The sequence below is a fragment of the Shewanella sedimentimangrovi genome, assembly GCF_017354965.1.
GTDB classification, from domain to species: domain Bacteria; phylum Pseudomonadota; class Gammaproteobacteria; order Enterobacterales; family Shewanellaceae; genus Shewanella; species Shewanella cyperi.
The window spans coordinates 332672-448014 of the sequence record NZ_CP071502.1 but is presented as its reverse complement, the minus strand read 5'-3'; the positions used below and the strand labels follow the sequence as shown (position 1 = coordinate 448014).

Genomic DNA, 115343 nt, shown 5'->3' with positions numbered 1-115343 from the left:
CGGTCCTCCAGTTGATGTTACTCAACCTTCAACCTGCCCATGGCTAGATCACCGGGTTTCGGGTCTACACCTAGCAACTAAACGCGCAGTTAACACTCGGTTTCCCTACGGCTCCGCTATTCGCTTAACCTCGCTACTAAATGTAAGTCGCTGACCCATTATACAAAAGGTACGCAGTCACGGTCTCAAGAACCGCTCCCACTGCTTGTACGTATACGGTTTCAGGTTCTATTTCACTCCCCTCACAGGGGTTCTTTTCGCCTTTCCCTCACGGTACTGGTTCACTATCGGTCAGTCAGGAGTATTTAGCCTTGGAGGATGGTCCCCCCATGTTCAGACAACATATCACGTGTGCCGCCTTACTCGTTTTCATCTCTGGTTAGTTGTCGTGTACGGGACTATCACCCTGTACCGTTGTGCTTTCCAACACATTCCACTAACACCCCAAAGACTTAAGGGCTAATCCCCGTTCGCTCGCCGCTACTTAGGGAATCTCGGTTGATTTCTTTTCCTAAGGGTACTTAGATGTTTCAGTTCCCCTCGTTCGCCTCACTACACTATGTATTCATGTAGTGATGACAGCTTATGCTGCCGGGTTCCCCCATTCGGACATCGCTGGCTATAACGGTTGTTACTACCTCACCAACGCTTTTCGCAAGTTACTACGTCCTTCATCGCCTCTGACTGCCAAGGCATCCACCGTATACGCTTAGTCGCTTAACCATACAACCCAAATGAGTTTCACTTGAGCTGTTGCGACCAGCTGGTTTTACTTGGTCTCATTTCCAGGGTAGGAAATGGACCCGCCTTGAAGAATACCCAAAACACTTGATTGAAGTGTTTGAGAACTCAATTTTTGTATTAACTGAATCCATCTCTAAGAGAGGGTCCAGTTTCTACTATCAGCTTTCCAAATTGTTAAAGAGCGGGCTTAAAAAAGCCAAAGATAAATTCAATACTTATCTTTGGCGTCTCTATTCCTGAGACTGTCGCTGTGGCAGCGAAGTGGTGGAGCTATGCGGGATCGAACCGCAGACCTCCTGCGTGCAAGGCAGGCGCTCTCCCAGCTGAGCTATAGCCCCATTTCAGACAGCATCCGCCGTCATCACAGTCTGAAACAATGCGGGATGATTAATCTCATTCAGGCAAGGCGGGAACGGCGGAAGTTTACTGAAGTAAACGACGACGAGCCCAACGCAGCATCAATGAGATTGGTGGGTCTGAGTAGACTCGAACTACCGACCTCTCGCTTATCAGGCGAACGCTCTAACCACCTGAGCTACAGACCCTCACGCATTTGTCTCTTTTCATCTATCAAGCAATCTGTGTGAACACTCAACAGTGCGACGCATCGCTTAGGTAAGGAGGTGATCCAGCCCCAGGTTCCCCTAGGGCTACCTTGTTACGACTTCACCCCAGTCATGAACCACAAAGTGGTGAGCGCCCCCCCGAAGGTTAAGCTACCCACTTCTTTTGCAGCCCACTCCCATGGTGTGACGGGCGGTGTGTACAAGGCCCGGGAACGTATTCACCGTGGCATTCTGATCCACGATTACTAGCGATTCCGACTTCATGGAGTCGAGTTGCAGACTCCAATCCGGACTACGACCAGCTTTATGGGATTAGCTCCACCTCGCGGCTTCGCAACCCTCTGTACTGACCATTGTAGCACGTGTGTAGCCCTACTCGTAAGGGCCATGATGACTTGACGTCGTCCCCACCTTCCTCCGGTTTATCACCGGCAGTCTCCCTAAAGTTCCCGGCATGACCCGCTGGCAAGTAAGGATAAGGGTTGCGCTCGTTGCGGGACTTAACCCAACATTTCACAACACGAGCTGACGACAGCCATGCAGCACCTGTCTCAGAGTTCCCGAAGGCACCAAGGCATCTCTGCCAAGTTCTCTGGATGTCAAGAGTAGGTAAGGTTCTTCGCGTTGCATCGAATTAAACCACATGCTCCACCGCTTGTGCGGGCCCCCGTCAATTCATTTGAGTTTTAACCTTGCGGCCGTACTCCCCAGGCGGTCTACTTAATGCGTTAGCTTGAGAGCCCAGTGTTCAAGACACCAAACTCCGAGTAGACATCGTTTACGGCGTGGACTACCAGGGTATCTAATCCTGTTTGCTCCCCACGCTTTCGTGCCTGAGCGTCAGTCTTTGTCCAGGGGGCCGCCTTCGCCACCGGTATTCCTCCAGATCTCTACGCATTTCACCGCTACACCTGGAATTCTACCCCCCTCTACAAGACTCTAGTTTGCCAGTTCGAAATGCAATTCCCAGGTTGAGCCCGGGGCTTTCACATCTCGCTTAACAAACCGCCTGCGCACGCTTTACGCCCAGTAATTCCGATTAACGCTTGCACCCTCCGTATTACCGCGGCTGCTGGCACGGAGTTAGCCGGTGCTTCTTCTGTGGGTAACGTCACAGCTATAGGGTATTAACCTACAACCTTTCCTCCCCACTGAAAGTGCTTTACAACCCGAAGGCCTTCTTCACACACGCGGCATGGCTGGATCAGGCTTGCGCCCATTGTCCAATATTCCCCACTGCTGCCTCCCGTAGGAGTCTGGGCCGTGTCTCAGTCCCAGTGTGGCTGATCATCCTCTCAGAACAGCTAGGGATCGTCGCCTTGGTGAGCCTTTACCTCACCAACTAGCTAATCCCACCTGGGCCTATCCATTCGCGCAAGGACCGAAGTTCCCCTGCTTTCCCCCGTAGGGCGTATGCGGTATTAGCAGTCGTTTCCAACTGTTATCCCCCTCGAATGGGCAAGTTCCCAGGCATTACTCACCCGTCCGCCGCTCGTCACCTCAGGAGCAAGCTCCCTTGTGTTACCGCTCGACTTGCATGTGTTAGGCCTGCCGCCAGCGTTCAATCTGAGCCATGATCAAACTCTTCAATTAAAAGTTTTGGTGTTTGGCTTACGCCAAACTGCTCAATGAATTCTGTCGATTTTGCAACTGTAAACAGTCGCAAACTGCATGTTTGCATGGACATCATTCACTGATGAATATCGTTGTCGATGTCATCAGCTCTGCGAGTGTCCACACAGATTGCTTGATAAATTGTTAAAGAACGTTGACCATTTCTCTTCTGGTCAGGGCTGCGTATTCTACACATCCCTTTTTCAGCGTCAAGCCCTTTTTTACGAACATTTTCAACTGCTGTTTTAATGTTCTGGCTTGCTGCCGGACCGGCTTACCATGGACCTCTAGTGTCGCTGCTTTGCCGTGTCAGTGGTGGCGCATTATAGGGAGCCGAACTTTTTGTGCAAGGGCTTTTTTAAGGAAATTGCGATCTTTTTTTAGGCTTTACTGTTGCACACAAACAGCTCCCAAGTTACCCCCAAACTTATCCACATTGTCGTCTTCGGTGGGCAATATTTAGCCTTAAATGCTGAACCCATTTGGCAGAAACCAAAAAAATAAAAGGCGCCATAAAGGCGCCTTTTATTTTGCATTGCTATATCAGGTCAACTTGCCATGACATTGCTTATATTTCTTACCTGAGCCGCAAGGACAAGGATCATTGCGGCCTACCTTCTCGCCATCACGGACAATCGGGATACCCGAGGCCAATTCAGCGGCATTATCGTCACCACCTACCAAGGCTTCGGCCTGGGCGTGTTGATACTCGCGCTGCATACGGGCTTCTTCCTGACGGCGGCGCGCTTCCATCTCTTCCACTTCCGATTGGGCTTGCACCTGCACCTTGGAGAGGATGGCAATCACATCATGCTTGAGGGTTTCCAGCATCTGCTGGAACAGCTCAAAGGATTCACGCTTATATTCCTGCTTGGGGTTCTTTTGGGCATAACCGCGCAGATGGATACCCTGACGCAAATGATCCATGGCAGCCAGGTGTTCTTTCCACAGGCCATCAAGGGTCTGCATCATCACGGCTTTTTCAAACTGACGCAGCACCTGGGGACCAACCATCTGGGCCTTGGCTTGGTAAGCCTGGTTCCATACGTCGAGAATACGCTCACGTAGCGTGTCTTCGTGCAGATCCTCTTCCTTATCCAGCCACTCCTGAACCGGCAAGCGCAGCGCGAATTCCTGAGCCAGACGCTCTTCCAGACCGGCAACGTCCCACAGCTCTTCAACCGACTGAGGTGGAATGTATTGATCGATCACGCCGTTGATGACATCGGCCTGAATGTTGTTAATGGTGGCCTCGATGCTCTCCGCATCCATCAGTTCGTTGCGCTGGGCGTAAACCACCTGACGCTGGTCGTTGGCCACATCGTCAAATTCCAGCAACTGCTTACGGATATCGAAGTTACGGGCCTCAACCTTACGCTGGGCATTTTCAATGGCGCGGGATACCCATGGATGCTCAATGGCTTCGCCCTCTTCCATCCCCAGCTTCTTCATCATGTTCGAAACACGCTCAGAGGCGAAGATGCGCATCAGGCTGTCTTCCATGGACAGGTAGAAGCGGGATGACCCCGGATCCCCTTGACGACCGGAACGACCACGGAGCTGGTTGTCGATACGACGGGATTCATGGCGCTCGGTACCGAGAATATGCAGACCGCCGGCTTCCACCACGGCGTTGTGGCGTACTTCCCAATCGGCGCGGATCTTTGCTATCTCTTCGTCGGTTGGGTTTTCCAGAGCTTCAATCTCGGCTTTCCAGTTACCACCAAGCACAATGTCGGTACCACGACCTGCCATGTTGGTGGCCACGGTCACGGCACCACTGCGACCGGCCTGGGCTACGATTTCCGCTTCCTTCTCATGGAACTTGGCGTTCAGTACCTGATGGGGGATCTTTTCCTGGTTCAGCAAGCGCGACAGCAGCTCAGACTGTTCAATCGAGATGGTACCCACGAGCACGGGCTGGCCACGCTCACGGCAATCTTTAATGTCAGCGATGATGGCCTGGTATTTTTCACGGGCGGTGAGGTACACCAGATCGGCCATGTCGTTGCGGATCATCGGCCTGTTGGTGGGCACCACTACTGTATCCAAACCATAGATGTGCTGGAATTCGAAGGCTTCGGTATCGGCGGTACCCGTCATACCGGCCAACTTCTCGTACAGACGGAAGTAATTCTGGAAGGTAATTGAAGCCAGAGTTTGGTTTTCGTTTTGAATGTGGACGCCTTCTTTGGCTTCCACGGCCTGATGCAGACCTTCGGACCAACGGCGACCGGGCATGGTACGGCCGGTGTGTTCATCCACTATCACCACTTCGCCGTTCTGTATCACGTAATCCACGTCTTTTTCGAACAAGGTGTGGGCACGCAGGGCAGCATTGACGTGGTGCAGCAGAGAAATGTTGGCGGCTGAGTACAGTGAGTCGCCTTCGGCCAGCAAGCCTGCATCGATCAGCAGCTGCTCGACCTTTTCCTGACCGCGCTCGGTCATGTGCACCTGCTTGGCCTTCTCATCTATGGTGTAGTCGCCTTCACCGACGAACTCTTCGGTGTCTTCCTTTTCCTGACGCACCAGGCTGGGGATCAATTTATTGACCCGAACATAGAGTTCGGAGCTGTCTTCAGCAGCACCGGAAATGATCAGTGGGGTACGGGCCTCGTCGATCAGAATGGAGTCCACTTCATCGATCAGCGCATAGTGCAGCGGACGTTGTACCCTGTCCTGGGGCGCGAAGGCCATATTGTCACGCAGGTAGTCAAAACCGAATTCGTTGTTGGTACCGTAGGTGATGTCGGCGTTGTAGGCGGCTTTCTTGTCAGCCTGGCTCAGGCCGGCAACGTTGATGCCTACGGTCAGGCCGAGAAATTCAAACAGAGGACGGTTATTTTCAGCATCGCGGCGGGCCAGGTAGTCGTTGACTGTGATTACGTGTACACCTTTACCGGTCAGACCGTTGAGGTAGGCCGGCAGGGTTGCGGTCAGGGTTTTACCTTCACCGGTACGCATCTCGGCGATGCGGTTACTGTCCAGCACCATGCCACCGAGCAACTGTACATCAAAGTGACGCATTTCAAAGACGCGCTTGGACGCTTCACGTACCGTGGCAAAAGCCTCGGCCATGATGTCATCCAGAGTTTCACCTTTTTCCAAGCGCTCGCGGAATTCTGCCGTTTTCGCCTTCAGGGCTTCGTCGGACAGTTGCTCATATTCGCTTTCCAACGCGTTGATCTGGTTAACGACTTTGCCAAGGGCCTTGAGGGTACGGTCGTTGCGGCTACCAAAAATTTTTGTCAGTAATTTACCTAACATCTGAATCACTTATCTCTGTGAAGGCCAAGTCCCTGGTCGAGTCAAAAGCCAAAATTAAAATTAACCAGCCTTGCGGTAGACGAACTTCTGCGGATCGATCTGCTGTCCACTGCGCAACACTTCATAATGCACATGGGGGCCGGTAGACCGCCCAGTGCTTCCCATTGAGGCAATTTTCTCGCCCTTGGCGACCACGTCACCCACAGTTACTGACAAAGCTTGATTGTGACCATAACGGGTGCGCAGACCATTACCATGATCTATCTCCACCAGTTCGCCATAGCCAAACATGTTCCCTGCCCATGTCACCACACCACCGGCGGTGGCGAGGACATCCGCCCCTTCTGTGCCCGCAAAGTCTATGCCTTTATGCATGGTTCTGCGGCCGGTGAAGGGATCATTGCGTAAACCGTAGGGCGATGAGAGCCAGCCTTTGCTGACCGGACGCCCTGATACAAAACGCTCTTCATCTATATGGAGATTGGATGTCACTGTTTCAAGCAGTGCCATCTGAGCGTCATTGTTATCAATTCTGAATGCCAGCTTATCCATGTCTTCAATAAGCTGACCAAGTTCTATGCTGCTGCCGAGTTCGCTCATACCACCCACACCCACTTCGGCGGAGAAATCAAATTGATCTTCCAGTTGGTAGTTTTGGGCGAGCTGCTGCCCCAGCGCTTCAAGACGGGTCATTTTTGCCTGCATCCGGGCAACGTAGGTCACCAGGGTGGCAAGTTGGGTTTCGGTGGCGGATTTGAGTTCCAACACCTGTTTTTTCTGGGCTTCACGGGCCTCGCGTTCGCCTTCGACACGGGCCTGTTGCGATTCAAAGCGATCGCTGTTGTATTGGTAAAGACCGGAGCCTGCCGCCAGCAGCAGAAAAGGCAACAGCAACCAGCGTTTGCCTGGCTGCCAACGGGTCACGCCATTCCGACCTTGAATAAAAACTGTTACACTCATAGCCTAATTCAGCCATCTTATTATCATATGAAGAAGCTTCCCCAGGACCTCAGTCTGCTGCTTCACCAAGCAGGTCAACTGCCGGATCTCGCAGAAAAAGCAGAACTGCTGACCAATCTGGATCACGCGGTGAAACAGATGCTTTCAGGTCCGGTGACGGAGCAGCTGAAAGTAGCCAATCTCCGCCAGGGTATTCTTATTATTGAAACCACCACGGCCGCCTGGGCAGCCAGGATAAACTTCCAAAAGTCCGCATTATTGGCACGGCTCCAGGCCGAAACGCTCCCAATGCTTACCTCTATCGAAGTTAAAGTCAACCCGGGATTGGCTATGTATACGCCAATCTCACGCAATAACACCAATCAATTGAGCGAAACCGCCGCCGCTCACATCAATGCCCTGGCCGAGCACACCGAAGGTTCCCTGGGCCAGAAACTAAAACGGCTGGCTGCATTAGCCAGCCGTAAAAGGCAGTCTTAATCGGGATTAGGCCAGCACGGCGCTCTGGGGCACCATAAAGCTGACGGGAACATCGGTTTCTTTTTCGAAGCTCACCAGTTCCCAGGCATCCTGCTGGGCCAGCAGGGCCCTGACCAACTGGTTGTTCAGGGCATGTCCTGTCTTATAGGCACAGAACTCTCCGACTATCGCGTGTCCGGCGACATAGAGATCACCAAAGGCATCCAGGATCTTGTGCTTCACGAACTCATCCTCATAACGCAGGCCATCGGGGTTGAGGACGCGGTATTCGTCAAGCACCACAGCATTTTCCATGCTGCCACCCAGTGCCAGGTTGTTGGCACGCAGATACTCGATATCGCGCATAAAACCAAAGGTTCTGGCGCGGCTGATATCTTTGACAAACGCGGTGCTGGAGAAATCCATCACCATGTGCTGCTGGCTGCGGGCGATCTCGGGATGGTTGAAGTCAATGGCAAAATTGACCCTGAACCCCTGATGTGGACGCAATTCGGCCCACTTGTCGCCGTCTTCCACCCGCACGGTGCGTTTGATCCTGAGATATTTCTTGGGCGCGGCCTGTTCCTGAATACCGGCGGTTTGCAGCAGGAATACGAATGGGCTGGCACTGCCGTCCATTATCGGTATTTCCGGCGCATCCACTTCGATGATCGCGTTGTCTATGCCCAAACCGGCAAGCGCGGCGAACAGATGCTCAATTGTCGAAATGCGAACCCCTTCGTCATTCACCAGTGCGGTGCACATGGTGGTTTCACGAACCTGATCGGCCTTGGCAGGGATTTCCACCGCCGGCGTCAAATCGGTACGCACCAGAGTAATTCCGGTGTTTACGGGTGCGGGTTTTATGGTCAAAGTCACCTTGTTGCCGGAATGCAATCCGACTCCAGTGCTCTTTACCATGTTTTGAACAGTTCTTTGAAAAATCATTCAGATACCCGTTTACATTTCAACTAGTTAGCCATCATTCAGGCAGGCATAGCCAACAGCCGTCAAATCGGCTGGTCGGATATGCTAGCACAACTTTGGCATTTCACAAAAATTAAGCTACTTTGCCGAGGTTGTCCACTGGCAGCCCAGAGTCCCGTGATCAATCCGCCTGTTTACGCAGGAAGGCAGGAATGTCCAGATAATCAAGCTCGTTCTTCACCGCTGGTGCAGGCGTCGGGTTCACCTGTGGCGCGGCGTTGCTCTTGGCCATGGAAGCGGTGTGAGTCTGGTATACAGGCTCTTCGGTCACCATGGGCTCAATGCGGGGCTCAACCTGGATCACAGGCTCAATCCGTGGCTGCGCCTTGGGCACCAGCTGGATATCGGGCTTCCTGTCGGCACCAATACCTGTGGCAACCACTGTTACCCGCAGCTCGTTGCTCATTTCAGGATCGATAACCGCACCCACCACCACTGTGGCGTTATCAGAGGCATAAGCCTTGACGTGGTTACCCACAGTCTCGAATTCTTCAATGCTCATATCCATACCGGCGGTGATGTTCACCAACACGCCGCGGGCACCTGCCAAGTCGATGTCTTCCAGCAGCGGGCTGGCGACAGCGGCTTCGGCGGCTTCTTCGGCACGGTCATCACCGCTGGCCACACCTGTACCCATCATGGCGTTGCCCATTTCGGACATAACGGTTTTCACGTCGGCGAAGTCAACGTTGATCAGACCGGGACGGGTGATCAGCTCGGCAATACCCTGCACCGCACCCAGCAGCACGTTGTTGGCGGCAGCAAAGGCATCGAGCAGCGAGGTACCGCGACCGAGCACCTTAAGCAGCTTCTCATTGGGGATGGTGATCAGCGAGTCCACATACTTGGCCAGCTCGGCGATGCCCTGCTCGGCATAGGCCATACGCTTCTTGCCTTCGAAGGGGAACGGCTTGGTGACTACGGCTACGGTCAGAATGCCTTCTTCTCTGGCAATCTGGGCCACAACCGGCGCAGCACCTGTACCTGTACCACCGCCCATACCGGCAGCGATAAAGATCATGTCCGAACCGCGGATGGCGGCACGAATGTTTTCCCTGTCTTCCTCGGCAGCGGCACGACCCACTTCAGGGTTAGCTCCGGCACCCAGGCCCTTGGTGACGTCACGGCCCAACTGGATGGTGGAACCGGCGGCGGACTTGCGCAGCGCCTGGGCATCCGTGTTGGTGGCGACAAACTCCACACCTTCGATATTGTGCTTCACCATATGCTCGACGGCGTTGCCACCGCCACCACCGACACCGATGACCTTGATCACCGCCTCGTCGGAATGGGTTTCCATGATTTCAAACATGGTCTAAATCTCCGTTTGCCTGCGTTATTTTAAAATTCACCTTTAAACCAGCTCTGGACCCGATTCCAGAGACTGGTGACCCCTTGGCGTTCGGGGCGCTCGAACTGACGTTCGATAACCCTTCTGGCCCCATAGTGGAGCAAACCTACCCCGGTGGAGTAAATCGGCTGGTCCACATATTCGTACAAGCCCTTCACCGGCAGTGGTGAAGCGACCCTGACCGGCATACCGAAGGTGGCTTCGGCCACATCGACCGCCCCTTCGATGGAGGCAGTGCCCCCGGTCAGCACTATGCCTGCGGCGATCTGATCTTCCAGACCGCTGTCCTTAAGCTGCTTGAGCACCAGCTCAAACAGTTCCTGATATCTGGGTTCGACCACTTCGGCCAGGGTGTGGCGCGACATGGTCCTAGATGGCCGGCCACCGACGGACGGAACATCGATACTGTCTTCGCGGCTGACCATGGCGCTACGGGCACTGGCATACTGCACCTTGATTTGCTCGGCATGGGTCAGCGGAGTACGGAAAATCTTGGCGATATCGCTGGTGACCTGGTTGCCGGCCACGGGCACAACGGCGCAGTGACGCAGAGCGCCATTGGTATAAACGGCGATATCCGTGGTGCCGCCACCTATGTCCACCAGACAGACGCCGAGATCTTTCTCGTCATTGGTCAGCACAGAGTCGGCTGAGGCGATACCGGAAAACACCAGATCGTCCACCTTCAGGCCGCAGCGCTCGACGCTCTTGGTGATGTTCTTGGCCATGTCATTGGCACAGGTGACTATGTGCACCTTGGCTTCCATGCGCATGCCGGACATGCCTATGGGGCTGCGAATGCCTTCCTGAACGTCGATGGCATATTCCTGGGGCAGCACGTGCAGAATGCGGCGCTCGTTGGGGATCTTCACCGAACGGGCCGTGTGGATCACATTGTCCACATCTTCCTGGGTCACTTCCTCGTCATTGATGGACACCATGCCGTTTTCGTTCTGACAGGCAATGTGTTTACCGGAAATACTCAGGTACACGGAAGACACCTGGCAATCGGCCATCAGCTCCGCCTGATCCAGCGCCCGCTGCACGCTGCGCACTATGGAGTCCAGATCGTTGACGCCGCCCTTGTCCATACCGCGGGACGGATGACTGCCCAGGCCAACGACGCTAATCTCTCCGTCAGGCAAGACCTCTCCAATGATCACAGCGACCTTGGAGGTACCTATGTCCAATCCGACTATCAGATTTCTATCCTGGTTCTTGGTCATCAGTTAACGGCTCTCTTTTTTTGTCTCTTCCCAGCCTACGGCCAAACCTGTGTCGTAGCGCAAATCCACCTTGGCGATCCCTTTCTGCTGCTGTGCCAGGGTGGGGTAAACATTAATAAATCGCTGGATCCTGGCCATCTTGTCTTCCCGTCCCAGCTCCAGTACCAGTCCCTTTTCCAGGGTGGCTATCCAGGCGTGGCGGGGACTCAGGCTCAGGGATGCCAGGGCAAACCCGTTGAGCTCAAGCAGCTCGCTCATCTGTTTAAAACTTTCCAGCACCTCGGCGGCACTCTGATCCTGACCGGCCAAATTCGGCAATTGCGGCAGCCCCTCCCGCAGCGGCGCCTGGAACACTTCACCGTGGACATTAAGCCACTTATCCTGGTTCCAGTGGGCCGCAGGTTGCTGCTCCTGCAGATACACCTTCAGCCGGGCCGGCCATACCCGCCGTACCGAGGCCCGGTACACCCAGGGCAAGGCCTCTATGGCCTTTTGCACCTCGGTCACATCGGCGCTGAAAAAGCTTCTGGCCATCAGGTTTTGCAGGGCACCGCGGATTTCCTCCTCGGTGGTGAGCCTGCGCTCGCCCTTGATCACCACGGCCTCAATCGGCAAGGCCTCGGCATCATTGAGCAGCAGTTGCAGCCGATAAGCCGCATAACCCAGTCCACTCAGTACCAAGGCCAAAAACAGCAGCCCGGAAGTTAAATACCAGTCCACCGCCGCCAGCTTTTGCTTCAGGCCATCGACCCTGCCCATGGTTCAGGCTTCTCCGTACGGACGCCGAAAACCGGCCATTATATCGACCGCAGATCCCAGGTCAAAGCCCCCGGAGCAGTTATTATTCAGTGACTGCGATTCACTGATCTGCATCATCTTTTTCCGATTTGGCAAAGCCCAGTTCCGAAGCCGCCAACTGCCGCGACAGGGCACCTATGTTTCCGGCCCCCTGGCACAGCAACAGATCACCATCGGCAAGCACATCGGCCAATAACGGCGCCAATTGATCGGGGCCGGCGACAAATATCGGTTCCAGCAAGCCCCGCTGACGGATGGAGCGGCACAGTGCCCGGCCATCGGCGCCCGGGATCGGCGTTTCACCGGCGGCATAAACCTCCAGCAGCAACAGCTTGTCCACCTGGGACAGCACTTCAACAAAGTCCTCGTACAGATCCCGGGTACGGCTGTATCTGTGTGGCTGATAGGCCATCACCAAACGTTTATCCGGCCATCCGGCACGGGCCGCCTTGATGGTGGCTGCCACTTCGCTGGGGTGATGACCATAGTCGTCCACCAACATGACCTCGCCCTTGGGGGTGGCAAACTTGCCCAGGTGCTGAAAGCGGCGACCTATGCCCTGGAATTCTTCCAGCGCCTTAATGATGGCCTCATCCTCAATATCGTCCTCAGTGGCCACGGCGATGGCGGCCAGGGAGTTGAGCACATTGTGCTGGCCGGGCAGGTTAACCACCAGGGCCAGATCATCACGCCCCTGACGACGCACGGTGAAGCGGCACTGATGCCCCTGCTGGACAAAATCCAGTGCCCGCACATCCGCATCTTCGCTGAAACCGTAGGTCACGACCTTGCGGCCAATGCGCGGCATGATTTCACGCACCACGGGATCGTCGATACAGACCACCGCCACACCGTAAAACGGCAGGTTATGCATAAATTCCACAAAGGTGGACTTGAGCCGCTCGAAGTCGCCGCCATAGGTATCCATATGATCGGCTTCGATATTGGTCACCACGGTCACCATGGGCTGCAAATGCAGGAAGCTGGCATCGCTCTCGTCCGCTTCGGCAATCAGGTAACGGCTCGACCCCAGACGGGCATTGGTACCGGCACTGTTGAGCAGACCACCGATCACAAAGGTCGGGTCACGCTCAGCCTGGCCGTAAATGCTGGCAATCAGACTGGTGGTTGTGGTCTTGCCATGGGTACCGGCCACAGCCACCCCGTGGCGATAACGCATCAGTTCCGCCAGCATCTCGGCACGGCGCACTATGGGGGTGCGGTTCTGCTGCGCTGCGGCGATTTCAGGGTTATCGGTTTTGATGGCGGTGGATACCACCACCACGTCGACACCGGCCACGTTATCGGCGGCGTGACCTATGATCACCTTGGCGCCGAAGGACGCCAGGCGCTCGGTTACCGCGTTGGCGGCAATATCCGAACCACTGATCTGGTAGCCCTCATTGAGCAGTACTTCGGCGATACCGCCCATACCCGCGCCGCCTATGCCGACGAAGTGAATGCGGCGAATGCGGCGCATTTCCGGGATCATGGTTCTGAGCTGTCGGTACTTTTCTGTTTCTGTCATATCTAACCTTTATCGCGCCAGCTGACGGCACACGTCGGCAACCCTGTCGGTTGCATCCAATACTGCGGCCGCCCTGGCTCGTTGTCCCATACGGGAAAGTTCTTCTCGGTCGCCGGCCAGCAACTGCAACTTACTGACCAGCAGATCGGCAGTCACTATGGTTTGCGGCAGCAAAAAGGCTGCCCCGGCATCCACCAGCACCCTGGCATTGAGTGTCTGGTGATCGTCCACCGCGTGGGGATAAGGCACCAAAATGCCGGGAAGTCCCACTGCGGCCAGTTCAGACACAGTCAGGGCGCCGGCACGGCAGATCACCAGATCCGCCCAGCGGTATGCCGCTTCCATGTCATCAATAAATTCGGCCACCTTGACGCCGCCATCCTGGCCACGCAGCTGGTAGTCAGCCTGGACCTTGGCCAGGTTGCTCTTGCCTACCTGGTGCCAGACGGTCACGGGTTGGCTTTGGCTTAAACGGGCGCAAACTTCGGGCAACAATTCGTTGAACACCTGTGCACCCAGGCTTCCCCCCACCACCAACAAGCGCATGGCGTCACCGTGATCACCACTTTGTTGCCGCTCGGCCCCCAGCGCCACCAACTCCTGGCGAATGGGGTTGCCCACCACCTCGGCGCCATGGTCAAAGGCGCCCTTGAATGCACACAGCACCCGGGTGGCAATACGAGACAGCAATTTGTTGGTCACACCGGGCACGGCATTCTGCTCGTGCAGCACCAGGGGAATGCCGCTGAACCAGGCGGCAACGCCACCGGGACCACTGGCAAAGCCGCCCATGCCCAGCACCACATCGGGCTTGAATTCCTTAATCACGGCCCGCGCCTGCAAAATGGAGCGCAGGATCTTGAACGGTGCCGCCAGCTTGCGGATAAGGCCATTGCCACGCACCCCTTTGATATCGAGAAAATCGATATCAAAGCCATGCTGGGGCACCAGACGGGCCTCCATCCTGTCTGCCGTCCCCAGCCAGCGAACTTGCCAGCCATCTTTGGCCAGGGTTCGCGCCACGGCCAGCGCCGGGAACACGTGACCACCGGTGCCACCGGCCATCACCAGAATACGTTTTTGCCGGCTCATGAAGTTCTCCCCTGCACCGCCTGGATCATTCCCAAACGCCGCTCGTGATCGATACGCAGCAGCAACATGGCTGCCGCAGTCATGACCCATAAACTTGAACCACCGTAACTGATGAAGGGCAAGGTCAACCCCTTGGTGGGCAGCATGCCGATGCTGGCGCCCACATTCACCACGGTCTGGAAGCAAATCCAGATGCCAATGGCGTAGGCCAGGTAACCTTCAAAGGCCTTATCCAGCGACAGGCACTGATTGCCCAGGCGAATGGCGCGCAGCGCCACAAACAAAAGTACAGACAGCACCAAGACTATGCCGATGAACCCCAGCTCTTCCCCTATCACGGCAAAGATAAAGTCGGTGTGAGCCTCGGGCAGGTATTCCAGCTTTTGGATACTGTTGCCCAATCCCTGCCCCAACCAGTCACCACGGCCGTAGGCCATCAAGGACTGGGTTAACTGGTAACCGCTGCCGAAGGGGTCCTGCCAGGGGTCCATAAAGGAGGTGACCCGCCGCATCCGATAGGGCTCCCAAAGCACCAGGGCCACAAAGGCCATCACCCCGGCGAGGATCAGGGCAAAGAAGTCCAGCAAACGGGCCCCGGCCAGGAACAACAGCCCCACTGTGCCGACGAACAGCACCACCACTGTCCCCAGATCCGGCTGCGCCAGGATCAATACGGCGTAAACCGCAAACACGGCAATAGGCTTATAGAAGCCCTTGGCGTTTTCACGCACTTCCTGATGGCGACGCACCAGATAGCCGGACATGTACACGGCAAAAGCAAACTTGGCCAACTCAGCCACCTGAATGCGTATCGGCCCCACGGATAGCCAACGCTTGGCGCCGTTTACCGTGGTGCCGGCCACCAGCACGCCCACCAACATCAGGCCCACCACCAGCAACAACAGCGGACTGAGCTGCTGCCAGCGGCTCATTTCGATGCGCAGCACCAGAGCGGCAATAAGTATGCACCCCACCAGATAAGCACAGTGGCGCAACATAAAATGGAACGGGTTACCGGTCAGACTCTGGGCCTCGGGCATGGAGGCCGACATCACCATCACAAAACCAAAGGCGATCAGCGACAGCACAGCAGTCAGCAGGGAACGGTCGTAAAGCTGGCTGCCGGGTGCCTTTTGGCCTCCCCACCAGGTCGACCAGACATTGCCGCTGCGCTCAAACAAGTTGAGCTGTCTGCTGTCAGTTGCCATACAGAAGCTCCACCTGATGACGGAAATCATCACCTCTGGCCATAAAATTGCTGTACATGTCGAGGCTGGCACAGGCAGGCGACAGCAACACTATATCGCCGCTGCCGGCCAGACTGGCAGCCTTGGCCACGGCCTCGGCCATATTGGCCACTTCGATAGCGCCTTCTTTGAGCGTCGCGATCTTGTGACCATCACGCCCCAGGGTGATCAACTGAGCGACGCCATGCAGCGCCTCGCGCAGGGGCTCAAAGTCCGCGCCCTTGCCATCGCCACCGGCTATCAGGATGATCTCACCCAAGTGGCCGCTCAAACCATGGAGCGCCGCCACTGTGGCGCCCACGTTGGTGGCCTTGGAGTCATTGACCCAGGTGATACCTTCATGGCTAGCGACCGCCTCACAGCGATGGGCCAGTCCGGTAAATTCCTGTGCCACCTTGACCATGGCAGAGCGGGAAACCCCGGCGGCATCGGCCAGGGCCATGGCCGCCATCAGGTTGGCATGGTTATGACTGCCGATCAGCGCCACATGCAGCAACGGCATGATCTCACTGGCGCCGTGGAAAATCTTGCCATCGGCTATGCCCCACTCATCCACCTTGGGAATACCCAAGCCAAAACTGTTCTGGTTGTGGGGCTCTGTGGGGATGGACAGCTGGTCGTCACGGTTAAAGATGCACAGCCGGGTCTGGTCATACAGATGCAATTTGGCCTGGCGGTACTTCTCCAGATCACTGTATCTGTCCATATGATCTTCACTGATGTTCAAACATGTGGCAGCAATGCAATTCAGGCTGTGGGTGGTTTCCAATTGGAAACTGGACAATTCCAGCACGAAAAGCTCGGCGTCCGAATCCAGCAGCTCCAGTACCGGAATGCCTATGTTGCCGCCAACCGCAACCCGCTTGCCATCGGCCTTGGCCATTTCCCCCACCAGGGTAGTCACGGTCGACTTACCGTTTGAACCGGTAATGGCCAGCACGCAGGGTGGCCTGTCGGCTATGGCGCGGGCGAACAACTCTATATCGCCTATGACCTCTATGCCCATATCCAGCGCGGCCTGCACTTCGGGGGTGTCCATGGCAATCCCCGGACTGATGACGATTTGCTTGGCCTGCACCAGATAGCGGCAGTCAAAGCCACCGCTCATCAGCGGTACATTGGCAAACTCCCGGCGCAACTTGTCAGCCCCGGGCGGTTCACGGCGGCTGTCCATCACCAGCGGCTCAATGCCCTGACGCGCCAAATAGCGCACCACAGACAATCCCGTGGCTCCCAGGCCAAGGACTATGTGCGAGTAGGTATGGGCGAGCGGCATGGTCATGACTTACCTCAACTTCAACGTGGCCAGGCCGAGCAGCACCAGAAACAGCGAGATGATCCAGAAGCGCACTATTACCCGAGGCTCAGGCCAGCCCTTGAGTTCGTAATGATGATGTATGGGCGCCATGCGGAAAATGCGCTGACCGCGCAATTTGTAAGAGCCCACCTGCAGGATCACCGACAGGGTTTCCATCACAAAAACGCCCCCCATGATCACCAGCAGGATTTCCTGGCGTACCAGCACGGCTATGGTGCCCAGGGCTGCGCCCAAGGACAGGGAACCCACATCGCCCATAAAGACCTGGGCCGGATAGGTGTTGAACCACAGGAAACCAAGACCGGCCCCCACAATGGCGGTACAGACAATCACCAGCTCACCGGCACCTGGCAGGTAAGGAATATGCAGGTAATTGGCAAACTGTACGTGTCCGGACAGGTAAGCAATCAATGCAAAGGCCGCAGCCACCATCACGGTCGGCATGATAGCCAAACCATCGAGGCCATCGGTCAGGTTCACCGCATTGCTGGAACCCACTATGGTGAAGTACACCAGTACAATGAACATCAGCCCCAGTTGCGGCATGATGTCCTTGAAGAAGGGCAGCACCAGTTGGGTTTCGCCGGGCGTCGAAGCAGAGAAATACAGGTAAACGGCAATCACCATGGCAGCCAGGGACTGGAATATGTACTTCCAGCGGGCAATCAAGCCCTTGGGATCCTTGCGCACCACCTTGCGGTAATCATCGACAAAGCCAATCATGCCGAAGGTCGCCAGCACAAACAGCATGACCCAGACATAGCGGCTGCCCAGATCGCCCCACAGCAAGACGCCCATGGCGATACCGGCCAGGATCAGGATCCCGCCCATGGTGGGGGTGCCACGCTTACTGAAATGGGATTCGGGACCGTCGTTACGTACCACCTGACCTATCTGCAGCAATTGCAGTCGGGTGATAAGTTTGGGGCCCCACCAAAGGCTGAAGCTGAGACCGGTCAACAGTGCCAGAATGGCCCTGAAGGTCACATAGGAAAATACATTGAAGCCAGTGTAAAACTGGGTCAGATACTCAGCCAGATAAACCAGCATTTACTTTAACTCCCCGCGACCATGGGCCGCAATTAAGGCCTCCACAACCCGCTCCATGGCGGCGCTGCGGGACCCTTTGACCAACACAGTCACATCTCCATGTAACTGGTTGATGTGTTTAATCAACTTGTTAACCAAGACATCCAGGTCAACAAAATGTTCGCTGCCGAAGGCACGGCTGCAGTGCTCGCTGAGACGGCCCTGACAGAACAGCGCCTCTATGCCACTGTCTCTGGCCAGACCACCCACCTCGGCGTGCAAAAGGGCAGCATTGTCGCCTAATTCGCCCAAATCGCCCAGTACCAAACAGCGATTTCCGTTAATTTCTCTTAACCAGTCGATGGCGGCCTTCACCGAGGAAGGATTGGCGTTGTAGCTGTCATCCACCAGGGTGAGGCGCCCCAGCCTGTGGGGCAACATTCTGCCCTTTACCGGCTTAAGCGCCGCCAGCCCGGAGGCTATCTCCACAAGGCTCAGGCCAAGGGCCAGGCAGACACTGGCACAGGCCAAAGCGTTGTTAACCTGATGGGCACCGGCCAGCGGTAACTTGATGGCTATCGTTTGTTCCTGCCAGTGCAGCTGAAAGCCGTAACATCCGAAGGCATCGGCCTCAAGCCCGGTTGCCGTCACATCCGCTTGGTTGTGAATGCCGAAACGAATCATCTTGTGGCCCGCAGCGGCCTGGGTCATATAGTCGGCAAAGGCATCGTCGGCATTGATCACCGCCACACCATCGTCGGCCAGATGGCCATAAATCTCCGACTTGGCCGCGGCCACCCCTTCAATAGAGCCAAAACCTTCCAGGTGGGCACTGCCAACGTTATTGACCAGGGCTACCCTGGGCCTGACCAGACCAGAGGTGTAATCAATCTCGCCCTTATGGTTGGCGCCCAGCTCAAACACCCCGTACTCGTCGCCTTCGCTCAGTCGCAGCAAAGTCAGGGGTACACCTATGTCGTTGTTGAAGTTGCCGGCGGTAAACAGCACCTGATACTTTTGCGACAGTACGGTCGCTATCATTTCCTTGACCGTGGTTTTGCCATTGGAGCCGGTGAGAGCCACGCACACGGGATTGACCTTGTCGCGCACCAGGGCACCAATTTGCCCCAGGGCCTTGAGGCCACTTTCCACCAACAGCTGCGGCACAGCGAGCGGCAACTCACGCTCAACCAACAGCGCCGAGGCACCTGCAGTCACGGCATTGACAGCAAAATCATGGCCATCGAAGCGCTCGCCCACCAGGGCCACAAACAGGCTGCCGGGCTTCATGGCACGGCTGTCGCTGCCAACAGCATCGATTTGAATATTTTCACCCAGCAGGCGCCCATCGGTGGCGACTGCCAGTTCCTGTAAACTCAGGGAGATCACTGCTGCTCCTTCGCGAGGCGCTGCACATAGGCGCGCTCGTCATAATCGTGTTTCACGCCGGCAATCTCCTGATAGGTCTCGTGGCCCTTTCCGGCCAAGAGAATGAGATCACCGGGTTTGGCCAGTGACAGCGCCAGCTGCACGGCCTGAATGCGGTCGGCTTCCACCAATGCCTTGCCTGGTTCACTGAGTCCGGCCTGCATATCGGCAATAATGGCCAGGGGGTCTTCACTTCTGGCGTTGTCCGAGGTCAGCAGCAGGCGATCGGCCCAGCGTTCGGCCGCAGCCGCCATCAGGGGCCGCTTGCCCTTGTCTCTGTCACCGCCGCAACCGAACAGGCACCAGAGCTGGCCCCGGCAATGCCTGCGGGCGGCCTTGAGCGCCTGCTCCACCGCATCCGGGGTATGGGCATAATCCACCACCATGGCGACGTCGCCGGCGGGAAAACATTCCATACGGCCGGGCACCGGCGTCAAGCCCGGCGTTGCGGCCAGCAGCTGCTGCATGTCGTAACCCAATTGATGCAACGCAGCCAGCGCAGCCAGCAGATTGGCGAGGTTGAATTCACCCAGCAACTGCGAACTCAGCTTGCCCTCGCCTCCGGGCCAGCGAATTTGCGCCTCTATGCCCTGCTGATGAAATTCGGCAGCAATCACGCCGTAGGCGACCACACTGCCGGGCACAGTGCTGTAACCAAGCGCCAATTCGCCAAGCTCCTGCAGCCATTGCTGACCCACGGGATCGTCGGCATTGATAATGCCCCGGTGCAGGCTGCCAAAACTGAACAAGCGGCGCTTGGCGGCGCCATAGGACAGCATGTCACCGTGATAATCCAGGTGATCGCGGCTGAGATTGGTAAACACGGCCACATCAAATGGCACGGCCTCAACCCGGCCCTGCACCAAGCCATGGCTGGAAACCTCCATGGCACAGAGCCCGGCACCCGCGCTTTGGAAAGCTTGCAGATCGGCCATCACCCGGATGGCATCTGCCGTGGTGTTGCCACTGTCGATAAGCTCGCCCCATAGGCCATTGCCCAGGGTGCCCATGACGGCGGCGCGGATCCCCACCCGTTCGCTCAGCTGCGCCATCAACTGGGTGACCGACGTCTTGCCATTGGTACCGGTCACTCCGGCGATTTTCAGGGTGCGGGGTTGCAGCTGGTAATACTGGGCTGCCAGGGCAGACACCTGCCGCCCCAGTTGGAAGAAATGAATGCACAGGCCAGACTCGGTATCAACCTGCCCATGAAGGCCGGGATCGTCCGTGTGCAGCAACGCCGCCGTAGCGCCCTTGGCAAAGGCCGCCGCCACATAGTTACGACCATCGCTGTGATGACCGGGGATGGCCACAAACAAACCGCCGCTGGTGACGGCGCGACTGTCCAGGGTCGGGGCAGCAACGGCTTCGGACCCGGCATAGTGAAACCAGGGGGCCAGCAAATCCTTGAGCAATATCATTCAGCCCTCCTTGGATTGGCCGCCAGTTGTACCTGTTCACGGCTGCTGATAGGCTCCACGTTGAGCATTTGCAGCGCACCGGACATCACTGTGGCAAATACCGGTGCAGACACATCACCGCCATAATAGCGATCGCCCTTGGGCTCGTTGATCACCACGGCAATGGCCAGCTTGGGATTGTGCACCGGCGCCACCCCGGCAAACAAGGCCATATAATCATCGCCGTAACCGCCGGCCACCGCCTTGCGGCTGGTACCTGTCTTGCCGGCCACGGGATAGCCATCAATGTGGGCCTGGGTAGCGGTGCCACCCTGCTCTGTAACCCCCACCAGCATGTGCATTACCGCCTTGGCCACTTCAGGGCTAATCACCTGCTGGCCCTGGGGCTGCTGCTTGAGCTTGAGAATGGAAACCGGATACAGCATGCCACCGCTGCCGAGGGTGGCGTACATGCGCGCCAGTTGCAGCGTGGTGGCGGTCAGGCCATAGCCGAAGGACAGGGTGGCGCGTTCAAAATCGGACCAGCGGTGACGCTCCTGGATCAGGCCCGCACTCTCGCCGGTAAGGTTGATGCCCGAGTAGTTGCCCAGCCCCATGGAATAGTAGGTGCCCAGCAGTTGCTCCACCGGCATGGCCAGCGCCAACTTACTAATCCCCACGTTACTGGACTTGACCAGGATCTTGCCCAGCGACATATCGCCATAGTTGTTGGAATCCCGCACCTGACGGCCACCGACCCGCATCCAACCGGGCGAGGTGGGGATAATCTCATCGGGCTTGACCACACCGGCTTCCAGCGCCGCCGCCACCACAAAGGGCTTCACAGTTGAGCCGGGTTCGAAAGTATCGGTCAGGGCGCGGTTGCGCATCTTGAAGCTTTGCCAATCGTCCCGGGCGTTGGGGTTGTAGGACGGGGTATTGGCCATGGCCAGTACTTCACCGGTATGAATATCGAGCACCACCACAGAGCCTGAGGTGGCCTGGTTCATCTCGGTGGCGCGCTTGAGCTCACGGTAGGCCAGCTGCTGAATACGTTGATCTATGCTGAGCACCAGATCGTTGGGGCTCTCACCCTCCTGCACTATGTCCAGCCGCTCCACCACATGGCCGTCACGGGACTTACGCACCTTCTGCTTCGACGGCGTGCCGGTCAACCAGCTATTGTAGGTATTCTCAATGCCTTCGATACCCACATCGTCGATATTGGTCACCCCCACCAGCTGGGCGGTGATTTCCCCTGTGGGGTAATAGCGGCGTGACTCGGACTTGAGGTAAATTCCCGGTAGCTTGAGCTGCTCAATGTACTCGGCCACCGCCGGCGTTACCTGGCGCTTAAGGTAGGTGAAACGTTTGCTGGGATTATCCCTTACCCTGGCCACCAGCTCATCGGTGTTTTCATGCAGCACTTCCGCCAGCGCCTGCCAGCGGCGCATATCGGCAAAGCCTTCCTTGTCGTGAACCACCTTGGGATCGGCATATACGGCGCGCACAGGCACGCTGACCGCCAGCATGTCGCCGTTGCGGTCGGTGATCAGGCCCCGCTGCACCTCACGACTGGTGGTGCGCAGGGTGCGCATATCGCTCTCGTGGCGCAGTTTTTCCGGTTCGATAATCTGAATGTAGGCGGCGCGGCCTATCAGGCTGGTGAACAGCAGACAAACGAACCCCACCACCACGTATAAACGCCAGTGGATCAGTTGCGGCTTTTGTTTGCGTTTTGCCTGTTTACTCATGGCACTCTCACTACCACTTCTTCATTGGGCAAAGGCCTCAGCATGTTCAACTCCTTGGTCGCAATCCGGGTGATCCGGCTGTGCTCCGTTTGGGATTGTTCTTCCAACAGCAGGTTGCGCCACTCTATGTCCAGCTTGTCCCTTTGTTGCAGCAACTGATCCCATTGGGAAGTCAGTTTGCGGCTGACGTGGCTGGTGTAAACCACGGCCACGGCATTGAGCATCACCATGATGGCCAAGAGCACCACCCACTTGTGATGCCACAGGTCCAGCAGGATTATCCGGGTCAGCCGCAACTGCGCCTTGCTCATTTTCCCGGCCTCAGTAATCCAGCCGCTCGGCCACTCGCAGCACCGAGCTGCGGGCCCTGGCGTTGCGATCTATTTCTTCATCCGAGGGCTTCATGGCCTTGCCTACCGGCATCAACTGTCGGTTGCGGTTGAGCTGAGCCTCGGTCACCGGCAGGCCGTGGGGCAATTCCTCACCCTGGCTGTGACGGCGGATAAAACGTTTCACTATTCTGTCTTCCAGTGAATGGAAGCTGATGATGGACAGCCGTCCCTTGGGTGCCAGTACCTTGAGCGCGCCTTCAAGGGCCTGGTCTATCTGTTCCAGCTCGCTGTTGATATAGATGCGGATAGCCTGAAACACCCGGGTAGCCGGATGCTTGTTGCGTTCTTTGCTTTTGCTGATGCGGGCGATGAGATCCGCCAGATCCTTGGTACGCAGAAAGGGGGTCTTGTCCCTGTCTGCGGCAATACAGCGGGCTATATGGCGGGCATTGCGTTCTTCACCATAGGTTTTGAACACCCAGGCCATGTCCTCAATCTCAGCCCTGGCCAGCCACTGTGCCGCGGTTTCGCCCTGGCTGTTGTCCATGCGCATATCCAGCGGACCGTCGCGCAGGAAACTGAAACCCCGTTCGGCATCGTCAAGCTGGGGTGAGGACACGCCGAGATCCAGCAGCACACCATCAATCTTGCCGGTCAGACCCAGCTCGGCCACATAGTCCGCCAGTTGGCCAAAGCCACCATGAACTATCTGGAAGCGGGGATCGTCGGCAAACTGCTCAGCCGCCGCTATGGCCTGGGGATCCCTGTCGATGGCGATCAGCTGGCCCTTGGGGCCCAACCGCTTGAGCACCTCACGGGAATGCCCGCCACGGCCGAAGGTGCCGTCGATATAAATACCGTCGGCGCGTATGTTCAATCCTTCCACTGTCTCATTGAGCAAGACCGAAAGGTGGGCAAATTCCTGGCTCATGGCTCTCTTCTTTTTGTCTGTCTATCGGGTCATGTTTACAGTGAAAAATCCGCCAGGCGCGCATCTGCGGCAAGGTCTTCCTGACGTATGGTTTGCTGGCTGGCGGCGATTTCGCTCTGCCAGGCCTGCTCATCCCAGAGTTCAAACTTGTTCAACTGTCCCACCAGCATGGCCTGCTTATCCAGGTTGGCATACTGGCGCAAGGGCAAGGGCAGCAATAAGCGACCATTGCCGTCCAATTCAATTTCATGGGCATAACCGAGCAACATGCGTTTCAGCGCCCGCTGAGTCGGTTGGGTATCGGACAGCAACATCAGCTTGGCTTCAATCTTGGTCCACTCGTGGATGGGATATAGCAGCAAACAGCTGGATTGAATATCGACAGTGATCACCAGTTTGCCGCCGTGCTCCGCATGCAGGGATTCCCGGTATCGCATAGGAATAGCGATCCGCCCCTTGGCATCCAGATTAATTGCACTCGCACCCCGAAACACTGTTATTCAGCTCCTGCTCTGCTTTTTGATCCACAAAAATCCACAATTTCCCACAATTGCTAAGTGTAGGGACACTTGACAACCAATGTCAAGGTGGGGTCAAGGTTAAAAATCCAGTCTGGGAGCGGCTTCTAAGCCGATTGGCCGGAAGCGTCCATGGAGGGAAATCGGTGGGAAATTGTGGGTAAAAAATGCTAAACGGTGGAAAAAACACACATTAACTTCGGGGGCAAAGTGCATCAAGGAACCAATTCAGGGGAGTTCAGGCCCATAAAGACGCCCTTAAGATAGCATCGCCTCTTTTCATCCAGGTACAAGACTGGGTTAAGATGGCTCACAAATTCTCCTTCTTAAGTCGGATTTATGCCTTCAATTCGTACCATACGCAACCTGCATCGGTGGTTGGCGCTGCTCATTGGAGTACAACTTTTTCTGTGGAGCCTGTCCGGACTCTATATGGTGGTCACAGACATAGACTTCATTCACGGCGATCACCTGGTAGAGCAGGGCCGCGCCCCGACGCTGCAAACCGAGACCATTGCGTATGACATGGATAGCTTGCTGAAAAACTATCCCGGGGCGGAGCAGGTCAGGCTGCAAACCTCAACCCTGGGCCCCTTCTACAGCCTGCGCCACCATGGCGAAAAACTCAGGATAAGCGCTGTGGACGGCTCGCCCATGGCACTACTGTCGGAGCAGGACGCCAGGAAGGTCGCAATACAAGTGTATACAGGCACGGGTCAAATCAGCGAAGCCCGCTTGTTTTCGGAAGAAGCTCCGGCCGAGGTCAGCCCCAGGTTGCTGCCCCTGTGGCAGATAAACTTTGACGATGCAGGCAACAGCAGCCTGTATGTCTCGGCCATTGAAGGACGGGTGGTGACCAAGCGCCATACCGGCTGGCGCTTGTTCGATGTGATGTGGATGTTGCACATCATGGATTATGACAGCCGGGAGAATATTCATAACCTGTTGCTGCAATCACTGGCAACATTGGGCATCATCACCGCCCTCATGGGTGCCGTCCTGGCCTGGCGGGGCCTGCGCAGCCGCAATCAAGGGCCGAAAGGCTGGCAAAGGTTTCACCTGTGGCTTGGCGCCATCGTCGGCTTGCAGTTCATTCTGTGGCTGGGTTCGGGACTGGCGTTAAGCCTGCTTGATGAAGAGTGGCTCGATGGCAACCGCGCGCGGCTGCGACCATCAACGGCTTTCACTACGCCCACCAGAGCTGTCTCTGAACTTTTAGGGCCATCAACCCAAAACGTCGAGCTGTCCGGCATACTGAATCGTCCCGTCTATAAGCTGCAGCAGCTTGAGCAACAGCCACTGTATTGGGCCGATACCCTGACCCCGCTGACGCTGGATAAGGCGCAGCTGCGCCAATTGGCGGCTGCCAGCATAGCTTCGCCTCTGGAGTTGGGGATAGATTTGCTCCCGGGGGATGAAACCGGCTACCCGGGCACACCGACCGTCGCGCGTTTCGTCGCCCGCGATGGCACCCGCATACTGCTGGATGCGGGCAACGGCCGCATACTGGAACAACAAACGCCAGGATCGGATCTCAAATCCGTGCTGATGATGATGCACTTTATGGACTATATGCCCGGCGATGGCATCCACTTCAACCACTTGCCCATTCGCCTGCTGGCCATACTGACCCTGTTGCTCAGCATCAGTGGCTGGGTGCTGGTGTTCAGGCAGCTGAAAGCAGGCCAGTATCGCCTGACACTACTTGGCCGCGGCAGCCGGTTTGAGGTCAGGGACAGGGATGGCGCCCTATTGGGCCACTTCGACAGCCACGGCAGCAATCTGCTCGACAGTATCAACCACCAAACCGAATTACTGCTGACCCAATGTGGTGGCGGTGGCAGTTGCGGCCTGTGTGTACTCAAATGCTCCGAGCCGCCGCCGGCCAACGACAAGGAAAAGGCCCTGCTGCGTCCCAGCAGACTGGAACAGGGACTGCGACTGGCCTGCCAACACAGTCACGGCAGTGGCTACTATCAACTGGCAAGCCCTGCCCAGGCACGCCATTGGCTGACCCAGGCCAAGCCTCCGCTGGGTGATCAGGCCCTTGACGTGATAGACTAAATAATAACCAAAAGCTGCCGATAAGATCTGTAAGGGAGAGACAGGAGGGCTTATGGTAGGGCTGGACAGTATTTATGCCATGCTGGCAAAACCGGTACAGGCAATCAGAGAAAACAAGCGTGTGGTCGAGCAGCTGGACAAGGATACTGCCATTGCTGCCGACAGCCATGAAGCGCCTCAATCTCAGTTGCCCCCCAAGATCACCAAGGACAGGCGCAAGGCCGAGCGGGATCGCCGCAACCCCGACGGGGAAGACATGCGCAACGACAGCAATCCCCAGTACGAGCACTCCCAGCGCAGTGGTCGTGGGGATCGCCGTGCCGCCCCGGGGCACATAGATACCGAAGCCTGATTTTGTTCTTAGTTGATTGATTAAAATGCAAATTCCGGATTTAATAGTGTCTTTCCAAAGGAGAGGAAAGACACTATGCAAATGGACCCCCCAGCAAACCGCCCCACTCACCACTTTAACTTTCACGGCAACGGCGCCGAATACTTCGGGATCTGGATAGTCAATCTGCTACTGTCCATTGTGACCCTAGGCATCTATTCCGCCTGGGCCAAGGTCAGAACCAACAACTACTTTTACGGCAATACCGAATTGGACGGCGACAGGTTTGAATACCTGGCCACGCCCATGCAGATCTTGATCGGCCGGATCATCGCCATAGTGGCCGTGATACTGTGGATGACGCTCAGTCAGATGTCACCCAAACTGGCAATTGGACTGGCGCTGCTGTTGGCACTGGCCTTCCCTGTGCTGGCCGCCAGAAACCTCAGATTTGATGCCCGTATGACCCGGTTCCGTAACCTGAGATTCGATTTTGCCGGCAGCTATGTGGGCGCTTACGTGGTATTTCTGCTCTTCCCCATTCTGGCCTACGGACTGATTGCGCTCTGCTTCGGTTTGGTGGCCTGGGGAGCCAGCATGCACTCAGTGGCCATTATCGTTGTGGGCGTTATTGCCGCCATTGGCGCCGGCATCTTCGGCTATGGCCTGACCATGGCGGCCGTGGCCAGTTATGTGATCAATGGCTACCGCTATGGCACCAGCAAATTCAAGGGCAAGATTGCCATCTCGGCCTATGTGAAGATTGCCCTCGGCGCCGCTACGGCCCTGGTACTGTCCATGCTGCTGATTGCACTGGCAATGCTGCCCATAGGCCTGAGCGAACTGGTACAAGCCGCCATGCAAGGTGCGTCCATGGAAGACATTCAACAAGATCGTCAGTTGGCCATGACCCTGGCCGGGATGATGTTCGGTGGTTATCTGGCTCTGTTGCTGGCAGGTTTGCTGGTATTTGCCTTCGTTAAGGTCAAGATCCGTAACTATGTGCTCGGCCAGGTGCAACTGGAAAACAAGCTACAATTAGGCTCAAATCTTACTGTGGCAGGTTTTCTGGGATTGGTTGTCACCAACCTGTTGCTGACTGCCTTTACCCTGGGTTTAGGCCGCCCCTGGGTCGAGGTTCGTACCGCCCGCTATCTGGCAAACCATACCCAGGTCAGCGGTGATATGGGCTTCACCGAAGCCAGGGACCATAATGGCGGGCGAGACAATGCCATTGCCGATGAGATGGTCGACGCCTTTGATCTCAATATCGCCGTCATCTAGACCATGACAGCCATCAAGCTCAAGGGGCACCTGCTGCCCCCAAGGCAAGCCCGCAAACTGGACGCCGAACTCATACTGGACCCGCGTGGCTTTCTGAGCCTGAGTTCGGCGGAACATTGTTGTCACACTCATTTGCAACAGGTCGAGGTCAGCAGTGCCATAGGCAACCTGGCCCGGCAGCTGACCTTTGAGGGCGGCTGGGTATTTGTGCCAAGGGAACCTCAGCAACTGAACCTGTGGCTGCGCGGCCAAAACCAGGAATCGCTGCTCGGCAAGCTGGAGCGCCACACCCTAATGGTGCTGCTGTTTTCTGTATTGCTGATCGCGGCCGCCTGGGGCAGTTATCGTTTCCTGCTGCCAAGCGGTGCCAAGTGGATTGCCAATATGCTGCCGCCCGCGGTCAGCGAGCAGCTAGGCAAGGAAAGTTTTGAGAGTCTCAAGGCCATGGGGTTTGGTGATTCCAAGCTGGATCAGCTAACCCAGGACCAGGTTCAGGCTCGCTTTCAACGGCTGCTGCAGTCGCTGACTGCCAAGGGAGTGCAAACGCCGCAGCCACTGAAGTTGCGCTTGGTTGGCCAAGCTGTTGCAGAAGACGAGGATCCAATGGCCAACGCTTTTGCCCTGGTGGATGGCACCCTGGTATTGACCGATGCCATGGTGGCGCTGGCCGAGGCGCCGGGAGAGCTGGAGGCCGTGCTGCTGCATGAGGTTGGCCACGTGTACCATAACCACATGCTGAGCTCCATGGTGCAAAGCACCCTGTTGTCTGTTGTTGTGGCTGTGGTGGTGGGCGATGGCAGCGGCGTGACCGACTTTTTGTCCGGAGCTGCCGTGTTGGGCTTAACCCTGGGCTATTCGAGGGATAACGAAAGAGAGGCCGATGCCTTCGCCGCAACGCAATTGGATGGGTTCGAATGGGGCCGGTCGCCCATGCTGTCCCTGTACCAAAAGCTGATGACAGAGGAGCATGGACTGGCCTTACCCGCCTGGCTTTCCACCCATCCGGATCTACAAGAGCGCCTGCAAACCTTAGGGCAAGCGAATTCAGCCGCTGATTAGCGGCTGCGACTCCTGGCCACGGCATCCTGCCAGCCATGATAAAGGGCACCGCGTTTGACAGCGTCCATTTGCGGCAGGAAGCACTTATCTATGGCACTGCGGTCACTGACCTCCTGCACCGAGCCCCAGAATCCCACCGCCAGGCCGGCGAGAAACGCCGCCCCCATGGCAGTGGTTTCCGTCAGCGCCGGGCGCAACACCTCAACCCCTGTGATATCGGCCTGGAACTGCATCAGGAAATCGTTGGCCACGGCGCCGCCATCGACCCTGAGCTGTTTCAGGGCCACGCCGCTGTCCTTGCTCATGGCATCCAGCAAATCCCGACTCTGGAAGGCGATGGACTCCAGCGCCGCCCTGATGATGTGGTTGCGGTTGGCGCCCCGGGTCAGACCATAGAGGGCACCGCGGGCATCTGGATCCCAATAGGGTGCGCCCAGACCGACAAAGGCCGGCACCAGGTAGACGCCATTGGTATCCTCCACCTTGGAAGCAAAGTATTCGGTATCGCTGGCATCGCGGATGAGGCCCAGTTCATCCCTGAGCCATTGAATGGTGGCGCCGCCCATAAACACCGAACCTTCGAGGGCATAGCTGATGCCGCCATCGGCACCCACGGCTATAGTGGTCAGAAGGCCGTGTTTTGAGCTGACGGCCTGGCTGCCGGTGTTCATCAACAGAAAACAACCTGTGCCATAGGTATTCTTGGCCATGCCCGGCTCAACACACAGTTGCCCAAACAGGGCCGCCTGCTGATCGCCGGCCATACCGGCCACCGGGATCTCTGTGCCCTCACCGGCAATACGGGTAGTGCCGTACACGGCCTGGGACGGTTTAATTTCAGGCAACAGGCTGGCGGGAATATCCAGTGCTTCAAGCAGCTCGGGATCCCAGCCTTGGCTATGGATGTTGTACATCAGGGTGCGCGAGGCGTTGGTGGGGTCGGTCACATGCACCTTACCCTCGGTGAGCTTCCACACCAGCCAGGTGTCAATGGTACCGAACAGCAGTTGCCCTGCCTCGGCCCGCTCGCGGACGCCGGGGACATTGTCGAGGATCCACTTGATCTTGGTGCCGGAAAAATAGGGGTCGAGCAGCAGACCGGTCTTTTCCCGGAAACGGGCTTCCAGGCCCCTGGCCTTAAGTTCCTCGCAGATGGCACTGCTGCGACGGCATTGCCAGACGATGGCATTGTACACGGGCTTGCCGGTTTCCCTGTCCCAGATGACAGTGGTTTCCCGCTGGTTGGTTATACCTATGGCGGCCACTTCATCGCTGTGGATCCCGGCCCGGGCCAACACCTCAATCAGGGTCGAACTTTGGGAGGCCCAGATCTCCATGGGATCGTGCTCGACCCAGCCGCCCCTGGGATAGATCTGGCTGAATTCCCGCTGGGAGACGGCAACCGGATTGGCGTCCTTGTCAAAGACTATGGCACGGGAACTGGTGGTACCCTGATCCAGTGCCACTACATATTTCTCTGTCACAACAAATCCTTATTGACGGGTTTCCTGCAGTACGCCGATTTCCGGCGCCACTTCCGGGTTGCAGGCATGGGCCGGGTAATACCAGATGGAGCTGATCTTGCCACCACTCAACTCATAGACACCTATGGAGCACTGACTGCCGGTTTCACCATCGTTGTCCCAGCTGATGCGCTCCAGAATGCTGACATAGTTACCGGACTCGGTCAGGCTGAGAATATCGGCCCTGGCGTTGGGCAGGGTCTGGAAATAGTCGGCCATGGCGGCACCGAATTCGGCCTGGGTATCAGCCTCGGTATCCACCTTTTGGCCCTTGATGTGATTCCAGTGCACCTGGGGTTGGGTGTAAGCCAACATGGCCTCGACCTTGTGTTCGTTGAAGGCGGCGAGAAAGGCACGCACAGTGTCGGCGGGCGCATCGCCGGGCAAGGGACCGGCCAAAGCCAGCAAGGGCGCGGCGGCTAACAGGATTAGGGCTTTCATGGAGCACCTCTTGTAAATGGGTGGTTGTGCCCAACACTATACAAGATAAATCGGCAAGCAAAAGCCCCGCATTGCGGGGCTTGATTCATAGGTGCTTGATGCTCGGGCTAGCGCCGCGATTCAACCACTTAGGATTACAACTTGTAGCTCAGCTGGAAACCGGCCAGCCACACCTTGCCACCGGCCTCACCATCGAACTCCACCAGCGCCAGACCGGCCAGATCCTGCTGCTCGGTAATGGGCGCATCGCCGTGGGCGCGCAAATGGGTAAGCGCCAGATCCAGGGTCAACTTATCATCTAACTGGTAGCTGGCTCCCAGGGAGAACCACAGCCGATCGCTGTCGGGAATGGTGGTGGTACGCCACTCATCATCCACCGCGGTTTGATCCAGTGCCACACCGACTCGCAGTGTCCACTGCTGGTCCAGCACATAGCTGGCGCCCAAGGCATAACGCCAGTTGTCCTTGAAATTCTCTTCCTTCACCAGGTCTGACTCCAGGCCGCCAACGGGCTTGGTGTCACCGGGGAAATAGGCCACCAGGCGATCGAAACTGCTCCACTGCGTCCAATTGATGCTGGCATGCAGCGCCAGGGCATCACTCAATTGATGGAAAGAAGACAGCTCGGCGAACGCCGGCAATTCCAGTGGCAGATAACCGTCAATTTCCAACGGCTGACCGCCGGTGTAAAGCAGGCCCGAGGCGCTGCCGGACAGCTCCAGCTCAACACCGCTGTGATAGGCCAGGCCAAATCTGTGGTTCAAACTTGGCTGCCAGGTGGCACCCAACTGCCAACCATAGCCCAGATCATCACCTTCCATGGTCTTGAGACTGGTACCTGGGTCAGGCAAACGGGCCGCGATCTGAGCCGGCAACATGGGGTTGGCCTTGATGGCGCCGACCCAGGCCGGCGTCGACGCACCTATGCTGCCCTCACCATAGACCAGACGCACACCGGCACCCAGGGCAAGTTGCTCATTGAGTCTGTAGGCCAGATTGGGGGCCAGCTCCACTGTGGTGACCGAGGTTTCATTGCCGAAGATGGCGGCGCTATGGGTCTTGGGCAACTCGGTGGCCAAACCATAATTGGAATTCATCGCCAGGCCCCAACTCCAGTTGCCATCTATCTGACTGGAATAATAGAAGTTGGGAATAAAGGCGCTGTCGGCCACATCAAAGGCATCGGCGGGCAGGGTCATGCCATCGGGTCCCAGCAGCGGCGAACTCAGGTGCACGTCACCGGTCACATCCACTTCGGTGGACACATAAATGCCCCCGGTGGATACCTGGCGTCCGGGCAACAGCGCCAGCAATGCCGGATTGCGCGCCTGTGCCGACGCATTGTCGGCCATGGCGGCTTCACCGGCAAAGGCACGGCCAAGGCCTGTGGCAGAGTATTCGGCCAATTGGAATCCGGCGGCCTGTACCTGAGTCATGGAAGTCAAAAGTGCCGATGATACGGCTAAGGTCAGTAGACACTTTTTCATTGTTATTCTCTGTTGTTGTGGTGAATGCATGCCAAGGGCGGCATCAAGTCAGTGGTGATGAGTTAGAGTGTTAACTCAAATCAAGAGCGGGCAGTGTACCCTCACAGACGTTCTTTGCAACAGCAGCAGGAAAAACAGCAGTAATCACTGGCTTTTGGCAGCCAAGGCAGTGACAAAATGAGCCAGATCACGGTTTCAAACTCAGTCCAGCCGCCGACGTCGATTTGAACGCTCTCCGAGCCCTGACCGACACCCAACATTCGCAGCGCCCAACAAATTGTTTTTATTGAACAAAAATCCAAAACAGCGCCAACACAAGTGTTCGCCGAATTGGTAGAGTATTTTCAGCATAATTCACTGCCCTCAATCTCTTTCGCTGTAAAAACTCAAACCATGAAAAACAAAAGGCCACTGGGACAGTGGCCTTAAGCGCAGAAATAACAGTATCAGCGGCGCCAGGCCGGGATCCGGGATTCGTATTCGGCGATGGCGCTTTCGTGTGCCAGGGTCAGGCCAATGGCATCCAGGCCCTTGAGCAGATTCTGTCTGGCGGACTCCGCCAGGGTGAAACCGAACTCGGCACCGGATGGCGATGTCACCTTACAGTTTTGCAGATCCACAGTGATCTCTGCCCCTTCCTCTGCGACCACTTCATCCATCAATTGGCGCACCGCTTCCACCGGCAGCTTCACGGGCAGCAGGCCGTTGTTGATGGCATTGCCGTAGAAGATATCGGCGAAGCTTGGGGCAATAATAGCCCGCAGACCAAAATCGGCCAGGGCCCAGGGCGCATGCTCACGACTGGAGCCACAGCCAAAGTTCTCCTGGGCCAATAAGATGGTGGCGCCGCGGTAACGGGGTTGATTCAAACTGAAGTCGGGATTGGGCTCATTGCCCGCCTCGTCCAGATAGCGCCAGTCGTGGAACAAATGCACCCCGAAACCATCCTTGGTGACCTTGGACAGAAATTGCTTGGGGATGATCTGATCCGTGTCGATATTGGCTGCATCTATGGCGACCGCCAGCCCCCTATGGGTAGTGAATGCCTGCATTGCTTATTCCTCCAGGGGTCTGTGAACACGGATATCGACAAAGTGACCTGACACAGCCGCGGCCGCAGCCATGGCAGGGCTCACCAGGTGGGTACGACTGCCCCGCCCCTGTCGCCCCTCAAAGTTACGGTTACTGGTGGAAGCGCAGCGATCGCCGGGCTCCAGCCTGTCGTCGTTCATCGCCAGACACATGGAGCAGCCAGGCAGGCGCCACTCAAAACCGGCATCGAGGAAAATTTTGTCCAATCCCTCGGCCTCCGCCTGCAGCTTCACCTGACCTGAACCGGGCACCACTATGGCGGTGACCCCGGCGGCCACCTTGCGGCCCTTGGCCTGGGCCGCTGCGGCACGCAAGTCTTCGATGCGGGAGTTGGTACAGGAGCCGATAAACACCTTGTTGATGCTGATGTCGGTCATGGGCGTTCCCGGAATCAGCGCCACGTACTCCAGCGCCTTTTGCATGCTGGCGCGGACCACGGGATTGGCCTCATCGGCGGGATTGGGCACCACGTCATCTATGGCCACCACCTGGCCCGGATTGGTGCCCCAGGTCAGTTGCGGTGCGATAGTGGCCGCGTCGAGCACCACTTCGGCATCAAACACGGCATCGGCATCGGTCTTGAGCTCGCGCCAATCGCTGAGGGCCTGCTGCCAGGCGTCACCCTTGGGGGCAAACTCGCGACCTTCGAGGTAGGCAAAGGTAGTTTCGTCGGGGGCGACCATACCGGCCTTGGCCCCCATTTCGATGGCCATGTTGCACACTGTCATCCGGCCTTCCATGGACAGATCGGCAATGGCCTGACCGCAGAATTCCACCACATAACCTGTGCCGCCATCCATGCCGATTTTGCCTATGATGGCCAGCACTATGTCCTTGGCGGTAATGCCCTCAGCCACCTTGCCGCGCACCTCGATCTTCATGGTCTTGGCCTTGAGCTGACGCAGGGTTTGAGTGGCCAGCACATGTTCCACCTCCGAGGTGCCAATACCAAAGGCCAGGGCGCCGAAGGCACCGTGGGTGGCGGTATGGGAGTCACCGCACACGATAACAGTGCCTGGCAGGGTGATACCCAGCTCTGGCCCCATCACATGCACTATCCCCTGGTTGGGATGGTGAATATCGTACAGGCGCACACCAAAGTCGCGGCAGTTCTCCGCCAGGGTTTCCACCTGGGTGCGGGCCATGGGACTCAGGGCCGCCAGGCTGGCACTGCGGGTACTGGTGTTGTGATCCATGGTGGCAAAGGTCTTTTCCACCGCCCGCGGTTGACGGCCGGCCATTTTCAGACCGCTGAAGGCCTGGGGTGAGGTCACCTCATGCACCAGATGGCGGTCAACATAGATGATGGGCGCTTCCCCTGTGGGCTCGGCCACCAGGTGGGCGTCCCACACTTTTTCATACAGAGTCTTTCCCATCAAACACCTTCCCGGATTGCATCAGCGATAAAGTCGCCCATTTCTTTGGTGGATTTGGCCATATGCCGCTCGCTTGCATGCAGTAATTCGCCGGTAAGATAGCCACTTTCCAGCGCCTTACCCACGGCGCGCTCGATACAGGCCGCGGCCTCTTCCTGCTGCAGACTGTGACGTAACATCAGCGCCGCCGACAGAATTTGTGCCACCGGATTGGCAATGCCCTTGCCGGCGATGTCCGGCGCACTGCCACCGGCCGGCTCATACAGACCAAAACCGGAACCGTTCATGGAGGCCGAGGACAACAGGCCCATGGAGCCGGTCAGCATGGCAATCTCATCGGAAAGAATGTCGCCGAACAGGTTGGAGCACAGCATGACATCAAAATCGAAGGGCCGACGCAGCAGCTGCATGGTGGCGTTGTCTATATAGATGTGTTCCAGGGTGACATCGGGGAAGTCTTTGGCGACTTCTTCCACCACTTCGCGCCACAGTACCGAGCAGGCCAGCACGTTGGCCTTGTCCACCGAGGTCACCTTGCCGCGGCGGCCACGGGCGGCCTCGAAGGCGATTTTGGCGATGCGGCGAATTTCACGGCGGCTGTAGCGCATGGTGTCAAAGGCTTCTTCCTCTTCGCCCTCCCCCTGACGCCCCTTGGGTTTGCCGAAATAGATGCCGCCGGTCAGTTCGCGCACGCACAGCACATCAAAGCCCTGGGACGAGATATCGGCGCGCAGCGGTGACATATGCTCCAGGCCGCAGTGCAACTTGGCCGGGCGCAAATTGCAAAACAGCCCGAAATGGCCGCGCAGTGGCAACAGGGCGCCGCGCTCTGGCTGTTCATTGGGCGGCAAATGTTCCCACTTGGGGCCACCCACAGAGCCGAACAGTATGGCATCGGCGGCCTCGCAGCCCTTGAGGGTCGCCTCCGGCAGCGGGCAGCCGTGGTTGTCTATGGCGATACCGCCGACGTCGTATTCTCTGTACTTGATGTCCAGGCCAAAACGTGCCTCCACGGCACTGAGCACCTTACGGGCCTCGGCCATCACTTCGGGACCAATGCCATCCCCTGCCAATACGGCTATCTGAAAACTCATACGCCCCCCAATTCCCGGTTCAATTGAATTCGTTGTTTGCAATCGGCCACCTTGTCGGCGCGCCATGTCAGGTTCATCACATGCACCATGGCCTGGGCCGAGGCTTCGACCACGTCGGTTGCCAGCCCCAGCCCGTGGAAATTACGGCCATCATAACGGGCGGTAATGTCCACCTGCCCCAGGGCATTCTGCCCTTCACCCTTGGCGCTCAGTTTGTAACTGTGGATATCTATGGTACGGCCGCTGGCCCGGGCAATGGCGTTGTAGGCAGCATCAACCGGGCCATTGCCCGTAGCCGCCTCAGTGATAACCGCACCGCCCATATTCAGGCGCACAGTGGCGGTGGCCATACCCTCGGTGGAGTCAGACTGCACCACCAACTGCTCCATGGTGTAGAAATCATCCTCTTCGGCCTGGGCCTCCATAAAGGCCAGGGCCTCCAGATCATAGTCAAACACTTGGCCCTTGCGATCGGCCAGCTTCAAAAACTCAGCATACAGGCTGTCCATATCGTAGTCATTGGGACCATAGCCCATGGCCTCCATACGGTGCTTGATCACATGGCGACCGGAGCGGGAGGTCATGTTCAGGTTATTGCGGTTCAGGCCAATGCTCTCGGGCGTCATGATCTCATAGGTATTTTGCGCCTTGAGCATGCCATCCTGATGAATGCCGGAGGAATGGGTAAAGGCGTTGCCTCCTACTATGGCCTTGTTGGCCTGGATGGGCATGTTGCACAGCTGGCTCACCAGGCTGGAGGTGCGGTGGATTTCCCGGGCGTTAATGCCGGTATGCAGTCCCAGCAAATCCTTGCGGGTCGCCAGTATCATGGCGATTTCTTCCAGAGAACAGTTACCGGCACGCTCGCCAATGCCGTTCATGGTGCATTCTATCTGGCGCGCCCCCATCTGCACCGCGGCAATGGAGTTGGCCACGGACAAGCCCAGATCATCATGGCAATGCACGGAGATCACCGCCTGATCTATGTTGGGCACCCGATTGAACAGGGTCTGAATAATGCCACCGAATTCGCTTGGCACTGTGTAGCCCACGGTATCGGGGATGTTGATGGTACGGGCCCCGGCGCGAATGGCCGCTTCCACCATGCGGCACAGATTATCCATCGGGGTACGACCGGCATCTTCACATGAGAATTCAACATCATCGGTGAAGCGGCGGGCGTACTTGACCGCCCCCACGGCCATGTCCAGCACCTCGTCGAAGGAACGTTTCAGCTTGCTCTCCACATGGATATTGGAGGTGGAGATGAAAGTATGGATGCGGAACTGCTCTGCCACCGACAGGGCCTGGGCAGCAGCGTCTATGTCTTTTTCCAGCGCCCGCGACAGGGCACAAACCCGGCTGTTTTTGATGGTGCGGGCTATGGTTTGTACCGACTCAAAATCCCCCGGTGAGGATACGGGAAAGCCCACTTCCATCACATCCACCCCCAAACGTTCCAGCGCCAGGGCTATCTGCAGCTTTTCCTTTACCGACAGGCTGGCGGCCAGCGCCTGTTCGCCATCCCGCAAGGTGGTATCAAAGATGATGACTCTGTCTGACATTCCGTTTCTCCGTTTTTAAGCTGTTTGGGTTCCTGATTGGCGCTCAGAAACAAAAAACCCCGCGGGATTGCGCGGGGTTTGGTGGATGCTTTGCCTGGTTAGCGAGCGTGCAACACTATTCCCTCCGCGCAGAATCTGCGAGAGAAAGAAGAAGGAGGTTAAGTGTGGCGTAAATTTTATGCATGATATTTAAATAATTATTCCAGGACTTGCCCTGCGGACCCGTTTACTTTTACCCCTGTCACCAACTGCTGTCAACCCCAATAATTTTCAACATCGGCACCGCGATAACGGCATGGGGATCGCGAAAGTGCGCAGCCTGAGCCGTAATTCATGCCGGCTTCCCAAGGCCAATTCGTTGGATTTATGCACAATTGTCACAAAAGTTGTTATACTGCCGCGAAATTTTATCACCTCACATTTTTTGCCCTTTTTGGATCGGAGCCCGAATGGATTTTCGCCCCCTGCTTCTTGGTTTATTGCTGTGGTGCCCGGCACTGCTGGCCAATACCGAAGCCACCATGGATGAGATCAACACCCTGCTGTACCAATATCCCCAGCAGGCCAATGAACAGCTGCTGCAGCTGGAGCAAAAGCTGAAACAAACGCCGGCGGATGAACAAACCCAGTTGCGTCTATCCATGCTCAAGTGCTTTACCCAGCTTGAACTGGGTGAGTTCCAAGCCGCTATTAATCTGGCCCAGTGGGGTGAGGCCCGGGCTAAACAACTGGGACTGGAGCAGGCAAGGCCCTATTTTATGAGTTGCCTGGCGGACGCTTATAGTGGATTTAATGACCTTGAACACGCCATGCCACTGCTGGATAGTGCGGTTTTCCTAGCCAGACACCAGCAGCAACCTCAGGCTTTGGTCATGGCCCTGAGATTCAGGGGGCAAGAGGACACAGAGAACGATAATTTTAGCTCCGCCATTGAGGATCTGCGCCTGGCACTTGATGCCTATGACGACATTATGAAACAAGAGCAGCATTGGGCCTGGCCCCCCAAGGCCTATGTGCTGGCAGCCATGGGTAACCTGCTTTATGTCAGTGGCGATTTGGAACGGGGTTTAGAGTACAATCAAAAAGGACTTGAAGACCCTGCCGCTCAGGGAAAGATTCGCCAAGTACTATTACTCAACTCCGCCAGAATAGCTGCGACGCTAAAAAATAACAGCCTGTCCGCCAGCCTACTCAAACAAGCCAAACAGTTGTTACCGGAGATAAAGTCAGCACAACAATTGGCTATCAGTTACGCCATTATTGCCTCCATCGAATTTGAACTTGGAGACGTCAGCAACGCCGAAAATATAGCACTTGTAGCATTGAACACTTTTGAACAGCAGGGCAGTGAACTACACGCTATGCGTACTCGTAGACTGCTGGCCGAGGTATATCTGCAGCAGGGAAAACTGCAGCAAGCAAGTGAGCAGCTAGAGAAGGTAGAAAACACAGCATACAAAACAAACTCCTATTATGAGCTTAAAGTCGCATTGACCATGCTGGCCCAGAGCAAAGCCAGAGCTGGGGAATTTAAAAGTGCCTATGCTCTAATGGAACGTGCGGCCGAGGCCACAGCCAAGGCTAATGCCAACGCCAATACAGCTCAACTGCTGCAGTACAAGGCTCGCTTGGCCCAGCAATCGGCAGCCAGCACCCAGGCAGAGTTGATAGAAGAGAACCTGCAGCAAAAATACCGATTCAACTGGCTGTACACCATCATGTTGATGCTGACTCTGATCCTGGTCATAGTGGCGTTGGCACTGTTTATCCGTAGCAGCCGTCCCGTTACCACACCACAACAGGTGACCAACGACGGTGCTTTTTCCGGCATGGAGTTGTTGGAGCACGCCATGCAACACGCCAAACGCGGCAACTACCCATTGTCGGTCATCTTGCTGTCCTTGGTGGTGGAAGATGCCCAGACACTGGAGCAGTTGCGTTCTCAACTGGAATTGTCTCTCAGGGAAACAGACTCCATATTGGCTTTGCATGCCGATGAGTGGTTGATACTGCTGCCTTATACCAGTCACAAGGGACTGGAGCGGGTGATGACACAACTGAATCCTTTACTGGCGCCGACCGCTCGGGTCGCGGGTCATGCCAGCCTGCAGCAATTTGACAGCAGCACCTCACTGTTGAAACGCGCAAGTTGCCGGGGCTTGAGTCAGTCCTCACTGGCCTAGTAAGGTTGCTTATTCGCCACTGAGATAAGCGGCTATCTCGTCAAGAAAGGCATCACCAAAGCGGCTGAGCTTACGCTCGCCGACGCCATTGACCGCCAGCAACTCCGCAGCGCTTTTGGGCAGCATAAAGGCCATTTCGGCCAGAGTCGCATCGTTGAACACCAAATAGGGCGGCAGGTCATGCTCCTCGGCTATGGTGCGACGTAAATGTTTCAGGCGGGCAAACAGCTTACGATCGTAATTGAGGGGCGCACGGCTGCTTTTGCGCTGTGGGATCTGTGCCAGGGAAACTCTGGGTTCCGCCAACATCAGGGCCATTTCCCCCTTGAGTACCGCCCTGGCCGCAGGATTGAGCCTGACCGACGATCCCCGGGTAATATCCTGGCTGGCGAGCCCCAGATGAATTAACTGGCGGGTCACACTGAGCCAGTGCTCCGGGCTCTTGTCTTTGCCTATGCCCCAGGTGGACAACTTGTCATGGCCCTTGTCCACCACCCCCGCGGCTTTTGAACCCCTGAGCACCTCAATCAAATGCTGAATGCCAAAGCGTTGATTCAACCGGTAGATGCAGGAGAGCACCTTCTGGGCATCCTCGGTACCGTTATAGCGCTTGGGTGGGTCGAGGCAGATATCGCAGTTACCACAGGGCTCCAGGGCCGGCTCATCGAAATAATGCAGCAACACCTGGCGCCGACAGGTTTGCGCCTCGGCAAAGGCCGCCATGGAGTAGAGCTTGTGGAATTCTACCTGTTGCTGCGGCCCCGGCTCCTGCTGCTCGATGAGATGCCTGACCCGACCTATGTCACCCGGGTCAAACAACATTAAAGCTTCGGCCTCCAGGCCATCACGCCCCGCTCTTCCGGTTTCCTGGTAATAGGCTTCAATGCTCTTGGGAATGTCATAATGCACCACGAAGCGCACGTTGGACTTATTGATCCCCATGCCAAAGGCCACGGTCGCCACCACCACATCGATTTGATCTTTCAGAAACCTGTCCTGAACGCTGGCCCTTTCTTCCTGAGTCATGCCGGCGTGGTAGCCCTCGGCGAAACAGCCCTGCAACCGTAAGCGCTCGGCCACTTCATCAACCCGGCGACGACTGCTGCAATAGACTATGCCACTGACGCCTTTTCTCGCTGCGATGAATTGCTTTAATTGATTTCCTGCATTGAGCTTTTCAACCACTGTATAGCGGATGTTGGGCCTGTCAAAGCTCGATAGCTGCTGATGGGGGCTAATTTGCAACTGCTCACAGATGCTGCTGCGGGTCGCCAGATCGGCGGTCGCCGTCAATGCCATGATGGGCACACCGGGAAAGGTCTGCCGCAGTCGTCCCAGGGCCGCGTATTCGGGGCGGAAATCATGGCCCCACTGGCTGATGCAGTGGGCCTCATCTATGGCAAACAGACTGATGTGCATATCACCGAGCCGGTCGAGAAAATCCGCCTGCAACAGACGCTCGGGTGAGACATACAAGAGTTTAAGCTCGCCGTGGCGCAGCTGCCTGAGCACTTCTATGCTCTGCTCCCTTGGCTGGGATGAATTGAGAAAGGCGGCGGCCACTCCGGACTGCAGCAGGCTGTCGACCTGATCTTTCATCAGGGAGATCAGCGGCGATACCACCAGGGCGACTCCGGGTAACACCAGCGCCGGCACCTGATAACACAGGCTCTTGCCACCGCCGGTCGGCATGATCACCAGACAATCCTGCCCCTGGCACAGACGTTCAATGACTTCCCGCTGGCCGGGGCGAAACTCACGGTAGCCAAATACCTGGTGCAGGCATTGAGCTAAAGCGTCTTCGGTGGCGGAAGTAGTTTGAAGATCCATGGGACAGCTTAAATATCAAAAGGAGCCCAATTCTAAAGTACCTGACAGCCCCTGTCTTGCCCAAATTCGGTCTATGTTTGAAGCTTGCCCGGGACCCGGTTGTCGTTCGCTAAAACCGGGCAGCGGGCTTGTGGCCGACCAATGACCCACTTACAATGCCCTTCCTCCCAAAGATTTCAGGACCTTCGCAGATGCACACAGCCGAAAGCGAGCACCGCAAGGGCATATTTCTGGCCATTGGCGCTTACACCATGTGGGGCTTTGCGCCCTTGTATTTCAAACTGATAGCTGCGGTTCCCGCCACCGAAATTCTGCTGCACAGGATCATCTGGTCCTTTTTCTTCACCGCGCTGCTGATGGTGTTCATCGGTGGTTTTGAGCGTCTGCATCAACTGCTGCGTCAACCCAAACGCCTGGCCGTGCTGCTGTTAACATCGACCTTGATTGCCGGCAACTGGTTGTTGTTTATCTGGGCGGTCAACAATGACCATATGCTGGATGCCAGTCTCGGCTATTACATCAACCCCTTGTTTAACGTCTTGCTCGGTATGCTATTTTTGGGCGAGCGCCTGCGCAGATTGCAGTGGCTGGCGGTGGGTCTGGCAACCATAGGGGTAATGATCCAGGTGATTTCCTTTGGCTCTGTGCCTGTGATATCCCTGGCCCTGGCGGGCTCCTTTGGTCTTTATGGCCTGCTGCGCAAGAAAGCCAATGTGGATGCCAAGACGGGGCTGTTGGTAGAAACCGCGATTCTGATGCCAGTGGCACTGATCTACCTAATGCTTACCACGAGCAGTGCCAGCATGTTGACCAATAGCTGGACGCTCAACCTGCTGCTGATGGCTGCGGGTGTGGTCACCACGGCGCCCCTGCTGTGTTTCGCCGGCGCAGCTGTACGTATCCCCTTATCCATGCTGGGTTTCTTCCAATACATAGGCCCCAGCATCATGTTTGTGTTGGCAGTCAGCCTGTTCAACGAACCTTTTGATATAGAAAAAGGCATTACCTTCGGCTTTATCTGGAGCGCATTGGCTATTTTCACCCTGGACATGTTCAGGCGGCGCAGAAACTAAAAGCCCGTCGCAGGATTGAAATAACAAACAACCCGCCTAGGCGGGTTGTTTGTTATGCGAGGTAGAGAGGTTACTGCAGATACAGTGTTTACTGCAGATCCAGCGCCAGGATCTTGGAGCGGCGCTGGTAGTTGTACAGTTGCTTCTTCTTGGTCGGCAGGGCGTCGACCTCCACCAAATTAAAGCCGTGCTCCAAAAACCAGTGAATGCTGCGGGTGGTCAGGGCAAACAATCTGGCATACCCCCGCACCCTCGCCTGACCTATGATGTTCTTCAGCAGCAAACTGCCCCGGTCGGCATCGCGGTAATCGGGATGCACCACCAGACAGGCAAACTCACCGGCGTTGTCCTCTTCAAAGGGATACAAGGCGGCACAGCCGATCACCAGGCCATCACGCTCGATCACCATAAATTGCTCAATCTCGATTTCCAGCTGCTCACGGGAGCGGCGCACCAAGATCCCCTGCTCTTCCATGGGGCGGATGAGGTTAAGAATGCCACCTATATCGGCAATGGATGCCCGCCGCAGCCGTTCGGCGCTTTCGGTCACTATCTGGGTACCAATACCGTCACGGGAGAACAGCTCCTGCAGCAGGGCGCCGTCTTCAAGATAACTTACCAGGTGACAACGGGGCACGCCCATGCGACAGGCATCGATACTGGCCTTGAGAAACGCCATGGTGCCAACACAGGCGGTACCCTGCTCCTGCAGCTTGGTCAAAATCTTCTGGGCTTCGGTGGGCATCAGCTCGGCAATCACATCGCCGTCGCGGTCGAGAATACCGTTTTGGGCGCTGAAGCCAATCATCTTGTCGGCCTTGAGCTTCACCGCCACCTGGGTAGCAATTTCTTCGGCCGTCAGGTTAAAGCTTTCACCGGTCACCGAGGCGGCTATGGGCCCCATGAGCACTATGCCGTTATTATCCAGCTGGCGCCGTAATCCCTGGGTGTCAATTCTGCGAACCTTCCCCGACAGGCAAAAATCGACGCCATCTTCCACTCCAAGCGGCTGGGCAATCACAAAGTTGCCGCTGACCACATTGAGCTGGGCGCCTTGCATTGGGGTATTGGACAGACTCATGGACAGGCGGGCGGTGATGTCAAACTGCAACACCCCGGCCACCTGCTTGATCACCCTTAAGGTGTCTTCATCGGTGATCCGCACGCCATTGTGATAGGCCGGCGCGATACCATGCTGTTCCAGGGCGCCGTCTATCTGAGGCCTGGCACCATACACCAGCACAACCTTGATCCCCAGACTGTGCAGCAGGGCCACATCGTTGATAATGGCGCGAAACTGTTGCTGGGCCAGGGCTTCACCACCCAGCATGACCACAAAGGTCTTGCCTCTGTGTGCGTTGACATAGGGGGCGGAGTGACGAAATCCATCAACCAATTCGGTGGTACGCACTGACTTTAGTTACCTCGCAAAAACGTGGGCTGACGCGGCTGTTTTTCCAGCATCACAGCACTGAATGAACGCGCAATTTTATTGCATTTAAATTCACATTGAAAGCATTTATTCTCAATTTGAGAGCAAAGACGCAATAGCTAAAGACCCGTCGCCGTCATCACACAATTTACACCGCTTCGAGCCTTAACTACATGAATATAAAATTAAACATTGCGGCCTAAGTATAGTCCAAAAAAAAGCCCCTGCAATGCAGGGGCTTTTTGGGAAACCGGTTCAAGTAGTCTTACTTGATCTTGGCTTCTTTGTAGATAACATGCTGACGGATCACAGGATCAAACTTCTTGATCTCCATCTTTTCTGGCATGTTACGCTTGTTCTTGTCGGTAGTGTAGAAGTGACCAGTTTTAGCGCTGGAAACCAGCTTGATCTTCTCACGGTTACCTTTAGCTTTAGCCATTTTCTATTACACCTTCTCGCCACGGGCACGAAGTTCAGCGATAACGACTTCAATGCCTTTCTTGTCGATGATGCGCATACCCTTGGTGGAAACGCGCAGTTGTACGAAACGCTTTTCGCCTTCTAACCAGAAACGATGGTTTTGCAGGTTAGGTAAAAAACGACGACGAGTCGCGTTCTTTGCGTGCGAACGGTTGTTACCAACCATTGGTCGCTTGCCAGTAACTTGGCATACTCTTGACATGTCAATCTTCTCCAAAAAACAATTTTAACGCTCGAGCATTAATGTACCTCGTATGGCCGTCGCCCGAGGCACAAAGAGGGCGCATTTTATACACGAATGACAGGGTGAGATCAAGCAATAGATCAACTTATCCACCCGCGCTCGGCAAAGGAGACTATCTCCCGATCGCCAACAACCATATGGTCCAACACAGGCACGTCTATGGTTGCCAAGGCATTTTTCAATCTTTCGGTGATCCGTCTGTCGGCCTGACTGGGCTCAGCCACCCCGGAAGGATGATTATGACAAAGGATCACGGCTGCCGCTTTTTTCTCCAGCACCAAGGCCACCACTTCCCTGGGATACACAGATGCCGCATCTATGGTGCCGCGAAAAAGCTCCACAAATTGGATCAGCCTGTGCTGGCTATCCAGCAGCAACAGGGCAAACACCTCATATCCCCTGTCCGTCAATTGACTCAGCAAATAATGACGGGTCAGATCCGGAGTGGTCAGCACCTGCCCTCGTAACAGGGACTCGGCGGCCAAACGTCGCGACAGCTCGGCCGCTGCCTGCAACTGAGCGTATTTTACCGGTCCCAGCCCCGGGAGTCGACACACATGTGCTTTGGATGCCGACATTAACCCCCGCAGTCCACCGAAATCGATGATCAACTGCCTGGCCAAATCCAGGGCACTGCGTCCCTGCAGGCCATTACGCAACAATACCGCCAGCAATTCGGCATCGGACAGTACAGATGCACCCCGCTCCAACAGTTTTTCCCGTGGGCCTTCACCCCGGGGCCAGTCTTTCATGCCCATAGTCACACTCCCTGTGGCCATCAATATTCCCTTCGGCGCTCACTACAGGCCAAGGCTTTATGGTATCGTTAACGCTTGTTAATTTTAGCCGGAATGGATCTGTGAGCCTGACAAATCGCAAAATTTTGCTGGGTATCGGCGGAGGCATAGCAGCCTACAAGAGTGCCGATCTGGTCAGGCGCCTCAAAGAGCGGGGCGCCGAAGTGAAGGTGGTGATGAGCCGCAGTGCCTGTGAATTTATCACCCCACTGACATTGCAGGCACTCAGCGGTTATCCCGTGGCCATGGATCTGCTGGATCCCGCCGCCGAGGCCGCCATGGGCCACATAGAGCTGGCACGCTGGGCAGACATGCTGCTGATTGCTCCGGCCACCGCCAACCTTATTGCCCGTCTGCGCGCCGGCATGGCCGATGAACTGATCACCACGGCCGCTCTGGCGACCTCGGCCCCCGTGGTGCTGTGCCCGGCCATGAACCAACAGATGTACGCCAATGCGGCCACCCAGGACAATCTGGCGACACTCGCTAACCGCGGCATGACAATATGGGGGCCGGGCAGCGGCAGTCAGGCTTGCGGCGAAGTCGGCCCTGGCCGAATGTTGGAACCCCTGGACATCGCCGAGCGGGTAGAGCAGTTTTTTGCCCCCAAGCTGCTTGCCGGGTCCAAATTGATGATCACCGCCGGGCCCACCCGTGAGGCCATAGATCCGGTACGTTATATATCCAATCACAGCTCGGGCAAGATGGGCTATGCCCTGGCACAGGCGGCCAGCGCCATGGGGGCCGAGGTGACCCTGGTGAGCGGCCCCGTAAACCTGGCAACCCCTGCGGGCGTGAAGCGGATAAATGTCGAATCGGCCCAGCAAATGCTCGATGCCGTATTGGCGGACATCAATGACCAGGACATCTTCATCGGTTGCGCCGCAGTCGCGGACTACCGCATTGCCGAAGTGGCTGAGGGCAAGATTAAAAAGTCCAGCGAGACCATGTCCCTTGCACTGGTACGCAATCCTGATATCTTAGCCACGGTCGCGGCCCGCAATCCCAAGCCCTTCACCGTGGGCTTTGCCGCAGAAACCCACGAGGTGGAAACATACGCCAGAGATAAACTCCAGCGTAAAAACCTCGATATGATTGCCGCCAATGATGTGTCCATCCCCGGGCTCGGTTTCAATGCCGACCAAAATGCCCTGCGGGTTTTCTGGCAATCGGGCGCCGAGGACTTACCGGCAACCGATAAGCTGACGCTGGCCAATCAATTGCTTTCCCTGATAGTGAAACATAAAAATAATCCATGAAAACACCCATAGAACTGAAAATCCTCGACTCACGCATCGGCTCGGAATTTCCGCTGCCGGCCTATGCCACCCCGGGCAGTGCCGGCATGGACCTGCGCGCCATGCTGGACACCCGTTTAACCATAGCGCCCGGTGAAACCGTCCTTATTCCAACAGGTATCGCCATTCATGTGGCCGACCCTGGCCTCGCCGCCGTGATCCTGCCGCGCTCGGGTATGGGACATAAGCACGGCATAGTGCTAGGTAATCTGGTGGGGCTGATTGATTCTGATTATCAGGGGCCCCTGATGGTGTCCTGCTGGAACCGTGGCAACGAACCCTACACCCTGGAAATCGGCGATCGTCTGGCGCAACTGGTGTTTGTGCCTGTTGTTCAGGCGCAGTTCAAACTGGTGGATGAATTTGACACCTCTTCACGGGGCGAAGGTGGTTTTGGCCATTCCGGCACCCGCTGATGTTTGTCGTAGCAGTAGAGTGAAGGACGCCGTCATGGCCATCAAAGAAAAAATCAATCGCCGGGATCATATACTCCAGTGCCTGGCGCAGATGCTGGAAACCAGCCCGGGACAACGCATTACCACGGCCAAGCTGGCCGCCGAGGTTGGAGTATCGGAAGCGGCCCTGTACCGCCACTTCCCCAGCAAGGCCCGCATGTTCGAAGGTCTTATCGAGTTTATTGAAGAGTCGCTGCTGTCGCGCATTAACCTCATCATGGACGACGAAAAAGACACCATGCGCCGTTGCCAGTTGGTGCTGCAACTGCTGTTGCTGTTTGCCGAGCGCAATCCCGGCATCTCCCGAGTGCTCAGCGGCGACGCCCTGCTGGGCGAAAATGAACGCCTGCGGGATCGCATCGGCACCCTGTTCGCCAAAATAGAAACCCAGCTCAAGCAAATACTGCGGGAAAAGACCCTGCGCGAAGGCAAGGGCTTCAATCTGGACGAAGGCATTCTGGCCAACTTATTACTGGCCTTTGCCGAAGGCCGCATCGCCCAATACATCCGCAGCGAGTTTAAAATAAAGCCCACCACCCATTTTGACGAGCAGTGGGTCTTTATTCAGCAGCAGCTACTGCAGAGTTAATTGACTTAATACAAGTTATGGAGTGACTTCCCATCTTCCATAACTTGTTGCAAGGCGTCTTTTACCTTAACATCTTGCACCAACACCCAACAAACAATCACAAGGATGTAACATGCGCTTTCAGCACTTCTTATTAGTAGTGGGCCTCCTTGGGCCCATTGGCACAGGTTATGCCTCAGTTCCAATCGAAAATTTTGCAAAAAGTTCTGAATTTTTTGATCTTAAACTTTCTCCAGGAGGCGATTATCTCGGTGTAAAAACCAGTCATGAGGGGAAAGTCAAACTACTAATACTTGATAGCAACACACTACAACCTACCTATGCTGTGGCATTTCCACAAAATGGTCAAGTTGGTAATTATACCTGGGTGAATGATGATCGAGTAGTAATAGAGAAGCAGTATATAAAAGCTTGGAATGAGGCTCCCATATATTATGGAGAGCTAATGGCAGTTAATGCCAACGGTTCGCAATCTGCTTACATATTTGGTTATGATGGCGGAGCACAGCAAACTGGATCACATCTTAAAAAAAATACCCCCATTAGAGCAACAGCTTTTATTCTTGACCCGTTAGTTAATGACAAAAGAAGTATGCTGGTTAATGCTTTATCTTGGGATGACTCAGAAAAAAACTTAGCATGGGAAAAAGTTCAGGATATCTATAAAGTTGATGTATACAGAGGTACTCGCACCAGAATTACTGGCACACCCATCGGTAACCCACAATTACTCACAGATAATGAAGGTGAAGTGAGATTTGCTTCAGGTGTAGATAAAGACGCGAGACTAAATGTCTATTATAGGAAGGGGGGAGAATGGATCAACACTGAAAAATTTAATTTCGGACTTGAACAATTTAGACCCCTGTCCTTTGCAGATACTCCAAACAGTATTTATGCCTTGGGAGCAGAATCTGATGGCCCCATTGCAATTTATCGCCTTGATCTAGAAACTGGCGATAAAAAGAAAATTATGCAGGACCCCAAACTCGATCCCAACCCCGAGGGATTCTGGATAAATAATCAAAATAAACAACTCTATGCTATTGAATATTCAGATGGTTACCCAACATACGCTTTTATTGATGCCAATGATAAACGAGCTAAACTTCTAAAAAGTCTAATCGAGGCCTTACCTGGCCATCAGGTACAATTAGTAAGTGAAACTCGAAAAGCGGATAGATTCATTGTAAGAGCGTTTAATGATAGAAATCCCGGAGATTACTATCTGTATGACGCTGAAAATAATAAGCTGCGTTATTTATTATCAGATAATCAAAGCCTTGACCCTGAACAAATGGCAGAAGTAAAGCCGTTCAAGATAACATCACGTGATGGGCTTGAATTACAGGCATACCTCACCTTACCAAAAGGTAAAGATCCCAAGAATTTACCTTTGGTAGTTGCACCCCATGGTGGTCCCGCTTTACGGGATTTTTGGGAGTTCAACCCCACAAACCAACTGCTTGCCAGCCATGGTATAGCAGTGTTGCAAGTCAACTTTAGAGGCTCAGGTGGCTACGGCACAGCCTTCGAAGCCGCAGGCTATGGCAAGTGGGGATCAGACATCCAAAACGATATTATTGATGCCACTCGCCAAGTCATTGCTAACGGTATGGCAGACAAAGACAGAGTATGCATAGTGGGCACCAGTTTTGGCGGCTACAGCGCCCTGCAAAGCTCAATCCTGGCACCAGATTTATTCAAGTGTGCGGTTGGAGTCGCAGGCGTCTACGATCTCGAAATGATGTTTGAAGAAGGTGATATACAAACAAGAGCTTCTGGCCGTGCTTATTTGCAAGATGTATTGCCTAAAGACAAATTTACTCAACAAGCCATGTCACCCGTCCATAATGTCGACAAACTCAGGGCCAAATTGTTGCTAATCCATGGTGATAACGATGAGCGCGTACCTGTTGAACAATTGGTGGCCTTGGAAAAAGCACTTAAGTCTCACAACTACCCTTATCAGAAGCTGATAATGGACAATGAAGGCCACAATTTCTATAACGATAACAATAAGGCCAAGTACTACTCTGAGCTGCTGAGCTTTCTTAAGACCAACCTCCAGCTTTGATTGCTGAGTCCAGAAACCTTAAGGCCGTCCCATGGGGCGGCCTTTTCATGGGCTGAACGTGCAAATTTAGTATGAATTTGCAGCAAATGAGAGTATCCTCCCGCTTCCGCATTTCGGCCGACTATCTGTTCCGGTCGAATGCCTGCGGAGGATGGCGGCAGCCGACCGCGTCCCGTTAAGTGGTGGAGGAAACAATGGCAATTACCGAAGAAGCAATTCAGGTTCAATCAGCATTGCTGGAACACGGACTGGAAACCCCCATGGTTCCCTGCGGTCTCAGCAGTGAAGAGCGCAAGAGCAAGATCGAAGAGCACATGAAGGCCATTTTGAGTCTCATGTCACTGGATTTGACTGATGACAGCCTGGCCGACACTCCCCGCCGTATCGCCAAGATGTATGTGGACGAGATTTTTTCCGGTCTCGATTACCAGAACTTCCCCAAGATCACCGTCATAGACAACAAGATGGGCGTGGACGAAATGGTGCGGGTGCAGGACATCAGCCTGACCAGTACCTGCGAACATCATTTGGTGACCATAGATGGCATGGCTACCGTGGCCTACCTGCCGCGTAAAAAGATCATCGGTCTGTCTAAGATCAACCGCATAGTGCGCTTCTTTTCCCAGCGTCCCCAGGTGCAGGAGCGGCTGACCCAGCAAATCCTGGTGGCCCTGCAGACCCTGCTGGAAACCAAGGATGTGGCGGTCAAGATCGATGCGGTGCATTACTGCGTTAAGGCCCGCGGCGTGATGGACTCCACCAGCTCCACCACCACCACGGCCCTGGGCGGGATCTTTAAGTCCAATCCGGCCACTCGCGCCGAGTTCCTGCAAAAGAGCCGCTAAGCCGGCTCTCAAGACACGGGCAACAAAAAAGCCAGACTCAGGTCTGGCTTTTTGCTATCTGCACTTAGCGAATTAGATGCCGTATTGCTCACGGTAGGCGCGAACAGCAGCCAGTTCCTGCTCCCGGCCGGGCTTTTCGGCCAGATAGGCAATCAGGTCTTCAAGCTTGATGATGGCCACTATGCTGCAACCAAAATCCCGCTCCACTTCTTGAATGGCGGACAGCTCACCCTTGCCCTTCTCCTGGCGGTCGAGGGCGATCAGCACCCCGGCCAGGGTCGCACCGTTGGCCTGGATGATTTCCATGGATTCACGGATAGCGGTACCGGCGGTGATCACATCATCCACCAGCATCACCTTACCCTTGAGCTCACTGCCCACCAGGGTGCCGCCCTCGCCATGGTCTTTCTTTTCCTTACGATTGAAGCAGTAAGGCACGTCCACATCATGGTGTTCGGCCAGGGCTACCGCCGTGGTAGTCGCAATGGGAATACCCTTGTAGGCAGGGCCAAACAGCAGATCGTAATCTATGCCGGCATCCATCAGCGCCGCCGCATAAAAACGCCCCAAACGAGCCAGATCGCGACCGGTGTTAAACAGGCCGGCATTGAAGAAATAGGGGCTGGTGCGGCCCGACTTCAAGGTAAACTCACCGAATCTCAGTACGTTGCGCTCCAGGGCAAACTCAATAAACTCACGCTGATAGGCTTTCACAATCGCTCCTTTAAGGGTTAACTCGGGTCACTGCCGTGACCGCCCGCGACTATTGGCGGGCCACATTCAGTTGCTAAATCAGTTGCTAAAAAGGACCCCTTGGGGTCCTTGATGGGATCAGTTCAGTGCAGCCTTCTGCACATCGATGATCTCGCGAATGCCGTGCTTGGCCAGCTCCAGCATGCTGAGCAGCTCTTCGTGGCTGAAGGGTTCGCCCTCAGCGGTACCCTGCACTTCGATGATCTTGCCGGTCTCGGTCATCACCACGTTCATGTCTGTCTCGGCGGCGCTGTCTTCCACATATTCCAGATCGCAGATGGCCTCACCATTGTGAATGCCCACACTGACGGCGGCGATCAGGAACTTCAAGGGATTGGCCTTGATGATGCCCTTGCCGCGGGCCCAGTTGAGGGCATCCACCAGCGCCACACAGGCACCTGTAATGGCCGCGGTGCGGGTGCCGCCATCGGCCTGGATCACGTCACAGTCGATGACCAGAGTATTTTCACCCAGCAGCTTCATATCCACAGCGGCACGCAGGGCGCGACCTATAAGACGCTGGATTTCCTGGGTGCGACCGGACTGCTTGCCACGGGCCGCTTCCCTGTCCATGCGGGTGTGGGTTGAACGCGGCAGCATGCCGTATTCGGCGGTTACCCAGCCCTGGCCCTGGCCCTTGAGGAAACGGGGTACGCCCTCGGTAAAGCTCGCGGTGCACAACACCTTGGTCTCACCGAACTCCACCAGTACCGAGCCTTCGGCATGGGCGGTGAACTGACGGGTGATGGTGATGGGCCGGGTTTGAGCCGGAGTACGATTACCTGGACGCATGGCGATTCCTGTAAATTTGGGGGATTCATTTAGTTGGCTGCACATTATAGGGCCATGGCGGCCGCTATGCCATGCCGGCTTGGCATTTAGCGCCCCGGGCCGGGCCGATAGCGGAAAAATACTCACCCCGGCGCCGCTTTATGCACCAGGCACTGATCTTTGCCCTGTCTTGTGGTTATAATCGACCTTCAATCCGGAATCACTTCTGCGGAAAAGCCAATGATCCAAAGCATGACAGCCTATGCTCGTATTGAGCACAAAGCCTCCTGGGGCAACGCCTCCTGGGAGATCCGCTCGGTCAACCAGCGTTACCTTGAGACCTACCTGCGCCTGCCTGAGCAGTTCCGCAGCCTGGAACCCGTGCTCAGGGACAAGCTGCGCAAGCGCCTCAACCGCGGCAAGGTGGAAGTCAATCTGCGTTACGAGCTGGCCGAAGACAGCGGTGCCGAGCTCAACCTCAACCAACCATTGGCCCGCAAACTGCTGGCGGCCGCCGACTGGCTCAAGCAGGAAGCCGGCAGTGGTGAAATCAGCCTCACCGACATACTGCGCTGGCCCGGCGTTATCGCCACCGCCGAGCAGGATATGGATACCATCAGCACCGAGCTGCTGCAGGCCTTTGACACCGCAATCGATCAATTTATCGAGGCTCGCGGCCGCGAAGGCAGCGCCATCAAGGAGATGCTGCTGACACGCCTCGACGGGGTCGATGCCCAAATCGCCCTGGTGCGAGCTCACATGCCGAAAGTGATGGAATGGCAGCGGGAAAAACTCACCAGCCGTCTCGCCGAGATCAAGGCCGAGCTGGATCCCGCCCGCCTGGAGCAGGAACTTGTGCTGCTGGCCCAGAAACAAGACGTTGCCGAAGAAATGGACAGACTCGAGGCCCACGTCAATGAGGCCCGCCGCATTCTCAAAAAAGGCGGCAGCGAAGGTCGCCGTCTCGACTTTATGATGCAGGAATTCAACCGCGAATCGAACACCCTGGCCTCCAAGTCCATCAACTCAGAAGTCACAGCCGCCGCGGTGGAACTCAAGGTCATCATCGAGCAGATGCGCGAACAGATCCAGAACGTCGAGTAGGCTTTTAACCCCCTGTAAGCCCTCATATAAATCCTGTTATAACCGTTGTTATAACAGGATTTTTTTCATTTTGATTGTTGTTGCATGTTCGCCGTTGTTTGCTATTGTTTAGGCAAAAGTGGGACTAAAATGGTGACTAAAATCGTTTAGTCCCACCCAAATTTGACCAAAAATGATTTTAGTCCCACATTTGGACCTAAGCAAATGAATCATAAGCAGATATCGGCATTTTTAAACAGCGGTGAATTAGGGCGAAAAGCTGTTGGTGATGGACTCTACATCAGAGTTCAAAAGAAAAATGTGGGCTATTGGGAGGTCAGATTCAGCGTTAACGGCAAACGGCGCGCCATGGCACTGACAGGAAAGGCCCTTGAAGAACTGAGCCTGGTCGAGGCCAAAGCCGAAGCCGCCAGAATCAAATTCATGGCCAAACAAGGCCTGGATCCGCTGGCAGAGCGTGAGCGGCAACAGGAAGTCACCATCATTACCGTCAATGACCTGTTTAATGATTGGTACAGCTGCATCGCCCCGCGCTTGAAGCATCCCGAAATTCCGCTGCGCATGTTTACCAAGGACATCAAACCTACCATAGGCCAGCTGCGGGTTGCCGATGTCAACGCCCGGGATATCAGGGCCATCATTCATAAGGTGGCCAAAAGCAATCGCCCCACAGTTGCCAATAAAACCCTGCTGTGTTGCAAACAGCTATTCAACCACGCGAGCAAGCTTGATCTTATCTTGGGCAACCCCGCCACTGCCTTTAAACCTGTCGATGCTGGTGGTGTGGAAACTGGCAGACAACGGGCACTCAAAATGGCCGAGCTGGCAAAGCTCTTTCAGGTATTAAGAGACAACAGGCCAATTTTCACCCTGGATAACTACCTGGCGGTGGCCTTGCTGGTTACCCTGGGGGTTCGCAAAGGCGAACTGATAGCCGCTGAATGGCACGAGTTCGATTTTGAGCAGCAGCTTTGGCACCTCCCCAAAGAGCGGAGCAAAACCGGGGCTGCCATCACTATCCCGCTCCCCTCACCCACCATTGACTGGTTCAAGCAACTGCAAGGACGTGCTGGTGGCTCCAAGTACGTGTTTCCATCACGGCGGGCCAGCAAGCGCCGGGGCTATATTTCCAGCGACACCTTAAACCATGCCCTGTCAAAGCTGTTTGGCGAAAAGGTAGACAGCCATAAGCAACCGTATGAAAACCTGCTGGGCAATGCCGGTATCGAGCACTTCACCGTGCATGACCTTCGCCGAACCTGCCGCACGTTACTCGCCAGCATCAAAGTGCCACCCCATATCGCCGAACGCTGCCTGAACCACAAGCTCAAGGGCGTAGAAGGCATCTATAACCAACATGACTATCTGGAGGAGCGTCGAGAAGCACTGGAAAAACTAGCGGCGTTAATCAGCCCTATGGTGAATGACCAGGAAAATGTCATTCCATTTATGAAATCTACTATCCGCTAAGGTGTGGTAACCATGACAGTATTGCCAAGAAAAGATAAAGAAGCCCGAATCAAAGACATAGCAAATATGATTCTGCCAGAGCTGGTACCTGACCAACTGCAGCTCTTGGGCATAGCTGATAGTGATATAGACATCACTGGATTTGCCGAAGCACGCAACCACAGCACTCCAGGCATGGCATTGCTCCAACTCACAAAGCACAGAGCCGATGCAATAATTGCTAAAGGCAGCAAACTTTATGCCCCCAAGAGTCAGGACAGGGAGTCACAGCTTGACTATGTAAATGAGAATTCAAATATATTAATGAGGCAGTGGGCGAGACTAACGCACCTTTTAACGCATACTTCTCCAAATAATCAAGCTATCCTTCGGTTAATTGACCTCATCATAGAATCTTCAGTCTTAGCCGGTTACTACGCTGGCAGCAATGATATGTTGGCGTTGACCGACAGATACGTTGACTCGGGCTATAACGCCTCGGTGGCCAAGCCTCAAAAGGGAGGACAAGCGAAAGCCAAGGTAACTGAACCGGTCAAAATCTTAGTTCAAGACATGGCAAACTTCGTATACCAGGAGCCTAATCTCGCCTCGACGACTAAAGCTACTCTTGCCGAAGCCATAGTCCAAGTGCTGCAAGATTTCTCCGCAACCGGCAACAATAAAAGTATCCCTGCCTTAAAGAAGTTTCCTAATCGCGCGCCGGAGCTTGATACTGTCAATAAGTGGATAAAGTCAGTAGTCAAACCCAGCAACACTTCATCAAAGCCCAAAGCAAGCCTGGCGGTAGTGACCGCTAAGCTCAAAGCGGCATATACGACCCGACAAATTGCAGCCTCACTTGCATAGTGATTAAAAACAATATGTTGAGATTAAAATAAGCCACCTCTGCTCAGTAGAGTGACTACTTTGCTGAGCTTGTTTAACCAAAATCACTCCCGAACAAACTTGAACGGGAGTGACCATGAGCTCATCAAATTCCACACCGCCAGATCGCATCGTCCGCGAAGCAGAGCGCAAAGCGATAACCTCCATTTCACGCACCACCGCCTGGGCGTTGGAACGTAAGGGGCTGTTTCCCAAACGTCGTCAGCTGTACCCCAAAAGCACTGCCGTCGGCTGGCTGTTATCCGAACTCACCGAGTGGGTTGCCACACGTCAAACCGTTAATCAGGGGATCTGCAATGCCACAAGTACCCGATGATCATCTTGCTCTGTATCTGGATCAGAATCGCTTGATACGTAAACCTGAAATCCAACGCTTGCTGAGGGTGAGTCGTTCAACTCTGGGACGATGGATTAAGTCCGGTCAGTTTCCGCCGCCACTACTCATCCAAAATGGCCGACCGGTCTGGCGATTCAAAGATGTGCATCAATGGCTAACCCGCTAAGCCTGGGGGCCTTGAAAGAAAAAGAGTAGGCTCAGGCCTGCTTTTTTATCACCGTCGATGACTCACTATGACGCACTTTTTAAAAGTTCAGAACCACATGAAAACGCTGCAAACCCTTGCAGACAAAGGGTTACAGCCTGAACCGGCAATAATCAACGGCGGATATTAAATAATATACCCGCGCCAATAGCCTGACTTGTCAACAATACCGGAAGATTACCATGGCAATATCAACCACCAAGAAGAACAACCAAAGTAAAAAGACTAGCCGCAGATTTTACCTCAATCGCTTTAACTCAATGCCTTTTGCCTATAAGGATCACGCCTATGAGGTATATAAGCCAATAACAGGCACACTAAACCCCCGTCACCTAGAAACCATTTTCAGCGATTACGAAAGTATCCTGAGCCATTACTCCAGGGTACTCGTCTGTCGAATCGACCTACATCCCAATGCAGCCTCCCTAGATAATCAGCCCATTAATGCCTTTTTAGCCCATATGGCCAACACGCTGACTGCCCTATATAAATCTAAGGTCATCTACCACTGTGCCAGAGAACAAAACACCTCAGACAAGGAGCATTATCACCTTGCTATCATGCTCAGCGGTCATAAGATCCGGCATCCCGGTCAACTGCTCAAACTAGTACAAAGCCTCTGGAGCTCTCACTCAGGGGGAACGGCTTCAATGGTCGACAATCCGTATTGCCTTATCAAGCGTGGCGACAAGGCATCGCTTAGAGACGCCATCTATCGCTCCAGTTACTTTGCCAAGACCCATACCAAAGAAAATAACCGCAGTATCAAGGGCTTTATCAGCAATCGACTCAAGCCAGCCGCCAAATTTGACCCCAGTACCGATCTGATGCTGGTGGACCCCGGCATCACGTTCGAACATAACCGCCGTAAGCAAACGTTTGAGCAAGCCCAGTTGCCGACATCCAATACCAAACGAAGCATCAGCCTCCCAAGAGGTTGGTTCAATACCTATCCTGAAGAATTGCAGCTTAGAGAAGCTATCGCCAACAGAACCAGCAGCTTGAATCATCTGCTGTACTCCCCTGGCATTGGAGATAGCGCCACCATGGTATAACGGCGAAACTGAAACCCGCTGAAAATCACTTTCAGCAGCCATGGCCAATAGACTCCGAAAACCATTGATCACTGCTGATCAAAAACACTGAACATTTTTTGATCAGTCGCATTTTTTGATCACTCAAGCCTGCCACAGGCTACCGATAAGAATATAACTGATTGAATTTAAATGCACAGACTAGGAGGTGACCAACCACACACAGCATCGTTAGGTGTCATTTTCACTGAAACGATGAAACGGTTAACATTATTGCAACAGTTTCTGTTGGAAAAATACGATGGGACGAGAGCTGCAGGCAGCGTTGCTGAAAGTGGACCTTTCCCATGATCATGCAGTAATACCAATAGACAACTGATAACTAATGGGCATTTGCTTTTAACGGGTGTTATTTACCGGAAGATTATCGAATTACCAGCTATCAGTCTTAAAGCGATATTACTTAAGCAAATAGTCGTCGCTTTTTTAGCTGCCTGTGCGGCAGTGAGCCTTGGGTTACGTCCTTATCACGCCATGCTGTTTTTCTCAGCTGCCTGTGCGGCAGTGAGCATAGGGACAAATGGAAGCAAAGTAACGGGCCGTTTCTCAGCTGCCTGTGCGGCAGTGAGCACAACGAGTCCTGGAAACATTGTTCCCATAATTTTCTCAGCTGCCTGTGCGGCAGTGAGCTTGTTGAGTTACACAACTGAATGTTGACGCCATTTCTCAGCTGCCTGTGCGGCAGTGAGCGTGCGGCCAATTCGGCAAACCTGTCTATCCATTTTCTCAGCTGCCTGTGCGGCAGTGAGCTCCATGTGTTGTGTTCTCCTTGCCAGGGTTGCTTTCTTAGCTGCCTGTGCGGCAGTGAGCCCGTGAAATCTGTATTGGTGCCGCGCATTCAGTTTCTCAGCTGCCTGTGCGGCAGTGAGCGACTGTTTCCTTTTCGACCTTTCTCCACGTTTTTTCTCAGCTGCCTGTGCGGCAGTGAGCCCTGCCGATAAGTCGCTGATCAAAATTCCCAATTTCTCAGCTGCCTGTGCGGCAGTGAGCACCGAGCTATGACTGACAAATGCAAAGGTTGCTTTCTCAGCTGCCTGTGCGGCAGTGAGCTTTAAAGCAGATGCAAACGGTATGGATTGCGTTTTCTCAGCTGCCTGTGCGGCAGTGAGCGGTGTGGTTGAGGACACTGAAAGCGAACCTTTTTTCTCAGCTGCCTGTGCGGCAGTGAGCGGCATGACAGAGCGCGAGCTTGCACTGTACATTTTCTCAGCTGCCTGTGCGGCAGTGAGCTTTACTGATCACCCGACTATTGACCGCGAACATTTCTCAGCTGCCTGTGCGGCAGTGAGCTGCCCATGTTCGTGCATGCTGGCTATCACGCCTTTCTCAGCTGCCTGTGCGGCAGTGAGCGAACAGGCTGCCAACCTGCATCGCCACGCCCATTTCTCAGCTGCCTGTGCGGCAGTGAGCGCCACCTATGCCGCCAGCAAGCCCATCATGCTTTTCTCAGCTGCCTGTGCGGCTGTGAGCGGACGTTTTGGCGTCTTGTACGCTGGCTCCCATTTCTCAGCTGCCTGTGCGGCAGTGAGCGACCAGCAGGCGTACCAAAGACTACGCAACATTTTTCTCAGCTGCCTGTGCGGCAGTGAGCTATGTATTCGTCAATCGAAAACAGTTCCGCCATTTCTCAGCTGCCTGTGCGGCAGTGAGCGGGCCTGGCGGCAACACGCCCCACTGGCATCTTTTCTCAGCTGCCTGTGCGGCAGTGAGCCCAACGGCACCGGCACCGGTAAAACCTTTTCCTTTCTCAGCTGCCTGTGCGGCAGTGAGCAAGCGCCACAGGAAAGCCTGTGAACCAATCAGTTTCTCAGCTGCCTGTGCGGCAGTGAGCGACAAGCCCCTGGGCGCTGCTGACTACCCCAATTTCTCAGCTGCCTGTGCGGCAGTGAGCTCAATCATGGTCCGCGTGACCGGCGCGCCCCATTTCTCAGCTGCCTGTGCGGCAGTGAGCCGCCCACGCTCCCAAGGGCGCTACTGGTAGCCTTTCTCAGCTGCCTGTGCGGCAGTGAGCGAACCAACCTTCACAATGCGACCAGTCAGCTTTTTCTCAGCTGCCTGTGCGGCAGTGAGCCGTTTTCGCACTTTATCTAACGACTATTCGCATTTCTCAGCTGCCTGTGCGGCAGTGAGCCCATTAAAAGTGTCAAAGCTTCCGCGCATGCCTTTCTCAGCTGCCTGTGCGGCAGTGAGCTCTGGTCGTAGTTATTTTGCTGGGGTTCACCTTTTCTCAGCTGCCTGTGCGGCAGTGAGCGCGGTTGTCTTTTCTGTCGCTTTCGTCGCAGGTTTCTCAGCTGCCTGTGCGGCAGTGAGCATCACAACAAGCCCTGGCGACTTGCCGGCAAATTTCTCAGCTGCCTGTGCGGCAGTGAGCACAATTGCTAGAGCGAGGCAGGCGATGGGAATTTTCTCAGCTGCCTGTGCGGCAGTGAGCGTGGAACATGGCCACCAGCACCGCCACATCCCTTTTCTCAGCTGCCTGTGCGGCAGTGAGCTGATGCGGTGGCCCCGCACTTGGCCATTGTGATTTCTCAGCTGCCTGTGCGGCAGTGAGCACATTCACCAGGCACATAACAAAGCCTCTTGATTTCTCAGCTGCCTGTGCGGCAGTGAGCGAAATCAACGTTAATCCCGCTTATCGGCTCCTTTTCTCAGCTGCCTGTGCGGCAGTGAGCAATGACGCAGTAAAGATAATGCACTCTGGCGATTTCTCAGCTGCCTGTGCGGCAGTGAGCCCCAGGCATTTGCTGACGACACACCATTTCAGTTTCTCAGCTGCCTGTGCGGCAGTGAGCATGCGGCTTTTATTAGGTCTAGCAGTTCTGAATTTCTCAGCTGCCTGTGCGGCAGTGAGCGCCGAGCGCGGGCACAAGGCCGTGGGCGAGTTTTTCTCAGCTGCCTGTGCGGCAGTGAGCGTCTACGTTCAGGAAGTCCGACACGACCAGGCTTTCTCAGCTGCCTGTGCGGCAGTGAGCCTGAACCGCAAGCGCCCGGCCGAGCGCCCCAGTTTCTCAGCTGCCTGTGCGGCAGTGAGCTTCAACAGTCCCGGCACTTTGGCGCGATAATATTTCTCAGCTGCCTGTGCGGCAGTGAGCAGGAGGGCCGCTATTGCGCCTATACCCTCAGCTTTCTCAGCTGCCTGTGCGGCAGTGAGCTGGATGAATTGCGCGAGTTCGCGCAAGTTGGGTTTCTCAGCTGCCTGTGCGGCAGTGAGCGTCGCCCGCGCCCCCGGCAGCGGCACCATTCTTTTCTCAGCTGCCTGTGCGGCAGTGAGCGCATCAACCGCGCCACACTGCAAAGCGCATCTTTTCTCAGCTGCCTGTGCGGCAGTGAGCCCACAGTGAACAAGAGCCAGGTTAAGCTTGATTTTCTCAGCTGCCTGTGCGGCAGTGAGCGCCAGTATGCCGCCAAAGCTGCGGGCCGGGTTTTTCTCAGCTGCCTGTGCGGCAGTGAGCTGTCTACCATGGGCCACCCAACCAATGATGACTTTCTCAGCTGCCTGTGCGGCAGTGAGCGAGCTGGGCATAGGCTGGAGCCAGTTGAGTGATTTCTCAGCTGCCTGTGCGGCAGTGAGCACAAGTTGATTGCCAAGCATGCGCCGGTTGTGTTTCTCAGCTGCCTGTGCGGCAGTGAGCTTCTCTGAACGACTACCGCTATAACCCTGATTTTTCTCAGCTGCCTGTGCGGCAGTGAGCGGTGATGTGCTGTCGGTGACCGGCCTGGGTGTTTCTCAGCTGCCTGTGCGGCAGTGAGCATGCGATCTCTGCGATACCTTTCAGCACCACATTTCTCAGCTGCCTGTGCGGCAGTGAGCAATAGTCCACGCCTTTGACCGGGGTGTAGCCATTTCTCAGCTGCCTGTGCGGCAGTGAGCGTTACTATAACGCCGTGATGCGGGAGATTGCTTTTCTCAGCTGCCTGTGCGGCAGTGAGCGGCGGCATTTACCACCAGGGCAACGATCACCTTTTCTCAGCTGCCTGTGCGGCAGTGAGCACGTGCTGAAAAAGTGCCTGGTAGAGGGCTATTTTCTCAGCTGCCTGTGCGGCAGTGAGCGTCATCACCTACATAAACATCAAAAGCTGTCCTTTCTCAGCTGCCTGTGCGGCAGTGAGCACGATCTGTCAACTGAGTTTGCTCCGGTTGCATTTCTCAGCTGCCTGTGCGGCAGTGAGCGTGACCACTTACGCCAATTTCGCCGCCAATATTTTCTCAGCTGCCTGTGCGGCAGTGAGCTGTGCCACTTCCACCCGTTCCCCGTCCTGCCATTTCTCAGCTGCCTGTGCGGCAGTGAGCGTAAGACCTGCATAGCGGCTCCTACTGGCTCATTTCTCAGCTGCCTGTGCGGCAGTGAGCTCACAGATAGCCTTGTAGACCTCACCCTGATATTTCTCAGCTGCCTGTGCGGCAGTGAGCACTCCCTCCACAGCAGAATCCATTTCCTCTTTTTTCTCAGCTGCCTGTGCGGCAGTGAGCGAAGAGGACGCCATCAAGTTTGAATCCGAGAATTTCTCAGCTGCCTGTGCGGCAGTGAGCGATAGATGGGAGTGGCGGTTACTTTCAGTTTTTTTCTCAGCTGCCTGTGCGGCAGTGAGCTTGTCGTTTTGATACGCCTTGCATCTTGCTCTTTTCTCAGCTGCCTGTGCGGCAGTGAGCGATTTACCCAGCAGTAGGTGGTAATTTTCTGGTTTCTCAGCTGCCTGTGCGGCAGTGAGCATAGTGGCCACAGCAACACGGTTTTGGCTGTTTTTCTCAGCTGCCTGTGCGGCAGTGAGCGACAGCGCCGGCGATAAGGCTTTCTTCATAGGTTTCTCAGCTGCCTGTGCGGCAGTGAGTGTCATCACTAACGCCATCGTATTTTGCGCCGATTTCTCAGCTGCCTGTGCGGCAGTGAGCCTGTGCCGCCTGGTCACGCCCCCGGGCGGGAATTTCTCAGCTGCCTGTGCGGCAGTGAGCGAGCGCGCCTGCGCGGTCAGGCAGCGGGCCGATTTCTCAGCTGCCTGTGCGGCAGTGAGCGGGTTGATATGAATGACCAAGACGTGTTTGACTTTCTCAGCTGCCTGTGCGGCAGTGAGCCTCGATCAAAGTTTATGGGGAGTGATGATCATTTTCTCAGCTGCCTGTGCGGCAGTGAGCTTCAATCTTCACCAGCTTGAACGGGCGACCAATTTTCTCAGCTGCCTGTGCGGCAGTGAGCGGTGGCTACAGTCGACGGCCCCAACGGCGCATTTTCTCAGCTGCCTGTGCGGCAGTGAGCGGCGGCCTTGGGCGGATACCATTTGGCGGTGCTTTCTCAGCTGCCTGTGCGGCAGTGAGCGGGAACACCTTCCCCCGCCTGGCGCGCTTCCGTTTCTCAGCTGCCTGTGCGGCAGTGAGCGCAGGCCGTCACCAGGCCACAGGGGGCGTAATTTTCTCAGCTGCCTGTGCGGCAGTGAGCGAGCGCGCCTGCGCGGTCAGGCAGCGGGCCGATTTCTCAGCTGCCTGTGCGGCAGTGAGCGCGCACGGTACCGGCGACGGTTCGGGACTCCATTTCTCAGCTGCCTGTGCGGCAGTGAGCGACTACAACGACGGCGCACCTGGCTACACCCCTTTCTCAGCTGCCTGTGCGGCAGTGAGCGCGAAAACATTGTTCGGTCTCACGCCTGAGCATTTCTCAGCTGCCTGTGCGGCAGTGAGCGTGATATGACCCAGGCGCTGGTGAATCTGCGCTTTCTCAGCTGCCTGTGCGGCAGTGAGCGGGATGATGCCGGGGCGCCGCAGATGACAGCATTTCTCAGCTGCCTGTGCGGCAGTGAGCTGTGGACGCGGGCAGGCGAATGTCAGCAACAATTTCTCAGCTGCCTGTGCGGCAGTGAGCGCGAGGGGCTAATAGTGATTTTTGCCGCCGTGTTTCTCAGCTGCCTGTGCGGCAGTGAGCACGGGAATAACGGCCACCCTGCCATTGGCAATTTTCTCAGCTGCCTGTGCGGCAGTGAGCGCATTTGCGTGATGGCGGCCGTCTGGTGGCGCTTTTCTCAGCTGCCTGTGCGGCAGTGAGCGTGTGCCGGCTGTACAAGGTGCCACTGCACATTTTCTCAGCTGCCTGTGCGGCAGTGAGCTGTTAGAGAATACTTCTATTTGGCTGATTTTTAAAGAACAATAGCGCAATCACTGCGCTATCCCATAAAAACAGGGCACAACCAACCACCATTTAAAATCAAATAGTTAGCTGTGCCTGTCCAAGTTGGGTTAAAACCAAGGTATGGTTGCTGCTGCACTCAATCCGTAAGCACTGAAGCAGCCGGCAACGGGCACTTCCACCAAAGGACCGAGCTCCACATAAAGCCGCATTCTGCTGCCTGTCGACATGCTGTGCATCTCTGCATAAGGCAGTTTCAGGATTTTCCTTTGCGTGTCAGGAATACGAACCAAGGCTTCTTCTTCGGTCAGCCATCCCTTGGCGACTGAGCGCTTACGTTTATTGTGCGCACTCTTGGCCTGGACCCGGTGTACGGTGCGGTAGCTTACCTCTGCCGGGATCTTGGTTGGTTCGCCCAGCCGGATATAATCTCGCATGCCTTGGAGCCAGTTCACTTCGGTGAGATTGAGCAAGTCCGACAGGGTACCGTGCAACCGTAAGCAATCTCCCAAGGTCTTGCCATACTCAGGAAAACTTACCCCTACCCGTCCTTGAGTCAAGGATGGGAGTACCCTATGAAGCTTGGCATATAGGGCGTTGAGCAGGTCGACTTGACCAAATTCCGGGTCCGGTAATACCCGAATATCAAGGTAATGATCCATGTCAGCTCCTTAGTCTGCTTCGCCAAAGACCCCACCACGCACCAGGGTTGCGATGACATAATGTTGCTGTTCCACGATAGGTAACTTGTCCTTAAGCATCCAATTATCAAGCAAGGTATAGAAATCAATGTTAGCTTTGGGTTGACGGTAGGCCGTGCCACGGCTGGTGACTGAGCCATAGGGCTCCACCGCGATCGGTCCAAGCTCTTCTGCTCCTGGGTACCAGGTGTCGATGGTGCGCAGGGCGTTGCCGATTTTTTGGGAGTGCATGGCGGCGATGCCCTCCACCTGATAGAGATACTTGCTCTTTTTGCCCTCTTTGCCACTGCTTTGATCGAGCACCAACTCTTGGGACGGGAACACCTCCTGACCGGCCCCCAAACGAACGAATGCCTCTACCTTTAACAGCGCAAAGTCGTTGCCAAGCAGCCCCTGGCGGATCACCTCACTCAGCTCGGACACGGCCCCTTGGGGCTTAGAAAATGCACGCAGGTTGAAGCTTAGGGCATCAAAGACCCAGCTCTGCTTTACCAAGCCCTGCTCCAACCGATTGATGCGCACTTCCACCGCTTCGGCCCCGACTCGGTTGCGCCAAAGGAAGCGACCATTGGCCAGGTTTTCGGCATAGCGGGCTGCCAGTTCATGGAACTGGTGTTCGCGCACATAGTCGCCGATCTTCTCGCCCAGGACCGCCTGATAGGCCTGATCGTTACAAGCCGAGGGCTGCGCCAGATTACCCATCACACGCAGAGTAAAGCCGACCCGCAGGGTATCGGCATCGAAGGGAAGCGTCGCCACATCAACCCGCTGCAGGTTGGGTTTCTGGATCTCGTTATCGAGCTTCGCCGGATCCTCGGCAGTGGCCTTTTTCAGGCGGTTGGAGATGGTGCCACGCACTGCCTTCTCTTGCAGGGAGAGCGGGAGCCAGGCGGCAGGGTTATCCCGCTCCTGCCAGTTGCCAGCAAAAAGCCGGGCATCTGAGTTGGCGAGCTTGCGCTCGAAGGCCAGAACGGAGGCGGTCTTGATCGTTGCTTTTGCCATAATGAGATTCCTTATCTTACGGTGATCAACTGATAAATTCTTCATCGTCTTCTTCAACACTCAAAGAAGGCGCGACGTAGAGGTTTTCACAAAGGTAATAGGGCTCCTGATGGCGGTAGCGCCACAACAGGGAGTCGAGATCCTGGATGCGATGTGGGCTGACCCACTGCCCCAGGGAGTAGATGGACTCGACAAACAAAAAAGGCGTCTCCTGATCGCGGCTGCTGGGAATGGAGCCCGGCTCATAAAGTGGGGAGATACCTTGATAACCCACGGCCAATGGGACCAGATAACCGGGGGCTGGTTTGGCCAACTGCTGCCAGCTCACGGCCCCGGTATCATCTTGCTGTGCCTGGTGGCGCAAGGTGACGAAGTCGAGCAGACTGTCGAGCAGCTCACTTTCGGGCTCCATCTTTATGCTCTGTTGATGGTGCTCAGTGAGCAGGTCGTGACGACAGACAAGGGCGAAACCCGGCAACAGCCTCATCCGAAGGCGGCGCAGTTCGGTCTCATCGTAACACTCGCGCCACTGCACCTGCTCAAGGGCGGTGATGGTGCCCCCCGCCAGGCGCAGGGTCGGCACAGTGCGTTCAAACCAGGTTTGTAGGATCTGAACACTCTGATCCAGCGCTCCCACTCCTGGCAAACCATCTGCATTAAAGTCGCATTCAATCAGCAGGCTGATATCCAGGTGCACGCGCCCCTCTTCATTAAATGGGGCCGTCTTCCCCTCTTTGGTTAGGGGGTTGCGTGTCAGGGCGAAGACCTGCTCGCGGCGATTGCCGAGCGGCTGGCTCTGTAACTCTGTGCTATGGGCAATGACAGCGCAGCCTCCCAGCGTCAGGCCATAGGCCTGCTCAAGACGGCGCGACAGGGCATGGGTAAAGCCAAGAAAGTGGCTGATGGCTGGAAAGCCATAAGTCAACCCGCTGATGGCATTGGCGTTTTCCACCTTAAGGTGGCGAAGTAACAGGGTCGATTTCATGCCCATCCCTCCAAGTCCTGTTTCAGCAGGCGCAGCTGACGGGCCAGCAGGCGGCGCCAAACGTGTAGCTCGGCATCCCCGATATGGGCCAACCGCTTTTGCAGCCGCTTATTGAGCCAGCGACCAAACTCCAGTCCAATCTGGTTAGCCTCCTCATCGGACAATTTTTGGTTATCAGTGGGATCGAGCCATCGACAAAACGTCTCACTCATCGGCTCCGCCATCGCACGACTCCAACCCGCAGGCAAGGTGCGTAGCTCGGCAGCGTAGTTGAGCAGTGCCCCCATTAAATCGTCGACGAACCCTGCGCGACGCTGTTTAATAGCGTCGTTATTATCTGCCTGCTCCAACAACTTGAGAAAATGGCTCAGCTCTCGGAGGATGGGCGCTACCCGATATTCGTATCGTTTCCAAAAGTGCGCTTCGCTCTGTGGCGCTGTCAGGCGGTCTTGCCATGACGGGGGCTGGCAGCTCAGCAAATAAGCTCGGCCATATCGTTTGCTGTTCAGCAGAGAGACATTTTGGGGTTTGGTGCCGCCAAAGTGCTGCTCCGCCAGATGGGGAAAGTCCACGATGGTCAGATCGGAAAACTCTTTTTTACGGCGAACATCGCGCGCTGCCTTTGCCTCATCCCCGAAACGAGACTGATCGATGCGTTGATACAAGGCATGACAGAGAGAGCTGGCAAAGAGCGGGCTAAGCAGGTGGTATCCCTTATCCACGGGAAAGTAGATCTGCTTGGCCAAGGTGTGGGTAGTGACCGAGCCACCGACCAATACCTGGGAGAAGCCATCGCACCACGAGTCCAGTTGTACCTTCTCTTTGGTGAAGGCTGCGAGGGGGGAAGAATCACCATTCCGGATCAGATCCACCAGTCGCTTGCCGTCCGCTTCGAGCAGCAACAGATTGGCCACATCGAGCGCCGCAGCGTTGCCAATCACATCGATAACCGGCACTGTCAGGCTGGCGGTAGAAAGATAGTCCTCCCCTTCTTGCCCCTCGACCCGAGCCCCTATGCCACGAGCATCCCCATGGGTAAACTTGGGGGCATGGGTCACCAAGGTGATCTGCTTGGCCCGCTTGGCGGCATCGTCAAGCCACTCCCCCTTGGTGAGCCACTTGTCTGGCTTGGCCTCCAACCTTGCCGAGATATAGTCATCGATGGCTGATGACAGACTTGTTTCACTCATAGCGTCCCTCGTTACTCATATTCAATTCACGATAAACCCCGAATAGCGGGTCATATTGCCAAGGCCTGGCACTCTGCTCATTGAGTGGCAGACGGATCTCGGTATAGGTGCGCGATAGCCTGGCGGCATCCCACTCCAGCTGCTCCCCCAAGGCGGCCAGCAGAGGCTCTGGCTCGTTATCCAACCAGGGGGCAACCCGCTCGGCGGGTATGAATGCCTGGCGCTCGAAACAGCTAGCCTCCACCAGCTCAGGCTCCCCGCGCTCTTCGAGCCGGTGAAAGCGCAGGGGCTCATCCTCATCCGCCTGATAGAGCACAAAGCCCTCGTCGGGGCGTGACTCCCGAAAGCGCGTCTGCCGCTGCATTTCGCCAGCACAATCAACAGGGTATTGCCACCACTGCTGAGCCGGTGGCGTATCCAACCTCTTGTCCCCCTTGCTATAGCCAAACAGCCGGACGTGGAGATGGGCATGCTCCAGCGCATCAAGCCGGTCGTAACGGCCACTCAAACTGATGCCCAGTGGCATCTGAATTGCTGGCGCCGCAGAGACCCTCTCGTAGCAACTCAATGGCAAGCTCACCTTCATGTCCGGGTCATTTAGCTGAAAGTGGTTCGATTCAAATCCTGGCTGACAGTAGGCCGGCGTCACCCCTCGCAACGCTTTGACATTTCGATTTAGGATCAACAGGTTTGGATGAGCTGGCGCCCTTTTTCGATGGCGCTGGACGCGGCCAGCCAATTGAATAAGAGAGCGCATTGAGCTCGGTTCGGCGATGGCCCAGTCATAATCGTGATCCCGACCGACCTCGGCGACCGGTGAGGCAAAAACGACAAACAGATGATGTGTCTCTGACTGTGCCAGCGCCTGCTGCACTTCGGGGCGCTGCCAAAATGCTTCGCCGTCGTGGCGGGTGAGCAAGGCGTCAAGGCGCTTTTCCATTTCGGATCGCACCAGCAACGGGTGGTGACTGTGGTAGATGCAGAAGTGGATGCAGGTATCTGGTGGTGGCTCTTGGAGCAGTACCTGCTGAGCAATGGCAATCAGCGGATCGATATTGGCCATACGCACCAGACCGACAGAAAGGCACTTACCTGAGTCATGGCGCTCATGGTGCGCATTGTGCAGCTGGAGCATGCCCTCACGAACAGCAGTCGCCATGGCTTGCACCACCTCATCGCTGCCTTTTCCCCTTGAGTTCACAGGCCATATCGCCCCCCGGCGCAGGGAGGGTTGCTCGGCAAGTTTGGCCAAACGAGCGGCGACAAAGTCCTGGTGCCTCACCTTAAAGGCACTCTGATCGGCCAGAGACTGCTCGGCCACTCCGAACTCATCGAACCAGGCGCAGCAGATGGGAGGCATAGGCCCTGGCTCACCACACCCCTTGTGAAAGTGAGTTCGCCCGGCCTGATAGGCGGCAAACAGGGCGCAGAGCAAGGCTGGCTGCAGGGTGGCCGATGAGAGTAGCACCCGGCTACCCAGCATCCCTGCCCAATTGACCAAACGGCAGAGGGCGGGCAGATCGGCCAACCCAAAGTCATCGGGTTCATCGAGCACCAGATCCGAGGTGAGCAGACGCAGCATGGGGGCAATCTGCTTGCCACCACGAGTTCCTTCGGTGGCCGGGATCAGGTGATCGATGGTACTCACCAGTACGGGGGCACTGACCAGTTGATGCAAGGCTGAAGACTGTTTGAGCCAGCGGCGCAACGGGCCATCGTCGAGTGCCCCCTCGTAGCGCACATGCATATTGGCATCGAGCAAGGATCCGGCCGATTCGGAACCGCATCTGGAGTCTGATTGTGCCTCGCGGGTACGCTGCTCATGCAACTGCTGCACCGCCGCAGAGCCTATCAGCACCGCCAAATCATCAGTATCCAGTGATAATCTGGCTCTGAGGGCATCACCGGTTTGCAATGTCAGGGTGCGCAGGCCCAATGCAACGCTAAAACGGCAACCGAGCTTTTCATCGGCCAGCCCGTACATGACGCGGGCATTGGCGAAGGTCTTGCCACAGCCGGTTGAAGCCATGTTCACCCCAAAGAACCCCTGCTGCCGGGAGCGGTGAGCCAGCATCCTGGCCAGATCAAATGCCTTGTCCTGCCAACGAAATGAGCTCTGTTGGCTGCGCTGTTTAAAGCCTTTGTGGCGAGTGATGGCAGGTAGATAAGGCCGCAGTTTCGGCAGGCTCTTGGCGAGCAGATAGGCGTTATGGCCCACGCCGATGTTGTGCTCATCAAGCGACTGCTTGAGCCTGCCCGTTACGCGGTCGGTATTGGCATAGGCCCGATAATCCCTGTCTTGCCACATCTCGGTTGCATCACCTGCGGAGTAGGCATGGTCGGCCAACATCAGGCACAGACGAGCCAGATGAGCAGTGAAACGGTCGGATAACCAATCCCTCTCTTGCCAGAGTGAATGGCACTGTAGCGCGCGCTGCGCCAAGCGTTTGGCCTTGGCGCACCAAGTGTGGCTGGCCAACGGCGTGCCGTTGGGGAAGCGCCAAACCCCTTGCCATGCCTCATTGTCCCACTCAGTATCGCGGCATTGGGGGGAATTCCAACTGGCATCAAAGCGGACTGAATCTACCGTTAAAACCTCCAGGCGAGGCGCACCGACGGCTTGCTTATGTTTGGTGTCAAACTGGGGCAAACGGTGGTGCGAGACGATAAGCCAGCCGACGATTCTAGCGACCGGTGCCAAGCCTTCGAAAGGGTTGACGCCCGTCGGCTGCACCTTGCTTTCGGCCAGCTTGCCAAGGCCTGCCAATATCTGCTTTTCATCACTTGGGTTCAGGTTAGAAAGCGCCGCTAGCCACTGCTTGTCGTCCCGACCATCGACAAAGGCTTCAAAGATCCGCAGCGACACCCACTCATGACGCAGTGGCTCGCTCAGCTCGCGGCGCTTGCCCGTGAGTTTGTCCTGAAAGAGCTGATTGGCTTTACCCATATCGTGAAAAAGGCCGGCGATAGCCGCCAGCAGCGCCATGGCTTCGCCCGAGTGCCATTGGTTTTCATCCTGACTGCGCAGGATGTTGCGCCCGGTACTATTGGTCGGCACCGAACCTTGCTCATTGAAGCGACGGGCATTGCCGACAATCCAGCAAAGCTCGGGGCCCGAGCTTTTAAGCCAGTGGCAAGAGACGGCGGTGTTACGACGGGCCGTTTTTCGCAGCAGTTTGCGCAAGGTGTCGAGACCATCCTGGGTGATCGTCGTTGCCCAAGTTCGCTCACCTTTGCGCTCGGCAAACTGATCAAGGATGCGCCTTGTTTCATCCAGGGCTCGTTTACTGCACTGGGAGACCAACAAAACGTTCATCGCCCCACCTCACTTAAGTCGGCGGCCACCGACTGTAAGGTTTCAATCATCAGATCCAATGCACCGTGCTGATTAAAGCTGCCGATGATCCGCTGGCGAAATTCTTGTTCCTCTTCCCCGGCCATGGCGGCGATAAAGGCCTGGGGCAAGATGAGCGCGTCCTTGATTAGATCAGCCACATCAAACACCAACCCACCGCGACGGGTCTTACCATGAAGTACAGAGAGACCATGGGGCAGGCCAATGACCCAACAAGCAGTTGCGGCCAGGCCATAGGCGAGATAGTTACCGTGATCGAGAAAACGGTTGGCCATATCGATGCCACTGCCATGCTTGGCACGGGTAAACTCGCCATAACACACGGCATTGCCCGCCAACTTGTAGAGCATCTTGGTCAGGCTGGCCTCTTGGGCCAACACATCGGTAGTGCTTTGGCAGCGCGCAAGCTGTGCCTCAAAACGCAACAAGGCACTGTCGAGAGCGGCCCCGTCGAGCGAAAATGCCCGCTCACGTTTCATTGCCGCCCCCAGCCATACCTTGCGGATCTGAGCAATACGCACCTTCTGAAAGGCGATGGCCGCCTTTAGCCTTGCATCATCACTAAACCAGAAGCTGACCCACTGTTGCAGGTATTCGGTGGGCCTATACTCACTCTGAGAGTTGAGCCAGCTCACGCTTACCTCTACCTCATTGGCAGCAAAAAGAGGCGAGCCCCCACCACCACAGAAGCCGACCAATACACCCGCTTTTGCCAGCTCCCGCATGGCAGCCTGGGTGATGGACGTTCCCGTGCCCAACATTACACAAGTAGTGTTGGCTATCGGAATATTCCAGTAGAGAGATGCATTGCCTTCATCGGTTAGATATTCGACCCGACCACCATTAACCAACACCCGACAATATTCCAGGTAATAGAGGTTGGCTCTTTTGGAATGAAGGATGGTTTTCAATTCTGATGGCGTGAAATCGTTCATAACATCAAATCCCTTGTGGTACGACGCTCAATCTATAAGGTTCCACCTCAGTTACAATCCTGTACAAATCCTCAGGTTAACTGAGTTTACGGAGCTAACAGGCAAAACAGTTTCAGGCGTCAAATAGCCACTGTTTAATGTCATTTTTGTTGACGAGTACCAGTTGCTGAGCCTCGGCCGTACCATCCAGATATTTGATGTTTACCTGCATGTCTTTCAGTAAGTAGTCCACCAGCGCAGCGCGGGTTTGCAGAATGAGCTGCCCTCCTTCCATGCAATAGTCATTGGCCAGTACCTGTTGCTGGATTGGTGACAGGCGAGGGTCTGGGGCCAGTAACACGTTGACAAAAGTGTTCCAGGCCTCATCTTTCTCCCGGGTAAACCTAGCCGGTCCTTCGACCTCAGAAACTGACCGAAAACGACTTAACACCAGGTCACGAAAGCCGGAGGACTTTTCACAGTAACCGCGAACGTGATAGCGGCTACCTGCTTTAACTATGGAATGAGGGCTGAAGATCCGGCCACCGTGGTCTGGGTTGGACACCGACACGTACTCAACATCGAGTCTTTGGCCACGTTCTATTGCAGCTATCAGTGCGGCAACCACCAGTCTTGATACTTGCCGCTCAGGTAATTGCAACCGCGTCGCGCAGAGTGACGAGTGTCCTGAGGAATGGGAAAAATGGCCTGTTTCAAGCCATAAGAAGAAGCTGTCCAAGCTGGTGGACGCGTAATGGGGAAGGCTGCTGGGAGCAAAACCGAAACAGGCCTTGTCGAGCTTAACCAAGGTCTCTGGGTGAAGCTCTTGATAGAGAGTGAAGTCTTTGTGTACCTGTTGGCGGGTGATGCCGAATTGCTGCTCCAGGTCTTTATTGCGAACCAGCCCTTTCCAGTAGGCCAGCATTTCAAGAAAGGCAAATCGGTCTGTGGGTATCTTTAAGCTAATCACACTCCCTCCATGGAAGATGAGCCATACATGACTACATTTGAATGAACAGAGTCTGCCACAAATTCAAAAGGCGCCACCAGCAATTCACAAACAACATTTGATTTACATCATACTTTAGCATCAACCGTACGGTTAGAAAGCTATCACCTATTGATTGGCACCTAAAACTGATTCATCGTTTGCATTGGATTTTAAGCTGCTCAACTCAGCCAGCTGTAGAATGAGCTTTTTGGTGGCTTTTGAGGACTACGAAGGCATCAGAACCTTGTAAATTTCACTGCTGCAATGGTCTTACATCCAGTGAAAAGGCTGACCCCATAGAGGGGTTTGGCTACCCGTTTTGCATATCGCAATTTCTATGGACACTAAGTCTTTAAAAGGAAGTACCTATGACTATGCCCCCACAAGATGTGACTATCCACTGCCCTGTATGCCATCATGAGTATTCAGCGACCATTAGGCCGTCTATAAATCGGCAGCTGGACAATTTTGATGATGCATATGTAGAGCGTATGACAACCTCAGAATGTCCATCCTGCCACGCGAAAATTCGTTCAGGTATGGTGGTCGATAAAGACGGTAACTTTAATCTGTAAATAGAACCTCCAACCTTGTGAGGCAGCAGAAAGTGAAGGACAACCTGGCGGTTGTTTCTGATGACTTAAGCTGTATTAGTCGCGACTTGATCTAACAAGTACCCGATATATCTGCATCAAAGTCAGGTCAGAATTGGACTGAGTATGCTAACGGCTAGCCTGCCAGATATTTTCTGCGGTCAGGCGCTTTGCCCGTTCAGTGAGCCCATTCAGTATTGACTCGCGTATATGTTCAGGGAAATCTGTGGGAAGCTCAGCCCGCACTTTGGCAATAACGGGTTCCAGCATATCAGCGATTTCCATCATGATCCCGGCCATGGTATCGGGATCAAAACCCACAGCTTTGGCTGTTTGAATAAAGTGCCTGGGAAAGATGGCATCCAGCTGCGCCTTTTTACCTTTGCTCGCTTTTAAAGCCATCGCGAGTTTCACATCGCGTATGTTGGGTCCTTGCCCCCCAAGGGCGGGGTAAATTGACAGTATGTCGTAAAGGGGCGCCAAACGATAACTGCCACCAGCATCAATGAAAATAGAGAAATTCTTGGCATGCCCATCAATTGCACCCAACAGCCAAAACAACACCTGGGCTTTCATAAAGTCGTGCCGGTCACGTTCAGGATTCGTTGAACCCAATAGCTGATCCATGATGGCCTGAATTCCCGGTCCGCCGTCACTCTCATATTTATTGGCTGGTGGGACATTCAGTACCTGACAAAAATCCTCTTGGGGAAGACGCATGATCCAACTGCCATCTGCAGCAAAGCGGCGATCGAATCGTTCAACTGCCAGCGCCTTAATGTCGCCCACTTTCATGATGTGGCATTGCGCGGCAGTTAAGCCAAACGCTTCAGCAATCTTCATGCAGAGGAACTCGTTCTCAACACTGTCAGACATATCGATATTGAACGAATGGCCTTTTATGGTGCCAATTGGCAACTTGATGATATGGGTTGTAGGCGTTGCATGTATGGGCAGCCGCCACTGCCCATTGAGATTCAGCAGTGCCGTTTTTTCCTGTGCACCGGCGATCGAGATCCTAAACTCATCCTGCTCACGCAGCATGCCGAGTGGAATGCCCGATAGGTATCCCTTCAACACCTTTTCCAAATCGGCTTCAGAAAGTGCTTTAGATTCGATTTGCTTGACGTTCACAGGCACTTCACCATGGGGCACCAACTGCAATGCCCCCACACTGTCTTGGCCAATCTTGGCCAGCAAATCAAAAGGCTGTGAGGATACAGCTTGATGACGGGCAACAATGCGGTTACGCACCTCAGGGTTATCAGGGAGCAGGTTATCAAAGAAGTTGTATACCTCATCCCCTTTATAAGCTTGACGGCGCAACGGCATCGATAAAGAGATGGGGCGGGCCCCCGCCACAGCCAACCAGTCTTCGTGGTAGCTAAAATAGTGGGCACCGGTCGATGTTTTGGTGAATTCGCCAATCAGATAGCCATTCATATACACATCCAAGACTGCCATCACCATTCCTCTTTCCAATTCTGGGTATCATGAGTTGTGCCAGCAGAGTCTGCATCCGATGCTCTTGGCCGAACCTCAAGCTCAAGGTTGAGTGATGACAGCAGCTTGAAAAGGGTCTCTAGTTTGGTTGAGTCTGGATTTTGCTCAAAACTCGACACTGTATCCTGGCGGATGCCCACTTTGTTTGCGACTTTACTCTGTGAAAGTTTCATCGCTAAACGGGCATCTTTTAGATAATTGCTTAACTGCTTTGAGGTCGTCACCTTCATGTCGCGCCTTCAATTCACTGATCCATACCTGCAGCCAGTCTACACGCTACAGCAGGTAAATCAAATTTCACACGCTATAACCGTTAAAATTTACTTTACACGCTATAGCAGGTAATGCAGGTCTGACACGCTGAGACAGGTAAGCACGAATAACCAAGGGACTTTAAACTCACCTTTTTGACCGACAACCTGACCTATCCCGGCAAACGGCTTACACCAGTCAAATCGGTTTACACCTTAAACAAAGTGGGACTAAAGTGGTGACTAATTTCCTAAAATTACACCACAATCTACCATAAACACCTAATTTTAAATGATTAAAAACCACACCAGACATTCAGATCCAAAACGTGGAATAAAGAACAACTTCGGCATTGAAAAAGAGCATGTGTAAAAATCCACCTGCATAGCAGGTGGCTTTGACACATCCCCCTAAAAGGGGGCTTAAAAACTAACCTTCCAACCCTAACGCTATTTGCCGTTTCTCTTCTTCTTTGGCTGTCTTTTCCTGGTGCCGTACATATCTACGGATTATGTCTTCGTTTGCTCCTACTGAGTCCACAAAATAACCCCGTTGCCAGAAGTGATTCCCCCAGAGCTTGTGCTTTCTTAAATAAGGAAATTTGGCAAACATCCTGATCGCGGTTCTCCCTTTAACAAAACCCATTAAATCCGACACGCTTAGACTGGGTGGGGTTCTGACTACTAGATGGACATGATCTTCCTGAACATTTAGTTCCACGACTCTGCATTTCTTCATGTTGCAGTAAACATAGATACTTCGATAAAGCTCTCTGCCGAGATTACCTTTCAGGATTTTGTACCTGTACTTGGGTGTCCAAATGAGGTGATACTGACAACGATAGAATACGTGAGACGCGGATTCATATCTGCTCATGCTACTTACTCCTTGATTTGCTGGTAACAAACCGAGGGAGTATTTAGCATGGGCATTCTCCGGGCAAAGCCCCACCAGAACGATCACCACCTCCATAGGAGGTGGTTTTAGGGTGACAATTAATGCTCTTTTTCTTTGCCTAAGTACTGGACCTTTTAAGCTAGAAGGTTAATACACACCACTAAAACATTGCTACAGTAAGGTTGTGAGAACTTTCATATCTTTTCTCAGAACTTTTACCATCCAAGTAGCTAATTGGAATATACATACTGTCATCACCACCAATATGCTGCTTTTGGGCATCAACGACTTGCCATTGCTCTGTAATTCCAACCTCGACCCAGCTATGATAATCCGATGCACTTACAATGCTATTTTGAGAGTAAACATAACCACTCACCAACCTCGTCGGAATGCCATTCCCTCTAAGCAAGGCTGCTAACAAATACATATACTCCGTACAGTCTCCGCGTCTATACTTCAGCGCATAGCCCGCCCCATATGTTTGCGGAATATATCCAGAATATGTCATGTTCTGCACAACCCATCGATAAGTCTTTGATATAGTCTCAGCTTGAGTTTCAGCCTTTAAGAGACTCAGTACTTTTGAAAATGACTGGCCTTTATAGGGCATAAGCTCTGTTTCCTCAAGATAATCAATTAAAGCGATATCGTGGTTATAAACCTCATTATTTTGAAAGCTGTACAAAATGGAAATTGTTACTACCTTTGTTTCATTTGGCAGCATTCTTTCAAAGGCAATATCATAGGTGAGACGCTCAGCTTTATCACTATTTATGTGTCCTTTAATATTGGCATCAATGCGCTTTATGCTATGCCGTGAAAATTGCTGCGCAAGAATAGGTATTTTTATATACTCATTAAAAACAATTCTATCTGTGTTATTAGTGATCTTATATCTAAAAGTAATAGTACGTAATTCTTCAACAAAAACTTCTTCAGTTACACCTTTTTTCTCTTGTTCTGTATTTTTACTAACATCACAAGACTGTTGCATCAACAATGCAAAAAATATTAAAAAATTAGCGATAACCTTTGCAGCTCTCATGCTTCTCACGCTCTTTCTTTGCGGTCAATATCACGCCTTGCTCGTTATAAAATGCAGATAAGGAATCTAATCCACCACGCATTTTAAAAATAAAATATCCATTACCCTCGTTAATCTCACTGGACGACAATTTTAACTCATCGTTTATTATCAGATACTTATTAAAACGGTCCTCTCCTGAGCGCAATGACAAAGCAGATTGCAGTTCCTCCTCCGTCTCAACAAATATCCAGTTTCCTCGCGTTGATTCAGCATAAAACTCTGCTGGTGAAATAAACTCAAGCTCCAGGGCAACATTACTTCCTGCTGAACGAAGCCAGAGTTCCGGACTGCCAATAAAGATTTTCACTTCCGCAGATCTATTTTTTATCAACCAAATAGCGTCATTTTCCAGTGAAGAATAAGTTCTTCCGTTACCAATCAGAATAATTTTCTCACCCGCAAGATATTTTTTATGTTTCAACGTATGTGAAGCCAGCTTTAATGCACCCGGTATTAAAACCTCCCTCTCTGATGCATCGATTATCACCCAATCTTTTTCGATATCCTGAGCTGAGAATACATATAAGTCTCTGTCGAAAGGATTAACATTTTCCCTGAGTACTAAGTTTGAAAAACCAAAATACTGTTTCTCAGTTTTATTGGCGAAGCACTGCTGAAACGCAAAATTCCTGCCCTCTTCAGCATGAACAAGTCCATGACTCAACATCAGCACAACAATTCCAGCGCAGAAATAACCATAATTATTCATTAGTTACTATCGCTCTGAGTCTATTCGCACTAAACGAATTGCGTCTGCCACCAAAAAACCATGTCCTGCGTTTCTTATTCTAACTTGCACAGCTTGGTCAGGACTGATATCAACTTCTCCCACGACTTGCCAACTTGCACCATTTTTCTTTTGCGACACCGATTTTTTCATCGCAACTTTTCCATCGAACAATATAGCGTACTCAGCCGCCGATGAGTGAAATATGCTTGCCGGCCATCTACTTTCGACTCGATATCGCCCAGTCAGCGGTATGTTGGCTTCCCAAATCGCCTCTCCAAATAGCGTAAATTGGTAATTATCTCCCACATACCCATCAGTCAAAGTACTGGTTTGCCACCAACCTTTCACTTCTTTAAAGACGGCTGGAACGTTATCCAGCATCACACTATTTTGTTCCAACTTCCTGATTTGAATGGCATCAGCTATTACGCACCCTTTGGCACCAGAATTGCTCAACTTAATATTGAGTTCGCCCGGTTCACTTTTAACAACAGCGAGTGGCTGCCATACTCCACCATTTCGCTTTTGATTAACCTTCACACTGGAAGTCAAACGTTCTCTCGATGCGCCCTTAAAGCTTATGTCATATCTCACATCCGAGGAGTTTCTTCCTTTCCCAACCCATTGAGAAGATATTTCGTAATATCCTGAATCTGTTACAGCCACACGCCACAACGCCTCGGCTTGTCCCTGGCATGATTGAAGATAATCCTCACCTATATGATTTTTGTCTTTATTGACGCTATGCCAGTTCCCCAATGAGGAAAAGCCAACATCTAAGTTATCAACTACGACATTGTTTCCCGACAGCACAGCCGAACGTTTAATTTCAAACGCATCCAATGCTATCAGACCAGAGCCTTGAGCCCGAGCCCTCAATTCGTAGCTTCCGGCTTCTATCCAATAATTACCCAGTGTGCTCCAAACAGCTTTGGAACTTACCTCAAGCTTACCCAACAAGATTGACTCTTGCTGATGATGTAATTCAACTTCAACCTGATCCAAAGCAAATCCGGGCAAGGCATGGAAATCAACGCCGTACCAACCCGACTCAGCAATTGAAAACTGCCAAGCGAGACTTCCCGCTCCATCTTCGAGATTAAGCACATGTACTGCACCTCCGATAGCATCACTCATATCTGCCTGTGCCCAGTTTCCATTAAAAATGGCATTTGAATCTTGATCATCAAAACGCTGCAATGCCCTCGGCCTCAGGACCAGCTTAAATGGCGAATAGACAGTAATTTCATGACTATTATCCCGGATCCTGGCAAACAGTTGATATTCACCGGGCTGCATACTGCTGGTGTCCCAGGCGTATGTATCGGCATCCCCATCAGGGGTTTCCGGCAAGTCTTGCACCAATAATTGTGAGGGAACGTCTACAGGGATTAGACGTATTTGGTCAGCAATCAACGCCCTGTTTTTGCGGCCTTCTCCTTTCAGGAGCATCGCGAAATCGCCGGATGTTAAAGAAAACTCACCCAAGCTGTTCCAACCGCTCTGGGGAGCCTTCAGTTCCTTTTGAACCAGCTCACCCCCATTCTCTCCAGACACAGGGAATATATAGGTTACCTTGTTGGCATATTTCCCGGTTATTGCCGGCCAATAAACCTGCACTTCATAGCGCCCCGACAGCTCCAATGGACGGCTCCACTTGGCGAAGGCACTCTCCCCCTGCACGTCGAAAATGTGGTACCCATCCCTGGTATCTTCATCTTGCCAATGTCGCCAATTACCATAAGCTGTGAACCCAGCGTCTTTATCGTCCAACACTATGGCATTTTCCGGCACCATATAAAAAAGTGAGATTTGAGCGTCACTATCGGGATCATAATCCTCCCAACGAAGCGGAATAAGGTCACCGGGCGCATACTCATATTCGGCATCGGGGTAGCGCCACTCAAAAACGGGCTCCTCATCAATACCTTTGTCATTGACAAAGAATTTAGACAATTGGGACCAGTTACCTTGTATACCCGCAGTGTCAACCGCCCTTACACGCCAGAACACCCATGAGTTATCTGGCAAGGGTTCCATTAATTCCACACTGGCCGTTGGTGAATCGGCTAATGCCAAAAGTTTACTCAGGGACTCGTCTGCATAGAGTTCAAATTGGTAAGCCTCAACCGGTCTGTCACTGTTAAGCACCGGATGCACACTCAAGGTCGGCATGGTGCTCTGCACCCAAGAGCCATCGCCGGGGTTATCAACCACGGGGGCTGAGGGGGCTGTGAGTTGCAGATTAATACTGAAACGACCGAGTAGAGGTTCGCTCAAGGCACCCAGAGGATCTTTCGCCCTGACTCGCCAGAAGTATTGCTGTTTGTCTTTTAATCCCGAGAGCGGCCACAATATTTTCCCCTGCGGATCTTCACTCAGTTGCTCCGTCTGCAAGGCTTCCGAGTCAAAACTCGCCACTGTATCCAGCTCAAACAGATAAATGAGACTCTGACCTTCCGGATCCACCGAGGCTGCCACTTCAATATTCAGAGCATCATAGCCACTGATTTCATCGAGTGCCGGAGATACCAACACCGGCGCAGATGGCGCCTGATTGGATACGTACACATTAAACCAGAAGGTATCGCTGTTACTGGTTAAACCGTCGGGATCTGTCACAGTGACTCGCCAATAATAGCGGCTTCCCTCATCCAGTGCTGCGCTCACCCGCCACTGGGTGACACCATCTTCTCCCGCAATCACCTCGGGAGACGTCATCACTTCCTGGGTAAGAGTTTCATCGCGATAAAGCGCAAATCGATAACTCAGTTCATCGCCATCGGGATCAGCCGCATTAATTACGCTGAGCAGTGGCAATACATCATCGACTTCTGTACCTACTACCGGGCTGTTCAGGACCGCCTTGGTTGGCGGCTCCGCTAGCCGGTTTATCTTAAATTCGGCATTAACCCAGGGGCTGTAAAGCACATCGTTGTAGCTGCGGGCGCGCCAAAAATAACTGTGATTTTCCAGCAAAGCCTCGGGTAGCAGCCAACTTGTTTGTTCAACACCTTCGCTCACGGCTTCAGAATGCAGCACGGGCTGACTCATCTGCGCGTCGGCATAGACCTCAAAGAAGTATTTCAGAGGCCGATTACCCAGGTTAATCGAATTGTTCACCTGCAGTAAAATCTCGCTATCTGTCACTTCTTCCTGATCCGGCGCAATAACCTCTGGCGCCAAAGGACCATTTTGCATGGTGGGATCTGAGCCCAACTCAAACTCTTCCTTGTCGCTCAGTCCATCACCATCATAATCGCCGCTGCCATCCCGGCTCAAATCACCGAAATGGGCAATTTCCCACGCATCATCCAAGCCGTCACCATCAGTGTCGTTGGCCGGGAATACCTTGAGCATGACATCCTGATTGCTGAACAACTTGCCATCGGACGCAAAAACAGTGATCGGATAAAAGCCCGCTTGCCCAGGTTGGATGTCCCAATTAAACCTGGCCTTTCCGGGCTCAATATCGGTCAGTGTCGCTCCAGTGGGCATTGGCTGAATGCCAAAACTCACCGCGTCACCATTGGGGTCACTGGCCTCAAGCAAAAAGCCTATCTGACCGCCTTCGGCTCCGGTCCAATCCGGTATAAATGCCAACACCGGCGCAGCGGGGATCTGCACAGGATCGGCAAACACCAAGAGGTAACGCCCCTGGGTATGGGTATCAAAAAGATGCAGGCGATACTGCCATTGTTTCAAATCTTTATTGTATTTCTTCGACTGCCAGGCATTGCTCGGCAGCAGCACCTTGCCGTCGCTGCGCAGCACCTGTACCAACTGGCGTTGTCCAGCAAAGGGATCGGCAAGTTCAACATAGGCGGCCCCCAGTTCCGGAGCAAACTCCAGGGTTCTGCTATCCCCGCTCCCGGTCAGTGATGCGCTGCCGCTATGGTCCGTGACTGGCGTATCCACACTGTCGGACTCATAGGCCATAAGGCCATCGGCCTGGCGCACCAAAAAGTCGCGCACTGTATCCCGACCGGGCATATCCACCTGTATGTCCCTCAGTAACAGGTGAGTATTGACCGCTTCTATCAGGGAGGTCAGCGATCCACCCAACTCGTCCGCATGGCTGAATGTGGCGGTAAATTCGGTGAATCGGCCGCTTAAGGTGGTGTACATGATCCAGCGGCCCGTGCCGCTGCTCAGGCTGGGGATATCACCAAAGTCCAGTAACAAGGAGTTGGTTACCGGACTGTCGCCGACAAAGGAGTCGGTTATCTTGAAATCTATGGCCAGCCCCTGTTCATTTTCCACTATCTTGGGTTGGGCCGATTGGATCTTCACCTTATTGGCCGCGGCCTTGCCGTTATTGCTTACCCTCACCCCCAGGGTAAAGGGGACTATGGGTTCAATTTCCGGGGTCAGGGGATCGTCGGCGTAGACATCGCTCGGTAAAAAATAATCCAGGGTCAACTTGGGCATGGGCCGCACAAAAATACTGTCGGGCGCCACATTTATACTTTCATCGAGGCCGTTAAGGCGGTAGTTCAGCTTGGCGCCCACATAATACAGGGTGCCTGTGGGCACATCACCGGCACTGCCGGGAGCGGGAATGATCAACCACTTGATAGTGGCACCGGAGGCAGCAGCCAGTTCACCGGTACCGGCCACATTGTCGATACCTTCAATACTGGAAATACGGATAAAGAAACTGGCATTGGGGTGATTGGGATCGCTGGAGGCCACCACGGGCTCGCCGGCACTGTCACTGAACAGCACCTCGACCCCGACATTTTCCAATGCCCGGTCTTCGAGGGCATTGTTCACCTTCATGATGGCTTCAAAGCCCTGGCGCTCCAGGGTCAGCTCCTGGGCTATCTCTATCTTGACCACGGCGCACAGGGTATCTTCCTCGGCGACCGCCCCCCAACTCAGGGCAAGCAGCAACCAGCCCAGCTGCTTCAGCCATGAAAATCCCTTTATGTGCCGTTTCATTTCGCTCCCCTTACCGGTCCCTGTATTTCTTTGTCATTTTATTTCATTGTTTCGCAGAACGATGCCACTACTTACGGTGCACCTTTCCCCTGAGGCTTCAACCATTCATTAGTTCACAAAATTTCTCATAATATTCAAATGGTAATCCTTCTTCATAATCGCTTGGTCTTCTGATAACCCTCCCTGTAAGCGGCTTTAACATTTCACTAGACACCAGTAGCTTAAAATCCGGATGCAAATATCTTTGATCACCTGTTGTCCAGTCGTAGCCGTCTTGATCGCAAGCCGGATCCATGGCGATTTCGCTGGTAGCATAGAATCCACTCAAATATTGGCGCTCATAGGCTTCCATCTCCAGCGCCCCCCCCATCCAAAAAGCCAACAATACGGTCGCTCTATCCACCTGAGGATGCTCCAAGATCCAATCAAGTAGAAACTCGTTATTGTCCCAATTAGAACTCAATAAGGATTTATGAATATCATCCGGCGTCGCCTGCGCTAAAAATTCAGCCCACACCAGATTTCTAAAAAACTGCTCTCTAGCACATATATCCATAGGCATTATCAAATCCATGTTTCCGCTTGAACCATGAGATTCACCTTTCGGTCAACTCCATTGATTCCCTATCCAAAGCTACTCTGATTTTTTACCCACATCTGCAAACCAAGGCTTGGCCACCTTTTTAACCTTGGGTAATAGCTCACTCAAGTCACGATTAATTTCGTCTTTAAGATACACTGCAAATGCCTGCTGCAATGGCACAAATCGCGCACCCTTGATGCCCACAGCCTCCAATTTCGCCTTGGCATCGGCGCTACAGACCATGTAGCTGTTAATGCATCCTATATTAATCAGCTGAAATACATCATATTTCACTGCCTCAGTGGTTAAGGCAATATGCCCCGTTGGCAGTGGCCAACCATCTCTGTCCAACTGGGTATCGGAGTTCTCTTCGTCAAAAAAAACACGCTCGGGATTTTGTTGCACGCCTTTGTCCCAGCTACCCCGATCAAAAGCCAGATACCAATAGTCATGGTCAGTTGCCATACCTTTCATATAAATGGTTAAGTGCTTCTTGTAATGGGGGGCCAGTTTTAAATGTTCCAATACCTCAAGCACGGCGGGGCTGACTATATGCCCTCGGTGCTCCCGATAATCAAAACGCAATGGCAAGGACTCATTAAAGTTGAAATAGAGCTTTTCCTGCGCCATTTGTGGCACGTCATAGGGGAAGCTCAATTTGCTTGTTTGCGGCTCATTTCCAGGCAGAGTCGATAAAATTCCGGGCAAAAACACATGCTGATAGGGGCTCTTTTTGTCGTTGAATAATACATAATAGTCATCTTGCATCATTTTAATCTTCCACACGAATCTGAATACTTGCCGTTCCATATATCATTTTTCAGACGCATCTGCAGCTTTCTAACCGCATCCCGTGCCTGACGCTTAGAGTATTTTCCATTTTTGTATTGGTCTTCGATTTTTGCTAATTCATTTCTCACATCAGCGGAGTAATCTTTGTGTGAGCCCCTATGATGCGCTTTTGAGCCATTTGCTTCGGCGTCTTGGGCATTATCCGGCATCAGTAAGCCATTCTCCGGAGAGTTTTTCCGATCGCCGATGCCAATATCATTTAGAAAGTTCTGACTTTCGCCCCATATTTGTTGTGGGATAACATGGTGTCCCTGACTTGCTGCTCCGCTTAAACCACCAAGCACACCTTTAAAACCACCGGCAATTTTGCACCCAAGACCCTTTAGTTTTTTACAACCTTTCTTGGCATTGTGTACCAAGACTCTGTCTTGACCGACAAAAAAGGTATTGGCGTTGGCGACACTGAGGTTGTAAACGGTTTCGGTGCGGGTTTCTGTAGTTATGGCGCGGATATGCAGGGTGCGCTTATCGCTGAGATAGAGAGGATCGCCTTTCTGTAAGTCTTCGGCTTCGACCCAACCCTTGCCAAGAATATAAAAGGGGTGTTGATTGGTGGCGACTATGGTCTCTTCAGAATCCAGGGTCAGGGTAACCAGCAGATATTCCTTGGTGTTGCTGATAACCTCTTCAACGACCTCGAATTGTTCCTGGCCATTCCATTCTGTGTATGACCAGACCCTATCACCCACCTTAATGTCGCTAATGGGACGCAAGCCGGTTTCGGTGTATACCAGAGTGTCTGCTGTAAAACTGTTTACCAAGCACGGTAAAAACTTTAGCGCTTTTCCCAAGACCCCAAAACACAATCCATCCAGCGCATAATCCAATGCACCATAGGAGTCACAGGAGCCAGTTGCCAAATTAATGCCTTCATGCATCGCCCTACCAGCGATAATTCCCCCAATACCACATTCACCATTGGGATCTATGCGGTTTATGGGGTCACCATCCACATAGGTGTATAGGTTGGGGCCACCGGCCAAATCTATTGGATCAGGGGTGATATAGCGGCCGCTGGTCGGGTCGTAATAGCGGCGCCAGTTGTAGTGCAGGCCGGTTTCCGCATCGAAATACTGGCCGGGGAAGCGCAGCGGGTTAACCACTTCATTGCTATTGGCCAATATCGCATTGCCAAATGCATCGAATTTCGTATCCCAGACAACATGACCACTGGCATCGGTCAGCTTGATTGGTGTGCCCAGTTGATCGTTATGGTAGTAGGCGTATTTTTTATCGCCAGCAGCATGGGCGGCATAGAGGAAAGCGGGCGATGTGCCCCACTCACTCCCCGGTCTGTAGCCTATCCGCAGCTGCTCCTGGCCTGCGCCATCGTACTCTGCAATCAGACCTTCATCGGCATATAAAAAGTAGCGCTGGCCAGCGGGCGTGCTTTTACTGATGCGGCGGTCGAAAGGGTCGTACTCATAGGCTGCTACTAATTCATCCTTTTCATTATCGACTCTGATCAGTCGATTCAAGGGATCGTAGGTAAACCTAAGAAAGCTGTTACCCTGGCTCTTGAGGATAAGGTTACCATTGGCATCGTATTGATAGCTGGTTTGATCGGCATTCTTGCCACGTACCGTTAACTGCCCAGCATCGTTATATTCCCAGTGAGACAAGGAGTGACTACCCACCCGGTTACCGTTGGCATCAAGTACGAAGGTTTCAGTTCTTACGCTGCCATCGGGAGAGGTTGTTTCGGCCAGTTGCAGTCGGTAGATATCATCATACTGGTAGGTGGTAATGCCGCCGTCCAATTGCTTTTGGCTGATTTTTGCCGCATCGCTGTATTCATACTCCAGCGACAGCAAAGGTACACCGTCGGTACCGGTGGCCTGAAACTGCTTGATATTCAACAGCCCGGTGTAACTGAAATTGCGCTGTACCCCGCCCGGCAGGGTTTCCTGAGTTGGTGCCCGCCAGTCAAAGCCATTGACCCAAATAGAGCCTTCGGCAGGAATCTGAATACGTGTCAGCTGATTATTGGAGTCATACTCGTAGCTGTATTGGGTCCCATCGGGCATCTGCAACCCCGAAATGGTGCCATTATCAAAATAGCCGTAACGGTATGTTTTGCTGAAGCTGCCGTAATTGACCGTCTCGGCACTGAGAAAGCCATTTTTGTCCCAAACTAAGCTGCCGGAATAAGTGCCCGATTGCCACTGCGACAACCTTCCCATGGTGTCGTATCCATAAGTCACCGTCTTGAATGCTGGCTCACCGGTGGCTGCAGGTGATTGCAGATACCAGTATTCGGCCACCATTTGGTTGGCATCATCGTACTCGAAGCGAATATCCTGACCTTTGGGATCCGTCTGGCCAGTGAGGTTTCCCGAGGCATCATAACTGTAACGCCACTCGCCAAAGCCGGCCCGACGCTTGAGTGTCATTTGTCCGAAGGAGTCATATTCAAATTCGGTGACATAGTTGTTGCGGTCGGTAAATCGGGTGAGGTCGCCAAAGGCATTATATTGATATTTGGTGATAAATCCTGACGCATCTTCCTGAATCAAATTACCAAAGGCATCGTAGGTGTAATAAGTGCTGTGACCATTGGGGTCTGTTGAAACAATCGCCCGGCCCGATGGGTCATATCGGAAACTGTAGGTGCTGCTTCGATCCGATTCGAGTACGGTAAGTTGGGCAATCTGATTACGATTATTGTATTGGTACGCTTGGCTGTAGGTGGGGTAATCCACGCGACGTAAATGCTCAAATGCTCCTTGATTGGTTTCAGGATCTTTTCCTGTGGTAATCTCGGTTTTATTTTGATTGCCGTCAACTCGGTATGCGGGTCGACCGGCTCTGTCCATCACCATGCCACTGCTTTTGCCCAGCTCATCGGTAAATTCGGTCACAACTCCCATGGCATTATGTTTATATTGGCGTACCTTGCCATAGGGGTCAGTTACTGAACGAACCTGATTTCTGGCATTGTAAGCAAACAGTTCCTCGGAATTATCTGGATTAATCACTTTCACCAGATTTCCGACCTTGTCATACTGATAAGTGGTCTTTCTTAGCAGTGGATCGGTTTCTGTAAGCACCCTGCCTTCAGCATCGAAGGTGTATTTCCAGATTTTTCCGCGTGGGTCAATAACGGTTTGCGCATCGCCAATCACATTAAAATCGGCATATTGGTAAACCAGAGTGGCGTTCACCGTTTCTTTTATCAGATTGCCAAGTTGGTCATATTCAAAGTCAAACTGTCTTTGCTCTCCGCTCAAACTTTGATAACGCACGGATTTAATTTGCTGATTCTGGTCGTACTCAAACGATATTTCCAGTGATTCCGGTTTACCTTTAGCTTGAATGGTTTTAATAATTAACCCCTGAGCATCATAAATATACTCAGCTACAATGCCATTTTCATCCCGACTACGGGTAACCAAGTTATAGCTTGGATGGTAGTCCGAAGTCTTATATGAACCGTCAGCATTTTCTATGCGAATGACGTTATTGTATTCATCAAAATTGATCTTAGTTTTATTGCCGGCCGAATCCAGACGAATAAGCGTGTCTTCCAATCTAGCTTGGCTAAACACCAACTCACCACCACGGAACAGCTTGGTAATAGCCCCATCGGGTCCCAAGTACTTATGGGTTTGAACCCCATCGGCATCCTCTTCGCGCAACAAATAAGACTTGCTGCCGCTTAAATAATCGTAGATATACGAATGTCGATTGCCATCCTGATCAATCACAGCCTCGGTCAGCATTTGCAATGGCACGACTATGGGATCGGGTATTTGGCAAATGCTACTACCGGAGCCGGAGCCGCTGCCCGGCTTGTCAACCAATTCGATGGTGATCATGCCTGTGTCGGGGTCGACAACTTCTTTCAGTTCCTGGCCGCCACCACCGCCACCACCACCAGAGCACTTTGTATTCTGCTCCAAGGTGCCACCGACTATGACGTTTTTAATGGCTGTCACCCGCTGTTCTGGATCGGTAATACTGGCAAGGAAATACGGCAGCATGTAACTGCTGGAACTGGACGCAAATTCATCATAGCTGTAGAGCCATTCGTTACCACTGACGTCTGTGACCTTGGACAGACGCCCCTTTTCATCCCGCTGATACTGAACGCTGCGACCAGTATAATCAACGACCTGGCTGAGTTGCTCACCGTTATAACTCAGCGTCAGCACCTTGGTGTCAAACCTGTCGTGCAGTTCAATCAACTGACCGGTACTATTGTGCACAAACCTGGCGATGGTGCCCTGCAGGTTGCCATAAGCGCGAATTCTTTTATCCGCACCATATTCAATCCATTCGCCAGAGCGGTCTTGCCAACGAAAACCGTCGACCAACTTTTCTATGTAAGTGTCTTCATCATATACATAGCGCAGTGGATCGCTGTCTTTGACCAGCTCATAACTGTAGCCATTGCGGTTGATCACCTGGGTATCGTCATAATAGGTTACTGGCTCACCAGGGAGTTGGGGATTGGCGATTTGCCTGTAACTCAGTGGAGCCCAAGGCGTAAAAAAGCGCCAATCTCCCTCTTTGAAATCCCTGATGATGGCGACATCACCACCCATGACCTTGACATTGATGTCCATCACGGTTTGTTCAAAGTGACCGGTACTGTGCTTGGGCCCCTGGCTCAACACAGTGACGGCTACAGCGGGCCTGGCCAACAGCAAACATGCCAATAAAAAGAAAGCAAGAGTTCTGAACATCGCTTTGTGTCTTCCCTGATTAAATATCACCGCCACCACCATTGGACTGTTGATTACATGGATCGCCATCCTCACGGCAGGCGCCCATACCACCATTGGTGGAGTCACTGCTACCCCAACCCCAGCCGTCGCCACCGCCGCCACTGTCCCCCCAGTGCCAACCACCACCACCGCCGACACCGCTACCTCCAGGACAGGAGCCCGAAGTCCAGCAGGCACTGGAACCACCGGAGCTGCTGGAGCCATTGGCACAGGAGAAGGAATAATTGGCAGTTGCACATTGGCTGTAGGTACTGCAGCCACCACCACTGGCATCCTCGTTATCGGAAGGATCGTAGGCCTGCAAACTGATGATGCGATATGGCACCACTATGCTCTGCTTAGCCTCCAGCGCATCGGGAATGACCGCAGATAGAAATTCATAACGGAAGAAGTCATCGGAAGAGGGCAAATACATCCTGAGATCCTCAGCGCGGACCAAGCCATAGTTGGTTAAGGTCAATTCCCCGTTAAACACATCTCCCTTCTTCATTGACGGCAACTTGATGTTAAATGGCTCCATGATCACCACGGCTGCGGGAACGTCTGTTTCAAAGGTGCCTTTGAGGACAATCTCGTACCTGTCTTCTATTGTGATTTCATTCACCACCCACTCAACCGTCACCAGGGCGTACTTCATAAAGAGATCAAGATTTCGCACTACACCAGGCATTATCCTGATCTCGCCCACCAGATCTTCATGCTTGGCAGCCGAGACTCGGTAGCGATAATTTCCGGCTTGCAGGTCCGGATAATAGACTTCCCCCAAGGTATCCGTCGTCGCCTGATACTTAATGTCAGGAACATCGAGGTTTTGCAGGCTGAGCGTAGCTCCTTGCAGCCCTCGAATAAGCTCACCATTTTCATTCAGGGTTGCAGTATAGATATCGGACACTTTCAGCTGAATGGCCCCAATACCATCTTCAACCATGGCCACTATGACCGGAATATCTCTGGTGTCATGATTTGCTGCTGTCACCCTCAACTTAAATCGATAGATACCCGGGTTGGCGCGGTTTTCAGGACTGAATTGCAGGCTGAGTTGCACCTGCTCGCCGACGGCAATTGAGGGCCAGCTTATATTTCCGGACAATTTCGCCCACGACGGTGGCAAGGAATTATCCAGATTAAGCAACCGTACACTGACATTATCCATTGGCAAGGTGCCGCGGTTTTCCAGGGTCATCACCTCGTTTGCGCTGCCCGTCAATGTCATTCCCGTCTCTAGCTGTGCAGGGCTATAGTAAAGCACCGGCGCGGCTTCACTCAGGCGATAATCGACCGTGAGTGTCAACAGCACCTTGTCACCTGTGCTGGCTGATTTAAGATGCAACACCACTCTGCCGCTATCGGATGCGGTTGTGTCCGCCATAAACCCGATAGGCGTTTGCTGTACGCTGCCGGCGGTCAGATCTTGTGTTGCCGGCAGACTAATACTGATACCTGCCGGTGCTGGCTCGGCCAATTCCCATCTCACCTGGCTATAATCAGCACCTGGAAGCACAGTCACCGTTTCAGGCACGTCAAATTTAGCGCTCTTGGGCAAACTTAATCTATAGCTGTTGTAGTTTGCTGTGATGCCGCCAATGCGGAACTGACCATGCTCTGGCCTATCCGACATACCAGGATAAACGGCTGAGACCTTGTAAAGTCCGCTCTCCCCCTTTTGTGGCAAATAGTCGTAGCTGAATGCCCCGGATTCATCTGATGACAAAGTCAGGATCCGCTCAAACCCGTTAATGTCCAATATCAGGTTAAGCGCAGCATTGGCAACGGGTGTCACGGTGTAACTGTCCAGCAACTCGCCCTTGATCTGAACACTTTGCTCACCAAAGGAGATGGTTGGGCTTATCTCTGTCACCCGGCCATAGTATGGCGTCGCTTCCGTGTTGACTTGTTTTCTGGTGCTGGAACCCGACAAAAGTACCTGCTCTTCTCGTCCCAAATGATAACTGAACTGGCCAATGCTTATTTCCAGTGTCGCAAGTTCAGGTGTCGCCAATGGCAGAGCAATTTCAGTCCAATCGGACACAAACACATTCCCGGGAGCAATGCGCGCCAAGGTTACGCCACTTGGAATGGTAACCACATTGTCCCCCAGCTCCTGCCTGAATCGAGCCGTACTTATGACATTGTCATCCAGATCCCGAACCTTAAACTCAATCTGACGGGAGTCCTTAGCGCCGGCGGCGGAAGCTGTCTCCAGTTCCACCTCCAAGTCAGAGGTATTTTCCAGTTTAAATCTCAACTTCCCTGTACCACCGCGAACGAAACCGTCCGTTTCCAGGGAGAGCAAATAGCCGGATTCGCGCACGACCATTTCTACCGTTTTAGCGACCAGAATTTCGTCAGACACTGTTGGCTTAATCTGAGCCGCCACATTCAGCTGAGCCATTCCACTGAGCTGGCTGTAGCCCCCCACAATCACTTCAACGTCCTGAGCATCTCCCGGCTGCAACGTAAATGGTGCTGAAAAATGCGACTTTTCAGCTAGATCAACTTTTAATCTCGCACCATTGATTGCAATGTTATCCATATTGCTCACCTTGAAGATGAGCTTGTTCATAATTCCCTTCTGAATAAAGGTACCTTCTTTGGCCTTTACCTCAATGGCAGGCAAATGGACCTCTTTAGGCAAACTTTCAATGCCTTCGTTGTCCACCGCAATAATCCGATAGTCACGATGACCGTTTACATAAGACGTGTCTGTGAAGGTCTTATCACTAATCGGGATTTCATTTAACTTTAACTCCAGTTCGCCTTGTTTGAGCGACAGAATAAAGCCTTGGATCCCCTCGCCTTTGTGTTCCCATGACAGTACTGGCTTCTGCTCATCCTGTTTAATCAGCTTGATTTTGTTTACAGGCAACAAGCTAATATTCAAATAAGCCGTATTGGAAACGTCGGATTCGTTTCCTGCCTCATCGACAGCAGTAACCACATAGCCGGCCTCTGTTGGATCAGGCAAGGTATCCAATGCTTCCAGGCTAATAATGTTGTCAATGATGGGCTGCAGCTGGCTGATATCCTGTATTTCTGTGCTGCCTGCGCGATAGAGTCGATAACTGTTCCCTGGCTGGGCATCCCCTTGCCAACGCAACCCCACACCATTGGGATAAAGTTCCGCTGTCAATGCCGTAGGCGCCTGCGGTGCCTCACTGTCAGCAATAACACGCACTTCATCACTAAGGGCGCTGACACTTGTCATCCCTTGGTGCTGCCTTACGCTTGCGATGGAGTAATAATACTCACCATCAGCGGTGGGGTAATCAATATAGCTGTCCACGTTGGATAGCTCTACCAGCTGTACAGCCTGAGCCTCATCGACAGCCCTGCGATAAATGCGATATCCGGCGGCATCAGTCATCTGATACCAGCTGAGTGCAACCCTGCCCTCAGGTTGTACTTTGGCTACCAGCCCAAATGGTGCATCCAGAGGCGGCAGTTCGCCTTGATAAACCTGAATATTATCAATCAACTTGGCCGCACGTTCATTGCCCAAGCTGTCTTTCACCTGGTATTTGATGACCAGATTTTCAACCCTGTCCTGACCCCAGTCAGATGGAATATCAAATGCTGCATGCCAGCTGCCATCGGTATTCTGACTTACATTATCTATGGCTATCGGTTCGCCATCATTCAACACCGCGGACAGTAACAATGAGCCTGCATCGACATCTTCATCAAATGCAAAGCTCGCGTCTATGGTTACGGATTGTTCACCTTCATTCTTTATTGGACTTGATGGCGTGACTTTCACTTGTTGAGCGCGAGGGCCTTGGGTGTCAACCCGAATCATCTCGCCCTCTTTGACATCTGTGCCTCTGTTGCCAACCTTATCTCTGGCAGAGAACAGGGCATATAGCGGCGCGTCCACATAGTTAACCGGCACTTCTACTTCGCCCTGATACTCGAAGTCCGTTACCTTGAACATGTTAACCGTGAGCGGGGCCACGCCTTCAGGAGTGAGACTCAGGAAAGGACGGGTAAGCAGTGGCTCGCTGACAACCAGTCTTACCTCCAACATCCCTGCGCCGATAATGCCGAGAGCCTCATTGTAAGAACCCTTGGGGGTGTAATAAATGCCGGTGGCAAATGGCAAGGTGGCATCCGATATGACCCGGATCATTTCAGATGGCGTGCCTTCGGTTCCCAGGGCGTTCACTGCGACAACTCTATAGAAATACTCGCCGTCTGAATGGGGCTTATCCTGATATGTCGCCCCAGCGATGGGCTGCGGATTAATCAGTTGGGCCTGAGCTATGTCGCTAAATGAGGACGATGATCTATAGACGTTATAGCCAATGACATCCTGAGCAGAGCTTGTCGACCAGCCCAAACCAATGAAGCCGCTTTCTTTGGACTGTGCGTAAAAGCCCACAGGTGTTTGCGGCAATGATGAGTCCACAGTAACAAGTACTTCTTGTGATGCTTCACTCATCCCGCCTCTGTTACGCGCATAAGCGGTAAGCCGGTTCTCTCCCTCCTGCAGAGCCACAGTAAATTTGGCTTTGCCAGCGTCGTCTGTTGTCAGCCATTCACCGCCGGACGAGTTCAGAACCAACTGCAGCTCTGTACCTTTCTGACCAGCGACTTCGACAATGTGGTTAGTGACATTGGTCTTATAGTGATTAGCTGGGGCTGTAAGCACCGGTGCTGGTGGCGCCGCCATCAACACTTTAATGGCGAATTGCAATTCAGATTGGTTATCCAATGAATCGAATGCCTTAACTACCAGGCTATGGGTACCATCGGAAATATCTTCAATTACCCCCATAACAGGGAAAGCAAGTGATGCATTGGAACTTCTTCCCAGCATCTGGTTATCAAGCCAGTACTCTACCAAAGCAACACCACTCTCATCGGCAACTGTCGTATTAATAACTCCAGTTGCACTAATCAAGGACGGCTCATTTTTATTTAATAAACCACCACCCCAAGAAACTTGAGTTATCTCTGGGCCGTTTGTATCGGCAACAGGCTTCACCGCAATTGGGGTTACTTCCGGTGTTTCTGCACCGGATGCGTTTATCACACTGACACCGACGTAATAGGTTATGCCATTTTTTAACCCGCTAACGGTGGCGCTGGTCACCGCCCCAGAAACGGCAACCCTTGGTTGCAACCCTGTGATCTGATTAAAAGGCACTTCGCTTGCGTAAACCCGATATCCAGAGACTAAAGCCTGAGGAAGTGCAGCTTGCCATTCCAATTGTGCCTTGCCATTTTTGCCTTCGGCCCGGATGGATGTGGGGTTGTCCAGCAGTGTTGCGAAGCGTTTTGAAACGCCCTGGCTTTCGTTGCCCTGCACATCGATAGTGGTTAGGCGAATTCGATAATCAGTCGCTTTGACCAAGTTTTCGAATTTGTAACTCTTGACTGTACTTGGTAATTCAATAGCGGTCTGTTCATTAAAATACAGCCTGAACCCTCCAAGATCCTCCGCATTGGTTACTGGAGCCAACCACGATATTTCAATTGAATCATAACTTATGCGACCGGCGGCTAAGTTAATCGCCTCGTCTGGCGCCTTGGTGTCAGCCAGTTCAACCGGAATAGGCTGCAATACAGGATCCGAGTTTCCAGCAGAATCTACCGCTTGGACGGCTACATAATAAACTTTGCCTCGCTCAAGACCGTCCTTTTCAAATACTTTGATTGGGCTCTTCACAATACCAATCATTTGAGCATCATTGCTCTGGCTATAGGCAAAAGGCGCTAAATAGACCCTATACCTATCTATGTCTGCACCATTGGCGATTTCATCGTAACTGGACCAATCTATCAGCACACCTGTACCCGTGCTCTTACTGGTTACAATTGGAGCAACTTTACCCGGGGCTGAATCGTCAAATCTGACACTCAAGGATACGTTTCCGCTTACATTGCCTGCAGCATCTAAGGCTTGCACATACAGCAAGTTATCCCCGGGACTTAATATCCATTCCGCCTGCCAATTCTGGCTACTATCCGGGGCACTTATTGTGTGCCCATTGATTATGATGCCGCTTCCAATTTCCTTTGTACCAGTTAGCAATAATTGCTTGATATTGGTAACAGCAGGGACTGGATCAACCAACGGTAATGCCGGCGGGGTGCTATCAATTGTAAAATAGCTGTGATTTGGCTCGGATACGTGACCTAACTTATCCGCCAAAGTTGCGACTATTTCATAGCTTCCTTCCGACAGCGCTTCATTTGGCGTAAATGCTATCTGGCCTTCGTTAAAGGATTTAACACCAGCCACTACACTGCTATCCCTGGATAGTCTGATACTGGAATTTTCCAGATCCACACCAGAGCCTTCTTCCGTGAAGTTAAAGAATATAGCTTCGGGTGAAGTTTTAAGAGAAGTACCATTTTGTGGTACTACATCGTTGATTCTTGGTGCAATTGAATCCAGCGTAAAGTTAACCATTACATCTCTGGATGGCACATCATTGATATTTACCGCACTAAATTTAAATGTGGACATGCCTTCGAACAGAGACAGTTGGTATGCCCAGCTACCTGAGCCGACTTCAATGACTTTTTGTCCATTAACATAAATGGAAGTATTGTCTTGCCTGTCACCTTCGACCAAATATAAGGGAATGCCCACAACATTAGATTGCGGGTAAGGCTTTATATTAAACAATGTCGGCTTATGTGGCCGGACACTGAATTGATAAGCGTTATCCACCCTGACCATACTATTGCCCGCAACATCTTTCGCACCATCTATGGATATATTTACGGGATACAACAACTCCGTGGTTAAAAGATCGGGTTCAAATTCGAAAGTGTCATTCGGAAAGAATGATGTTATCCAATGCCCATTACTAACCCCCGGATGCACATCGCCTAACGTTTCAAAGACCAAGTCTGGTGCGGTTAGGGTATTCATAGCGCCATCAAAAACAACTCGAACTTGGAATGGCAGCTCGCTATCTACCGGGCTGGATTGGGATGCACTGACTTTGACGATTTCCGGTGAAATAGAATCTACCGTTGTCAACACCCCTGTATTTCCAAACTTATTTCCAGAGCGATCTGTTAAGTGATCACTGGGAATGACCTGTTCATGGCCCTCTATGGAAAACCCATCAGTAATCACAACATTACATGAGTCATATTCCTGATTACAGATGATAGTATTAATTGTCCCATACAGCTTACCTTCAGGCGACAAGTTCCTATTTGCTTCATCTGTACCGGAGGAAAGCGAAGCTCTATTCACTGGCTCGCTGAATTCGAATCGATACCAATCACCAATTGACAACCCACCATTACCATCAGTGTCATTAAAGGAAATAGCCGTAATTGTCGGAGAGATAGTGTCTTTACCCAGCAACGTTATAGAACCAATTATGGCATTACCCGCTATATCTTGAATGAAACTGGTTGGAGTTACCAACTCATCACCTTGAACCGAATAACCCGAAGTAATGGATATATCTACAACAGTCCAGTCCGCATTCCAGGCAATCCGGTTAGATGAACCATACTTCCTTCCACCTGCGGCTTTTAAATTGGCATTCGCATCCGATGAATTGTTCCTTAAGAAATTAACATTCATTGGCTCTGAAAAAGAGATTCTATAGATATCTCCTTCTGTAAGCTGGCCTGAATTATCAAGGTCAAGCCATTCTATTCCGGAGAACTCTGGAGCAATAGAATCTACAAGATGGATGCTTTGGAGGCCAAGCACTTTGAATCCCGCATGATCTGCCAAGCCATCTATTGAAACGCTATCACCGTCTAATATATTGCTCCCTGCACCAATTGTTACATTCAACGCGCGCTTATCAGCTGTAAATACGACATTAGCGTCAGCCCCAAATGTCTTATTGTCATCAAATATGAAGAGTTGTTCAGGATTAAGTTCATAACCTGCCAACAGCACTACTTCTTCCGACATGGTAAAGCGCAGGATGTCTCCTTTGCTCAAACTTCGAGATCCATCTCTATCATCAAAGTCAACCCGCTCAAAAACCGGAGGCATGGTATCGTCCAACACCTCCATCAAGGTGAGCTCAGAAACAGCTACCCTATATGAGGTATCAGCACTTAAGTTGTTTATGTTTAGCGTGAACTCACCCTCAGAGTAGGCAGCGGAAGGTAAGTCAAACCTGATTGAACTTGGAACACTTTTAGGGGCAGGCCTTGAACCCAATTCGCCTATACCCAAAATCGAAACGCCGACTAACGTATTGCTTGAATCCCCATTAAAAAGCGTAAGACCAAGCCGATAACGTTTCGACGGTTCCAACCCCTTAAATGCAATTTCTATCAGTTCCGGATCCATCAACGCAGTTTTCCCAGGATGACGACCAGTTAAATCCCATTCATTGGACAAATTTCCTCTTAGGATTTCTGGGGATATCAAGTTGCCTTTGATCTGAGAGCCTTGCGCATCAAAATTAACGTACAACAGCTCTTGGGAAATTGGCGTCGTATAATTTGAGTAATTAACGTTCCCAATAATTCGGTCGCCAGTAGCTGTTGACTGCTCATCTGCTATTGGTCCGGAACCATCAAAATCTCCCCACCAATTACTATCAGCCAATATAGATTTTGAGGAGGAGCTATTCAGGGCTGCAAATTGGTTGGCGAAGAATCTAGAATTATTAACGATAGGGCTAGCACTGTCACGAATATCAATTCCTGAGCCACTATTATTAAATATACGGATAAATTTAAGTTCGCCAGCAGAGTTTCCGGTATATACCAACCCATTGTTATAACTATTACTAATTTGGCTATGGACTATGCTTGGTGAGGCAGAATTTCTGAGCAGAACACCATCTTTTGAAGAGTCAGTAATTTCTATATTGGAAGCTTCAACGGATGCATTCGCACCGTCAAAAACAAGTGCAGCGTCCCTCGATCCGGCATAAGCGATCTTAACTGACTCAAATTTAGATTGTCTACTGAATGCCCCGGACTCAATTATTAGTCCTATCCAATCGCCACGTTGAGGACCCGTATTGGCCCCATCATGATTGGTATCACCGCCCTCAGAGTCATCCTTGTTGGAGGTCATTACTATAGGAGACATTGAATTGCCATTGAATTCGACAATTCCTTTGATATTAAAGGCGTAATTCCCACTAAATTTAAATATACTCCCAGCTTGTACTATAAGCTTACTGGTTTCAGGTAAAACAAGGTTTCCGTCAACTACATATACTGCCGACATGGACCCAGTTTTGTCTTCAAACACCGGCAATTTAGCATTGATGTTAAAATTTCCACCAACTAAATAGATGGCTTGGTCTTCATTAGGGCTTAATATATTAGAGGAATCCGGGAAGATATATGCTGGCACCCTTATTGTGCGGGCATTATTAATTATTTTATTGTTAACAATAGTACCAAGCGTGTCAGAGGCCTGATAGTAGATGCCAAAACCCCGATTGGATGTTATTTCATTATTGACTATTTTATGTGTTGACGATCCACTTGATATATATATTCCTGCGCCGTTGTCTCGCAGTACAGAATCTGAAATCTCAAAATTGCTGCTGTAGTTGATTTTCACCGCATAATCAGAGCAATTTGATATCCTTGACTCTGACAATATCAGTGAACCACCAGAGACATATATACCTTGGCCTTTAAATTGCCCCAAATAAACATTATGCAATTCCGATTTTGAGTAGCTGATATTTAAACCATACCCATTATAACCAGCGTACTCCATAGACACATTACGCAAAATGAATGTATCAGCATAACTGGCATAAATACCAGACCAGTCACCTAAACCGGGTTTGCTGATCCCATCACCATTGGTATCGCCGCCTATATCATCTTTATAAGAAGTGAAAACTACGCTGCCAGCAGTATTCCCTGTAACTGATAATTCACCATCTACTCTCAGTGATTTTGCCGGAGCAAACTTAAAAATAGCATTGCCACTAATTTTAAGTGCTTTTCTGTCTGGTACTATAAGATCGGAAGTGACATGATATAAACCGGCTCCAATTTGCCAATCCCCGGGTATAGTTCCGCCAACTTCAATTACTTTTAATTTTCCAGACTCAATGGATATTGAACTTTGGGAGCCGACACTTTCGTTGCCATTTCTATCTACCGAAGTTACTTTATAAGTATATGTATTTCCTGGCTCAAGTCCGTCCAGCGTGACATTCACTTGCCTTCCTAATATTGACGCAATTTTCCGATATTCATTCTGTCCATTAATTGATGCGTAGATTCTGTACTCATTAATATCGGCCAACTCGTTTTCTTGCGGCTTCCAAGACAAGAAACCCGTCACAACCCCGTTGTCATCGAGGCTATATTGTGCTCTTAATGAAATTACATCATTAGGCGGGGTAGTATCCTTGACATCGCCAACCAAGATAGGTCCGACAATATTGCTGTCGCTGAAGTTACCATTTTTCGCTTGAACACGAATGAAGTAGCTATATGAATTTCCATATTCGATATTGACATCACTGAAAGCGACAACATCATTGAAAATCGAAGCTACAAGCTGAGCAGCATCTCCGTTCTGACTCCTGTAAATCTGCGATATATTATCGGCAAGATTGCCATTAATCGCGCTCCAATTAAGGCTGATAACACTTTCTGAATAAGTGGCTCTCAGATCAGTGATCGCTTCAGGTTGAGACAGATCGACACTGAGGTTTAACAACTCCGAGTAGTCGATTCCCGTCTCTTCATCAATGATTTTTGCTATAACAGAATAGTTACCGGTTTCTTGAGGATTCCAGTGAGATAACCACAAATTATTTTCGGTTCTGTCGACTTGATACCACGTCACCTCATCATTTTCTTTAGCAATCCCTATCGCTATGACATATTGAGATGAGTAAGATTTAAATTGTCCAGTGAGATCAACACCACTTTTTCCTATTATCTCGCCAACATTTTTTGAGTCTATTGAAATAAATGGTTGCTCTTCATTTAACAACTGTGGAAGTTTGATTAATGCGAGTTCTGAAACAACTGTCTGAACTCCTTTCTCTTTTTTAATTGAGCCTGAGAAATTTCCTTCTGTTATGAAGTTTGGAGAAATAACACTGCTAACCGAGACTTTCTTCCGTTTCGTCAGGTTAATGTTATTAATCTCTTGATCTTGCACATAAACTGATTGTTTGGTGGCGTCTTCTACATGATTATAAAATGTAGCAACCAATTTATAGTATGTCTTTGGCTCCAATCCGGTAAATTCAAAATCTATATCAGCTCCATCAGCGTTAACATTGACGGACTCATATGGCTTGCTACCCCAACTGCTGGAAGCATATCCACCAACCTTAGGCAGTGCTAAGCCATAGAATGCAGAATTATCGCCACCCGCATTCAGATAGGCGAACTCAGTCCCATCCTGACGCGGCGAGCCGGCGCTCACCACCGCATTGATTTCATCACCGCTGCCGGCACCCTCGCCGCCAGGGCCATCCGCAGCGCCCCACCAAAAATCATTCAGCGCTATCGACGTACTGTTCTCGCCGTAAGCGCCATAGCCGCCGTTGGCAAATATCTCACCACCATCCAGCACCACGCTGCCGCGGTTGGCATATAAACCCTGCTCCGCGTTCAGGTACGCCGTCACGTCCTGGCCACTGATGTTACCGTAGAAGCTGCTCAGTCCCTGACGCTGGTTGGCTATCAGGGCCACCCGGTTCAGCAACAAATTGCTGTAATAACTGTAGAGACCCCGATCGCCGCTGTTGCTGATTTCAACGTCGCTGAGCGTCTGATGACTTTGCGAAAACTCCAGCGCGGCCCGGCTGTCCTGACCGGCGTAGCGCACCTGCATGTGCGACAGATGGCTCTGATTGTCCGTCGCTGCATCATTCCAGCGGATCCCCCGCCAATCACCCGAGGCCGGCGAGCTGTCGTAACCATTCAGGTTACTGTCGCCCCCAACGCTGTCATCGGCATAACTGGTGTACACTATCGGCGCTTCCGCCGTACCCTGGCTGTCCAAGGCACCACTCACCGACAGTTCGGCACTCGGTAAAAACTTCACCACCACGCCGGGCTGAACCGTCAGCACCCGGCCATTGTTGACCGTCAAGGCACCTGCTATCACATAGGTATTCAGCCGCTGCTCATCACCCTGTAATATCTCCAGACTCATGTCCCTGGACAACCCCTGCCCCAACAGCAAGATACTGTTGTTTTCATTCGGCAGCAGCACGTTGCCATCGCTCACTGCCGGCATCATCGACGCCGGGACGGCCAGCGGACGACGGTTATCCACCAGGGTATTGCCCTTCAGCACCGGACCACTCACCGCATAACGGAAGTACACCCCCCAATCGCCACTGTGCTCTACCCGGTTACCAACCAACTCCGGCGCCGCATTGCTCGCCTCGACCCGGATCCCCTGGGTTTTGGCACCACTAATCAGGTTATCCTTTAACAACGGATTGGAGCTATAGCCAACCCATATCCCCGCATCCCCGGTCGTGATTATCTGGTTACGCTCCAACACCGCATTGGCATTGGTAAACTCGACCCCGCGATAGCCACTGTCCCGGATAATCGAATCGCTGATATGAATGCTGGCACCGTAAAGCTGCAGTGCAGATATGTTATTACCACCGGCAAAACGCTGCTCCACAAAGCTCAAGCGCGTCAGACTGTCCGCCACGGTGTCTGAAAAATAAATCCCCTGCCAATCACCCGCGGCGCCCTGGCTGTAGCCATCGCCATTGCTGTCGCCGCCCACGCTGTCATCACGATAGGAGGTAAAATAAATCCGTCGACCAGCCTCGCCCACCGCATTGAGCGCGCCGTTTACATACAGACGGGTTCCGGGATGAAACTTCCACACACTGCCGCTGCCAATATTCAGCAAGCTTCCCGCCATTACCTGAGCAGTGCCGCTCACCAACCGATATGTCAGTTGCCCATCGGTTCTGACATTATGCTGCAGCTCGGTTCCGACCAGCTCAATCTCTTGACGCTGGTTGGCAGAGAATTCATTGCCATCATCTATTCCCGGCAGGGCTGAAAAGGGTAGGCGGATCGCAGCACCGTTGGACAACACCCGGTTACCCAAAAAGACAAACCCACGGGGCACAGAGTCGGAAAAGACGCCGTATTTGCCATTATTCTCAAAAGTATTCCCTTGCAAATCGACACTATAGCTACTGTACACGACATGAAGTCCATGCTCCCCGTTATGACTCACTCGGCTGTCGAGCAGGTTAAGGCTCGGCGTATAGGAACTGCCGTAGGCATAAATACCGGCACCGCCGTTATCATGTATCGTACTATTGGTGCTTTGCAGGCTACCGGAACTTAAGTAAATGCCATGCCCCTGGTGATAAGCAACTTCTGCATTGTCCAGAGCCAGCCATCCGGCTGGACTCACCAGAATGCCGTAACTGCCACCATAGCGAACCTGCGTATGCACCAGATTTATGCTGCCCTTGTAATTCGCATCCAGGTAACCCCAATACCCCGCGGCGCCCACAGTGGCGGAGCCGTCGCCATTACTGTCACCGCCCACGCTGTCATCCGTGAAAGCAGTAATGTGTACCGGCTCGGCTTCCGTCCCCAGACTGTCCAACCGGCCTGAAACTGTCACCTTGCGTCCCGCGCCCAGCTTAACGACCACCCCGGGATGAATGGTCAAGGTCACCCCCGCAGGCACGGTAATATCACCCGTGATGTAATAAACCCCGGTACGCCAGTGTGTATCTTCCGATAAGGTGCCCGACACCCTGGTCACGGCGTTGGCCTCCGGAATAACCGCTCCGGACACTATCCCCTGGCTGATATTGCCTGCCCCATCCAGGGCCCGCAGCCGGAACCTGTATGCCTGGCCATTGTTCAGACCATCCACCAGGTAATCCGCGTTGTATTTCCCCAAAGACAATGTGCCGCCATCACCGAACACCGGCGCAACAGCTCCCCAGCTGACACCATCGTCTGCGGACACATCCAGCAGGTAACCAACCAAATCCCTGTCACTGTCAGCACTTTGCTGCCAGCTCAGGTAGACCTCTTCATCACCGCGTACCCAACGCAAGTCGGTGGCATCTTCCGGCGCCTGGCTGTCGCCACGGTTATCCTTGGCAAAAACCTCATCCGAACTCACACCCACACTGCGGTTGTTTGCCTTATCCCGGGCAAAGACCCGGTACACGTAAGCCTTATTCGCCGTCACGCCTGAATCGACAAACTCATATTGGGTACTGGCAATTTCAGCTACTGATTCGAAACCGCCATCCGTTGTCCTGCGCTCAAGGTCATAAAACGCCACATCCGATGAGGCCGAAGCGCCCCAATGTACGGCAATGGCACTGCCATCATCGTTGGCCACATCAGCACCTGACACAAACGCCACCGCAGAGGGCTTGGTTTGATCAACTGTCACCGCTATAACATTGCTGTAGCTTGTTTGCTCCGGGTTTATGACCCGGGCTTGCACTTCGTAAAGGCCATCGGCGGGTAAACGCCAGACGTATTCCCATGCCCCACCATTGAGCCAATACGATACCGGCGCCCAATCAAAATGTTGAGACCCGCTCTTCCGGGTACCAACCTCAACCATGCTTGCAGCGGTATCCGTATCGCTGGCAACACCTTTAACGGTTATGCTTGTCTGGCCAAGAAACGCCTCCGCAGCGGGTGAAGTGATCGACACATTCTGTACTGTGTCTCCCCGGTTTTGCTGTTCAACCAACAAAATTTCAGCAACGGCCGCACGATAACCACCATCACGGACAAATTGCAGTCGTGCCTCTCCCGCAGTTATCGCTGTCGCCGGCAAATTATATTGGAACGTTGAGGGACGAATCGGGCTGGTTTTGGTCGGCTGCAATACCTGGCCGTTGCCATCTTCGAGATGCTGACGGTTCAGACAATCAGTGCATCCCGAACCAACCGCATCCTTATTCAGGTTCGTCACATGAAGTGAATAGTTTTTGCTTACATCCAGCCCCTGCAGGCGCAATTCCACTTTGTCCAAGTCGAACAGGATTTGCTCCCGGGGACCAGAGCCCCACTCAGAAGATGCAGTGCCACGCACAACGGATATTTGTGCCAGACGCCCCACGGCATCCCCGCCGCCCGCATTCAGATAGGCGAATTCAGTCCCATCCTGACGCGGTGAGCCCGCGCTCACCACCGCATTGATTTCATCACCGCTACCGCTACCCTCGCCGCCAGGGCCATCCGCAGCGCCCCACCAAAAATCATTCAGCGCTATCGACGTACTGTTCTCACCGTAAGCGCCATAGCCGCCGTTGGCAAATATCTCACCACCATCCAGCACCACGCTGCCGCGGTTGGCATATAAACCCTGCTCCGCGTTCAGGTACGCCGTCACGTCCTGGCCACTGATGTTACCGTAGAAGCTGCTCAGTCCCTGACGCTGGTTGGCTATCAGGGCCACCCGGTTCAGCAACAAATTGCTGTAATAACTGTAGAGACCCCGATCGCCGCTGTTGCTGATTTCAACGTCGCTGAGCGTCTGATGACTTTGCGAAAACTCCAGCGCGGCCCGGCTGTCCTGACCGGCGTAGCGCACCTGCATGTGCGACAGATGGCTCTGATTGTCCGTCGCTGCATCATTCCAGCGGATCCCCCGCCAATCACCCGAGGCCGGCGAGCTGTCGTAACCATTCAGGTTACTGTCGCCCCCAACGCTGTCATCGGCATAACTGGTGTACACTATCGGCGCTTCCGCCGTACCCTGGCTGTCCAAGGCACCACTCACCGACAGTTCGGCACTCGGTAAAAACTTCACCACCACGCCGGGCTGAACCGTCAGCACCCGGCCATTGTTGACCGTCAAGGCACCTGCTATCACATAGGTATTCAGCCGCTGCTCATCACCCTGTAATATCTCCAGACTCATGTCCCTGGACAACCCCTGCCCCAACAGCAAGATACTGTTGTTTTCATTCGGCAGCAGCACGTTGCCATCGCTCACTGCCGGCATCATCGACGCCGGGACGGCCAGCGGACGACGGTTATCCACCAGGGTATTGCCCTTCAGCACCGGACCACTCACCGCATAACGGAAGTACACCCCCCAATCGCCACTGTGCTCTACCCGGTTACCAACCAACTCCGGCGCCGCATTGCTCGCCTCGACCCGGATCCCCTGGGTTTTGGCACCACTAATCAGGTTATCCTTTAACAACGGATTGGAGCTATAGCCAACCCATATCCCCGCATCCCCGGTCGTGATTATCTGGTTACGCTCCAACACCGCATTGGCATTGGTAAACTCGACCCCGCGATAGCCACTGTCCCGGATAATCGAATCGCTGATATGAATGCTGGCACCGTAAAGCTGCAGTGCAGATATGTTATTACCACCGGCAAAACGCTGCTCCACAAAGCTCAAGCGCGTCAGACTGTCCGCCACGGTGTCTGAAAAATAAATCCCCTGCCAATCACCCGCGGCGCCCTGGCTGTAGCCATCGCCATTGCTGTCGCCGCCCACGCTGTCATCACGATAGGAGGTAAAATAAATCCGTCGACCAGCCTCGCCCACCGCATTGAGCGCGCCGTTTACATACAGACGGGTTCCGGGATGAAACTTCCACACACTGCCGCTGCCAATATTCAGCAAGCTTCCCGCCATTACCTGAGCAGTGCCGCTCACCAACCGATATGTCAGTTGCCCATCGGTTCTGACATTATGCTGCAGCTCGGTTCCGACCAGCTCAATCTCTTGACGCTGGTTGGCAGAGAATTCATTGCCATCATCTATTCCCGGCAGGGCTGAAAAGGGTAGGCGGATCGCAGCACCGTTGGACAACACCCGGTTACCCAAAAAGACAAACCCACGGGGCACAGAGTCGGAAAAGACGCCGTATTTGCCATTATTCTCAAAAGTATTCCCTTGCAAATCGACACTATAGCTACTGTACACGACATGAAGTCCATGCTCCCCGTTATGACTCACTCGGCTGTCGAGCAGGTTAAGGCTCGGCGTATAGGAACTGCCGTAGGCATAAATACCGGCACCGCCGTTATCATGTATCGTACTATTGGTGCTTTGCAGGCTACCGGAACTTAAGTAAATGCCATGCCCCTGGTGATAAGCAACTTCTGCATTGTCCAGAGCCAGCCATCCGGCTGGACTCACCAGAATGCCGTAACTGCCACCATAGCGAACCTGCGTATGCACCAGATTTATGCTGCCCTTGTAATTCGCATCCAGGTAACCCCAATACCCCGCGGCGCCCACAGTGGCGGAGCCGTCGCCATTACTGTCACCGCCCACGCTGTCATCCGTGAAAGCAGTAATGTGTACCGGCTCGGCTTCCGTCCCCAGACTGTCCAACCGGCCTGAAACTGTCACCTTGCGTCCCGCGCCCAGCTTAACGACCACCCCGGGATGAATGGTCAAGGTCACCCCCGCAGGCACGGTAATATCACCCGTGATGTAATAAACCCCGGTACGCCAGTGTGTATCTTCCGATAAGGTGCCCGACACCCTGGTCACGGCGTTGGCCTCCGGAATAACCGCTCCGGACACTATCCCCTGGCTGATATTGCCTGCCCCATCCAGGGCCCGCAGCCGGAACCTGTATGCCTGGCCATTGTTCAGACCATCCACCAGGTAATCCGCGTTGTATTTCCCCAAAGACAATGTGCCGCCATCACCGAACACCGGCGCAACAGCTCCCCAGCTGACACCATCGTCTGCGGACACATCCAGCAGGTAACCAACCAAATCCCTGTCACTGTCAGCACTTTGCTGCCAGCTCAGGTAGACCTCTTCATCACCGCGTACCCAACGCAAGTCGGTGGCATCTTCCGGCGCCTGGCTGTCGCCACGGTTATCCTTGGCAAAAACCTCATCCGAACTCACACCCACACTGCGGTTGTTTGCCTTATCCCGGGCAAAGACCCGGTACACGTAAGCCTTATTCGCCGTCACGCCTGAATCGACAAACTCATATTGGGTACTGGCAATTTCAGCTACTGATTCGAAACCGCCATCCGTTGTCCTGCGCTCAAGGTCATAAAACGCCACATCCGATGAGGCCGAAGCGCCCCAATGTACGGCAATGGCACTGCCATCATCGTTGGCCACATCAGCACCTGACACAAACGCCACCGCAGAGGGCTTGGTTTGATCAACTGTCACCGCTATAACATTGCTGTAGCTTGTTTGCTCCGGGTTTATGACCCGGGCTTGCACTTCGTAAAGGCCATCGGCGGGTAAACGCCAGACGTATTCCCATGCCCCACCATTGAGCCAATACGATACCGGCGCCCAATCAAAATGTTGAGACCCGCTCTTCCGGGTACCAACCTCAACCATGCTTGCAGCGGTATCCGTATCGCTGGCAACACCTTTAACGGTTATGCTTGTCTGGCCAAGAAACGCCTCCGCAGCGGGTGAAGTGATCGACACATTCTGTACTGTGTCTCCCCGGTTTTGCTGTTCAACCAACAAAATTTCAGCAACGGCCGCACGATAACCACCATCACGGACAAATTGCAGTCGTGCCTCTCCCGCAGTTATCGCTGTCGCCGGCAAATTATATTGGAACGTTGAGGGACGAATCGGGCTGGTTTTGGTCGGCTGCAATACCTGGCCGTTGCCATCTTCGAGATGCTGACGGTTCAGACAATCAGTGCATCCCGAACCAACCGCATCCTTATTCAGGTTCGTCACATGAAGTGAATAGTTTTTGCTTACATCCAGCCCCTGCAGGCGCAATTCCACTTTGTCCAAGTCGAACAGGATTTGCTCCCGGGGACCAGAGCCCCACTCAGAAGATGCAGTGCCACGCACAACGGATATTTGTGCCAGACGCCCCACGGCATCCCCGCCGCCCGCATTCAGATAGGCGAATTCAGTCCCATCCTGACGCGGTGAGCCCGCGCTCACCACCGCATTGATTTCATCACCGCTACCGCTACCCTCGCCGCCAGGGCCATCCGCAGCGCCCCACCAAAAATCATTCAGCGCTATCGACGTACTGTTCTCACCGTAAGCGCCATAGCCGCCGTTGGCAAATATCTCACCACCATCCAGCACCACGCTGCCGCGGTTGGCATATAAACCCTGCTCCGCGTTCAGGTACGCCGTCACGTCCTGGCCACTGATGTTACCGTAGAAGCTGCTCAGTCCCTGACGCTGGTTGGCTATCAGGGCCACCCGGTTCAGCAACAAATTGCTGTAATAACTGTAGAGACCCCGATCGCCGCTGTTGCTGATTTCAACGTCGCTGAGCGTCTGATGACTTTGCGAAAACTCCAGCGCGGCCCGGCTGTCCTGACCGGCGTAGCGCACCTGCATGTGCGACAGATGGCTCTGATTGTCCGTCGCTGCATCATTCCAGCGGATCCCCCGCCAATCACCCGAGGCCGGCGAGCTGTCGTAACCATTCAGGTTACTGTCGCCCCCAACGCTGTCATCGGCATAACTGGTGTACACTATCGGCGCTTCCGCCGTACCCTGGCTGTCCAAGGCACCACTCACCGACAGTTCGGCACTCGGTAAAAACTTCACCACCACGCCGGGCTGAACCGTCAGCACCCGGCCATTGTTGACCGTCAAGGCACCTGCTATCACATAGGTATTCAGCCGCTGCTCATCACCCTGTAATATCTCCAGACTCATGTCCCTGGACAACCCCTGCCCCAACAGCAAGATACTGTTGTTTTCATTCGGCAGCAGCACGTTGCCATCGCTCACTGCCGGCATCATCGACGCCGGGACGGCCAGCGGACGACGGTTATCCACCAGGGTATTGCCCTTCAGCACCGGACCACTCACCGCATAACGGAAGTACACCCCCCAATCGCCACTGTGCTCTACCCGGTTACCAACCAACTCCGGCGCCGCATTGCTCGCCTCGACCCGGATCCCCTGGGTTTTGGCACCACTAATCAGGTTATCCTTTAACAACGGATTGGAGCTATAGCCAACCCATATCCCCGCATCCCCGGTCGTGATTATCTGGTTACGCTCCAACACCGCATTGGCATTGGTAAACTCGACCCCGCGATAGCCACTGTCCCGGATAATCGAATCGCTGATATGAATGCTGGCACCGTAAAGCTGCAGTGCAGATATGTTATTACCACCGGCAAAACGCTGCTCCACAAAGCTCAAGCGCGTCAGACTGTCCGCCACGGTGTCTGAAAAATAAATCCCCTGCCAATCACCCGCGGCGCCCTGGCTGTAGCCATCGCCATTGCTGTCGCCGCCCACGCTGTCATCACGATAGGAGGTAAAATAAATCCGTCGACCAGCCTCGCCCACCGCATTGAGCGCGCCGTTTACATACAGACGGGTTCCGGAATGAAACTTTACAACTGCGCCAGCTTCAATAACCAACTCAACGCCAGTAGCAACTTCAACATTGCCCTGAATTATATGAACACTATCCGCCGACCATGTGGTCCTACTCGAAATAGTCCCGGAGTGGGACTCAATAGAGTCTGCTTTTGAATAAAAGGCACTCAAAAAAAGGCAGGCAAATACATAGCGAAAGTGCTTCATGATAACGTCCGTGTATAAATAATTTGATTAGTTACGGTAAAGCGCGATATTGAATTCCACTACCCTCATGCCCCAGGTATTCACCAGCGCATCTCTGCAATCTTGATGGGTAAGATCTTTATCTATTTCTACAATCTTTAACGGAATGACAGAGATTTCTGAGCCATTTAACGTGATCCATTGCTGCTCTGGAGAAGTCCGAACTTGTAACCAACACTGTGGGCTTAGGCTTTTCCCACTCACATCTTCTACACCGCTAATAACTCTCACGCCAGAGAATTGCTTTGAAAGCCGCTGATAAATGTCATAGATGCTGGTTTCATGACTGGTTATCTCTGCCCAATCTATGCCCCACACCTTTTCAAAAGACGCATTAGAATCCGAAGCTAGCTGTACTTCCTTTTTATTCAAAGGGAGTATGAACTCATCCTTATAAACCAAGAAAGTACCCTCATTAGTAACGTAACTGCTATCTTTCGTTAGCAACAAACCTTTACCAGAGTTTTGTACCAAGCTAGACCTTAGCTCAACAAAATCATAACTTGACATACCATCATGAACGTCGCGGCCTAATGTATTACTTAAAGTTACTGTCGTACTAATACGAATTTCTCTATCAGCTTGAATCGCAAAATGAGCGCTTACAATTGCAATGACAAAAGAAGCTACTAACATCAACCCCAAGATTAACCGCATGACATCCCCATATTCAATCCATGATCGAGCTAGGATACAATAATCTTGTTAAAATAAAAATAGGTATTAATTGCTGAATGTATTCTATCATGCAAACACTGGAGTACTCCATAAGCTGCAAAAATTGTCTTACTCTAACTCAAGCAAAAAGATGCTTAATACCTAAGACTTACTAATTATACAAAGCGCGCCACTTTAGGACCAGGAACCAACTTAGGTATCAGTCAGCATTACTCGACAGACAGATCGGCCGAGGGTGTTAATCCTAAGCACAGAGAGTCAAGGATTATGGATAAACCGGAGGTTATACAGCTACAGAAGTAATTCGCAAATTAAATAAATTGCAGCTATTAACAAGTACTAATTTACTGTAATTAGCATTAACCAAGCGACCAGCAATGAGATATATTGAAATCTTGGAAAATTAACCGGGGACTAGCCTACAACAAGGTATGCATACTAAATAGCTATTTTATGTATTACGACTATGCTGAGCAGATATTCAGCTCGCGGCACCTCTTACTAAGAAACACCTCAGCCATAATTAAGTAGATCCCAAAAATTCATTAATTACACCTTTCTAAACCAAACATGGAAAGCATTAAACAGCCAATACCCTCTCACTTTTATAATTATCTATAAAAAGCTCTAGAGCCCGGGCCTGCGCAGCAGGTGGTCGTCCTGCCAGATGCGCTGCATTTTAGCCTGATCTATATTGCCGCCGGAGAGGATCACCAGCACCTGTTTGGGGCTGGTTTGCTTGCCGAGCCATTGCACCACGGCCTCCATGCTCATGGCACTGGTGGGTTCCACATGCAGCTTCAGCAGGTGCTGTAACCATTGGGTCCAATAGGCGATGCGCTCTTCATCCACCTCGTAAAAATCATCCAGTTGCTGTAACAGGGGGAAGGTCAGAGACCCTACCGCCAGGGTAGCGGCGCCATCGGCCAGAGTATCGGGTTGGGCGTCAAGCCGCACTATTGAGCCACTGCGCAGTGAGCGGGCGGCGTCATTGCCGAGCAAGGGCTCGGCACCGACCACAACTGCCTGGGGACACAGTTCCCGGGTTGCCAGCAGGGTACCACTCAGCAGGCCACCACCACCGCAGGGGGCAAATACGCCATCCATGGGCGGCAATTGCCTAAGGGCTTCCAGCGTCGCCGTGCCCTGACCGGCAATGATCTGCGGATGGTTGAAGGGGGGGATCCACACAGTATCTGGCTCGGCCGCGGCGGCCTGCACCTGCTCATCGGCCTCTTGCCGGGTCTCGCACAGCACCAGCTCGGCACCATAGAAACGGGTCGCGGCGGCTTTGACCCTGGACACGTTCTGCGGGCTGAAGATCTGCGCCGCCACCCCGAACTGGCGCGCGGCATAGGCTACCGCCTGGGCGTGATTGCCCGAGCTGTTGGCGACCACCTTTTTGGGCAGCTTGCCCTGTTCCTTGAGCCAGGCCAGCACATTGGTGGCACCGCGCAACTTGAAGGCACCGACCCGCTGCAGGCATTCTGCCTTAAAAAACACCTTGTGGCCGAGCCAATCGTTCAGCAGGTAGGAACTGACTATCGGGGTCTCACTGATATAGGGTTGAATTCGTTCGCTGGCGGCCAGCACATCGGCATATTGCGGCAGGGACATCTTGGTCTCCATTTATAAGAATACGACTGACTGTAACAGCTTAGGCCCCGATAACAAGTCTGCCGAGGACCAACTCAGCCAAGGGAATGACAGGGACAAAAAAGCCGCCCAAGGGCGGCTTTGTTAATGTCAGGTCAATTGACCCTGGTGACGGTTAAGCTGGGCGCACTTGGATCCGGGCCTGCTACCGTGAAGCGGTAAGTGCCAGCCTCGGCCACATTGAGCTTGAGGTTGGCGCCCTTGGCCGCCAGCGGCTCGGCCAGATCCAGCGCCACATCGGCAACATCGCCTGACAGGGCACCGAAATCCACTGTGCTCCAATCCGAGCTTGCCACCTTAAACTCAACCGCACCGGCGCCGAGGCTGACGTCGGTGCTGTAGACACCGGCTCCCTGATAGCTTAAGGGGTTGTCTGTGCCCCAGCCATTCATGCCACCGCGCAGGTACACCTGGGTGCCGGCAAAAATGTCTGTCTTGAACACGGTCAGCAAGGGTTCGCTGCGGTTCGACAGGTCAAAGATGAAGCTGTAGCTGGTGTCCTCATCAAAGTTCATGCTGAGGTTACCACCCTTGGCTGCCAGGAATTTCTCCACGCCCAGGGTCACACTGCCATCGGCCTCACCGCTGCCAAAGTCCACTGTGCTCCAGTCGCTGGAGGCTAGCTTAAAGCCCTTGCTGCCGGCGGTCAGCGCTACATCGACCCGGTAAACGCCGCCACCCAGATAGGTCATGGCGTTGTCGGTACCCCAGCCGTTCATATCACCGCGCAGGTACACCTGGGTGCCGGGGAACGGCTCCTCGTTGTACACGGTCAGCTGCGGGTTATCCTTGTCACTGGCATCGAGGGAGAACACATAGGTCGCCGCCAGAGCTGCACTGAACTTAAGGTTGGCACCCTTGGCCGCCAATTGCTCAACCACGCCCTCTTCCACATCGGCAACGTCCGCTGACACACCGCCAAAGTCCACCGTACTCCAGTCTTCCGACGCCAGCTTGAACTCATAGTCGCCGGGCGCCAGGGTGATAGCCACCCGGTATTCGCCGTTGCCAACGTATTGCAGTGGATTGCCTGTGCCCCAGCCGTTCAGGCTGCCACGAACATACACAGTGGTGCTGCCATAGGGCACCACATCGGGGGCGCCCACAGTGGCATTGGCCGACAGACCTTCGCCCTGCGCCGCGCCCTGGGCCTTAACAAACACCGCCGTGGTGTAGGCAGGCACGGTGAAGGTGCCCTCGTTATCGCCTGCGCTGAAGCTGGCGCCGCGCACCCTGGCATCGATGGAAGATGCCAGCAGCGGATGCAGGCTGAAGCCCGAGGCCGTGGGTATGGTATGGAACTGGCTGCTTGCTGTGCCATTGACCATCACCACTATGGCGTCAACCGCAGGGTCGAGATCCGTAAGACCGGCACCATCATCCAGGCTCATCACAATCACACCCTGGGTTTGGCGCTTGCCCACGTTGTGGAAGCCCACCCGGGCAATGATGTCCTCGGCGGTGGTCAGACGGAACAGCTTGCTCTGGTGACGGATTTGCAGAAACTCGCCAAACACCTCGGCGGCAAAGCCTATCTCGCTGGCCGAGGCCGCGGTATTGGGGTTGGCCGAAATACCGGCGATGGTATTCCAGTTGCCCTGGTTGTCCTGTGCCAGCGGCAGACCCACGTTCCAGTTGTTGCCGGACTGGGTAAAGTCGACATAGTTGAACCAGTCGCCTGAGTCATAGCTGTTACGGTCCATGGACTTGGAGCGCAGCATGTCGCCGCCCAGCTGCAGGAAAGGAATACCCTGGCTCAACAGTGGCAGGGTGGCGGCAATATTCTGGGTCCGCACCCTGTCTTCCAGGCTCATACCCACGGGATGGCTGTATTGCAGCTTGTCCCACAGGGTCTCGTTATCGTGCTTGGACACATAGTTGATGCTGTCGGCCGGATCGGCGGCATAGGCCGTGGACTGGGAATTCCAGCTGAAGCTGCTGCCCTTGGCCGAATTGCCGTTGAAGTCCTTGAGCACATAGTCTTTGAGGTTACCGGCCATGGACAGCCTCAGGGTGTCCTGATCCCGCAGCACTTCGTCCTTGAGCTCGCTCTGGAACAGGCTGCCACCACGGATGGCTTCACGAATTCTGTCGTTGAAGCTGCCCACCTCGGTGCCGGCCAGATTGGCCTGGGTGGCCTGCTCGAACAGGCGGTTGTCGGCCACCTCGCCGAAGTTCCAGCCCTCACCGTAGAAGTAGGTATCGGGGTCCACGGCACGCACTGCATCCCGCGCCGCCAGCATGGCCGACTTGGGAATATGGCCCATGATGTCGAAACGGAAACCGTCAAAGCCAAAATCCTGCGCCAGTGACACCAGGGTGTCGTTCATCAGCTTAGCCATCATGGCGTGTTCGGTGGCGGTGTTTTCGCAGCAGGTGGAGCGCTGCATGGCACCGGTCACAGGGTCGTAGCGGTGGTAATAGCCGGGCACCACCTTGTCGAGCACTGAGTTGTCATACAGCCCGGATGAGCTGGTGTGGTTGTACACCACGTCGAGCACGGTGCGCAGACCAATGCCGTGCAGCGCCATGTTCATGGCTCTCAGTTCTTTAACCCTGGCCACGCCATCGGGGCTTGAGGCATAGCTGCCCTCGGGTGCCAGGAAGTGCTGTGGGTCGTAGCCCCAGTTGAAGCCATCCAGACCACGCATGGCATTCACCAGTGCCTGGGCATCGGCGGAGCCCGGCAGGCTGTCTTCCAGCAGGCTCTGGATAGTGGCGCCCTTGTCCTTGGTCTTACAGGCATCGGCGCTGTCGTTAATCTTGCCGCACAGCTTGCCCAGGGTGTCGGTCAGTTCCACCCGCTCATCTTCCAACTCGTTCACCGTGGCCATGTCGGTCACAGGCAACACATGGAAGTGGGTCAGGCCCTTTTGTGCCAGTGAACGCAAATGCTCCACAGGGGCCGAGCCCTCTTCGGTAAAGGCCAGGTACTTGCCGCGGTTGGCGGTGCTGGTGCTGTCATCGCGGATGCTGAAGTCGCGGACATGGCCTTCATAGACCACTATGTCCTCGGGATCCGCGCCCTCGGGCACCATATGACCATCCCAGCCATCGGGCTTGGTATCAGCATCGCTCAGGTTAACAAACTGGCTGAAACGGCCGTTGGCGGACACGTTGACCGAATAAGGATCGGTACTCTCGACGGTTTCCAGTTTTTTGCTGACCGGATGATACAGGGTCAGTTCATAGCGGTAATAGCGACGGTCAAGCCCGGTGCCGGTGAACGACCAGATGCCGGTGGCAGGGTCTTCGGTCATGGCCTCGCTGCGGGTTAAGTTTTTCGCCTCGTCATACACCTTG

General features: G+C 53.6%; 69 protein-coding genes, 2 tRNA genes, 2 rRNA genes and 1 CRISPR repeat array (2 of these 74 running past the window's edge). Of the genes, 18 read left to right on the top strand and 55 right to left on the bottom strand.

The genetic code is table 11. The annotated features are described in order from the left end of the window. The 6 genes from JYB85_RS01845 to JYB85_RS01820 form a co-directional block, all read right to left on the bottom strand. A 23S ribosomal RNA gene (locus JYB85_RS01845) occupies positions 1–723 on the bottom strand (it extends 2170 nt beyond the left edge of the window). Positions 724–1006: 283 nt separating this feature from the next. Next, a tRNA-Ala gene (locus JYB85_RS01840) sits at positions 1007–1082 on the bottom strand. A 130-nt stretch (positions 1083–1212) separates the two neighbouring features. Then, a tRNA-Ile gene (locus JYB85_RS01835) sits at positions 1213–1289 on the bottom strand. Between the two features lie 71 nt (positions 1290–1360). Then, positions 1361–2903 (bottom strand): 16S ribosomal RNA (locus tag JYB85_RS01830). Together the 16S and 23S rRNA genes with 2 tRNA genes alongside form the textbook arrangement of a ribosomal RNA operon. A 564-nt stretch (positions 2904–3467) precedes the next feature. Beyond that, the gene (secA, locus tag JYB85_RS01825; protein ID WP_207380806.1) at positions 3468–6194 is read right to left on the bottom strand and encodes a preprotein translocase subunit SecA; all 2727 of its coding nucleotides are present in this window, start codon (positions 6192–6194) and stop codon (positions 3468–3470) included. A gap of 60 nt (positions 6195–6254) precedes the next feature. Next, entirely contained in the window at positions 6255–7154 is a 900-nt protein-coding gene (locus tag JYB85_RS01820) for a M23 family metallopeptidase (protein ID WP_207380805.1), read from the bottom strand. A gap of 27 nt (positions 7155–7181) precedes the next feature. Between JYB85_RS01820 and JYB85_RS01815 the strand changes: the two genes are divergently transcribed. Further along, entirely contained in the window at positions 7182–7634 is a 453-nt protein-coding gene (locus tag JYB85_RS01815) for a DUF721 domain-containing protein (protein WP_207325257.1), read from the top strand. A gap of 6 nt (positions 7635–7640) precedes the next feature. On the opposite strand, the gene lpxC is transcribed toward JYB85_RS01815, so the two are convergent. The 15 genes from lpxC to mraZ form a co-directional block, all read right to left on the bottom strand. Beyond that, positions 7641–8561 carry a UDP-3-O-acyl-N-acetylglucosamine deacetylase gene (gene lpxC / locus JYB85_RS01810; RefSeq protein WP_207380804.1) on the bottom strand — a complete coding sequence of 307 codons (921 nt, stop codon included), beginning with the start codon at positions 8559–8561 and terminating at the stop codon, positions 7641–7643. Positions 8562–8721: 160 nt separating this feature from the next. Beyond that, complete coding sequence (gene ftsZ / locus JYB85_RS01805; RefSeq protein WP_207380803.1) at positions 8722–9912, bottom strand: cell division protein FtsZ; 1191 nt, start codon at positions 9910–9912, stop codon at positions 8722–8724. 29 nt (positions 9913–9941) lie between these two features. Continuing rightward, a complete protein-coding gene (gene ftsA / locus JYB85_RS01800; protein WP_207380802.1) occupies positions 9942–11177 on the bottom strand; it encodes a cell division protein FtsA in 1236 nt (411 codons plus the stop codon). Positions 11178–11180: 3 nt separating this feature from the next. Next, positions 11181–11936, bottom strand: a complete 756-nt coding sequence (locus JYB85_RS01795; RefSeq protein ID WP_207380801.1) for a cell division protein FtsQ/DivIB — start codon at positions 11934–11936, stop codon at positions 11181–11183. A gap of 100 nt (positions 11937–12036) precedes the next feature. Then, positions 12037–13503, bottom strand: a complete 1467-nt coding sequence (gene murC, locus JYB85_RS01790) for a UDP-N-acetylmuramate--L-alanine ligase (RefSeq protein ID WP_207380800.1) — start codon at positions 13501–13503, stop codon at positions 12037–12039. A 9-nt stretch (positions 13504–13512) separates the two neighbouring features. Further along, positions 13513–14595, bottom strand: a complete 1083-nt coding sequence (murG, locus tag JYB85_RS01785) for an undecaprenyldiphospho-muramoylpentapeptide beta-N-acetylglucosaminyltransferase (protein WP_207380799.1) — start codon at positions 14593–14595, stop codon at positions 13513–13515. Beyond that, positions 14592–15803 carry a cell division protein FtsW gene (gene ftsW / locus JYB85_RS01780; protein WP_207380798.1) on the bottom strand — a complete coding sequence of 404 codons (1212 nt, stop codon included), beginning with the start codon at positions 15801–15803 and terminating at the stop codon, positions 14592–14594. Before ftsW ends, murG begins: the two co-directional genes overlap by 4 nt. Beyond that, the gene (murD, locus tag JYB85_RS01775) at positions 15793–17124 is read right to left on the bottom strand and encodes a UDP-N-acetylmuramoyl-L-alanine--D-glutamate ligase (protein WP_207380797.1); all 1332 of its coding nucleotides are present in this window, start codon (positions 17122–17124) and stop codon (positions 15793–15795) included. Before murD ends, ftsW begins: the two co-directional genes overlap by 11 nt. A 3-nt stretch (positions 17125–17127) precedes the next feature. Beyond that, a complete protein-coding gene (gene mraY / locus JYB85_RS01770; protein ID WP_207380796.1) occupies positions 17128–18210 on the bottom strand; it encodes a phospho-N-acetylmuramoyl-pentapeptide-transferase in 1083 nt (360 codons plus the stop codon). Further along, a complete protein-coding gene (locus JYB85_RS01765; protein WP_207380795.1) occupies positions 18211–19578 on the bottom strand; it encodes a UDP-N-acetylmuramoyl-tripeptide--D-alanyl-D-alanine ligase in 1368 nt (455 codons plus the stop codon). Beyond that, positions 19575–21038, bottom strand: a complete 1464-nt coding sequence (gene murE, locus JYB85_RS01760; RefSeq protein WP_207380794.1) for a UDP-N-acetylmuramoyl-L-alanyl-D-glutamate--2,6-diaminopimelate ligase — start codon at positions 21036–21038, stop codon at positions 19575–19577. Before murE ends, JYB85_RS01765 begins: the two co-directional genes overlap by 4 nt. Then, the gene (locus tag JYB85_RS01755; RefSeq protein WP_207380793.1) at positions 21035–22771 is read right to left on the bottom strand and encodes a peptidoglycan D,D-transpeptidase FtsI family protein; all 1737 of its coding nucleotides are present in this window, start codon (positions 22769–22771) and stop codon (positions 21035–21037) included. The genes murE and JYB85_RS01755 overlap by 4 nt, the downstream gene beginning before the upstream one ends. Next, on the bottom strand, positions 22768–23082 hold the full coding sequence (gene ftsL, locus JYB85_RS01750; RefSeq protein WP_207380792.1) for a cell division protein FtsL: 315 nt from the start codon (positions 23080–23082) through the stop codon (positions 22768–22770). The genes JYB85_RS01755 and ftsL overlap by 4 nt, the downstream gene beginning before the upstream one ends. A gap of 10 nt (positions 23083–23092) precedes the next feature. Then, positions 23093–24034 (bottom strand): 16S rRNA (cytosine(1402)-N(4))-methyltransferase RsmH, encoded by a 942-nt coding sequence (gene rsmH / locus JYB85_RS01745; RefSeq protein WP_207380791.1) that lies wholly within the window; start codon positions 24032–24034, stop codon positions 23093–23095. A 35-nt stretch (positions 24035–24069) separates the two neighbouring features. Further along, entirely contained in the window at positions 24070–24528 is a 459-nt protein-coding gene (mraZ, locus tag JYB85_RS01740; RefSeq protein ID WP_207380790.1) for a division/cell wall cluster transcriptional repressor MraZ, read from the bottom strand. Between the two features lie 363 nt (positions 24529–24891). On the opposite strand from mraZ, the gene JYB85_RS01735 reads away from it, so the two are divergent. From JYB85_RS01735 to JYB85_RS01720, 4 genes are all read left to right on the top strand, one after another. After that, complete coding sequence (locus tag JYB85_RS01735) at positions 24892–26616, top strand: PepSY domain-containing protein (RefSeq protein ID WP_207380789.1); 1725 nt, start codon at positions 24892–24894, stop codon at positions 26614–26616. A gap of 52 nt (positions 26617–26668) precedes the next feature. Next, positions 26669–26968 carry a hypothetical protein gene (locus tag JYB85_RS01730; protein ID WP_207380788.1) on the top strand — a complete coding sequence of 100 codons (300 nt, stop codon included), beginning with the start codon at positions 26669–26671 and terminating at the stop codon, positions 26966–26968. A gap of 75 nt (positions 26969–27043) precedes the next feature. Further along, positions 27044–28231, top strand: coding sequence for a YjgN family protein (locus tag JYB85_RS01725; RefSeq protein WP_207380787.1), 1188 nt, complete (start codon positions 27044–27046; stop codon positions 28229–28231). Between the two features lie 3 nt (positions 28232–28234). Next, positions 28235–29290: a M48 family metallopeptidase gene (locus JYB85_RS01720; protein ID WP_207380786.1), complete on the top strand. Its 1056-nt coding sequence runs from the start codon at positions 28235–28237 to the stop codon at positions 29288–29290. Here the strand turns inward: JYB85_RS01720 and glpK are convergent. The 7 genes from glpK to leuA form a co-directional block, all read right to left on the bottom strand. After that, positions 29287–30774 carry a glycerol kinase GlpK gene (gene glpK, locus JYB85_RS01715; protein ID WP_207321714.1) on the bottom strand — a complete coding sequence of 496 codons (1488 nt, stop codon included), beginning with the start codon at positions 30772–30774 and terminating at the stop codon, positions 29287–29289. The genes JYB85_RS01720 and glpK overlap by 4 nt on opposite strands. Before the next feature lie 9 nt (positions 30775–30783). Then, positions 30784–31254: a nuclear transport factor 2 family protein gene (locus JYB85_RS01710; RefSeq protein ID WP_207321713.1), complete on the bottom strand. Its 471-nt coding sequence runs from the start codon at positions 31252–31254 to the stop codon at positions 30784–30786. Between the two features lie 134 nt (positions 31255–31388). Next, the gene (locus JYB85_RS01705; RefSeq protein ID WP_207380785.1) at positions 31389–32741 is read right to left on the bottom strand and encodes an outer membrane protein transport protein; all 1353 of its coding nucleotides are present in this window, start codon (positions 32739–32741) and stop codon (positions 31389–31391) included. A gap of 446 nt (positions 32742–33187) precedes the next feature. Continuing rightward, positions 33188–33793, bottom strand: a complete 606-nt coding sequence (gene leuD / locus JYB85_RS01700; RefSeq protein ID WP_207380784.1) for a 3-isopropylmalate dehydratase small subunit — start codon at positions 33791–33793, stop codon at positions 33188–33190. A gap of 3 nt (positions 33794–33796) precedes the next feature. Next, positions 33797–35209: a 3-isopropylmalate dehydratase large subunit gene (gene leuC / locus JYB85_RS01695; RefSeq protein WP_207380783.1), complete on the bottom strand. Its 1413-nt coding sequence runs from the start codon at positions 35207–35209 to the stop codon at positions 33797–33799. Further along, positions 35209–36303, bottom strand: a complete 1095-nt coding sequence (leuB, locus tag JYB85_RS01690; RefSeq protein ID WP_207380782.1) for a 3-isopropylmalate dehydrogenase — start codon at positions 36301–36303, stop codon at positions 35209–35211. Before leuB ends, leuC begins: the two co-directional genes overlap by 1 nt. Beyond that, entirely contained in the window at positions 36300–37868 is a 1569-nt protein-coding gene (leuA, locus tag JYB85_RS01685) for a 2-isopropylmalate synthase (protein WP_207321708.1), read from the bottom strand. The genes leuB and leuA overlap by 4 nt, the downstream gene beginning before the upstream one ends. 449 nt (positions 37869–38317) lie before the next feature. Here leuA and JYB85_RS01680 point away from each other — a divergent pair, with 449 nt between their 5' ends. Next, complete coding sequence (locus JYB85_RS01680; RefSeq protein ID WP_207380781.1) at positions 38318–40051, top strand: nucleotidyl cyclase domain-containing protein; 1734 nt, start codon at positions 38318–38320, stop codon at positions 40049–40051. A gap of 9 nt (positions 40052–40060) precedes the next feature. Here JYB85_RS01680 and recQ read toward each other — a convergent pair whose 3' ends face one another. Next, complete coding sequence (gene recQ / locus JYB85_RS01675) at positions 40061–41881, bottom strand: DNA helicase RecQ (protein ID WP_207380780.1); 1821 nt, start codon at positions 41879–41881, stop codon at positions 40061–40063. Between the two features lie 191 nt (positions 41882–42072). On the opposite strand from recQ, the gene rarD reads away from it, so the two are divergent. Next, on the top strand, positions 42073–42954 hold the full coding sequence (gene rarD, locus JYB85_RS01670) for an EamA family transporter RarD (RefSeq protein WP_207380779.1): 882 nt from the start codon (positions 42073–42075) through the stop codon (positions 42952–42954). Positions 42955–43042: 88 nt separating this feature from the next. Here rarD and argA read toward each other — a convergent pair whose 3' ends face one another. From argA to radC, 4 genes are all read right to left on the bottom strand, one after another. Further along, positions 43043–44365 carry an amino-acid N-acetyltransferase gene (argA, locus tag JYB85_RS01665; protein ID WP_207325240.1) on the bottom strand — a complete coding sequence of 441 codons (1323 nt, stop codon included), beginning with the start codon at positions 44363–44365 and terminating at the stop codon, positions 43043–43045. A gap of 286 nt (positions 44366–44651) precedes the next feature. After that, positions 44652–44825, bottom strand: coding sequence for a 50S ribosomal protein L33 (rpmG, locus tag JYB85_RS01660; RefSeq protein WP_011758450.1), 174 nt, complete (start codon positions 44823–44825; stop codon positions 44652–44654). 6 nt (positions 44826–44831) lie between these two features. Continuing rightward, positions 44832–45068 carry a 50S ribosomal protein L28 gene (gene rpmB / locus JYB85_RS01655; RefSeq protein WP_207321703.1) on the bottom strand — a complete coding sequence of 79 codons (237 nt, stop codon included), beginning with the start codon at positions 45066–45068 and terminating at the stop codon, positions 44832–44834. 122 nt (positions 45069–45190) lie between these two features. Next, on the bottom strand, positions 45191–45868 hold the full coding sequence (gene radC / locus JYB85_RS01650) for a RadC family protein (protein WP_207380778.1): 678 nt from the start codon (positions 45866–45868) through the stop codon (positions 45191–45193). Between the two features lie 59 nt (positions 45869–45927). Here radC and coaBC point away from each other — a divergent pair, with 59 nt between their 5' ends. The 5 genes from coaBC to folE all read left to right on the top strand — a co-directional run bounded on the left by coaBC (position 45928) and on the right by folE (position 51171). Continuing rightward, on the top strand, positions 45928–47166 hold the full coding sequence (gene coaBC / locus JYB85_RS01645; RefSeq protein WP_207380777.1) for a bifunctional phosphopantothenoylcysteine decarboxylase/phosphopantothenate--cysteine ligase CoaBC: 1239 nt from the start codon (positions 45928–45930) through the stop codon (positions 47164–47166). After that, on the top strand, positions 47163–47621 hold the full coding sequence (gene dut / locus JYB85_RS01640) for a dUTP diphosphatase (RefSeq protein WP_207380776.1): 459 nt from the start codon (positions 47163–47165) through the stop codon (positions 47619–47621). The genes coaBC and dut overlap by 4 nt, the downstream gene beginning before the upstream one ends. Before the next feature lie 34 nt (positions 47622–47655). Further along, positions 47656–48249, top strand: a complete 594-nt coding sequence (gene slmA, locus JYB85_RS01635; protein WP_207380775.1) for a nucleoid occlusion factor SlmA — start codon at positions 47656–47658, stop codon at positions 48247–48249. A 112-nt stretch (positions 48250–48361) separates the two neighbouring features. Further along, positions 48362–50326, top strand: coding sequence for an alpha/beta hydrolase family protein (locus JYB85_RS01630; protein WP_207380774.1), 1965 nt, complete (start codon positions 48362–48364; stop codon positions 50324–50326). Positions 50327–50520: 194 nt separating this feature from the next. Next, a complete protein-coding gene (gene folE / locus JYB85_RS01625; protein ID WP_207380773.1) occupies positions 50521–51171 on the top strand; it encodes a GTP cyclohydrolase I FolE in 651 nt (216 codons plus the stop codon). Between the two features lie 72 nt (positions 51172–51243). Here folE and pyrE read toward each other — a convergent pair whose 3' ends face one another. Then, positions 51244–51885: an orotate phosphoribosyltransferase gene (pyrE, locus tag JYB85_RS01620; RefSeq protein WP_207321696.1), complete on the bottom strand. Its 642-nt coding sequence runs from the start codon at positions 51883–51885 to the stop codon at positions 51244–51246. Positions 51886–52002: 117 nt separating this feature from the next. After that, positions 52003–52716: a ribonuclease PH gene (gene rph, locus JYB85_RS01615; RefSeq protein ID WP_207321695.1), complete on the bottom strand. Its 714-nt coding sequence runs from the start codon at positions 52714–52716 to the stop codon at positions 52003–52005. Positions 52717–52935: 219 nt separating this feature from the next. On the opposite strand from rph, the gene JYB85_RS01610 reads away from it, so the two are divergent. The 6 genes from JYB85_RS01610 (at position 52936) to JYB85_RS01585 (ending at position 57751) form a co-directional block, all read left to right on the top strand. Next, positions 52936–53799 (top strand): YicC/YloC family endoribonuclease, encoded by an 864-nt coding sequence (locus tag JYB85_RS01610; protein ID WP_207380772.1) that lies wholly within the window; start codon positions 52936–52938, stop codon positions 53797–53799. A 204-nt stretch (positions 53800–54003) separates the two neighbouring features. After that, a complete protein-coding gene (locus JYB85_RS01605; protein ID WP_207380771.1) occupies positions 54004–55269 on the top strand; it encodes a tyrosine-type recombinase/integrase in 1266 nt (421 codons plus the stop codon). A 12-nt stretch (positions 55270–55281) separates the two neighbouring features. Then, complete coding sequence (locus tag JYB85_RS01600) at positions 55282–56115, top strand: hypothetical protein (RefSeq protein ID WP_207380770.1); 834 nt, start codon at positions 55282–55284, stop codon at positions 56113–56115. Between the two features lie 115 nt (positions 56116–56230). Continuing rightward, positions 56231–56470 (top strand): helix-turn-helix transcriptional regulator, encoded by a 240-nt coding sequence (locus JYB85_RS01595; RefSeq protein ID WP_207380769.1) that lies wholly within the window; start codon positions 56231–56233, stop codon positions 56468–56470. Further along, positions 56451–56657 carry a helix-turn-helix transcriptional regulator gene (locus JYB85_RS19065; RefSeq protein WP_207380768.1) on the top strand — a complete coding sequence of 69 codons (207 nt, stop codon included), beginning with the start codon at positions 56451–56453 and terminating at the stop codon, positions 56655–56657. The genes JYB85_RS01595 and JYB85_RS19065 overlap by 20 nt, the downstream gene beginning before the upstream one ends. 221 nt (positions 56658–56878) lie before the next feature. Continuing rightward, positions 56879–57751, top strand: a complete 873-nt coding sequence (locus tag JYB85_RS01585; protein ID WP_207380767.1) for a YagK/YfjJ domain-containing protein — start codon at positions 56879–56881, stop codon at positions 57749–57751. A 461-nt stretch (positions 57752–58212) separates the two neighbouring features. Next, positions 58213–63883: a CRISPR direct-repeat array (repeat unit 28 nt; unit sequence TTTCTCAGCTGCCTGTGCGGCAGTGAGC). A gap of 130 nt (positions 63884–64013) precedes the next feature. Here JYB85_RS01585 and cas6f read toward each other — a convergent pair. From cas6f to JYB85_RS01470, 20 genes are all read right to left on the bottom strand, one after another. Beyond that, the gene (cas6f, locus tag JYB85_RS01580; protein ID WP_207380766.1) at positions 64014–64565 is read right to left on the bottom strand and encodes a type I-F CRISPR-associated endoribonuclease Cas6/Csy4; all 552 of its coding nucleotides are present in this window, start codon (positions 64563–64565) and stop codon (positions 64014–64016) included. Positions 64566–64574: 9 nt separating this feature from the next. After that, a complete protein-coding gene (gene csy3, locus JYB85_RS01575) occupies positions 64575–65606 on the bottom strand; it encodes a type I-F CRISPR-associated protein Csy3 (RefSeq protein WP_207380765.1) in 1032 nt (343 codons plus the stop codon). Between the two features lie 25 nt (positions 65607–65631). After that, a complete protein-coding gene (gene csy2 / locus JYB85_RS01570; protein WP_207380764.1) occupies positions 65632–66591 on the bottom strand; it encodes a type I-F CRISPR-associated protein Csy2 in 960 nt (319 codons plus the stop codon). Further along, positions 66588–67781 carry a type I-F CRISPR-associated protein Csy1 gene (csy1, locus tag JYB85_RS01565; protein WP_207380763.1) on the bottom strand — a complete coding sequence of 398 codons (1194 nt, stop codon included), beginning with the start codon at positions 67779–67781 and terminating at the stop codon, positions 66588–66590. The genes csy2 and csy1 overlap by 4 nt, the downstream gene beginning before the upstream one ends. Then, positions 67774–71097, bottom strand: coding sequence for a type I-F CRISPR-associated helicase Cas3f (cas3f, locus tag JYB85_RS01560; RefSeq protein ID WP_207380762.1), 3324 nt, complete (start codon positions 71095–71097; stop codon positions 67774–67776). The genes csy1 and cas3f overlap by 8 nt, the downstream gene beginning before the upstream one ends. Continuing rightward, positions 71094–72071 (bottom strand): type I-F CRISPR-associated endonuclease Cas1f, encoded by a 978-nt coding sequence (gene cas1f, locus JYB85_RS01555; protein ID WP_207380761.1) that lies wholly within the window; start codon positions 72069–72071, stop codon positions 71094–71096. The genes cas3f and cas1f overlap by 4 nt, the downstream gene beginning before the upstream one ends. A gap of 112 nt (positions 72072–72183) precedes the next feature. Then, a complete protein-coding gene (locus JYB85_RS01550; RefSeq protein WP_207380760.1) occupies positions 72184–73020 on the bottom strand; it encodes a WYL domain-containing protein in 837 nt (278 codons plus the stop codon). A gap of 743 nt (positions 73021–73763) precedes the next feature. Next, complete coding sequence (locus JYB85_RS01545) at positions 73764–75098, bottom strand: type II toxin-antitoxin system HipA family toxin (RefSeq protein ID WP_207380759.1); 1335 nt, start codon at positions 75096–75098, stop codon at positions 73764–73766. After that, positions 75098–75367 (bottom strand): helix-turn-helix domain-containing protein, encoded by a 270-nt coding sequence (locus JYB85_RS01540; protein ID WP_207380758.1) that lies wholly within the window; start codon positions 75365–75367, stop codon positions 75098–75100. Before JYB85_RS01540 ends, JYB85_RS01545 begins: the two co-directional genes overlap by 1 nt. Positions 75368–75818: 451 nt before the next feature. Continuing rightward, the gene (tnpA, locus tag JYB85_RS01535; RefSeq protein ID WP_207381945.1) at positions 75819–76265 is read right to left on the bottom strand and encodes an IS200/IS605 family transposase; all 447 of its coding nucleotides are present in this window, start codon (positions 76263–76265) and stop codon (positions 75819–75821) included. 181 nt (positions 76266–76446) lie between these two features. Further along, a complete protein-coding gene (locus JYB85_RS01530) occupies positions 76447–77334 on the bottom strand; it encodes a transglutaminase-like domain-containing protein (protein ID WP_207380757.1) in 888 nt (295 codons plus the stop codon). Then, positions 77309–78085, bottom strand: coding sequence for a hypothetical protein (locus tag JYB85_RS01525; RefSeq protein WP_207380756.1), 777 nt, complete (start codon positions 78083–78085; stop codon positions 77309–77311). Before JYB85_RS01525 ends, JYB85_RS01530 begins: the two co-directional genes overlap by 26 nt. Positions 78086–78091: 6 nt before the next feature. Beyond that, the gene (locus JYB85_RS01520; RefSeq protein WP_207380755.1) at positions 78092–82888 is read right to left on the bottom strand and encodes a golvesin C-terminal-like domain-containing protein; all 4797 of its coding nucleotides are present in this window, start codon (positions 82886–82888) and stop codon (positions 78092–78094) included. A 259-nt stretch (positions 82889–83147) separates the two neighbouring features. Next, positions 83148–83612: a DUF4274 domain-containing protein gene (locus JYB85_RS01515; RefSeq protein WP_207380754.1), complete on the bottom strand. Its 465-nt coding sequence runs from the start codon at positions 83610–83612 to the stop codon at positions 83148–83150. Positions 83613–83684: 72 nt separating this feature from the next. After that, positions 83685–84404, bottom strand: coding sequence for an Imm43 family immunity protein (locus tag JYB85_RS01510; RefSeq protein ID WP_207380753.1), 720 nt, complete (start codon positions 84402–84404; stop codon positions 83685–83687). Further along, entirely contained in the window at positions 84401–86512 is a 2112-nt protein-coding gene (locus JYB85_RS19060; protein WP_407695882.1) for an RHS repeat-associated core domain-containing protein, read from the bottom strand. Before JYB85_RS19060 ends, JYB85_RS01510 begins: the two co-directional genes overlap by 4 nt. A gap of 2680 nt (positions 86513–89192) precedes the next feature. Further along, complete coding sequence (locus JYB85_RS01485) at positions 89193–109667, bottom strand: right-handed parallel beta-helix repeat-containing protein (protein ID WP_207380752.1); 20475 nt, start codon at positions 109665–109667, stop codon at positions 89193–89195. A gap of 27 nt (positions 109668–109694) precedes the next feature. Further along, positions 109695–110363, bottom strand: coding sequence for a hypothetical protein (locus JYB85_RS01480; RefSeq protein WP_207380751.1), 669 nt, complete (start codon positions 110361–110363; stop codon positions 109695–109697). Between the two features lie 648 nt (positions 110364–111011). After that, on the bottom strand, positions 111012–112001 hold the full coding sequence (locus JYB85_RS01475; protein WP_207380750.1) for a serine/threonine dehydratase: 990 nt from the start codon (positions 111999–112001) through the stop codon (positions 111012–111014). A gap of 134 nt (positions 112002–112135) precedes the next feature. Beyond that, on the bottom strand, positions 112136–115343 hold the 3' portion of the coding sequence (locus JYB85_RS01470; protein ID WP_207380749.1) for an alpha-1,6-glucosidase domain-containing protein. The gene runs 1130 nt beyond the window's last position; only the last 3208 of its 4338 coding nucleotides appear in the window; its start codon lies beyond the right edge, outside the window; it ends in the stop codon at positions 112136–112138.

Excerpts from the sequence above, each read along its gene's own strand:
- secA (WP_207380806.1), bottom strand. The coding sequence starts at position 6,194 with ATGTTAGGTAAATTACTGACAAAAATTTTTGGTAGCCGCAACGACCGT.
- JYB85_RS01820 (WP_207380805.1), bottom strand. The coding sequence starts at position 7,154 with ATGAGTGTAACAGTTTTTATTCAAGGTCGGAATGGCGTGACCCGTTGG.
- JYB85_RS01815 (WP_207325257.1), top strand. The coding sequence starts at position 7,182 with ATGAAGAAGCTTCCCCAGGACCTCAGTCTGCTGCTTCACCAAGCAGGT.
- lpxC (WP_207380804.1), bottom strand. The coding sequence starts at position 8,561 with ATGATTTTTCAAAGAACTGTTCAAAACATGGTAAAGAGCACTGGAGTC.
- ftsZ (WP_207380803.1), bottom strand. The coding sequence starts at position 9,912 with ATGTTTGAAATCATGGAAACCCATTCCGACGAGGCGGTGATCAAGGTC.
- ftsA (WP_207380802.1), bottom strand. The coding sequence starts at position 11,177 with ATGACCAAGAACCAGGATAGAAATCTGATAGTCGGATTGGACATAGGT.
- JYB85_RS01795 (WP_207380801.1), bottom strand. The coding sequence starts at position 11,936 with ATGGGCAGGGTCGATGGCCTGAAGCAAAAGCTGGCGGCGGTGGACTGG.
- murC (WP_207380800.1), bottom strand. The coding sequence starts at position 13,503 with ATGACAGAAACAGAAAAGTACCGACAGCTCAGAACCATGATCCCGGAA.
- murG (WP_207380799.1), bottom strand. The coding sequence starts at position 14,595 with ATGAGCCGGCAAAAACGTATTCTGGTGATGGCCGGTGGCACCGGTGGT.
- ftsW (WP_207380798.1), bottom strand. The coding sequence starts at position 15,803 with ATGGCAACTGACAGCAGACAGCTCAACTTGTTTGAGCGCAGCGGCAAT.
- murD (WP_207380797.1), bottom strand. The coding sequence starts at position 17,124 with ATGACCATGCCGCTCGCCCATACCTACTCGCACATAGTCCTTGGCCTG.
- mraY (WP_207380796.1), bottom strand. The coding sequence starts at position 18,210 with ATGCTGGTTTATCTGGCTGAGTATCTGACCCAGTTTTACACTGGCTTC.
- murE (WP_207380794.1), bottom strand. The coding sequence starts at position 21,038 with ATGATATTGCTCAAGGATTTGCTGGCCCCCTGGTTTCACTATGCCGGG.
- JYB85_RS01755 (WP_207380793.1), bottom strand. The coding sequence starts at position 22,771 with ATGAGTAAACAGGCAAAACGCAAACAAAAGCCGCAACTGATCCACTGG.
- ftsL (WP_207380792.1), bottom strand. The coding sequence starts at position 23,082 with ATGAGCAAGGCGCAGTTGCGGCTGACCCGGATAATCCTGCTGGACCTG.
- rsmH (WP_207380791.1), bottom strand. The coding sequence starts at position 24,034 with ATGAGCCAGGAATTTGCCCACCTTTCGGTCTTGCTCAATGAGACAGTG.
- JYB85_RS01735 (WP_207380789.1), top strand. The coding sequence starts at position 24,892 with ATGCCTTCAATTCGTACCATACGCAACCTGCATCGGTGGTTGGCGCTG.
- JYB85_RS01730 (WP_207380788.1), top strand. The coding sequence starts at position 26,669 with ATGGTAGGGCTGGACAGTATTTATGCCATGCTGGCAAAACCGGTACAG.
- JYB85_RS01725 (WP_207380787.1), top strand. The coding sequence starts at position 27,044 with ATGCAAATGGACCCCCCAGCAAACCGCCCCACTCACCACTTTAACTTT.
- JYB85_RS01720 (WP_207380786.1), top strand. The coding sequence starts at position 28,235 with ATGACAGCCATCAAGCTCAAGGGGCACCTGCTGCCCCCAAGGCAAGCC.
- JYB85_RS01710 (WP_207321713.1), bottom strand. The coding sequence starts at position 31,254 with ATGAAAGCCCTAATCCTGTTAGCCGCCGCGCCCTTGCTGGCTTTGGCC.
- JYB85_RS01705 (WP_207380785.1), bottom strand. The coding sequence starts at position 32,741 with ATGAAAAAGTGTCTACTGACCTTAGCCGTATCATCGGCACTTTTGACT.
- leuD (WP_207380784.1), bottom strand. The coding sequence starts at position 33,793 with ATGCAGGCATTCACTACCCATAGGGGGCTGGCGGTCGCCATAGATGCA.
- leuC (WP_207380783.1), bottom strand. The coding sequence starts at position 35,209 with ATGGGAAAGACTCTGTATGAAAAAGTGTGGGACGCCCACCTGGTGGCC.
- leuB (WP_207380782.1), bottom strand. The coding sequence starts at position 36,303 with ATGAGTTTTCAGATAGCCGTATTGGCAGGGGATGGCATTGGTCCCGAA.
- leuA (WP_207321708.1), bottom strand. The coding sequence starts at position 37,868 with ATGTCAGACAGAGTCATCATCTTTGATACCACCTTGCGGGATGGCGAA.
- JYB85_RS01680 (WP_207380781.1), top strand. The coding sequence starts at position 38,318 with ATGGATTTTCGCCCCCTGCTTCTTGGTTTATTGCTGTGGTGCCCGGCA.
- recQ (WP_207380780.1), bottom strand. The coding sequence starts at position 41,881 with ATGGATCTTCAAACTACTTCCGCCACCGAAGACGCTTTAGCTCAATGC.
- rarD (WP_207380779.1), top strand. The coding sequence starts at position 42,073 with ATGCACACAGCCGAAAGCGAGCACCGCAAGGGCATATTTCTGGCCATT.
- rpmG (WP_011758450.1), bottom strand. The coding sequence starts at position 44,825 with ATGGCTAAAGCTAAAGGTAACCGTGAGAAGATCAAGCTGGTTTCCAGC.
- rpmB (WP_207321703.1), bottom strand. The coding sequence starts at position 45,068 with ATGTCAAGAGTATGCCAAGTTACTGGCAAGCGACCAATGGTTGGTAAC.
- radC (WP_207380778.1), bottom strand. The coding sequence starts at position 45,868 with ATGGGCATGAAAGACTGGCCCCGGGGTGAAGGCCCACGGGAAAAACTG.
- coaBC (WP_207380777.1), top strand. The coding sequence starts at position 45,928 with ATGGTATCGTTAACGCTTGTTAATTTTAGCCGGAATGGATCTGTGAGC.
- dut (WP_207380776.1), top strand. The coding sequence starts at position 47,163 with ATGAAAACACCCATAGAACTGAAAATCCTCGACTCACGCATCGGCTCG.
- slmA (WP_207380775.1), top strand. The coding sequence starts at position 47,656 with ATGGCCATCAAAGAAAAAATCAATCGCCGGGATCATATACTCCAGTGC.
- JYB85_RS01630 (WP_207380774.1), top strand. The coding sequence starts at position 48,362 with ATGCGCTTTCAGCACTTCTTATTAGTAGTGGGCCTCCTTGGGCCCATT.
- folE (WP_207380773.1), top strand. The coding sequence starts at position 50,521 with ATGGCAATTACCGAAGAAGCAATTCAGGTTCAATCAGCATTGCTGGAA.
- rph (WP_207321695.1), bottom strand. The coding sequence starts at position 52,716 with ATGCGTCCAGGTAATCGTACTCCGGCTCAAACCCGGCCCATCACCATC.
- JYB85_RS01610 (WP_207380772.1), top strand. The coding sequence starts at position 52,936 with ATGATCCAAAGCATGACAGCCTATGCTCGTATTGAGCACAAAGCCTCC.
- JYB85_RS01605 (WP_207380771.1), top strand. The coding sequence starts at position 54,004 with ATGAATCATAAGCAGATATCGGCATTTTTAAACAGCGGTGAATTAGGG.
- JYB85_RS01600 (WP_207380770.1), top strand. The coding sequence starts at position 55,282 with ATGACAGTATTGCCAAGAAAAGATAAAGAAGCCCGAATCAAAGACATA.
- JYB85_RS01595 (WP_207380769.1), top strand. The coding sequence starts at position 56,231 with ATGAGCTCATCAAATTCCACACCGCCAGATCGCATCGTCCGCGAAGCA.
- JYB85_RS19065 (WP_207380768.1), top strand. The coding sequence starts at position 56,451 with ATGCCACAAGTACCCGATGATCATCTTGCTCTGTATCTGGATCAGAAT.
- JYB85_RS01585 (WP_207380767.1), top strand. The coding sequence starts at position 56,879 with ATGGCAATATCAACCACCAAGAAGAACAACCAAAGTAAAAAGACTAGC.
- cas6f (WP_207380766.1), bottom strand. The coding sequence starts at position 64,565 with ATGGATCATTACCTTGATATTCGGGTATTACCGGACCCGGAATTTGGT.
- csy3 (WP_207380765.1), bottom strand. The coding sequence starts at position 65,606 with ATGGCAAAAGCAACGATCAAGACCGCCTCCGTTCTGGCCTTCGAGCGC.
- csy2 (WP_207380764.1), bottom strand. The coding sequence starts at position 66,591 with ATGAAATCGACCCTGTTACTTCGCCACCTTAAGGTGGAAAACGCCAAT.
- csy1 (WP_207380763.1), bottom strand. The coding sequence starts at position 67,781 with ATGAGTGAAACAAGTCTGTCATCAGCCATCGATGACTATATCTCGGCA.
- cas3f (WP_207380762.1), bottom strand. The coding sequence starts at position 71,097 with ATGAACGTTTTGTTGGTCTCCCAGTGCAGTAAACGAGCCCTGGATGAA.
- cas1f (WP_207380761.1), bottom strand. The coding sequence starts at position 72,071 with ATGAACGATTTCACGCCATCAGAATTGAAAACCATCCTTCATTCCAAA.
- JYB85_RS01545 (WP_207380759.1), bottom strand. The coding sequence starts at position 75,098 with ATGGCAGTCTTGGATGTGTATATGAATGGCTATCTGATTGGCGAATTC.
- JYB85_RS01540 (WP_207380758.1), bottom strand. The coding sequence starts at position 75,367 with ATGAAGGTGACGACCTCAAAGCAGTTAAGCAATTATCTAAAAGATGCC.
- tnpA (WP_207381945.1), bottom strand. The coding sequence starts at position 76,265 with ATGAGCAGATATGAATCCGCGTCTCACGTATTCTATCGTTGTCAGTAT.
- JYB85_RS01530 (WP_207380757.1), bottom strand. The coding sequence starts at position 77,334 with ATGAGAGCTGCAAAGGTTATCGCTAATTTTTTAATATTTTTTGCATTG.
- JYB85_RS01525 (WP_207380756.1), bottom strand. The coding sequence starts at position 78,085 with ATGAATAATTATGGTTATTTCTGCGCTGGAATTGTTGTGCTGATGTTG.
- JYB85_RS01520 (WP_207380755.1), bottom strand. The coding sequence starts at position 82,888 with ATGAAGGTGAACAATGCCCTCGAAGACCGGGCATTGGAAAATGTCGGG.
- JYB85_RS01515 (WP_207380754.1), bottom strand. The coding sequence starts at position 83,612 with ATGCCTATGGATATATGTGCTAGAGAGCAGTTTTTTAGAAATCTGGTG.
- JYB85_RS01510 (WP_207380753.1), bottom strand. The coding sequence starts at position 84,404 with ATGATGCAAGATGACTATTATGTATTATTCAACGACAAAAAGAGCCCC.
- JYB85_RS19060 (WP_407695882.1), bottom strand. The coding sequence starts at position 86,512 with ATGCCCGATGGGACCCAATACAGCTACGAGTATGACTCCAATAATCAG.
- JYB85_RS01485 (WP_207380752.1), bottom strand. The coding sequence starts at position 109,667 with ATGAAGCACTTTCGCTATGTATTTGCCTGCCTTTTTTTGAGTGCCTTT.
- JYB85_RS01480 (WP_207380751.1), bottom strand. The coding sequence starts at position 110,363 with ATGCGGTTAATCTTGGGGTTGATGTTAGTAGCTTCTTTTGTCATTGCA.
- JYB85_RS01475 (WP_207380750.1), bottom strand. The coding sequence starts at position 112,001 with ATGTCCCTGCCGCAATATGCCGATGTGCTGGCCGCCAGCGAACGAATT.